This window comes from Bradyrhizobium guangxiense (assembly GCF_004114915.1).
In the GTDB taxonomy this organism is placed as follows: domain Bacteria; phylum Pseudomonadota; class Alphaproteobacteria; order Rhizobiales; family Xanthobacteraceae; genus Bradyrhizobium; species Bradyrhizobium guangxiense.
This window is the reverse complement of sequence record NZ_CP022219.1, coordinates 171142-284170: the sequence shown is the minus strand read 5'-3', so window position 1 is coordinate 284170 and position 113029 is coordinate 171142. Positions and strand designations below refer to the sequence as shown.

The following is a 113029-nucleotide window of genomic DNA, read 5'->3' as shown; positions in this document are numbered from 1 at the left end:
CGGCTCCAATCATCCTGATCGCGCTGCGCCTCGCCCAGGGCCTGGCGCTCGGCGGTGAGTATGGCGGCGCGGCGACCTATGTCGCGGAGCATGCTCCGAACGGCAAGCGCGGCTACTACACCTCCTTCATCCAGACCACGGCGACGCTCGGCCTGTTCCTGTCGCTGCTGGTGATCCTGTTCACCCGCACCGCGACCGGCGAGCCCGACTTCGCGGCGTGGGGCTGGCGAATTCCGTTCCTGGTCTCGGTGCTGCTGCTCGGCGTCTCCGTCTGGATCCGGCTGCGCCTCAATGAGTCGCCGATCTTCCAGAAGATGAAGGAAGAGGGCAAGAGCTCGAAGGCGCCGCTGACGGAGGCCTTCGGCAATTGGCAGAACGGCAAGCTCGTGCTGCTTGCGCTGCTCGGCGGCGTGATGGGCCAGGGCGTCGTCTGGTACACCGGCCAGTTCTACGCGCTGTTCTTCCTGCAATCGATCCTGAAGGTCGACGGCTACACCGCCAACCTGCTGATCGCCTGGTCGCTGCTGCTCGGCACCGGCTTCTTCATCGTGTTCGGCGTGCTGTCCGACAAGATCGGCCGCAAGCCGATCATCCTCGGCGGCTGCCTGATCGCGGCACTGACCTTCTTCCCGATCTTCAAGATGATCACCACCAATGCCAACCCGGCGCTGGAAAAGGCCATCGAGCAGGTCAAGGTCGAGGTGGTGGCCGATCCCAAGGGCTGCGGCGACCTGTTCAACCCGGTCGGCACCCGCGTCTTCAGCGCGCCTTGCGACACCGCACGCGCCTTCCTGTCGCAGTCGTCGGTCAAGTACTCGACCTCGCCGGCCGCAGCCGGCTCCGGCGTGAAGGTGATGGTCAACGGCAAGGAAGTGCCCTACGCCAACGCAAAGGACGGCAACCCGGCAGTCCTCGCCGCCGTGCAGGCCGCCGGCTATCCGAAGACCGGCGACGCCGGGATCGTGAAGATGTCGAATCCGTTCGACATCTTCCGTCCGCAGGTGGCCGCAACCATCGGACTGCTGTTCATCCTGGTGGTGTTCGTCACAATGGTATACGGCCCGATCGCGGCAATGCTGGTCGAACTGTTCCCGACCCGCATCCGCTATACTTCGATGTCGCTGCCCTACCACATCGGCAACGGCTGGTTCGGTGGCCTGCTGCCGGCGACCGCCTTCGCCATCGTGGCCTCGACCGGCGATATCTATGCCGGCCTCTGGTATCCGGTCATCTTCGCGTCCATCACGGTCGTGATCGGCTTGCTGTTCCTGCCCGAGACCAAGGACGTCGACATCAAGGCGACCTGATCGAAAGCAGCGATCGACACTACAAGCCGGCCGCGGTCTCCGCGGCCGGTTTTGCTTTTGAGCGCTTCTTGCCTGGACGCGCCTTCTTCACGCGAACCGGCGGCCACTTCGCTCGAAAACGCTCTACTGAATGCTGCCGATGAATTGCAGCACGATCTCGCGGCGGTGCGGACGGCTGCGATGCTCGATCAGATAGATCGCCTGCCAAGTCCCGAGTGCAAGCCTGCCGTTCAGGACCGGGACCTGAAGCGAGGCCCCCGTCAGCATCGTCTTGACGTGTGCCGGCATGTCGTCCGGTCCTTCGGTGTCGTGAGTCCACCCGGCATTCTCCGGCGCGAGCTGGGACAGCGCCGTGCCGAGGTCGACGAGCACGGAAGGATCAGCGTTCTCCTGAATCGTCAGCGAGGCCGAGGTATGGCGGATGAACAGCGTCAACGCGCCGTCGCGGGCCTGCGCCTCGGCGATGAATTTCGTTGCCTCGCTGGTCAGATCAGTGAAGCCGCGGCCCGGCGTCTGCACGGTGAGCAGTGACGACGTAACGGTCGTGGCTTGCACCGAGGACGGTGCCGAGCGGGTGACGGATCTGGCTGATGTCATGAAGGGTCTCGATCATCGAACACTGCGGTAGCTGCCGTAGGGTGGCCAAGGCGGAGCGTGCCCACCATTTCGCGTGACGATGTCAAGGTGGTGGGCACGGCGCTTTGCGCCTTTGCCCACCTTGTATTAGCGCGCCGGGTTAGGATGGTCATGTTCCGTGAGGAATGGCCCAGCCTGGGTGGCCGCCCAAGCTGGGCCGCCGATCGATCGGATCGATGCCCACCGAAGCCTTTAGGGCTGCGTTTCGTAGCAAGATCGCGGTCGGCACTTCATCGGGACCCGCATGGTTGAACGAACTTCAGGTTCGCATAACAAGGGAGGGTCGAGGAAGGTGGCCAAGCGTATCACGATCTGTGCCGGGATCGATACCGGCAAAGAGAAGCTCGACGTGGCAGTCGATGGCGCCACCGAGCAGTTGCGGGTCGATAACACGGCAAGAGGCCACCAGGCGCTGGTGGAGTGGTTGAAGTGCCGCAAGGTGAAGAGAGTCGGGATCGAGGCAAGTGGAGGCTACGAGCAGGCGGTCGTCGCCGAGCTGCGGCGCAAGCGGTTCGTCGTCATCTTGTTTCAGCCAAAGCAGGTCCGCGCCTATGGCACGTTTCATCTGCTGCTGGCCAAGAACGACAAGATCGACGCGGCGCTGATTGCGATGTGCACTGCCGCGGTCAAGACGATCCATCCTGCACCAGATCCGCGGCTGCAGCCCTTTGCCGAGCATCTGACCATGATCGACCAGATCACAGAAGACATCGCAAGACTGAAGAACCGGCTTGAGAGTTGCCGCGACAAGCGGATTCAAGGGGTTTGGAAGGTGCAGATCGCGCTCCTAGCCAAGTCCAAACGAGCCGAGTTCAAGGCGCTTCTGGCGGCGATCCGCACCCACTCCGATCTCGCCGCACGGCTCGATCTGATCTACAGCGTCGCCGGCTGCGGCCTGCCGACTGCGGCTGCCGTCCTGATCAGAATGCCCGAGATCGGCAACATCACGCGCGAACGAGCCTCAGCTCTCAGTGGACTGGCACCTTACGACGACGATAGTGGCAAACGCTCCGGTGCCCGTCACATCGAAGGTGGCCGTGAGCGCTTGCGTTGGGCGCTCTACAACGCGGCTCTTCCGGCATCATCCCGCTGGAACCCGCAGATCAAGGCTCTCTATGGTCGGCTGATCGCCGCCGGCAAACCTCATAAATGTGCGCTGGTCGCCTGCGCCAGAAAGCTGCTCGTCACGATCAACGCCGTCGTCGCCCGCGGAACTCCCTGGGTGGCCCAGGTGCCTCAACTCGCCAAGCTGCCCGCCGCCTGACCGCGTTTCTTTGTTCGATCAGGCGACCGTTTCTTCGTCCCGACCTGCCGCCACAACGACGCCGCGCGCGGCGGCCGTCAAGGCTGGCCGTCGCTCTGCTCTCGCCTAGCACCCGCTGCCGCTAGGCCACGCCTTGACGGTCGCAAGCGCGGCGTCATGCTCAAGGCAATCGGGCGCTTTAATGGTTGCTACGGCAGCTCGTCACGCGTCAAATCCTTCCCGACACGTCCTTCTGGACGCGGTTGGCCATGTCGATCAGCCGCCGCCAGGCCTTTTCCAGAAACGACATCACGCGATCGACGTCCTGATCGCTCGGCAGCGGGATCTCGATCTTGCGCTCACCCTCCGCGACCCTGGGCTCGGCCTTCTTCAGCGGATCGGATTTCGGCAGCGCCTCGTCGATCTTGCCCGACCCCGTCGCCCCCGCCGCGAGCTGCCCCTTCAGCTTCTCGACCTCGACCTGGAGCCTGCCGATCTCGGCGTCGAGCGCGGTCCGTTCGTCGGGCACCGCGTAGCAGGCCCAGCCGGCGCCGTTCTTGGTGCAGGTCGATACCGTGCCGGTGCGCGTGTCGAGCCGCAGCACGCCCTCGGGAATGGGCGTCATGCTGTAGCGGCCGTTTTCGCCGTCGGGCGCGGATTGCCCGGCCGCGAGACCGTCGCCGGTCGCCATCGCCGCGGCGAACCCCGCCGCCGCAAGCCAGGATGTTGTGGATGACGTCACGAGTCTCATCGCGCTCTCCGCTACGACGTACGAGTGGCAATCTCCTAAATTCTACACCTCGGTGAGGCGATCCGCCGCCCAAAACACACACCGGCATCAACGATCCCCGCGGCATCTTTGATCCCGGCGGCGCGGCGAAAGGGCGGCAGCATTCGCCGATCATGAGGCGAGCTGCTGCGGTGCGGCGTCACGCTGTGCGCAGCGCTGCCGCGCACGTCAATATCACCAAATAAATCAATGATATAGCGGAAAACGACGCAATCGTGACTTGGCTTGACTTGATTATAGGCCATCAGTATGGTCCGCGCGGCTTTTGAGGGTGGCGGGCGCAATTTCCATTCAGCCGCGGCGTTTCGGGTCTTCGTTGCATGACACAGGGCACGGGACACGGCGAGAATGGGGATCGCGATAGATCGTCCGAGGAAGCTGCGCTTTCCGAACGGCTCGGAAGTCTCGATCAGCGGTTGTCCGAACTTCGTGACCGCCGGATCAAGACCGAGCAACCCGCAGGTGACGGTGGAGACGGAGCGGCCAGAGCCTCGGCGATGGCGCTTGGTTTCCGGCTATCCTCGGAGTTGGTCGCCGGTGTCGCTGTCGGAGCGGGGATTGGCTGGGGGTTCGACCGCTTGCTGTCGACGTCGCCTTTCGGATTTATCGTGTTCCTGCTGCTGGGCTTCGTGGCCGGCGTGGTGAATGTGGTGAGATCGGCGGGGGCGGGGCAAAACAGGCGCGGTGGTTCGTAAGGCGATCCGCACAGGAGAGGAATGATCGTGCCGGCCTTGCCGGTACGGGCCGGCCCGGCCGGCAGACCGAGACCCGCCGGCATTGCCCGGCAGACCAAGAGATGCCGCGCCGATAAAAATCGATCCGATCCACCAATTCAACATCGAGCCTCTCTTCACGATCGGCCATATCGGCAATCATACGATCGCCTTCACCAATTCATCGCTCTACATGCTGGTGGCAGTTGCGATCATCGCGCTCCTGATGCTCGCCAGCGGCTCGCAGCTGGTTCCCGGGCGCCTGCAGTCGGTCGCCGAAATCTCCTACGAGTTCGTCGCCTCGACCATCCGTTCGACGGCCGGCGCGGAAGGCATGAAGTTCTTCCCGCTGATCTTCTCGCTGTTCATGTTCATCTGTGTCTCCAACCTGGTCGGCATCATCCCCTACACCTTCACGGTGTCGAGCCACCTGATCGTCACCGTAGGCTTGGCGCTGCTGGTGTTCTTCACCGTGCTGATCTACGGCGTCGCCAAGAACGGCCTGAAATTCTTCTCGATTTTCGTTCCTCACGGCGTTCCTGGCTACATCCTGCCGCTGGTGATGTTCATCGAGATCCTGTCGTTCTTCCTGCGGCCGGTCTCGCACAGCATTCGTCTGTTCGCCAACATGCTGGCCGGCCACATCGCGCTGAAGGTGTTCGCGGGCTTCGTCGCCATGCTGGGCTTCTCGCTCGGCGCCATCGGCTGGGGCGGCGGCGTGCTGCCGCTGGCGCTCACGGTCGCGCTGTACGCGCTCGAGATTCTGGTCGCGTTCCTGCAAGCCTATGTGTTTGCGATCCTGACCTGCATCTACCTCAACGACGCCATTCATCCGGGACACTGAGCGGTCCGGGGAATTTCCACCCACAACCCAATCTTTCTTCCAAGGAGTCTAAAATGGATCCGGCAGCAGCAAAACTTATTGGCGCGGGCATCGCGTGCATCGGCATGGGCGGTGCGGGCGTCGGCGTGGGCGTGATCTTCGGCAACTACCTCGCCGCAGCCGTCCGCAACCCGTCGGCCGCTCAGGGCCAGTTCGGCAACCTGATCTTCGGCTTCGCCGTGACCGAAGCGCTCGGCATCTTCTCGCTGCTGATCGCGCTGCTTCTGCTGTTCGTTTTCTAAAGAACGACTTCTTTCGCGCCGCTTCATCCGAAGCGGCGCGTGACAGCAACAGGAGTACTCCATGGCCGAGAGTCATGGCGGGGCGAAGGGTCCGGCGGCGGGCGCTCACACCGAAGCCGATGGCGGTCATCACGCCGGCGGTTTTCCGCCGTTCGAGAGCAGCACTTTCGCTTCGCAGCTGGTGTCGCTCGCGATCTTCTTCGTCGTGCTTTACGTGATCGTGTCCAAGCTCGCTCTGCCGAAGGTCGGCGGTGCGATCGAGGCGCGCCAGAACAAGATCGAGGGTGACCTCACCGAGGCGCAGAAGCTGAAGGACCAGTCCGAGGCGGCGCTGAAGGCCTATGAAGGCGAGCTCGCTTCGGCGCGCACGCGGGCACAGGCGATCGGCAACGAATCCCGCGACAAGGCGAATGCGCAGGCGGATGCCGAGCGCAAGGCGCTGGAAGAACAGCTGGCGGCCAAGCTCGCCGAGGCGGAGAAGACCATCGCCTCGACCCGCGCCACAGCCATGAGCAACGTCCGCGGCATCGCGGCCGATGCGGCAGGCCAGATCGTGCAGCAGCTCACCGGCGTGGTTCCGGATGCGGCCTCGGTCGGTGCTGCCGTTGACGCGTCCTTGAAGGGTTAGTCGATATGTTCTTCGATCCTGAGACCTGGGTCGCCGTCGCCTTCGTGATCCTGATGGTCGTGTTCGGCTATCTCGGGGTCTTCAAATCGGCGATGACCGCGCTCGATCATCGCGCCGCCCGCATCAAGGCCGAGCTCGACGACGCCGCGCGCCTCAAGCAGGAGGCGGCCAAGGTGCTCGCCGACTACAAGGCGCGCAGTGCCACCGCCGAGCGCGAGGCTGCCGACATCATCGCCAACGCCAAGGCCGAAGCTGAGCGCATCGCGGCCGACGCCAAGGCCAAGATGGAAGACTTCGTCGCCCGCCGGACCAAGACCGCCGAGAGCAAGATCGCACTCGCCGAAGCCCAGGCGCTGGCGGATGTCCGCGCCGCCGCTGCGGAAGCCGCCGTCCAGGCCGCCTCCACGATCCTGTCGCAGTCGGTCAAGGGCCAGGTTGCCGACGACCTGCTCGCCAAGGGCATCAACGAGGTCAGACAGAAGCTGAACTGAGGGGTCTTGCCTTCACCAAATCAAAAAGCCGGCGCGATGAGCGCCGGCTTTTTTTGTTTGTCGGGTGACAGCATCCACATCGTGGTGTCATCACCCGCCTTCGCGGGCAGTGACAGCTGAGATTGCCGCAGGACCTCAGGCTACTTCTTCTTCCGCCCCTTCGGCTCGGGCGAGAGTGCCTGCGGGTCGAAGCCGACGTAGAAAATATAGCTATCGGCGACTGCGGGGGCCGGTACCGGATAGGTCATGTCCTCGGCGACGAAGGTGAAGGGCACGCTGCCGCCCTCGGTCATCTCGACCGTGGTCCGGTAGGCCTTCGAGGCGATCACCTTCTCGCCGACGCCGCCCTGCACCACGGCGATGCGCAGCGGCACCTCGACTGAGGCAGGGGCACCGGCGGGACCGGCAATGACGCGGCCCTGGATACCGATCCGCGCCGTGATGCCAGCGCCGCCGCGGGAGCACTCGCGCGCCATCTTGGTGATCGAGGCCTGGAAACGGATCTCATTGCCGACGGCCGGCTTGCCGCCGACGCCAACCGCATAGGTCGAGGCCCCCGCGCGCACTGTGACCTGCGGGCAATCGAGGTCATCTTCGGCCGGCTGGCCGGGCGCAGGCGCCGGCTTGGGCTCGGCCGGCTCGTCGGACTTGCCGCCGAACAGGCTCTTGAAACGGTCGGTCAGTGACTGGGCCGCCGCCGGTGAGACCGAGGCGAGTCCGATCGACAATGCCAGCGCGATCGCCGTTCCCAGCCGCAACGCATTCCGCGATGACCGAAGCTCCTGCACCATCGACGCCCGTACTCCATGACAATTGTCCGGCCGATCGCCGGCCGGGGCATGCGGGTTATATCGCCAAAATCGGCGAACCCAAGGCAGCAAAAAGGGGGATTCTGACGCACGAATCGGGCGGCTCAGCCGCGGAAATCCTCGTGCAGCAGGCCGAACAGCAGATGATCCTGCCAAACCCCGTTGATGCAGAGATAGCGGCGGGCGAGCCCCTCGCGCGAGAAGCCGCATTTCTCGAGCACCCGGATCGACGGCGCATTGGTCGGGATACAGGCGGCCTCGACCCGGTGCAAATTGAGCTCGCCGAACAGCGTCGGCAGCAGAACCCGCAGCGCCGCTGTCATGTAGCCGCGATGGGCATGGGGTTGCCCGATCCAATAGCCGATGGTGCCGGCCTGCACGATGCCGCGGCGGACATTGGCCAGGGTGATGCCGCCGACCATGGCGCCATCGAGCTCGCGGAAGATCAGAAAGGGATAGGAGCGGTCCGCGGCGATGTCCTCGGAATAGCGGCGCAGCCGGCGGCGGAAGCCAGAGCGGGTGAGATCGTCCGACGGCCAGATCGGCTCCCAGGGCGTCAGGTAATCGCGGCTGGACTCCCGCAAGTGAGCCCATTGCAGGAAGTCCGACATCTGCGGTGCGCGCAGCAACAGCCCGTTGCCGCGCGGCGCGAGGGCGGCGGGTCCACTGGACGGCAGGCGAAAGAGGGCCATGGTGATGCTTTCCGGGGCGGTCTCGCCGCTGCGCGGCTCCTAATGCAGCCGGGCCTTGGCGCGCGCCCGGGTCAATCCTTCCGCAAAAGACACCGCCGTGTCCAGACCCCTGCCACTGCCTAATGCGACAACGGCGGGCCGGCTCCGCGACAACAGCGCACGCGCCGCGTCCCGGGTCGATTCGACGCTGACGGCGTCGATCCGGCTGACCAGCTCCTCGACCGTCTGCGGCCGGCCATAGGCCAGCACGTGCCGGGCGAGCTGCTCGGCACGGGACGAGCAGCTTTCCAGCGCCATCAGCAGACCCGCTTTCATCTGCGCCTTGGCGCGGGCGATCTCGGTCTCGGTCAGTGTCTCCACCGACTCATTCATGACGTCGACCACAACCTCCATCATCTCCGGCGCATCGGCCGGGTCGGTACCGGTGTAGAGGCCGAAAAATCCGGTGTCGGTATAAGGCGCGTGGAACGCGTAGATGGAGTAGCAGAGGCCGCGCTTCTCGCGCACCTCCTGAAACAGCCGCGACGACATTCCGCCACCGAGGATGTTGGTAAAGACCTGGAGCGAGAACAGCGACAAATCGGTCTGCGGCACGCCTTCCAGCGCCAGCGTCAGATGCGCCTGCTCGAGCTCGCGATGCACCACCTTGGCGCCGCCCTTGCCGAACTGAGCCGTTTGCGGCTTCGGGCCCGGCGTCCCCTCGAAGCTTGCAAAGCGCCGCTCGACCTCGGCGACCACCTGGCTGTGATCGACCGCACCGGCCGCCGCCACCACCATGTCGGGCCCGCGATAATGCGTCGAGAGATAGCCGCGCAGCATGTCGCGGTTGAAGCTGCGCAGAGTCTTCGCGGTGCCGAGCAGCGAGCGGCCCATCGGCTGGGCAGGATAGCAGAGCTCGTTGAGATGCTCGAACACGACGTCGTCGGGCGTATCCTGCGCCGCGCCGATCTCCTGCACGATGACGTTCTTCTCGCGCTCCAGCTCGTCGGGCTCGAAGGCGGGATTGGCGAGGATGTCGGCGAGCACGTCGAGCGCCAGCGGCACGTCGGCCTTCAGCACCCGCGCATAATAGGACGTCGTCTCGGTCGAGGTGCCGGCATTGAGGTCGCCGCCGACCGCCTCGATCTCCTCGACGATCTCGCGCGAGGAGCGCTTCGTCGTGCCCTTGAACGCCATGTGCTCGAGCAGATGGGAAATGCCATGCTCGTTCGGCTTCTCGTCGCGGCCGCCGACGCCAGCCCAGACGCCGAGCGCCGCGGTCTCGAGCTGGGGCATCTTGTCAGTGACGACGGTCAGGCCGGAGGCAAGCTTGGAAATCTCGACGCTCATCCGGCAACTCCCTGCTTTGCAGCGCGGCTGACCGACAGCACGAACCGTTCGACCTCGGCCTGGTCGTTCTTCATCACCTTCATGTGTTCGGACTTGGTCATCAATCCGTCGAGCCAGGCCGGCAGTTGCGGCCGCTGGCCGCAGGCGGCTTCGACAGCGTCGGGGAATTTGGCCGGATGGGCGGTGGAGAGCACGATGCTCGGCACCCGCGTATCCGTGGTGTCGCGGTCGGCGACGGCGAGCGCCACCGCCGTATGGGGATCGACCAGCTCGCCTGCCTCGCGCCAGCCGGCGCGGATCGCAGCCGCGGTCTCGGTCTCGTCGGCGCGCCCGGCGTCGAATTCCTCGCGGATTGCGGCCAGCGTCGCATCGGGCAGCACGAAGCGTCCGGACTGCTTCAGCGAATCCATCAGCCGGCGCACACCCGCCGCATCGCGGCGGCCGGCCTCGAACAGCAGCCGCTCGAAATTCGATGAGATCTGGATGTCCATCGACGGCGACGCCGTCGCGTGCACCTCGCGCACCTCGTAGATTCCGGTCTTCAGCGTGCGCGCCAGGATGTCGTTGACGTTGGCTGCGATGCGCAGGGTCCGCACCGGCAACCCCATGCGCTTGGCGACGTAGCCGGCGAAGATGTCGCCGAAATTGCCGGTCGGCACCACGAAGTCCACCCCGCGCGCTGGCGCACCGACGGCCACGGCGGAGGTGAAATAATAGACCACCTGCGCGACGATGCGCGCCCAGTTGATGGAATTGACGCCGGAGAGCGAGGTCGCATCGCGGAAGCGATGGTTGTTGAACATCCCCTTCACCAGCGCCTGGCAGTCGTCGAAATTGCCCTCGATGGCAAGCGCATGGACATTGGCCGCGCCGGTCGTCGTCATCATCCGCCGCTGCACCTCGGAGATGCGGCCGTGCGGAAACAGCACAATCAGATCCACATTCTCGAGGCCGGCAAAGGCCTCGACCGCGGCGCCGCCGGTGTCGCCCGACGTCGCGACCACGATGGTGGTGCGCTGGCCGCGCTTGGCGAGCACGTGATCCATCAGTCGCGAGATCAGCTGCATCGCCACGTCCTTGAAGGCGAGCGTCGGACCGTGGAACAGCTCCAGCACGAACTGATGCGGCGCCATCTGGCGCAGCGGCACCACGGCCGGATGACGGAAGGTCGCATAGGCCTCGTTCGCCATGCGGCCGAGCTCGGCGTCGGCGATCTCGCTGCCCGCGAAGGGACGAATCACATCGACCGCGACCTCCCAATAGGGGCGGCCGAAGAAGCCGGCGATGGTCTCGGGCGAGAGCTGCGGCCAGATCGTCGGAACATACAGGCCGCCGTCGCGCGCGAGCCCGGTCAGCATCACGTCGCAAAAGCCAAGTTCGGGGGCCTCGCCCCGGGTCGAAATATAACGAGTCAAACTGCCCTCCAAAGGCGGACCGGCCTGAGCACGATCTATAAGCCTTTGATTTTACGAAGTTACTTGTTAACGGCCAGAGGCTTGGGGCCACCATAAAGTGTTTTGCGGCATCGGGAAACCGCTTCCCGCCTGCGCACCTGCCCTGCCCGTGCCCCGCCCAGCAAAAAGGGCTGCGGCGGTGCCGCAGCCCTCTCTTGGAAGGTCTGTCGTTGATGTGTGCAGACCGGTTTGCCTTTCGGGATCGTCGCCCCGTCAAAACTGATCGCGCAAGCTTTCGTCGCCTGTCACGAAACCGTCAAGGGCGAAAACGATGGGCGCGAGAAAATGTTCCTATTTTTCCCGACTTCAATTTCGACACTCCGAGCTGGATCGAAGCACGAAAACGGCGGGAATTACCGTTCTTTCCCGAACTTCCGGACATCTCGGGAACGAACACCGCCTCCGCCCATTGGCGTCGGCGGATGGGTGTCGGCAGGTGTCCATGCATTGCCCGGCTGCGTGCTGGCATCGATCCGTGCACCGGACCGGCTGCATCCTGGAGCGGCCGGTTCGGCGCGACTCCAGTGCCCGGAAGGTCAATTCATCCCGATTTCCACCGCGATCCTGATCAGGTCGGAATGGTTCTTGGCTCCCAATTTCTGCTTGAGCAGGGACGTGGTGTTGGCGACCGTCTTGTAGGAGATGCCGAGCGCCTCGGCGACTTCGACGATCTTGTCGCCGCGCCCGAGCAGGCGGAGAATTTCGAGCTCTCGCGGCGTCATCTGCGAGGCCGGGTTGGCCTTGATCGCCGCGCCGGAAAACGTCACCGCTTCCGCAAGCTGCGGCGAGATGAAATTGTCGCCTGCGATCACCTTGCGCACTGCTTTCAGCAGGATCCTGGGATCGTCGCCCTTGGAGACATAGCCCTGCGCCCCGAGCTCGACCGCCCGCACGACGAAGGCCGGATCGTCATTCATGCTGAACATGATGATCTTGGCGTCGGGATCGTCCTTGCGGATGCGTCGCATCAGCTCGAAGCCGGAGACGTCGGGCAGGCTGATGTCGATCACGGCGACGTCTGGCCGCTTGCTGACATAGGCGCGGTGCCCGGATTTGGCGTCCGTCGCCTCCTCGATCCGGATCGAATGGTCGGAAGCGAACAGGGTGCGGCAACCGGACAGCACCACAGGATGGTCGTCGACGATCAGGACCCGGGTCCCCGGCTTGGCACTATCTTGCATCGCGCACTCTCTTGTTGTTCGACTCATAGACCGGCGGGAACAAATGGAAAGAGAAAATCCCGTCGATGCGCGTTAGAATTGACCTAATGTGGCAACGACTCCCGTTCAGAACGCAACTGTTTCTTCCGCTCGGCGCGAGTTTTCTCGCAGCGCTGATCCTGGGCGGCGTGCTGCTGCAGATCTTCGCAACGAGTCAGCTGGCCGACGAGAACGAGCCGGCTCGGCGTTCGACCCGAACGATCGCCACCGCACTCAACAACACTTTGCGCGCCTCGGACAATCCGCAGAAGACGCTTGAGGCGTTTGTCCAGTCCCTGACCACCTCCTCGGAGATTCAATTCCGCTCCGCGGAAGGGGATCCCCCGCGTTCGCCACAGGACGGCACGCGCAACTGGCAAGGGGTTCCGCAATGGTTCGCCGACCTGCTCATGACACCGGACACGGACGCTGCGGCCCCGGTGCTGATCGACGGCAGACGGATCGGCGATATCGTGTTTCTACCGGACCTGTCGGCCGACCTGTTCGAGAAGTGGATCGGCTTCCTCGCCCTGACCAGCCTCGTCGCCGTGCTGATGGTGCTCACCGGAATCATCGCCTATGTCTTCGCGGGGTCGGCTCTGCGCCCCCTGCAGCATCTCGGCGAAGGCCTGACCCGGATGCGGCGCGGCGATTACACCAAGCCGATCCCGGTCGGAGGCCCGCCGGAGATTCGGCAGAGCTGCGCGGAGGCAAATGCGCTGGCTGCAACGCTTGCGCAACTGAGCCAGGACAATCGCGACCTGATGCATCGCCTGGTGTCGCTCCAGGACGACGAGCGACGTGATCTCGCCCGCGAATTGCACGACGAGCTCGGACCGCTGCTGTTCAGCATCCGCGCCGGTACGATCGCGCTCGTCGACGCCGCGCCGCTTGCAGGAAATCTCGGCAATTCGGCCCAGGAGGTGCTTCAATCGGTCGAGGCGCTCCAGCAAACCAACCGCCGCATCCTCGATCGGCTGCGGCCGCTCTACATCGAGGAGCTAGGCCTTGCGGCGAGCGTGCAGACGCTGCTCCGGAACTTTCGCAAGCAGGCGCCGCATATCGTCCTGACGGATACGATCGACCCGGACCTCAACGTGATCGACGGGCCGTTGGCTCGGACCATCTATCGCGTGATCCAAGAGGCGCTGACCAACGTGCTGCGCCACGCCAAGGCGGGCAGCGCCCACGTCCAGGCCACCATCGCCGGCGGGACGCTGGTCATCGAGATCTCCGACGACGGCGGCGGCTTTCCCGCCGACAATGTCTTCGGCCGCGGCCTGACCGGCATGCATGAGCGCGTGCGCGCGCTCAGCGGATCGCTGTCACTGCTGCGCGTGGATGGGCGAACCTATGTCCGCTGCCGCCTGCCGATCGAGACGACGCGAGGCGCCGCGTCAACCGCTAAAGCACGACGAGATCTAGATGAATCGTCATAGCGCTTTAGGTTGTTGTTGATTGCGCATGATCTTTCCGGAAGTCCGCTTCGCACTTTTCCGGATCATGCTTCAGAGCGTTTTCGAGCGAAATGAACACCGGTTCGCGTGAAGAAAACGCGTCAAAACGAGAATCTAGAGCTTCGGTTCTGATTCAATCAGAACCGAAAATGCTCTAGCAGGCGCAGCAGCCGTCATGCGCGTTCTGATGCGCCGGTTCGCACAGCGTGCTGTAGATCTTGCCTTCCGGATTGAAGCGAAACGAGGCGTGAATGCGCAGGGCGCCCGCGACGGAATATTCGAGATCGACGCCGTGGGGCGCCGGACGGATCTCCTCCAGCCCGAAGCCCGCGGACGAGAACGCGCCGAGCCGTGGCGCCCAATAGTTTTCGAGCTCGCTCCGACCGCGGTAGCGTTGCGGACCGTTGCACGTGCATTCAAGCTCGGCATCATCGGCGTAGAGGTCGAGCAACGTCGCAAGGTCGCCCTTCCGGCAGGCGTCCACCCAGTCGACGACAATTCCCATCTGATCGAAATCGCTCACGCCGCAATCCTGTCTGCCGCCGAAAGTCACCGGCGGCTTAGGACCACACTCGTGAATGTGCGCTGAATAATAAACCCCGGGCGATACCGGGTTCCCTGGCGGACGCCCTCGGCTCAGCAGCGCCGCCGGCCCCTCGCCCACACCGCGAAGGCGATCACCACGGCGCCGGCGAGCAGGAACCAGGTCACGGCATATTGCAGGTGATCGTCCTTCAGGTGCACGTCGAGCGGCCCGGGGCGCGGAATGCCGTTCTCGGGCGCCGGCTGCTCGAGATCGACATAGAACGGCGCCACAGCGCCCCAGCCCAGCGCACCTGCGATCGCGAGATGGTCGCGCACGAACCAGAGCCGCTTGTCGCGGTTCTCAGCCGGCGTGAGCCAGCCGGACGGCTCGGGAAAGCGTAGATAGCCGGTGAGCGCGACCGGCCGTCCGGTGACGAGCTTCTTCACCGCGCGATCCTCGACACCGCGGTCCTGCATGGTGTTCTCGACGAAGCCTGCGTCGATCACGACCGTCTCGCCGCTCGGCAGCCGCGCCGGTAGGAACGCCCAGGTGCCCGGCCCGGAGGCGTCCTTGCGCACCGCAGAGCCGGAGGAATAGACCATCGCATCGGGCGAGGCCGCGTAGGTCGCGGTAAAGCTGACGCGGCGGAATTCGTCGCGCGAGGGATTCAGCACCGCCCATTGCGACGGCGGCGGCAGCGCGATCGGCGCCGTGGCCAGACGATCGGTGAGCGCCGCGATCAGCTCGTGCTTGGCGGCACGACGCTGCAATTGCCAGACGCCGAGCGCGACGAAGACGGCCGCCAGGAACAGCGTGAACAGCGCGAAGCCGGCCACGCGGGGCTTGCGCGCAGGCTCGTTCATTTCGCGCGGTCGACCAATCGGCCCGGCGCCGCCTTGTGGTGGAATTGCAGCGCGATCAGCAGCGACTTCATCGCACGCAGTGGCAACAGCGTGGTGGCCAGGATCAGCGGCAGCCACAGCACCGCATGCAGCCAGTACGGCGGCTGGGATTTGACCTCGACGATGAGTGCAGCCGCAACGACGATGCCCCCGGCCAGCATGATGATGAAGATTGCCGGGCCGTCACCGGTGTCGATGAAGGCGTAGTCGAGACCGCAGCGGTCGCAGGCGGGCGCGAGTGTCAGGAAACCCGCATAGAGCTTGCCCTGGCCGCAGCGCGGACATCTGCAGGCAAGCCCGCGCAACGCGCTTTGCAGGACGGTGGTCTCAGTCTCGGATTTACCGGCGGTCTCGTTCATGATGGCGGACTCTATCACAGTTTTCGCCGAAACTTTCCGGCGCCCCAAAAAGCGAAAGGGCGGCCCGGCGGCCGCCCCTTCAGATCCAATCCTGGCGGCTCAGTGCGCGCCGTGGGCCATGGTCTCGGCGCCGTGTCCCCAGACATAGATGCACAGGAACAGGAACAGCCAGACCACGTCGACGAAATGCCAGTACCAGGCGGCGAACTCGAAGCCGAGGTGCTGCTTCGGCGTGAAGTGGCCGGCATAGGCGCGGAACAGGCAGACCAGCAGGAAGATGGTGCCGACCAGCACGTGGAAGCCGTGGAAGCCGGTCGCCATGAAGAAGGTCGCGCCATAGACGTTGCCGGCGAAGGAGAACGCCGCGTGGCTGTACTCATAGGCCTGCACGCAGGTGAAGAGCGCGCCCAGCACGACCGTGAGGATCAGGCCGTATTTCAGGCCCTGACGGTCGTTCTCGAGCAGCGCATGGTGTGCCCAGGTGACGGTGGTGCCCGAGGTCAGCAGGATCAGCGTGTTCAGGAGCGGCAGGTGCCAGGGATCGAAGGTCTCGATACCCTTCGGCGGCCAAGTGCCGGGGACCGCGCAGGCGCCGGGCTGGGTGCCGAGGCCGCAGCCGAACACGGCGTCACGGGTGGCGTGGACGGCGTCGGCCGGAAACAGCGCCGCGTTGAAATAGGCCCAGAACCAGGCAACGAAGAACATCACCTCGGAGGCGATGAACAGGATCATGCCGTAGCGATGATGCAGCTGCACGACGCGGGTGTGGTCGCCCTTGTACTGGGCTTCCTTGATCACGTCGCCCCACCAGCTCGCCATGGTGTAGAGCACGCCCACGGTGCCGACGCCGAACACGATCGGCGCGGCCGAGAACATGTGGTGCATCCAGGCGATCGCGCCGACCGCCATGATGAAGGCCGAGAGCGAACCGACGGCCGGCCACGGAGAGGGATCGACCAGATGATAGTCGTGATGCTTGGTGTGCGCCGTTGCCATTTGCGGTCTCTCTCCTCAATCCCGTGCCTGTTCGGCACTTATCCCCTTGTGTCCAATCCCCGCGGCGTGAGCCCGGCGATCAGAGATTTCCCTTGCGCTTGTCGCCCTCGCCCGATGCCAGCGGTTTCACCACCGGATCCTTCACCGGATAGAACGTGTAGGACAGTGTGATCGTGTTCAGCCCATCGTTCTCATGATCGTCGGCGATCGAGGGATCGACGTAGAACACGACCGGCATCTCGCGCTTCTCGCCGGGCGCCATGGTCTGCTCGGTGAAGCAGAAGCAGTTGATCTTCTGGAAATAAGAGCCGACCGTCAGCGGCGCGACATTGTAGGCGGCTTGCGCAGCCGTGGTGCGCGCGGCCTGGTTGGTCACGGTGTAGAACACTGTCACGACCTGGCCGATATTGACCTCGATCTCGTTCTGCTCCGGCTCGAATTTCCAGGGCAGGCCGGGCGCGACGTTGGCATCGAAGCGCACCGCGATCTTCCGCGCGATCGGCCCGGTGGCCGGCGCGGAGGTCGCCACTTGCGTCGTACCGTTGAAGCCGGTGGCGCGGCAGAACCAGTTGTAGAACGGCACCGCCGCGTAGGAGGCACCGACCATCAGCGCGACCACGCCGCCGCAGATGGACGCCACCACCACATCGCGCCCCAGCCCGCGGCGCTTGGCCGGCGTGCCGTTGCCCGGCTTGGCGCTGACGGTCGGCGATATGGTCGGCTCCCGGTTCATCTGTCCTACATCGGCCGCACGAGAACCGCCGGTCCCTTGACCATGGTGACGGCGAAGAACAGCACTACGAGCACGCCGAGTGCCAAAGCGATGGCAATCGAACGCTGACGACGGCTCTTCTGCTGCGCCTCGGTGAGGACGATTCCTTCTGGCTCGCGTTTGTCGGCCATCGCGGTGATCATGCGCCCCCAACCATCGGAGCCAGCGCGCGGAACACGACCTCGGCCAGCAGGGTCGCGAACAGCACGAACAGATAGAGGATCGAGAAGGCAAACAGCTTGCGAGTCGCGCGCAGCGACTGGCTCCGCTCGCGGCGCAGATAGACGTTGATCGCGAGCACCAGCATGCCGGCGCCGAGGATCAGCGAGACGATGCCGTAGACGGCATCGAAATAGCCGAGCGCCCAAGGCGCGGCGGCGACCGCGATCAGCACGATGGTGTAGAGCAGGATCTGGAGCCGCGTCGCATCGGGACCGGCGACGTTGGGCAGCATCGGAATGCCGGCGCGCGCGTAGTCGTCGGAGCGGAACAGCGCCAGCGCCCAGAAGTGCGGCGGAGTCCAGAAGAAGATGATGGCGAACAGCAGCAGCGGCTCGACGTCGACCGTGCCCGTGACAGCGGCCCAGGCCACCACCGGCGGCAGCGCGCCGGCGGCACCGCCGATCACGATGTTCTGCGCGGTCCAGCGCTTCAGGCCGATCGTGTAGATCACGACGTAGAAGAAGATGGTGAAGGCGAGCAGTGCGCCCGCGATCCAGTTGACGAGGATGCCGAGCGTCATCACCGAGAAAAAGGACAGCGTCATGCCGAACGCCATCGCCTCCGGGCGGGTGATGCGACCGCGCGGGATCGGCCGGTTTGCCGTGCGCGACATCTTGGAGTCGATGTCGCCTTCGAGCGCCATATTGAGCGCGCCGGAGGCGCCGGCACCGACGGCGATGCAGAGCAACGAGGTGAACGCGAGCACGGGATGGAAGTGTCCCGGCGCCATCGCCATCCCGACCAGCGCGGTGAAGATCACCAGCGACATCACCCGCGGCTTCAGCAGCGCGATGTAGTCGCCGACCTCCGCCTCGGAGATGCGGGGATTGATGTCGATGGCGTTCTGGTCGAGGACGGACACGAATTCAACTCGCTCGTTATGGAGCCGCGGCGCCCGTCACGGGCGCCGCGGCTGATTGCTTACTGCACGCGGGGCAGCACTTCGAACTGGTGGAACGGCGGCGGCGAGGGCAGCGTCCATTCCAGCGTGGTTGCACCCGCACCCCACGGATTGTCGCCGGCCGGCACCTTCTTCATGAAGGCATCGACAACGCAATAGAGGAAGATCAAGACGCCGAAACCGGAAATGTAGGAGCCGACCGACGAGACCAGATTCCAGCCCGCGAACGCGTCGGGATAGTCGACATAGCGGCGCGGCATGCCGGACAGGCCGAGGAAGTGCTGCGGGAAGAACACCAGGTTGACGCCGATGAAAGTGACCCAGAAGTGCGCCTTTGCGAGCGTCTCATTGTACATGTAGCCCGACATCTTCGGGAACCAGTAGTACCAGCCGGCAAAGATCGCGAACACCGCACCGAGCGACAGCACGTAGTGGAAGTGCGCGACGACGTAGTAGGTCTCCTGGAGCACGCGATCGACGCCCGCGTTCGCCAGCACGACGCCGGTGACGCCGCCGATCGTGAACAGGAAGATGAAGCCCACCGCCCAGATCATCGGGGCGCGGAACTCGATCGAGCCGCCCCACATGGTGGCGATCCACGAGAAGATCTTCACGCCGGTTGGAACCGCGATGACCATTGTCGCGGCGACGAAATAGGCCTGCGTCGCCGAGGACATGCCGACCGTGTACATGTGATGCGCCCACACCACGAAGCCGATGCCGCCGATCGCGACCATGGCGTAGGCCATGCCGAGATAGCCGAACACGGGCTTGCGCGAGAAGGTCGAGACAATCTGGCTGATCATGCCGAAGCCGGGCAGGATCAGGATGTACACTTCGGGGTGGCCGAAGAACCAGAACAGATGCTGGAACAGCACCGGATCGCCGCCGCCATCGGGCGCGAAGAAGGTCGTGCCGAAATTGCGGTCGGTGAGCAGCATGGTGATCGCGCCGGCGAGCACCGGCAGCGACAGCAGCAGCAGGAACACCGTCACCAGGATCGACCACACGAACAGCGGCATCTTGTGCAGGGTCATGCCCGGCGCACGCATGTTGAAGATGGTGGTGATGAAGTTGATGGCGCCGAGGATCGACGAGGCACCCGCCAGATGCAGCGACAGGATCGCGAAGTCGACGGCCGGGCCCGGATGGCCGGAGCTCGACAGCGGCACGTACATGGTCCAGCCGGCGCCGACGCCGTTGGCACCCGGCTCGCCCTCGACGAAGGTCGACATCAGGAGCAGGCCGAAGGAGGCTGGCAGCAGCCAGAACGAGATGTTGTTCATGCGCGGGAACGCCATGTCGGGCGCGCCGATCATCAGCGGGACGAACCAGTTGCCGAAGCCGCCGATCATCGCGGGCATGACCATGAAGAAGATCATGATCAGACCGTGCGAGGTCACGAAGACGTTATAGGTGTGGGTCTCGTGGAAGATCTGCACGCCGGGATACATCAGCTCGGCGCGGATCGCGATCGACATCGCAAGACCGATGATGCCCGCGATGACCGCGAAGATCAGGTACATCGTGCCGATGTCCTTGTGGTTGGTCGAATAGACGTAGCGCCGCCATCCGGTCGGATGGGCATGCTCGTCATGTCCGTGGGCGTGATCGCCGTGTGCCGCTGCGCTCGTTGCCATTTTCAAATCCTGCCTTGCGTCCCATTCGGACCTTTGGAGGTCCCGCCCTTCTGTCGCTTCCAGTGCCTCAAGCCGTCACCCGACGCTTACTGCGTCGGGCCGGCCGCGGAGGCGTAGGTGCTGGTGCCGCCGCTCGCGTATTTCTTCTTCGCCGTCTCGATCCAGGAGGCGAACTCCTGGTCGCTGACCACGCGGATCGCGATCGGCATGAAGGCATGGTCCTTGCCGCACAGCTCCGAGCACTGACCGTAATACATGCCGGTCTTGGTGGCCTTGAACCATGTCTCGTTCAGGCGGCCCGGAATGGCGTCGATCTTAACGCCGAACGCGGGCACCGCGAAGGCGTGAATGACGTCGGCGCCGGTGGTCTGGACCCGAATCACCTTGTTGACCGGCACCACCATCTCGTTGTCGACCCCGAGCAGACGGGGCTGCTTGTCCTGCGCCATCAGCGAGTCGAACTCGAACTTGCCGTTGTCGGGATAGGCATAGGACCAGTACCACTGCTTGCCAGTCGCCTTGATGGTCAGATCCGCCTTCGGCACGTCGAGCTCGAGGAACAGAAGCCGGAACGAGGGCACCGAGATGCCGACCAGAATCAGCACCGGAACGAGCGTCCAGGCCACTTCGATCAGCGTGTTATGGGTGGTCCGCGACGGCACCGGATTGGCCCGCGCGTTGAACTTGAGGACCACGACCACGAGCAGCGCCAGAACGAACAGCGTGATCAGCGTGATCAGCACGAACAGGAAGTTGTGGAACCAGACGATATTGTCCATCACCGGGGAACCCGACGCCTGGAGGTGCCATTCCCACGGCTCCGGTTGCCCGAGCTCGGCGAATGCCGCACCACCCGTCGCCAGCGTGACGCCAGTCGCCACCAAGGCGATGGTGGCCAATCCCAGCAAATGCCGGCCCACCCGACCCATCGACATCCTCATGCCGTTCGCGCTCCCCTTACGAAATCACCCCAAGTGCGCCGCCCTGTGTCCGGGAAACGCTTATTCGATCCGCCCGTCCGACAAACCGCCGCGCAAGAATACCTCTAAGAGGAATTGGGGCCAGATCGCTAGAACGCCGAAATCAAGCCTCTCAAACCATAATTTTTGATCTATCGCAATGCAGTCTTGAGCTCGGTCTGCCAGCGATCACCCGCAAGATATTTCCTAGTAACATCAGACAAAAATACCGTTTGCCGGGATGCTGCCGCTTGACAGCGGAATTGCCCGCGTTAGGCACTGGCAGGTGGCCGCGCAGGGACCTGATTCGTGCGGGCGGCGGCGGCACAAGGCGGCGTGGAATTTGCTTGGGAATCGCCTTCAAGACGCCGTCATTCCCGTATCAGTCCGCCAGATCAGTCCGCCAAGCGCGAGCGAGGAAGGCGAGCAGAGGGACCGACCCGATGGGGTTTTCGAAATCGATGGCAAGGCAGGCTAGCAGGCAGGTTCACCACCTCCCGGCGCTGGCCGCCCTGCTGGCTGCGATCGTCCTTCTGGCGCTCCCCGGCCTCGCTCATGCGCAGGGCGCAGTGCGCTCCGTCCATGGCGACTGGCAGATTCGCTGCGACACGCCGCCGGGTGCCCAGACCGAGCAATGCGCCCTGATCCAGAGCGTGGTCGCGGAAGACCGCTCCAATGCCGGCCTGACCGTGATCGTGCTCAAGACCGCCGACCAGAAGAGCCGCCTGATGCGCGTGGTTGCCCCCTTGGGGGTGCTCCTGCCCTCCGGACTCGGCCTCAAGCTCGACAACCAGGACGTCGGCCGTGCCGGTTTTGTCAGATGTCTGCCCAATGGCTGCGTGGCCGAGGTCGTGATGGACGACAAGCTGCTCGGCCAGCTCCGCAGCGCCAAGACTGCAACCTTCATCATCTTCGAGACCCCGGAAGAAGGCATCGGCTTCCCGCTTAGCCTGAATGGCCTTGGCGAGGGCTACGACAAGCTGCCATAGGGGCGGCCCGAGAACACGTTTCCAATTCCGTCATCCTGAGGCGCGAGTTCGGCAGCGCGATCGCGTTGCCGTGCGAGCCTCGAAGGATGAACGGCCGAGCTACCAGCGGGGCTGTCGCCCTTCGAGGCTCGCCTTGCTTTGCAAGGCGAGCACCTCAGGATGACGGTGATGGATCGATGCTTGCGGCACGTTTCGGTGAGTCCCCCGCCCATCCTATCGTTTCCGTAATGTGACGCCCCGCCCCTCGCGGAACAGCCGGGAAACCATTATCTTGCCCCACATCTTCCGCTAATGGACGGACGCATGACCAATCCCGCCACGACTTCCCTGCTCGACCGCGCCAATCTCGATCGCGACCAGGTTCGCCACGAGGTCGCACGCGGACTTTCCGGTGCCGACGACGGCGAGCTGTTCCTGGAATACAGCCAGACCGAAGCGCTGATGTTCGACAATGGGCGGCTGAAGCAGGCGACCTACGACACCTCGCAAGGCTTTGGCCTGCGCGCGGTCAAGGACGACGCTGTCGGCTATGCGCACTCCTCCGACGTCTCGCTGCCGGCGCTGATGCGCGCTGCGGACGCCGTCGCGGCCGTGCGCGGCGGCTATTCCGGCAGTTTCGCCGCACCGCCTCCGCACACCAATGTACGGCTCTATGGCGACGACAACCCGCTTGATGCGCCGGGCTTCGAGACAAAAGTAAAACTGCTCGCCGAAATCGACGCCTATTTGCGCGACAAGGATCCGCGGGTGCGGCAAGTCAGCGTCAGCCTGGGCGCGACCTGGCAGGTCGTCGAGATCCTGCGGCCGGACGGCGAGAGCTATCGCGACATCCGTCCGCTCGTGCGCGTCAACGTCTCCGTCGTCGCCGGCCAGGGCGACCGCCAGGAGAGCGGCAGCAAGGGCTATGGCGGCCGCGCCGGCTATGCCGAATTCATCGAGACGAGGTCCTGGCGCGAGGCCGCCGATGGCGCGCTGCGCGAGGCGCTCGTCAATCTGGAATCGATTCCGGCCCCGGCCGGCGAGATGGATGTGGTGCTGGGGGCCGGCTGGCCCGGCGTGATGCTGCATGAAGCGGTCGGCCATGGCCTCGAAGGCGACTTCAACCGCAAGAAGACGTCCGCATTTGCCGGCCTGATGGGTCAGCAGGTCGCGGCCAAGGGCGTCACCGTGGTCGACGACGGCACCATCGCCTCGCGCCGCGGCTCGCTGTCGATCGACGACGAGGGCACGCCGACCAATCGCACTGTGCTGATCGAGGACGGCATCCTCGTCGGCTACATGCAGGACCGCCAGAACGCACGCCTGATGAACATGAAGCCGACCGGCAACGGCCGCCGTCAGGGCTATGCCCATGTGCCGATGCCGCGCATGACCAACACCTACATGCTCGCGGGTGACCGCGATCCGGCCGAGATCCTCGCTTCGGTGAAGAATGGCGTCTTCGCCGCCAATTTCGGCGGCGGCCAGGTCGACATCACCTCGGGCAAGTACGTGTTCCAATGCACTGAGGCCTACAAAATCGAGAACGGCAAGCTGGGCGCGCCGCTGAAGGGCGCCATGCTGATCGGCAACGGGCCGACCGACCTGCATCGGATCCGCATGATCGGCAACGACCTTGCGCTCGATACCGGCATCGGCACCTGCGGCAAGAACGGTCAAGGGGTGCCCGTCGGCGTCGGTCAGCCGTCGCTGCTGATGGAACGCATTACAGTGGGTGGAACGGGCGCATGAGCGTTGAGAAAGCAACTGTCACCTCCAAGCGGAAGAGCAGCGGCTGGGGCGGACAGATCGTTCAGCTCGCGGGCATCGTGGCCGCCGTGTTCATCGCCAAGGGCGCGCTGGCCGAGCCGTTCTACGTGCCGTCGGGCTCGATGGAGCCGACGCTGCTGATCGGCGACGCGCTGCTCGCCTCGAAATTCCCCTATGGCTACGGCACCTCGTCGCTGCCGATTCAGATTAGCCTGCCCGAGAGCGGCCGCGTGTTCGCGGAGACGCCGAAGCAGGGCGACGTCGTGGTGTTTCGCTGGCCCGCCGATCGTTCGCAGGCCTGGGTCAAGCGCGTCGTGGGCCTGCCCGGCGACCGCATCCAGATGCGGCAGGGCCAGCTCTTCATCAACGACCGTCCCGCCGAGCTCAAGCCGGACGGCGTTGGCGCCGCCGAGGACGACAATGGCGGCAGCGAGCCTGCCTACCGTTATGTCGAGACGCTGCCGAACGGCGTCTCGCACCTGATCTTCAAGATGCGCGACAACGGCCCGCTCGACAACACGCAGGAAGTGACGGTGCCGCCCGGCCACCTCTTCGTGCTCGGCGACAACAGGGACAACTCCGCCGACAGCCGCGTGCCGCTGCGGTCCGGCGGCGTCGGCCTGTTGCCGATCGACAACCTGATCGGCCGTGCGGATGCGGTGCTCGGCTCCTGGGATCTCGGGATGCGCGGCCAGCCGGTGTGGACCTGGCTGTCCGGATTCCGCCTGGCACGGTTCTTCACCGCCGTGCATTGACTGAAGCGCAGGTCGTGGCGTGGGCAACGCGGAAGCGCGAAGCGATTTCCGATGACCCGCGACGAATTCCTCGCATTGGCCCTGCAAAATTCCGTCAACGCCGCGATCATCGATGAACTCGATCGCCTCGCGCTGCCGGATGCATGGCTGGTTTCGGGATGCCTGGTGCAGACGGTGTGGAACGTTCTCACCGGGCGCCCGATCGATTACGGCATCGCCGATTACGATGTGTTCTATTTCGACCGCGACACCTCGTGGGAGGCGGAGGATGAGGTCATCCGCACCCTCCATGCGCGCCTCGCGCATCTCGATGCCAAGATCGAGGTCCGCAACCAGGCCCGCGTGCACCTATGGTACCCCACCAAGCACGGCCTGCCCTATCCGCCGCTGAGAAGCTCAAGCGAAGGCATCGACCGCTTCCTCACGCAGAACACGCAAATCGGCATCAGGCGCGCAAGCGATGGCTACGAGGTCTACGCACCGCACGGGTTTGACGACGTCGCAGCCCTGATCGCGCGGCCAAATCCAGGACCGAATTTTTCCGTCGCGAATTACGCGGCGAAGGCCGCGCGATGGAAGGCGCTGTGGCCGGAGATTACGGTGATTGCGGCGCAGTGAGGTGCCGTAGGGTGGCAAAGCGACTTGTCCGCCGTAGCTCGAAGAGCGAAGGCGGAAGCGTGCCCACACGTCTGTGGCCGTATCGGAAGATCGTGGGCACGGCCCAAAGGCGCCTTTGCCCACCCCATGCCACCTTGCCTATCTCACCACGCCCGACGTGAACCCCGCCTTCCGCCGCGGCGGCTTGATTTCCTTTTTCAGGTAGCAGCGCGCCTCGCGTCCGGTGTAGCCGGGACGGGCATAGGTGAAGGCCCGGCACTTGTTGTCGGCGGTGCATGCGGCCTTGCAGGTCTCCACGCTCTCCCCGTCCTTCAGGTCGAAATTGCGCAAGTCCCCGCCGGGGCGGTCGATCGACGTCTCCACGCCCTCGACCCGCGGCTCGATCACGCCGGCGCCGCGCACGCCGGAAATACAGCAGCTTCCCGGCACGCGCGCAGGCACGGTGTTCTTCAGCCAGCACACCGCCGAGCCGCCCTCGACGTCCGGATAGCTGAAGCTCCACGACCGGCAGCGGCGGTCGCGCTCGCACAGCAGCGCGCAATCCTCGGGATCGCCCGAGGCGACCGGTGTGCTGAAATAATCGCCGCCCGGCCGGTCGAAGGCCGTCTGGGCGCGCGCCGGCACGCTCGCGAATGCGAGCGAAAGCAGCGTGACACAAGCCACGACGCTGGCCATGACGGCCCCAGTCAGGTGGCCCTTCCCCATCGGAACAGCTTTCGAGTTATTGACGACGCTCAGGTTTTTTCAGCCGGTCATTTGATCGCCGCAAACCTGTATGGGCGATGAACGACCTAAATCCCGATCGGTAGTTGACTGGCCTAACGCGTCGACCGGAAAAATGTGCAGCGGTCTTCCAAAAAGATCATGCTTAAACAACAACCTAAAGCGCGATGAGGATTCATCCTGATCGCATCGCACTTTAGAACGCGTATTCGGCGTAGGCCGGTTCCACCGAGCCCTTCCAAGGACCGTTGAACTTGTCCAGCATTTCCTCGGCCGGGGTCCGGCCGCAATCGATGATGCGGTCGAGCGGCTCGAGATGCCGCGTTTCGTCGCGGCCGAGCTGGTCGATCCGGCCGCGCCGGCGTAGTCCGGCATGTGCCAGAACGAGGCATTCCTTGGCGATCTCGAAGAGGTAGCGGTCCTTGATCCGCGCCTTGAAGCCCATGCGCGGCACGTCGTCGCGCAGGGCCTGCCGTTCATACGCGCTCCAGTGCTTGACGATCTCCCAGGCGGCGTCGAGCGAGACATCGTCATAGAGCAGCCCGACCCAGAACGCCGGCAGCGCGGGCAACCGGCCCCACGGCCCGCCGTCGGAGCCGCGCATCTCGAGATAGCGCTTCAACCGCACTTCCGGGAAGATGGTCGACAGATGATTGGCCCAATCCGACAGCGTCGGACGTTCGCCGGGAAGGTTGTTGTTGCGGCCGTCGAAGAACGCGCGGAACGAGGAGCCCGACACGTCGATGTACTCCTCGCCGCGCTTAACGAAATACATGGGCACGTCGAGCGCGTAGTCGACATAGCGCTCGAACCCCATGCCGTCCTCGAACGCCCACGGCATCATGCCCGACCGGGCATTGTCGGTGTCGCGCCAGATTTCGGAGCGGAAGGAGAGGAAGCCGTTCGGCTTGCCCTCGGTGAACGGCGAATTGGCGAACAGCGCGGTCGCGACCGGCTGCAGCGCGAGCGAAACGCGCAGCTTCTTGACCATGTCGGCTTCGGAAGAGAAGTCGAGATTGGTCTGCACCGTGCAGGTCCGATACATCATGTCGAGGCCGTACTGGCCGACCTTCGGCATGTAGTTGGTCATGATCTTGTAGCGGCCCTTGGGCATCACCGGGATGTCGGCGCGCGACCAGGACGGCGTCATGCCGAGACCGAGGAAGCCGATGCCGAGCGGCGTTGCGATCTCGCGTACCTGTGCGAGATGCGCCATCAGCTCGCTCTGGGTCTGGTGCACGTTCTCGACCGGGGCGCCGGAGAGTTCGAACTGCCCGCCGGGCTCGAGCGAGATCGCACCGCCGCCGGTGACGTCGTAGAGGCCGATGATGTTGCCCTTCTCCATGATCGGCTCCCAGCCGAGCAGGAGCTTCATGCCCTCGAGCAGCGCGCCGATGCCGCGCGCGCCCTCGTAAGGGACCGGGCGGTGGCCTTCGAGCGTGAACGGCGTCTTCTCGTGCTCGGTGCCCATGCGGAATTCGGACGGGTCCTTGCAGCCGGCCTCGAACCACGCAACGAGCTCGTCGCGCGATTGCAGCGGCGTCATATCGATCTGGTCTCGCGCCATATCAAACTCTAATCAAAGGCGCTTCGATCGAATGCGCGCGGGTGACGGGGATGGTCCGCGAGCCCACCGGGCGCACGGACGAGTTGGTGTGCCGCGCGATCATCGCGAAGGCGAGGTTTCGTTGACGTTGGCGACGGGCGGCAGTTTCATCTCGCCGCACGAGCAGCCCAGACGGTCGAGCAGACCGCAGAGCTTGACGGCATCCGCATCGGACAGTTTCGAACCGACATATTTCTCGATCGCAGCCGAATAGGCGCCCCACATCCGCTTCTGCAACTCGCGGCCGGCTTCCGTGATTTCGACGAACTGGCCGCGCTTGTCGATCTTGCATTCGCGCCGCGAGGCGAGGCCTTCATCGACCAGGCGGTCGATCAGGCGCGAGGTGGAATATTGCGGGATCAGCATCTGCCGTTCGAGCTCCACCGGCCGCAACTCGCCCGAGGGCGCCCGTGACAATTCGAGCAGCGCGTCATACCAAGCCAGCGGCGGGAAGCCGGCCTTCTTCAAATCCTGCTCGACGCAATCGAGCACGCGGCTCTGCACCCGCATCAGGCGGATCCAGGCGGAAGTCGCCTCGGTCGATGGTTTGCGTTTCATGGTCCCGCTCAAGCTTGTCGCCCGTCTCTTACCTCATTTGATGCAGGTGCATCAATCTTGACTATTCCAAGCAACTGCATGTAATCGCTTTTTCGGCCGAACCAAGCGCCAAGAGAAGGAAATTCCATGAAACTGTACTATTCGCCCGGAGCCTGCTCGCTCTCCCCCCACATCGCGCTCCTGGAAGCCGGCCTGCCCTATGAGCTGGTCAAGGTCGATATCCGGGCCAAGAAGCTCGAAAATGGTGAGGATTATCTGGAGCTGAACCCCAAGGGCCAGGTCCCTGCGCTGGGCCTCGACAGCGGCGAGATCGTGACCGAAGGCCCGGTGATTGTCCAGATGATCGCCGATCAGGCTTCGGACAAAGCGCTGGCTCCGGCCCGCGACAGTTCCGAGCGCTACAAGCTGCTGGAGTGGCTGAATTTCCTCACCTCCGAGCTGCACAAGAGCTTCGGTCCACTGTTCGCGCCGGCCTTGAACGACGAAGCCAAGGCCTTCTTCAAGGATCGCATCATGGGCAAGCTGAAATACGTCGACAGTCAGCTCGCCGGACGCGACTACCTCATGGGCAAGCAGTTCACGGTGGCCGACGGCTATCTCTTCACGATGCTGACGTGGGGCGACCGCATGAAGTTCGACCTCTCAGGCACGCCGAACCTTGCCGCCTACAAGGCCCGCGTCGCGGCGCGGCCGCAGGTGCAGGAAGCGCTGAAGAAGGAAGGGCTGGTTCAGGCGAAGTAGGCGCCGGATCACGACAGCGATGTTGGAGAGCCGGATCGATGATCCGGCTCTCTTCGTTTTCGGAACCTGGAACGTTCCAAACGCCGCGATATCAATTTTAGAAGCATTGTCCGGATTAACAATAACTCCGCCTTGTCAGGTCCGCGGACGTCACCATCCTTGTGAGAACAATCCAGTTGGCTCAACCTCGCTGCGGAATGCTGAACTGGGAAGTCATCGTGACCACCGCACTACTGCTCTTTCTCGCAAGCGGAATCGCCGGACTGACGACGGGGCTCTTCTTGCGGGTGTGGGCCCTGGTGCTCGTCTCGCCGGTCACCGCGATCCTGGCAGCGATCGTTCTGCAGAACGCGGGCTTCGGATTTTGGATGGGCATTCCGATCGTGGTCGGCTGCCTGGTGTTCGGCCAGATCACCTATGTGGCGGCGGCGTTCTACATGCAGCGTGGTGGATTCTCAGTGCAGGACGACGTCGACGGCAAGCCAGGCGAGCACGGCTAGCACGATATCGGCGACGACAACGAGTAGCGCCACGCCAGCCCACGAGGGGATCTTTCTGCGCCGCCGGAGAACCTTGCGGCGCGACCACGGACGATCGAGCAGCAACAGCGGAGAGTGTCTCAACGCAATACCGGCTGCGCCATCTTGAAACATCGTGCGGATCATCACAGGACACCTTCAATGCTAATGATTGTTCTTGTGAGTTGATCAGCAAGAGGGGTGCCAGCGCGGAGTGAGCGCGGCCGCAGACGCGCGCTGATGTCGGGCATGAACGAATGCGACAGGCCACAACGGACGCTTATCGCCATGCGTTGAACGGCACGAAAAAAGGCCGGATCGACGATCCGGCCTTTTATGTTTTCTGGGTCGTCCGAATGGCTAGGCCGCGGCCTTCTTCGGCGCGAAGCGGCCGTAGAAGGTTTCGCCCTTGGCCGCCATCTCCTCGAGCAGCTTCGGCGGCGTGAAGCGCGAGCCGTACTTCGCTTCCAGCTTGTGGCAGAGCTCGACGAACTTCTTCGTGCCCATGAAGTCGATATAGGACAGCGTGCCGCCGGTGAACGGCGCGAAGCCGAAGCCGAGGATCGAGCCGACATCCGCCTCGCGGGGATCGGTGATGACGTGGTCCTCGACCGTGCGCGCGGCTTCCACCGCCTGCACCACCAGGAAGCGCTGCTTCAGCTCCTCGACGTCGAGCGTGTCGGGGTCGAGCTGCTTCGGCTGCAAGGCCGAGAGGCCCGGCCACAGGCTCTTCTGGCCCTTGCCCTTCTCGGGATAGTCGTAGAAGCCTTTGCTGTTCTTGCGGCCGAGACGGCCCTGCTTCTCGACCAGCTCAACCATCAGCTTCTTCTGATCGGGATTGATGGCGTTGGGGCCGAGATCGGCTTCGGTCGCCTTCATGATCTTCAGACCAAGATCGAGCGCGACCTCGTCCGACAGCGAGAGCGGGCCGACCGGCATGCCGGCCATCTTGGCGCAGTTCTCGATCATCGCCGGCGGCACGCCTTCGAGGAACATCTCGTTGCCTTCGGCGACATAGCGGCCGACGCAGCGATTGGCGAAGAAGCCTCTGGAGTCGTTGACCACGATCGGCGTCTTGCCGATCTGCCGGACGTAGTCGAGCGCGGTCGCGAGCGCGACGTCGCCGGTGTTCTTGCCGAGGATGATCTCGACCAGCATCATCTTCTCGACCGGCGAGAAGAAGTGGATGCCGACGAACTTGCCCTGGTCCCTGAAGCTCTCGGCCAGCGAGGTGATCGGCAGCGTCGAGGTGTTGGACGCGAAGATCACGTCGGGCTTCAGATATTCCTGCGCCTTGGCGAAGGTCTCGGCCTTGACCTTGCGGTCCTCGAACACCGCCTCGATGACGAGGTCGACGTCCTTCAGCGCGGCATAGTCGGCGGTGGCCGTGATGCGCCCGAGCAACGCTTCGGCATCGGCAGGGTTGGCGCGGCCCTTCTTGATCTGCTCCTCGATCACCTTCTGCGCATGCGCCTTGCCCTTGTCGGCGCTCTCCTGGTCGCGATCGATCAGGACGACGTCGAGGCCGGCAGGAGCCGAAACGTAGCCGACGCTGGCGCCCATGAAGCCGGCGCCGATCACGGCGATCTTCTTCACCTTGGTCGGCGGCACGTCCTTCGGCCGGCGCGCACCCTTGTTGAGCTCCTGCATCGACAGGAACAGACTGCGGATCATCGCGGCTGCTTCCTTCGACCGCAGCACCGAGGTGAAGTAGCGCGATTCGACGCGAAGCGCGGCGTCGATCGGCAGCTGCAGGCCTTCATAGACGCAGCTCATGATCGCGCGCGCGGCCGGATAGTTGTCGTAGGTCTCGCGGCGATAGATCGCGTTGCCGGCCGGGAACATCATCATGCCGGCCTTGGAGAACACCGGGCCCCCAGGCAACTTGAAGCCTTTCTCGTCCCAGGGCGCGATCGCCTTGCCGCCGCCCTTGATCCAGTCCTTTGCAGCCTTGATGAGGTCGGCGGCGGGCACGATTGCGTGGATCAGATTCAGCGCCTTGGCCTTGTCGACCGTGACCGGATCGCCCTTGAGCAGGATCGTCATGGCGTCCTGCGGCGGCACCAGGCGCGGCACGCGCTGCGTGCCGCCGGCGCCGGGGAACAGGCCGACCTTGACCTCGGGCAGGCCGAGCCGCGTCTTGGGATTCTCCGCCGCCACGCGATAGTGGCAGCACAGCGTGATCTCGAAACCGCCGCCGAGCGCAAGGCCGTTGATCGCGGCCGCCCACGGCTTGCCTGAGGTTTCGATCGAGCGCAGCACTAAAGAGAAGCGGCGGCTCTGGTCGAACAGCATCTGGTTCGCTGCGGTCTCGCCCTGCTCCTTGAAGACCTTGGCATAGGCCTGGTTCATGCCTTCGAGCATGGAGAGGTCGGCGCCGGCGCAGAACGCGTCCTTGGCCGAGGTGATGACGACGCCCTTCACGGCGGCGTCCGCCGTGGTCGCCTTGACGATCGCCTCGAGCTCGTTGGTCGAGGTCTCGTCGAGCACGTTCATCGAACGGCCCGGGATGTCCCAGGTGACGAGCGCGATGCCGTCGGAATCGGTCTCAACCTTGAAGTTCTTGTACGACATGTTGGTTGCTCCCTACCCTTAGACGCGCTCGATGATGGTCGCAGTGCCCATGCCGCCGCCGATGCACAGCGTGACGAGGGCGGTGGACTTGTTGGTGCGCTCGAGCTCGTCGAGCACGGTGCCGAGGATCATCGCACCGGTCGCCCCGAGCGGATGGCCGAGCGCGATGGCGCCGCCATTGACGTTGATCTTGGCATTGTCGATGTCGAAGGCCTGGATGTAGCGCAGCACGACGGAGGCGAAGGCCTCGTTGAGCTCGAACAGGTCGATGTCCGACTTCTTCATGCCGGAACGCGCGAACAGTTTTTCGGTGACGTCGACCGGACCGGTCAGCATCATCGCCGGCTCCGAGCCGATGTTCGCGAACGCGCGGATTTTTGCGCGCGGCTTCATCCCATACTTCGCGCCCGCCTCCTTGCTGCCGAGGAGCACGGCGCCGGCGCCGTCGACGATACCCGAGGAATTGCCGGCATGGTGCACGTAGTTGACGCGCTCGATCTCCGGATGGGACTGAATCGCGACGCCGTCGAAGCCGCCCATCTGCGCCATCATCGTGAACGACGGCTGCAACTGCGCCAGCGACTGCATCGTCGTCGAGGGACGCATGTGCTCGTCCTTGGCGAGAATGGTGAGGCCGTTGATGTCCTTTACCGGCACCACCGACTTGTTGAAGCGGCCCTCGTCCCAGGCCTTGCCGGCGCGCTGCTGGCTCTGCACCGCGTAGCCGTCGACGTCGTCGCGCGAGAAACCGTATTTGGTCGCGATCAGGTCCGCCGACACACCCTGCGGCATGAAATAGGCCGGCACTGCGATCGAGGGGTCCACCGGCCAGGCGCCGCCGGAGGCGCCGATGCCGACGCGGCTCATCGATTCGGCGCCGCCGCCGATCACCAATTCATGCTGGCCGCTCATGATCTGTGCGGCGGCAAAGTTCACGGCATCGAGGCCGGACGCGCAGAAGCGGCTGATCTGCACGCCGGGCACGGCCTCGCCGAGGCCGGCCTTCAGCGCAGCGAAGCGCGCGATGTCGGAGCCGGCTTCGCCGACCGGATCGACCACGCCGAGCACGACGTCATCGACGGAATCTTCGGGAAGGTTGTTGCGGTCCTTCAGCGCCTTCAGCGGCACGGTCGCGAGCGCGAGCGCGGTGACTTCGTGCAGCGCGCCGTCCGGCTTGCCGCGGCCGCGCGGGGTGCGAACGTGGTCGTAGATGAATGCCTCAGGCATGACGCCCTCCTGATGTGATGTTCGATACGATTGGGAGCAGGCAGCGGAAGCAGGCTCAGAACGCTTCCGCCGGCAATTCCATGATGGTGGCGCAGCCGGCCTGGATGCGCGCGAGATTGGCGGCCGTCTCCGGCAGCATCCGCTCCATGAAGAAACGGCCGGTGACGAGCTTGGTCGAGAGATAGGGCGTGGCCCCGCTCTCGGCAATCTTCGCCTGCGTCACCTTCGCCATCTTGGCCCACATGTAGCCGAGCGCGACGAAGCCGAACAGATGCAGGTAATCGGTTGCGGCAGCACCCGCATTGTCAGGCTTCGCCATCGCGTTCTGCATCAGCCAGGTCGTGGCCTGCTGCAGATGGCCGAGCGAGGTCGAGAGCGGGGTGATGAAGGGCTTCAGCGCCTCGTTGCCGCCGTTCTCCTTGGCGAAGGCCATGACCTCGCCGAAGAAGGCCATGATGGCGCGGCCACCGTCGCGCGGCAGCTTGCGGCCGACGAGGTCGAGCGCCTGGATGCCGTTGGCGCCTTCGTAGATCATGGCGATGCGCGCATCGCGCACGAACTGCTCCATGCCCTGCTCGGCGATGTAGCCGTGGCCGCCATACATCTGCTGCGCCTGCACCGCGTTGGCGAAGCCGTAATCGGTGAGGAAGCCCTTCAGCACCGGCGTCATCAGGCCCATGTGGTCGTCGGCGGCCTGGCGGTCCTTCGGGTCCTCGGAGCGGTGGGCGACGTCGCTCTTCAGCGCGGTCCACATCACGAAGGCGCGCGCGGCCTCGTTGAAGGCGCGGATCGAGAGCAGCGTGCGGCGCACGTCGGGGTGCACGATGATCGGATCGGCCTGCTTGTCCGGCGCCTTTGCGCCGGTGAGCGCGCGGCCCTGGATGCGCTCGCGGGCATAGGCGACCGCGTTCTGATAGGCGACCTCGGACTGCGCGAGGCCCTGCACGGCGACGCCGAGCCGGGCCTCGTTCATCATCACGAACATGCCCTGCATGCCCTTGTTCTCTTCGCCGATCAGCCAGCCGGTGGCGTTGTCGTAGTTCATCACGCAGGTCGAATTGCCGTGGATGCCCATCTTGTGCTCGATCGAGCCGCAGACGACGCCGTTGCGCTGCCCCACCGAACCGTCGGCGTTGACCAGGAACTTCGGCACCACGAACAGCGACACGCCCTTGATGCCGGCGGGCGCGCCCTCGATGCGGGCCAGCACGAGATGGATGATGTTGTCGGCGAGGTCATGCTCGCCGGCCGAGATGAAGATCTTGGTGCCCGTGATCTTGAAGCTGCCGTCAGCCTGGCGCACCGCCTTGGTGCGGAGCATACCGAGGTCGGTGCCGCAATGCGGCTCGGTCAGGTTCATGGTGCCGGTCCATTCGCCCGCCACCATCTTCGGCACATAGGTCTTCTTCTGCTCGGGGGTGCCGTGTACCAGCAGCGCCGCGGTCGCGCCCATGGTGAGGCCGCCATACATCGAGAACGCCATGTTGGCGGAGATCTGGAATTCGTTGACGGCTTGCGAGAGCGTCACCGGCAGGCCCTGGCCGCCGAACTCCTGCGGCGCGGAGAGACCGAGCCAGCCGCCGTCGGCGACCTGCTTGAAGGCCTCCTTGAAACCCTTCGGCGTGGTGACGCTGCCGTCGTCGGCGCGCTTGCAGCCTTCGAGGTCGCCGACGCGATTGAGCGGCTGCAGCACCTCCTCGGCGAGCTTGGCGGCTTCGCCGAGAATGGCATCGCGCACGTCGCTCGAGGCATCGGAGAAGCCGGCGAGGTTGTCGTAGCGGTCGATCTGGAAGACGTCGTTGAGCAGGAAGTTCACGTCTTCGACGGGGGCTTTGTAGATCGGCATGGGGTTCTCCCGGCAATGGGCTTTGAAACGGTGATGTTCGCGTGAGTCCCGCGGCGCAGCCTTGCCCGCGAGTCTAGCGGGTTCTGCAACCTCTGGGCAGTGTCATGATTGGGCGGCCAGCCGCTCCGCCATCAGGCGGTGCAACATGTTGATCGCCTTGAGCGGACGCACCATCACCTTGAAATGCGTGATGCGTCCCTCGCCGTCGAAGGTGATGATGTCGACACCGTTGATCTCGATGCCGTCGATCATGGTCTTGAATTCGAGCACGGCGCCATTGTCGCTGCGCCATTCACCGACATAGGTGAAGCCGGGGCCACCGAGCACCTTCTCGGCGCTGGAAAGGTATTTAAAGGTGATGTCGCGCCCACGCTGCGGCGAATGCACGACCGGGCTTTCGAACACGGCATCGGGATGCAGCAGGTCCCAGAGCGCGGTGCGGTCGTGGGACTTCATGTAGGCGTACCAGGAATCGAGGCCGGTCATTCTCAGCTGCCTCCCTTAAGGCCTGGACAAAAAACGCGAAAACAACCCCATGCACAGTAGCGTGCTGATTGATGCCGCTGGGTTTTTCGGGTCGGATCTTGGGCCCGTGCCCGCATGCCTCATATGCACATTGACGCATATGCGCTAATGCGCATAAAGTCAAGCGAGTTGGTCGAGGTCGAAGAAGGAGGCCGGTCATGGCCCTGGGCGACGCAATCCTCGCATGCCTGACGGAACGTCCGATGACGGGCTACGAGCTCGCCAAGACGTTCGACTCCTCGATCGGCTTCTTCTGGAAGGCCGACCACCAGCAGATCTACCGCGAGCTCTCCAAGCTGCGCGACCGCGGCCACATCCAGGGCCGCGAAGTCGTGCAATCAGGCAAGCCCAACAAGCTGGTTTATACGCTCACTCCGGAGGGGCGAACAGCACTGCGGCACTGGGCCGCGCGACCAAGCACGCCGGCCTCGACCAAGGACGACCTCCTGGTCCGCCTCCATGCCCTCGACAGCATCGACATCGAGCCGCTGCGCACCGACCTGATGGCGCGCCTGGAGCACCATCGCGACCGCCACGCCAATTACGAGCGCATCCTGAAGAAGCGCTTTCCCGACGGCACCGCGGAGGGCCGGCTCGACCTCGGCAATTTGCTGCTGCTCCGCCTGGGGGCCCGGCATGAACAGATGGTGGCCGACTTCTGCGAGGAGACGCTCGCCGCACTGTCGACCATGACCGGCAAGGCCGCGGTGGTCCCGATCGAGGATGGCAAGCGCGAGGGGAAGGGCTGAGGGTCTGGTAGCCGCCTCTGCATCGTCATGGTCGGGCTTGTCCCGGCCATCCACGACCGTTCGCACGACACCGAAGAACGTGGATGGCCGGGGCAAGCCCGGGCATGACGAGCCGGTGGTTCCCCCCGCCCAACTTTAAGACACCGGCGCCGCATTCCTTAACTCGTTATTTACCGTAACAGGAAAAAGTCGGTTTTCGAGGCAGACGACCCGCGCCAAATTCGATTGTCTTTGCAACCGGCACGCGTGGGAAGGCTGGAGGCGCCGGGTGGGGCGCCGGAGTCGGAACCGGACAGAGTCATGAATTCGCGCGTATCGTGGAGTGTTGACGGTATCGATCCGTCCGTCAGGGAGCGGGCCGAAGCTGCTGCGCGTCGCGCGGGCATGTCACTCAACGATTGGCTCAACTCCACGCTCGGCGAGACCGCCCCGCCGAATTTTCGCGGACCTTACGATCAGCGTCAGGATCAGCATCCGCAACACATGCCGAGCCGGGAGAGCCGCGAAGTCGCCGACATCCACCAGCGGCTCGACGCGATCACCCAGCAGATCGAACGGATTTCAAAGCCTGCGCCGCGCCAGGACTCTCCAAGACCAGACGTCTCGCGCGAGCAGGGCGTCGCGCGTCAGCTCAACGACGCGATCTCGCGGCTCGATGCGCGATTGTCGCAAATCTCCCGGCCTCAGCCGCCGCGGCCGGCTCCTGCACCCTCACCCGTTGAAACACGCCAGCGCCAGGCCGACGCGGTCGAGCGCGCGGCAGCTCAGGTCTATCGCAACGCGCCTCCCCTAAGCCCGGCATCGTTCGACGTCGCGGTCGCCGAGATCACCGCGCGCCAGAGCGAGCTCGACGGCTTTACGCCGAGGCAGATGCCACCGCGTGCCGCACCCTCGATTGCCCCCGCGGCTGCTCCCTACGCGCCGCCCATGACACCAATGGCGGCCCCGCCCGCGCCTGCCTATGCTCCGCCGCCACCACCGCCGGGGCCGGATTTCTCCTCGCTCGAGCGCCATCTGCTCAAGATCACGAGCCAGATCGAATCGCTGCAGCGCCCCGACACGACCGAGCAGGCGATCAACGCCTTCCGCAGCGAACTCGCAGAGATCCGCGCCGCCATCACCGAGGCCATGCCGCGGCGCGCGATCGAATCGATCGAGAACGAGATCCGCTCGCTGCACCGCCGGATCGACGAGACGCGGTCGAGCGGCACCGACGGCCAGGTGCTGTCGGGCATCGAGCATGCGCTGTCCGACATCAAGCAGGTGCTGCGCACGCTGACGCCGGCCGAGCAGCTCACCGGCTATGACGAGGCGATCCGCAATCTCGGCGCCAAGCTCGATCTGATCCTGCGCGCCAACGACGACCCCTCGACGGTGCGCCAGCTCGAAGGCGCGATCGCGGCGCTGCGCGGCATCGTCTCCAACGTCGCCTCCAACGAGGCGCTGGCACGTCTGTCCGAAGACGTGCAGCTGCTGTCGTCCAAGGTCGACCAGATCACCCGCGCCTCTGGCTACGGCGACAGCTTTGCCGTGCTGGAGCAGCGCATTGCGGCGCTCACGGCGGCGCTGGAAACGCACGAGCGGCCGCAGCCGTCCGAGAGCACCGAGCATCTGGAAGCCGCGATCCGCGCGCTGTCAGACCGCTTCGACCGCATGCAGGTCGGCAATGATTCCGCCTCGACCTTCGCGCATCTCGAACAGCGCGTCTCCTATCTCCTGGAGAGGATCGAAGCCGCCGCCGAACCGCACAACGGCAATTTGAGCCGCGTCGAGGACGGGCTGCACGACATTCTGCGCCACCTGGAGCGGCAGCAGGCGACCTATTCCGCGCTGGCCGAGAGCCGCCATGCGGCAGCGGCCGATTCCGACGTGGTCGATCTGGTCAAGCGCGAGCTGTCAGACATTCGCTACAGCCAGGCCGAGACCAACCGCAGCACCCAGGACTCGCTCGACGCCGTCCATAGCGCGCTCGGCCATGTCGTCGATCGCCTCTCCATGATCGAGGGCGATCTGCGCGCGGTGCGCACCGCGCCGCCGCCCGCTGCGCCGCAGCCGATGCCCATGCCGATGGCCGCTCCTCTGGAGCCCGTGCCGATCGCGCGCGAACCGCGGCCGCAAGCACAGCCGCCGAAATACGAATACGATCCGAAGCCCGAGCTGCCGAATCCCGCCGCCGCGCAGGGTGCGCAAGCCGCCTTCGTCGCCGCGCCGCGCGAATTCCATGCCGCTGCGCCCGCCGCGCCGCCGCCGCTGCCGGCAGCGCCATCCGTTCCACCGCGCGCGATCAGCGAAATCCTGGAGCCGCACACGGCGCCGGCGCGCACGGCGCTTGCGCCGGAATTGCCGCCGGATCATCCGCTCGAGCCGGGCACACGGCCGGGCGGGCGCGCCACGCCGTCAGAGCGCATCGCCGCCTCCGAGAGCGCGATCAGCGACATTCCCGCCGCGCCGAAAGAGCCAGTCTCGTCGTCGAGCTTCATCGCGGCCGCCCGCCGCGCCGCCCAGGCCGCGGCCGCGCAGCCGGAAAAACCGGCCCGCGGTGCCAAGGGTGGTGCGAAGGCTGGCGCCGATCGCGGCAAGGACAAGGGCAAGGACGGCGGCTCGACCATCACCTCGAAGATCCGCTCGCTGCTGGTCGGCGCGAGCGTCGTCGTGATCGTGCTCGGCACCTTCAAGATGGCAATGAGCCTGCTCGAGGGCAGCCCGCCGCCGGCGCCGCAGGCGATGGACAATACGTCGAGCCAGCCCGCGCCGCAGGCGCCGCCGCCGGTGATCGAGAACAAGCCCGCCACGCCCGAGCAGGTCACACCGTCGATGACCTCGCCGACGCCGATCGGGCGGCAATCCCAGAACAACGCCGCGCCAGCGCCCGCCGCCAATTCGGGCAACGCGGCCTCGGTTGAAATTCCGGCGATTCCCGCCACGACACCGCCCGCGCCTCCCGCGACCAGCGAGGTCACCGGCGCGCTGTCGGGCACGAGCCGCGCCAAGCTCGGCCTCGTCCAGGTGCCGCCGAGCGAGAAGCTGCCTGATGCGATCGGAGGTCCCGGCCTGCGCACCGCTGCAATGAAGGGCGACGCGACCGCGGCCTACGAGGTCGGCGTGCGCTTTGCCGAGGGCAAAGGTGTCGCGACGAATTACGACGAAGCCGCCAAATGGTACGACCGCGCGGCGCAGGCCGGCGTCATCCCGGCGACCTTCCGCCTCGGCACGCTCTATGAAAAGGGCCTTGGCGTGAAGAAGGACGCCGACATCGCCCGCCGCTACTACACTCAGGCCGCCGAGCGCGGCAACGCCAAGGCCATGCACAATCTCGCGGTGCTCGATGCCGACGGCGGCGGACGCGGCGCGAACTATAAGAGCGCGGCGCAATGGTTCCGGAAGGCCGCCGATCGCGGCGTCGCCGACAGCCAGTTCAACCTCGGCATCCTCTATGCCCGCGGCATCGGCGTCGAGCAGAACCTCGCCGAGTCCTACAAATGGTTCAGCCTGGCAGCCGCCCAGGGCGATGCGGATGCCGCCGGCAAGCGCGACGACGTCGCCAAGCGCCTGGACCCGCAATCGCTCGCCGCCGCCAAGCTCGCGATCCAGACCTTCAGCGCCGAGCCGCAGCCCGACGATGCCGTCAACGTCCCGGCCCCGAACGGCGGCTGGGACAGCGCGCCGCAGGCAGCCGCCAAGCCCGCGCCGAAGCAAGTCGCGGTCAAGCGCTCGGCCTCCGCGGCGCATTAAGGGGCTTACTGCGCTCTCTCATCTTGTCGTCGCCCCGGCTTGACCGGGCGCCCCCGTATTCCAGAGGCCGGCGTTGAGGAGCTCGATGTCACAACAACGGGCGCGGCGTACTGGATGGCCCGGTCAAGCCGGGGCATGACAGCGGAGAAGGTGGCGGAAGCCGCGGCACGCGGTGACCAGCCAACTGATCCCACTTGACGCATTCACCACACCCGAAATTCCCGGTCCCTCCCGGCTCCGAATTCCGCTATTGAGGGGCGCGGCAATCGTTCCGAGCTTCCCGCGAGCATTCCGCGACAATCGATCCGTCTCGCCGGAGCGTGGTCCTTCGATGCAGCTCTACCTTCCGATCGCCGATCTTCCCGTCAACGTCTTCCTGGTGCTGGCGATGGGCGCTGCGGTCGGCTTCGTCTCGGGCATGTTCGGGATCGGCGGCGGCTTCCTGATGACGCCGCTGCTGATCTTCATCGGCATCACGCCGGCGGTCGCGGTCGCCTCGGTCAGGAGCCACATCGCAGCCTCGTCCTTTTCCGGCGCGCTGTCCTATTGGCAGCGGCGCGCGATCGACCCGGCGCTGGCGAGCGTCCTGCTCTGCGGCGGCGTGACCGGCACGGCGGGCGGCGTCTGGACCTTCACACAGCTTCGCTCGCTCGGCCAGCTCGATCTGATGATCGCGCTGTCTTACGTGGTGCTGCTCTCCACCGTCGGCAGCCTGATGTTCTCGGAAGGCCTGCGCGCCCTGATGCGAACCCGGCGCGGGGCGTTGCCGCCGCGACGCACGCACAACTGGATCCACGGCCTGCCGCTGAAGATGCGGTTCAAGCGCTCGAAGATCTATCTCTCGGTCATCCCCGTGGTGGTCGTTGGCATGCTGATCGGCTTCATCGGCGCCATCATGGGCATCGGCGGCGGCTTCATCCTGGTGCCGATCATGATCTATCTGCTGAGGGTGCCGACCTCGACGGTGATCGGGACCTCGATGGTGCTGACGCTCGTCACCATGCTGTTCGCGACCATGCTGCACGCGGTGACCAATCACCTCGTCGACGCCGTGCTGGCGCTGATCCTGATGGTCGGCGGCGTCACCGGCGCGCAGTTCGGCGTCCGCGCCGGCCAGAAGATCCGCGGCGAGCAGCTGCGGCTGCTGCTCGGCCTTCTGATCCTCTCGGTCGGAATCCGCTTTGCGATCGAGCTGGCGATCCGCCCCGAGGATCTCTTCACCATCCGCGAGCTGGGAGCGAGCGGATGACGCGCGCGGCGCTCGCACTCCTCGTCGTCCTGCTGCTCGGCTCGGTCGCGCGCGCCGAGCGGCTGATCGTGTCGGTCTCCAACCACCGCGTCACCGTGACACCGAATTATTCCGGCGAGGAGCTGGTGCTGTTCGGCTCGGTGGAGAAGGACGCCACCACGCCCCCTGAGCGCACCGCCTACGATCTCGTCGTCACCGTGATGGGCCCGCGCGCCGACATGGTGACGCGGCGCAAAGAACGCACCTTCGGCATCTGGATCAACACCGATTATCGGCAGTTCCTGCAGGTGCCGAGCTATCTGGCCCTGTTCGCCAACCGTCCCTTCGACGCCATCACCTCGCCCGAGATCGCGCGGCGCCAGCAGATCGGGCTGAACAACGTGCTGCTGACGCAGCGGGTCGGCGGTGATTATGCCGACGTGGTGCCGAACGACGCGTTCCGCTCGGCCTTCATCCGCCTGCGCACCCAGCGCGGGCTCTATCGCGAGGATGGAAGCGCGGTGACGTTCCTGACGCCGACGCTGTTCCGCACCGGCATTCCGCTGCCGGCGGAGGTGCCGATCGGCACCTATGAAGTGGAGATCAAGCTGTTTGCGAACGGCGCGTTCATCGGCAAGACCGACACCGCGTTCGAGATCGTCAAGGTCGGCTTCGAGCAGTTCGTCGCCACCACCGCGCGGCAGAACGGGCTGATCTACGGCCTCGTCACCGCGGCGATGGCGCTGATGACGGGCTGGATGGCATCGATCGTGTTCAAGAAGGACTAAGATCGTCGTCATTCCGGGGCGCGCGCAGCGCGAGCCCGGAATCCATCAATCCGCAGAGTTGGTGGCCCGATGGATTCCGGGCTCGAGGCTTCGCCTCGCCCCGGAATGACAGCTCACGCCTTCGCCGGCCGCGTCACCAGATAGATGCCGAGCGCGACTGGGATGATGCCGAGCAGATCGCGCGCTTCGACATGCTCGCCGAGCACGACGTAGGCGAACAGGATGCCGAGCGGCGGCATCAGGAAGTGGTAGGCGCTGGCGGCGGGGGCGCCGCAGACCTTCAACAGGTGAAACCAGAGCCAGGAGGCGATGATCGAGCCGCCGAGCACCAGGAAGGCAAAGGCGCCGATCAGGCTCGGCGTATAGTCGATCGCGTCGACATCGGCGAAGGTGAGCGCGACCGGGGTCAGTGCGATGCCGGCGGCCAGGCTCTGCACGCCGTTCCCGATCCATAACGATCCTTTGGGCGCCAACAGCTTGAACAGGATGGTGCCGGCCACAATCGAGGCGAGCGCGGCCAGCGTGAAGACGATGCCGTGCAGCGAATCGGTGCCGACCGACAGGCGGTGCCAGACGATCGCCGTCACGCCGACGACGCCGAGGGCAAGGCCGGTCGCCTTGCGCCAGGTCATGCCTTCACCGAGCAGGATCGTGGCGAGCGCCGCGGTGAAGACCGGATTGGCCGACACGATCAGGCCGCCGAGACCGGCGGAGACTGACTGCAGGCCGGTGTAGCCGAGCCCGAGATAAAGCGCGTTGTTGGCGATGCCGAGCACAGCGAAGATCGCAGCGTCGCGCCAGGAGAGTGACCAGGCCTCGCCGCGGATCAGCGTGGCACCGAGGATCAGGACGCCGGCGAGCGAGAAGCGCGCGGCGAGCAGGATCAGTGGCGGGCAATGGGTGACGCCGATCTTGCCGGCGACGAAGGCGTAGCTCCAGAGCAGACAGAACAGGCCGATGGCGAGCGGCAGCGTGTTGAAGCGGCGGTGAGGGACCGAAATCGAGGGGGCGAGCGACATGAGGGGCATTCTCGGAGTTTTTCTTGGTCCTCGATCTAGGGACGCCGCTTGGCATTTGGAAATTAAATGATTAACTTCCGATCAGTTGATTTTCGAATGGAGATCGCCATGCTCGATCTGGAGCTGCTGCGTAGCTTCGTCTCGGTGGTCGAGGCCGGCGGCTTCACCCGCGCCGGCGAGCGCGTCCACCGCACGCAATCGACCGTGAGCCAGCAGATCAAACGGCTGGAGGAGGATGTTGGTCAGGTGCTGCTGCACCGCGACGGCAAGGAGGTGCGCCCGACCGAGGCCGGCGAGCGGCTGCTGTCCTATGCGCGGCGGTTGCTCTCGCTGGCCGAGGAGGCGCGCGACGTGTTGCGCCAGCCTGATAGCGAAGGCGTGATCCGGCTTGGCATCCCCGAGGACTTTGCGGCTTACCGCTTGGCAAAACTGTTGGGCGCGTTCGCGCGCTCGCATCCGGGGTTGCGGCTCGACGTGCGCGCCGACCAGAGCAAGCACCTCGCCCGCGATATCGAACGCGGCGAGCTCGACCTTGCGCTCTACAAGCGCGAGGCCGGGGCAAAGGACGCGATCGCGGTGTGGCCGGAGCGAGTGCACTGGGTCACCAGCAAGAGCCATCCGGTCGACATGAACGTGCGGTCCGTGCCGCTGATCGGCTTTCCGGTCGGCTGCATCTATCGCGCCGGCGCTATCCATGCGCTGGAAAGCGCGGGCCGCGCCTGGCACACCGCCTATACCTCATCGAGTCTCGCCGCCGTCCAGGCCGCGGTCGCTGCCGGCATGGGATTGAGCATCCTGTCGGAGATGGCCATCCAGTCCGATCACCGCGTGCTGACCGCTAAAGACGGCTTTGCGCCGATCAACAGGACCGAGGTGGCATTGATGGCCGCGCCCGATGCGAGCCCGGCAACGTTGCGGCTGGCGGATCGCCTGGCCGAATTTTGCAATGCGGTGCAGGCCAAGGCGGCCTAGCTTCGTGTGGATTGCCGTCCGGCGCTCAATTCACCGCCGACATCAGCCTGTCGCCGCACGCATTCGCATAGAACTTGCCGCCGCATTGGCGCTTGATGGCGGCGCAACGGGCCGCGGGCGAGGCATTCTGCGGAATTGTGAAGCCGCAGCTCAGACCGTCCGCGCTGCGGCCGGGCTTGCCGGCGGCAAATGCAGCGCTGGAGGCGCTGATGCAGACGACGAGCAGGGCCGCCGCGGCGATTTCGATCAGCAGTCTCATGGGAATGGTCCTCCACACTGATGGCCGAATTGATCCGCAGTGTAGCACCGTAATCCGGTTTCTCCGTGCTCGCCCGGGTTCCCAAATCGGCCCGTTCCTTGCATAAATTTGCGCCAGTGCAGTGCGCGGCCGCACCAGTCAGGGTTCCGGTGCAGGGGCAGGACGCGTAGAGTCAAGTGGTGTTGTTTCGACCAGGAAGTGACGGCTTTGCAAGATCAATCGTTCCAGCCCAGTTTTCCCGCCCAAGGCCAGCCCATCGACGAGCTCGCGCTGGCTGAGATCAAGGGCGCGATCCTGGCGAAGCTGCGGCTTGCCATCGGCAAGGATGCCGGCATGGCAACCAGGCACGACTGGTATCAGGCCGCGGCGCTCGCGCTGCGCGACCGCATCGTGCATCGCTGGCTCACTGCGGAGAAGCACAGCTACGACGCCGGCCGCAAGCGCGTCTATTATCTCTCGCTCGAATTTTTGATCGGCCGTCTGTTCAGCGACGCGCTCAACAATATGGGCCTGCTCAAGATCTTCGAGCTCGCGCTCGGCGATCTCGGCGTCTCGCTGCCGGAGCTGCGCAAATGCGAGCCGGACGCCGCGCTCGGCAATGGCGGCCTCGGGCGGCTTGCCGCCTGCTTCATGGAGAGCATGGCGACGCTGTCGATCCCGGCGATCGGATACGGCATTCGCTATGATTACGGCCTGTTCCGCCAGATCATCAATCAGGGCTGGCAGCAGGAATATCCGGACGAATGGCTGAGCTTCGGCAATCCCTGGGAATTGCAGCGGCCCGAGGTGATCTACGACGTCAATTTCGGCGGCGGCGTCGAGCATGTCGACGACAAGGGCCGCGACCGCGCGATCTGGCATCCAGGCGAAACCGTGCAGGCGATCGCCTATGACACGCCGATCGTCGGCTGGCGCGGCCAGCACGTCAACGCGCTGCGGCTGTGGTCGGCGCGCTCGCCCGATCCGCTCAAGTTAGATGCCTTCAACAAGGGCGATTACGTCAGCGCCAGCGCCGAGCAGTCGCGCGCGGAAGCGATCTGCAAATTCCTCTATCCGAACGACGAGAGCCCGGCGGGCCGCGAGCTGCGCCTGCGCCAGGAATATTTCTTCGTCTCGGCTTCGCTGCAGGATCTCGTCAAGCGGCACCTCGCCTCCGACGGCCAGCTGCGCAACCTCGCCGGCAAGGTCGCGGTGCAGCTCAACGACCCCCATCCGAGCCTTGCCGTCACCGAGCTGATGCGGATCCTGGTCGACCTGCACAATTTCCGCTGGGACGAGGCCTGGAAGATCACGGTCGCCACGCTCTCCTACACCAACCACACGCTGCTGCCGGAGGCGCTGGAGACCTGGCCGGTCGAGCTGTTCGAGCGGCTGTTGCCGCGGCACCTCGAGATCATCTACCGCATCAACGTGCAGCATCTGGCGCTCGCCGAGGCGCGCTGCCCCGGCGACATCGACTTCCGCGCCTCGGTCTCCCTGATCGACGAGAAGAGCGGCCGCCGCGTGCGCATGGGCCAGCTCGCCTTCGTCGGCTCGCACCGCATCAACGGCGTCTCGGCGATGCATTCCGACCTGATGCGCGAGACCGTGTTCCACGACCTCAACCATCTCTATCCCGGCCGCATCACCAACAAGACCAACGGCATCACCTTCCGCCGCTGGCTGATGCTGGCCAACCCGAAGCTGACCGATCTGTTGCGCGAGGCCTGCGGCGATGCCGTGCTCGACGATCCCACCCAGCTCTCGCTGATCGAGGCACGCGCCAGCGACGTCGAATTCCAGAAGAAGTTCCGCAGCGTCAAGCTTCACAACAAGACCGCGCTCGCCCGCCTGATCGGCGAGCGGCTCGGCATCAAGGTCGACCCGACCGCGCTGTTCGACGTGCAGATCAAGCGCATCCACGAATACAAGCGCCAGCTGCTCAACGTCATCGAGACGGTCGCGCTGTACCAGGCGATCAAGGACGATCCCAACGGCAATTGGGTGCCGCGCGTGAAGATCTTCGCCGGCAAGGCGGCGGCGAGCTATCGCTACGCCAAGCTGATCATCAAGCTGATCAACGACGTCGCGGAGGTCGTCAACAACGATGCCGCGATCGGCGGCAAGCTCAAGGTCGTGTTCCTGCCCGACTATAATGTCAGCCTTGCCGAGGTGATCATTCCCGCTGCCGATCTGTCCGAGCAGATCTCGACCGCCGGCATGGAAGCCTCCGGCACCGGCAACATGAAGCTGGCGCTGAACGGCGCCATCACCATCGGCACGCTCGACGGCGCCAACATCGAGATCCGCGACCATGTCGGGCCTGAGAACATCGCGATCTTCGGCATGGAAGCCGGCGACGTGATGATCCGCCGCAAGCAGGGGCTCGACGCGTCCGACGTGATCCGCAGTTCGCCGAAGCTGCAGCGCGCCATCAATTCGATCGGCGCCGGCGAGTTCTCGCCGGGCGATCCCGGCCGCTTCGAATCGATCGCGCATGCGCTGCGCTATCTCGACCATTACATGGTCAGCGCCGATTTCGATTCCTATTACGAGGCGCAGCGCGCGGTCGATGCGCGCTGGCAGGTCTCGCCGGCCTGGACGCGCGCCTCGATCCTCAACGTGGCGCGCATGGCCTGGTTCTCCTCCGACCGCACCATCCGCGAATATGCCGAGGAGATCTGGAACGTGCCGGTCAACCCGACCACGCCGTCGCTGCCGAATTTGCGCGACGCCGCGGGCTGATTTTCCGCGAGGTGGAAGCGGCGCCTACTCGATACGTAATTGCACAAGTAGGCAATGCCTGTGATATGACGACCGTCATTCCGGGGCGGCTCGCAGAGCCGAACCCGGAATCTCGAGATTCCGGGTTCGATGCTGCGCATCGCCCCGGAATGACAGACGGAAATGCAAATGCACGCCAAGCTCCCGCACCCCTTCGACGACGCCACGCGTATCACCGCCGGTGACAGCAGCTGGCAGGGGCACACCAGCGACGACTACTGGGCCTTTGTCGGCCCGTTCGGCGGCGCCACCGCCGCGACCATTTTGCGCGCGGTGATCGACCATCCCGAACGCGCCGGCGACCCGCTCGCGCTCACCGTCAATTACTGCGCGCCGATCGCCAAGGGGCCGTTCGATCTCGACGTGCGGCTGGTGAAGGCAAACCGCTCCAGCCAGCACTGGAGCGTCGAGCTCAGCCAGGGCGGCGGCGAGGTCGCAACGCTCGCCACCGCGGTGTTCGCCGAGCGGCGACCGTCCTGGGAGCACCGGGTGGCGCAATATCCTGAGGCAAAGCCGTACGAAGAGACGCTGCCGTTTCCGAAGATCCAGGCCTCCTGGGCCAACCAGTATGAATTCCGCTTCGTCGAGGGCGAGATGCGGATCGGCCCGCCGCAGGCCGAGCTTGCCAGCACCTATTCGAAGATCTGGATCAGCGACCGCACGCCGCGCAAGCTCGACATGCTGTCGCTGATGTCGATGTCGGACGCCTTCTTCGGCCGCATCTTCCACGCAAGGCGCGAGCTGGTGCCGTTCGGCACGGTGTCGCTGACGACCTATTTCCACACCGACAGCGAGGAGCTCGCGCGCGAAGACATCACGCGCGTGCTGGCCACGGCCGATTCGAAGATCATGCACAAAAGCTACGCCGACCAGAATGCCGAGCTTTGGTCGCCGAACGGCCGGCTGCTCGCGACCACGACGCAGATCGCGTATTTCAAGGCCTGAGCTGCTCTTCCCCTCTCCCACAAGGGAAGAAGGAAACAAAAAAGGGCGGCCTTGCGGCCGCCCTTTTGCATTCCAACCGCTGCGAGCTTACTCCGCCGCGAGCTTCACGTCCGGAGCTGCCGCGCGGACCTCGGCATCGACCTGGGCTTCGAACTTGGCAAAGTTCTTCTGGAACATGCCGACCAGCGCACGCGCGGTCTTGTCGAACTCGTCCTTGTCCTTCCAGGTGTTGACGGGGTTGAGGATCTCGCTGGGCACGCCGGGCAGCGCGGTCGGGACCGCGAAGCCGAAATATTTGTCGGTGCGGAATTCGACGTTGCGCAAGCTCCCGTCGAGCGCGGCGGTGAGCAGCGCGCGCGTCACCTTGATCGGCATGCGCGAGCCGACGCCGTACTTGCCGCCGGTCCAGCCGGTGTTGACCAGCCAGCAATCGACATTGTGCTGAGCGATGAGGTCACGCAGCATGTTGCCGTAGACGGAGGGATCGAGCGGCAGGAAGGGCGAACCGAAGCAGGTCGAGAATTCCGGCTGCGGCTCGTTGCCGAGACCGCGCTCGGTGCCCGCGACCTTGGCGGTGTAGCCGGACAGGAAGTGATACATCGCCTGCGCCGGCGACAGTTTTGCGATCGGCGGCAACACGCCGAAGGCGTCGGCGGCGAGCATCACCACGTTCTTCGGCTGCGGCGCGCGGCCGGTGCGCGAGGCGTTCGGGATGAAGTCGAGCGGGTAGGCCGAGCGCGTGTTCTCGGTCTTGGAGCCGTCGTCGAAATCCACCACGCGGGTGTCCTCGTCGAGCACGCAGTTCTCCAGCACCGCGCCGAAGCGCGTCGAGGCCGCATAGATCTGCGGCTCGGCTTCCTGCGACAGCTTGATGCACTTGGCATAGCAGCCGCCCTCGAAATTGAAGACGCCGTTCGGGCCCCAGCCGTGCTCGTCGTCGCCGATCAGCGTGCGGTTCGGATCGGCCGACAGCGTGGTCTTGCCGGTGCCGGAGAGGCCGAAGAAGATCGCGGTATCGCCCTTGGCGCCGACATTGGCCGAGCAGTGCATCGGCATCACGCCGCGCTCGGGCAGGTAATAGTTCAGCGTGGTGAAGACCGACTTCTTCATCTCGCCGGCATAATAAGCCCCGCCGATCAGGACGATCTTGCGGGCGAAGTCGATCGCAACGACATTCTCCGAGCGCACGCCGTGACGTTTGGGGTCGGCGCGGAAGCTCGGCATGTCGATGATGGTGAGCTCCGGCACGAAGGTCGACAGCTCGATCGCCTCGGGGCGGATCAGCAGCGTGCGGATGAACAGCGAGTGCCAGGCGAGCTCGGTGAAGACGCGCGTCTTGATCCGATAGGCCGGATCGGCGCCGCCATAGAGGTCCTGCGCGAACAGCTTCTTGCCTTCGGCGTGCTTGAGGAAATCCTGATAGAGCGCCTCGAACTGCTCTGCGGTGATCGACTGGTTGCCGGCCCACCACATCTTCTTGTCGGTGGTGGCGTCGCGCACCGTGAATTTGTCCTTCGGACTGCGTCCGGTGAACTCGCCGGTGTCGGCGCAGAGTGCGCCATCCGCGGACAGCACGGCCTCGCCCGCAGCGAGCGAGTATTGATAGAGCTGCGGCGCACCGAGGTTCCAGTGAACTTGCTTCAGATTCTTTAAGCCGAATTTGTCGGCGCCGAAGGCACCGTTGCGTACGCCCGTCTCTTGCACGAAAAAATCCTCCTAGAACCCGCGACACTCAGCGCGACCAAGTTTGGACGCCATCGCGGTCACCGTGATGAATGGGCCATTCGGCCTCGGCTGAACGACCTAATACTGATGAACGCTGGCGTTGCCAAGCTGGTCCCGCAGGTTTTGGTTTATTCAAGGACCGCGCCAAACGTCGCGCATGTCAGCCCTGAGCAGACGCATTCAAGAAATCACGAATGATCGCGCAACCAAATGCGTGTTTGCGCGTTAGCCGAGGTTGTTGCGACGCACAATCCGTACGGCGCCTTTTTATCTTACCTCGCCTTCGCCAATCAGTGCGAACGGCCCCCACATCGCCGGATAGGCGTTGCGCGGCGACGAGGTGTCATCGACAAATGTTAACATCGCGCGGCGCAAGGCCTCGGCGCGACCGATCTTTGGCTCGTCCTTGAGCAAGTCGAAAGTCGACGTGGTCAAGCGGGTAGCGGCTTCCGAATCCACCGCCCAATGCGAGACCAGCAGCGCGCGCGCACCCGCGTAGAAGAACGAGCGCGCCAATCCCGACAGCGCCTCGGCGCCGGGTTTGTCACCGGCGATGGTGTTGCAGGCAGACAGCACCACCCAATCAGCGTTGAGCTTGAGCTGAGCCACTTCGCTCGCGGTCAGAAGACCGTCGTCGAGCTCGGACGGCTGATCGGGAATGGACAGCGCAAGCGAAGGCTCGCCCAGTCCCTTGACGTCGCCGGCCACGAGGCCGTGGGTGGCAAAGTAGATGATGCCGTATTGGGCAAGCGCTGCACGCTTCAGCGTCGTTTCGCTGGCATCGCGTCCGAGATGGATGTCGGCGTCAGTGGCGCCGACGTCTCTCGCCACGGCGTTCAGCTCATCGGCGGTATCGGGCAGTTGCGGCAGCGCCTGTGCAAGCCGCGCGCGATCGACGCCGGCGCCGCGCCAGAAGTCGGCATAGGCAATGGTCGCGACGCTGCGCGCTGCGACCTTGCCGCTTGCGGCGCGACGGTCGGCGGGTCCTTCCAGTGCCGGATTGAACACGGGATCGCCGAAGCCCGTCATCGGCTTTACGCCTTGATCCCTGCCGGCGAAGGCACGCAGCGATTTCAGGCTGATCACTGACGGCAGCACCGAGACGGCCTGACGCCGCAGCAGCCAGGCGGCGTCGCGATAGCCTTCGAGCCTGTCCGGAATCGCAGCCTGCGGTGGCTGCGTCACCAGCAGATGAAACGGCAATGCAGTCAGCGCCGCCGACGGCACCACCAGCAGGTTGCGCTTGTCCTTCGTCAGCACCTCGACCGGGCCGAGCAGCGCGACGTAGAGCTCATGGGCGAGCGCAAGATCGAACAGTCCCGATTTGCCGGAGGCATCGCGCGCCTTGCCGACATCCAGCCCCTTGCGGAAAGCCGAGACCAGTCGTGCCATCTCGTCCGCACCGAGCGGGATCTCCTTCCAGTCGGCACCCTCGCGCGTGATCGCGACGACATAGCTCCGCTTGTCGACGACGGAATAGATCACCATCGCCTCGTCGACCGAGAGCAGCGGCTGGATGTCCTTCACCGCCAGCGGCAGCGGGTTGGAGAGCGAGGCATAGTCGGGAAACTCGACGGCGAGCGTCTTCTGCAAGCCGGCGCGCTCGTTCGCAATCGCTGCAATCCGCGCGCGGCTGCGCTGCTCGCCTGCCGCGTCGCGCTGAGCCGACTGCTTCGACACCGCGGCGATGATCGCCTTGTCGAGCGCCTCGGCCTCGGCCGTGAGATCCTGATCCCGGCGCACCAGCTCGGCGAGCCGGTCGCTGCCGGCGGCAAGCCGCACCGCAAGCTTGTTCACGGCAGAAGCGGCGGAGGATTGCGTGCCGCGCTGGATCGCGGCGAGCGCCTCGTCGAGCGCTCTGTCGCCCGGCAGCAGAGATTTCTGGCGTGCGGCGAACAGCACCGGCATGATCACGCGCAGCTGCGCCCGGCTCGTCGCAAGCGTCTTTTCCGCCAGTGGCAACGCGTCTGCCGTACGCCCGGAGACCGAGAGGAAATAAGCGAGGTTGCTGGTCGAGGTCACCACATCGGGATGGTCCGGCCCGAGCGCCCGCTCGCGGATGGCGAGCGCGCGGCGATAGAGCGGCTCGGCATCGGCATAGCGCTGCTGATGCTCGTAGAGCCCGGCGAGATTGTTGAGCGAGCGCGCCACGTCAGGATGATCGGGGCCCAGCACCTTTTCGCGGATCGCGAGCGAACGCTTGATCGGCGCCTCGGCCTCCGCGTCGCGGTTGAGGTCGCGATAGACCTGGCCGAGATTGTTCAGCAGGGTTGCGACCGCGGGATGCTCGGGACCGCCCACCTTCTGGTAGATCGCAAGCGCCCGCTGAAACAGCGGCTCGGCCTCGGCGTGACGCTGCTGCTTCACATAGGAGGTGGCGAGATTGTTGAGCGACTGGCCGACGTCGGGATGCTCGCGCGACAGTGCCTGCTCGCGAACGGCCAGCGCGCGCTTGAACAGCGGCTCGGCCTCGGTGAAACGGCTCTGGCGCTGATAGAGCGCAGCGAGATTGTTCAGGAGCGGCGCGATCTCGACGCTGCCCTGGCCGGTCCCCTTCTCCGTCAGCACGATGGCGCGCTTGTAGAGCGGCTCGGCCTGATCGTCGTGGCCCTGGTCGGCGTAGATCTGCGCGAGATTGTTGAGCGCTGCGGCGAGGTCGCGGCTGTTGCTGGTCTTCTCGAGCGAGGCCACCATGGCCTGCGCCAGCGGCAGCGCCTCGGAATATTTGCCGGCGCTGCGGAGCGCATTGATGCGCGTGCTCTGCGCCGACAGGTCGCCCTTCTGGGCTACACCGGGCGCGGCAAACGACATGGTGATCGCGAGCGCCAGACCCGCAGCCAATGCCAAACGACGACGCGTCATGAAACCTCTCGCTGCGAGCCTCAAGACCTCACCGTCTTGGGTCGCAGCTATGGGGCGCGGCGTTCAAATTATTGCGTTCTAGTCGATCTTCATGCGCGCTTCGCCAGCCAGGCGCACCAGCATCTTGCGCAGCGCCGTGCCGTCGGTCACCCGCTCTGGGAAGTCCAGCCGCAGCGCAATCTGGCCGTCCTGCATGTCGAGACCTTCCGGATCGCAGCCGGTGCAGCGCCAGTCAGCCGCAGCCGCGCCCAAGAGCTTTGTCGCATAGAGGCTCATGGTGTCGCGATGGTCGGCATTCATATGCGCGACGGCGCCCTCCTCCGCCGCCAGCAGATCCTCGGCGCCGGTGAGGTCCGTGAGGAAACGCTCAGGCTTGAGGTCGACGATTCGGCCAAAGCCGGCGACCAGATGGGTTCCCGTGGGGCGGATCCGGAAGAAAGAGAAATCCTTAAAGGAAACAAAGCCCTCCGCCGACGGATGGGCATTGAGATACCGCCGCTGGAGCAGATCCTTCTCGGCATCGGCCTGCTCGGCCCGACCGGACAGCATGATCCGGGCACCTTCCAGCGGATCGCCCGCCGCCCGCTCGTCCAGCATCAGCGAGACCCGGCTGTCCGCCAGGATATTCTTGGTGTGCACGGCGAGGCCCGAGATCAGCAGGATCGGCGAGCCATCAGGATGGCTGGCCAGATTGACCAGGGAACAATAGGGATCGCCGCTGCCGGCCATCAGGGTGGCCAAGGCCCCCTGCCGCGACCGCCGCAGCAGCGATTTGGCCAGTTTTCCGGGGTCGAAATCAGGGGTCGGTTGCATCGGCTTTCTCGGCTCAGGTGGTTGCAAGGGGGGCCTTTTTTCGGGTAAACGGGGGCCCGGTTATGGGTCGACATGCGGCGAATCTGCCGTGTTTCGTGGAACTTGGTCACACTTCAGCCTAGCTTGCATTGCTCGGTGACAAGGTTCGAACGCCAATTCGGCACCCATGTATGCGGCGCATCAGTGGATCGCTCGCCGTTTCAAGCCACGACCCAAACGGAAAGCAGAAAGCAGAGGCTCATGCCCACAATCGCTTTGGTCGACGACGACCGCAACATTCTCACATCCGTCTCGATCGCGCTGGAAGCCGAAGGCTACCGCATCATGACTTATACCGACGGCGCCTCCGCGCTCGACGGTTTCCGCACCACCCAGCCCGATCTCGCCATCCTCGACATCAAGATGCCGCGCATGGACGGCATGGAGACGCTGCGCCGTCTGCGGCAGAAGTCCGACCTGCCGGTGATATTCCTGACCTCCAAGGATGAGGAGATCGACGAGCTGTTCGGCCTCAAGATGGGCGCCGACGACTTCATCCGCAAACCGTTCTCGCAGCGTCTGCTGGTCGAGCGCGTCAAGGCGGTGCTGCGCCGCTCGGCGCCGAAGGACCCGACTGTCGCACCGAAGGAGAACGACGCCAAGGCGCTCGACCGCGGCCTTTTGCGCATGGACCCGGAACGGCATACCTGCACCTGGAAGAACGAGCCGGTGACGCTGACCGTCACCGAATTCCTGATCCTGCAGGCGCTCGCGACCCGGCCCGGCGTGGTGAAGAGCCGCAACGCGCTGATGGACGCGGCCTATGACGACCAGGTTTATGTCGACGACCGCACCATCGACAGCCACATCAAGCGGCTGCGCAAGAAGTTCAAGGTGGTCGACAACGAGTTCGAGATGATCGAAACGCTCTACGGCGTCGGCTACCGATTCAAGGAAGCCTGAGGCGGCAGGCAGCTTCACGAAAGATTCAAGAGCATCTCCGGTTCTCGTTCCGTCGGGAACCGGGACCGCTCCGAGCGCGATGAGATCACCGCGCTTCAGCTTATCGTTTGAGCATGATGTTTCGGAAAACCGCTACACACTTTTCCGGATCATGCTCTAGGATGCGGGGACCTTCTCGCAAGCTGTCCTAACGCGGGCGTAAGCATTGCTGGACCGAACGCAGCCTGATCCGAACCAGAGCGCCGGGGATGTCACGTCCGACGGCGTTCCGGAGCAATTGGCCGCAGAGAAGGGGCAGGGCTTCCGGCCGCTGAACTGGCTGAAGCGCGCCGGGCAGTTCTTCTTCGCGCTGTCCTTTTCGAGCCTCACGCGCCGCATCGTTTCGCTCAACCTCGCCGGCCTCGTCGCGCTGGTGGCGAGCATCCTCTATCTGTCGCAATTCCGCGCCGGCCTGATCGACGCGCGCGCGCAGAGCCTCCTGGTCCAGGCCGAGATCATCGCCGGCGCGATCGCGGCCTCGGCCACGGTGCAGACCAACACCATCACCATCGATCCCGACCGCCTGCTCGACCTCAAGCCGGGCGAGACCTATGGCGGCTCGGACGAATATTCGCCGCTGGACTTCCCGATCAATCCGGAGCGCGTGGCGCCGGTGCTGCGCACGCTGATCTCGCCGACCAAGACGCGCGCCCGCATCTACGATCCGAACGGCAGCCTGCTGGTCGACAGCCGCAATCTCGAGAACGTGCTGCGCTACAATCTGCCGCCGCCGGCCGAGAAGCCCGGCATCGTCGAGCGCGGCATGGTCGCGGTGCGCACCTGGCTGAACCGCGGCGCCCTGCCGCTCTACCGCGAGCTCGGGCCCGAGAACGGCAACGGCTATGCCGAGGTGGCCGACGCGCTGCAGGGCCAGAAGCGCTCGATGGTGCGGGTCAATGCGCGCGGCGAGGTGATCGTCTCGGTCGCGGTCCCCGTGCTGCGCTCGCGCGCGATCCATGGCGCCTTGATGCTGTCGACGCAAGGCGACGACATCGACCAGATGGTCACCGCCGAGCGCCTCGCGATCCTCAAGGTCGGCGGCGTCGCGGCCGCCGTCATGATCATGCTGTCGCTGCTGCTCGCGAGCACGATCGCAGGTCCGGTGCGCCGGCTGGCCGACAGCGCCGAGCGGGTCCGCCGCCGCATCAAGGCCCGCATCGAGATCCCCGATTTCACCCGCCGCCGCGACGAGATCGGTCACCTCTCCGGCGCGCTGCGCGACATGACGAGCGCGCTCTACAGCCGCATCGAGGCGATCGAGATGTTCGCCGCCGACGTTGCCCACGAATTGAAGAACCCGCTGACCTCTTTGCGCTCGGCGGTCGAGACGCTGCCGCTGGCGCGCAACGAGAACAGCCGCGCGCGCCTGCTCGAGGTGATCGAGCACGACGTCAAGCGGCTCGACCGCCTGATCTCCGACATTTCCGACGCCAGCCGCCTCGATGCCGAATTGCAGCGTCAGGATGCGATCCCGGTCGATCTGCGCCGCCTGCTGACGACGCTGGTGACGGTCGCCAATGAAACCAAGCTCGGCCATGACGTCGCGGTCGAGACGCGCTTCGAGGGCCGCAGCTCGACCGACACCTTCGCCGTGAGCGGCCATGATTCGCGGCTCGGACAGGTGGTCTCCAACCTGCTCTCCAACGCGCAATCGTTCTCCGAACGCGGCAGCAAGGTGCGTCTCACCTGCCGCCGCGCGCGCGCCGAGATCGAGATCGTGGTCGACGACGACGGCCCCGGCATTCGCGACGACGCATTGGAGCGCATCTTCGAGCGCTTCTACACCGACCGCCCGCATCAGGGCTTTGGCCAGAACTCCGGCCTCGGCCTGTCGATCTCCAAGCAGATCATCGACGCCCATGGCGGACGCATCTGGGCCGAGAATCGCCCAGGCCCGCCGGATGACGAAGGCGTCCCGACGGTCGCCGGCGCGCGCTTCGTGGTGAGGCTGCCGGCGCTATGACCGACGGCGGGCCCAACATTCACGCCTCCGCGGTCAAGGTCGGGCCCGTGGCGGTGCTGATCCGCGGGCCCTCGGGCTCCGGCAAGTCGCGCCTTGCCTTCGATTTGATCATGGCTGGACGCGCGGGCGTGGTCGAAACGGCCGTTCTGGTCGGGGATGACCGTGTCCATCTGGCGACAGTCGGCGATGAAATTGAAGTCCGCCCGGCGTCTCGCCTGGCAGGCCTGATCGAGATCCGGGGCCTCGGGATTCGCCGCTGCGACTTCGTGGAGCATGCGACCGTCGGTCTCGTGGTCGATCTGGACGCCGCGGACGCCGAGCGCCTGCCGCCGGCCGAGTCCCTGAAAACAAGCATTTTCGGTGCCGAGATACCGCGAATCCCTGTTGGCCGCGACTATTCGCCCCTCCCTTTGGTTGTCGCGGCCTTGACCACTACCAAGAGTTCATCTTCCGTTAACCCTTCAGGCGATTGTTTGAAGGGAAATGGTAACCATATGAACCCCACTATCGCGACCGAATAGACCGGCGCAGCTCCCCTCATCCATCCGTCTAGATTCAGGGAGATACGCAACATCCCTCTTGCGCAGGGGCTCTGGATGGTCAAAGTGGCGCGTTCGTGCGGTGCACCAAAAGCGCCCGCGAGGAGTTTTCCGATGATTGGTCTAGTACTTGTGACCCACGGGCGCCTTGCCGACGAATTCAAGGCAGCGCTTGAACATGTCATGGGCCCACAAAAGCAAATCGAAGCGATCACGATCGGCGCCGAAGATGATTCCGATCTCTGCCGAAGCGACATCATCGAGGCGGTTAACCGCGTCGATTCCGGCGACGGCGTTGCCATCCTCACCGACATGTTCGGCGGCACACCGTCGAACCTCGCAATATCCTGCATGAGCCGGCCCAAGGTCGAAGTGCTCGCGGGCATCAACCTTCCCATGCTGGTGAAGCTCGCCAAGGTGCGCGAGGAGCGTCCGCTGCCCGACGCGATCGCGATGGCCCAGGAAGCGGGCCGCAAATACGTCACCATCGCCAGCCGCGTGCTCGCCGGCAAATGAGCGAGGAGGCGCCACAAGCGGGGACAGGCGTGCCCGCGGGCGCGATCTCCAAGGATCTCCTGATCATCAACAAGCGCGGCCTGCATGCCCGCGCCTCGGCGAAATTCGTCCAGGCGGTCGAGCGCTTCGACGCGCAGGTGTGGGTGACGCGCGGCGGCGAGACCGTCGGCGGCACCTCGATCATGGGCCTGATGATGCTCGCCGCTGGACCCGGCACCACGATCACCGTCGCAGCTGCGGGCGCCCAAGCGGAAGCCGCGCTCGCCGCGATCACCGAGCTCGTTGAAAGCAAGTTCAACGAGGAAGGGATCTGAGCCCTTCCTCTCGCAACGCGCCGTGCCGCGCTCCCTCGCCCCATTCTTACGACAAGCGGGGAGACGTGAAGAGGTCACTTCGCCGGCGGCGCGATGTAGACGTTCCAGCTCATCGACGGGCCGGCCTTGCCATGGGTGAAGCGGCGCGTAGTCATCACTATGCGCTCGGCGTTCGGCGCAACCTCCGAGATCCATTTCTCGAACGCGGGCAGGCGTTCATTGGCCGGATCGAACACGCCGATGAAGCCGGATCTCTTGACGTCGTCGAGCGAGGTCAGCCCGGACGCCCAGGCTTCGTTCGGCGTGAACGGGCTGGGATGATCGGGGCTGTAGAACACCATCGGCTGGATCGTCTCCATGGTGCCGGCGACGACGGCCCAGCGCGAGGCGAAGCGCGCGTGCCAGGCCTGGGTCAGCTCACGCGCCAGATCCGAGCGCGCGCCGTAAGTGGCGGTGTTGCCGGCATTGGCCGCCATCTCGCGCGCGGCGATCCAGGGCGAGGCGGCCAACGTCGCGGCGCTGAGCACCAGCCAGATCGCGGCGATGTTGAACAGGCTCCCGCTCTGCACCCGCAGCGCGGGGATCGCGACCAGCGCCAAGGGCACCAGGAAGAACAGCGGGATGCCCCAATCGGTCTTCATGTAGATGCTGAAGACCAGCGCGCCGAGCGGCGGGCCGAATGCGACGATGACCTGGACGATCCAGACGTTGAGCGCCTGCGAGACATTGACGCCTGGATTTGCACCGCGCGCCCAGGCGCGCGTGACGATGCGCGAGGGCGCGCCCGTCAGCAGCGTCGTCCACGGCGGCACCAGCATCATGGCTAGCCCGGCCAGCGCGACCGGCAGCGCCACCAACGCGAAATTATGCAGGAAGTAGCCGGCGACGAGCTGATGCACCTGGCTCTTGTCCTGGAGGCTGTAGGTGTCGCCGGCATAGGTCAGCGGCACGAAATGCGCATCCGCCAGCCAGACGCCGTGCGGGATCATCGCAAGCCCCATCGTCACGATCGCCACCCAGGGCGCCGGCGACGACAGGAATTTCAGCCGCTCCGGATGGATCAGCGCAGCGAGCCCGATGGCGCCGATCATGGTCAGCACCCAATATTTGGTCATCAGCGCCAGCGCGCCGGCCAGTCCCAGCCAGATGCCGGACTGCCAGCTCCGCTTCTCGAATGCATTGAGATAGGCGAGCACCAGCAGCGGCAGCGTGACGAGCTGGAGCAGATCCGGGTTGTACTTGAACCCCTTGAAATTGAAGATCGGGTAGAGCGCGACCATCACCACGACCAGGAACGCGCGGCGCGCATCGACCACGCGCAGGGCTACCAGCCAGCAGATCACCATGCCGACACTGACGGTCACCATCGCGAGCGCATAGGTCGCCCAGTCCGCCGCCGGGAACAGCTTGAACCAGAGCCCGGCGACCCAGCCCGACAAAGGCGGGTGCTTGCCGTAGCCCCAGAGGAATTGCTGGCCCCAGCCATAGGCTTCTGCGACGTCCATGTGAACGTCCTGCGCTGCCTTGAGATTGATCAGGATGAAGGTCCAGAGCACCGCATGCAGGATGGCGAGCTGGATCCCCAGCCACAATCGCGCCTCGGGGCGGACCGCGCAGGCAACCAGCCAGGCCCGGAAGCGGTCAAAGCTCAGGCGGGTCTTCGTGCGCACCCTCTGGGTCGGAAGAGACGTGATCGACATGGCGGTTGCCTAGCGCGTTTTGGGCGATCGTGGAATCAGCTTGGCGTGAACAAAGGCCCTGAAAATACAGCAATATGGTTGCCGCACGGGGATGTGAGTGGTATCCCGCGCCCATGACGACCGTCCCCATCTCCAACATCCGCAATTTCTCCATCGTCGCCCATATCGACCATGGCAAATCGACGCTGGCCGACCGCCTGATCCAGATGACCGGCGGCCTCTCCGACCGCGAGATGGCGGGCAAGGAGCAGGTGCTCGATTCCATGGACATCGAGCGCGAGCGCGGCATTACCATCAAGGCGCAGACGGTGCGCCTGCAATACCGCGCCAAGGACGGCAAGGACTACATCTTCAACCTGATGGACACGCCCGGCCATGTCGACTTCGCCTACGAGGTGTCGCGGTCGCTGGCGGCGTGCGAGGGTTCCCTTCTGGTGGTCGACGCCAGCCAGGGCGTCGAAGCGCAGACGCTCGCCAACGTCTACCAGGCGCTCGACAATAATCATGAGATCGTCCCGGTCCTGAACAAGGTCGACCTGCCCGCGGCCGAGCCCGAGAAGGTCAAACAGCAGATCGAGGACGTCATCGGCATTGATGCGTCCGATGCCGTGATGATCTCGGCCAAGACCGGCCTCGGGGTGCCCGACGTGCTGGAGGCCATCGTCACCCGCTTGCCGCCGCCCAAGGGCGACCGCGACGCGACGCTGAAGGCGCTGCTGGTCGACAGCTGGTACGACGTCTATCTCGGCGTCGTCGTGCTGGTGCGCATCGTCGACGGCACCATGAAGAAGGGCCAGCGCGTGCGCATGATGGGCACCGGCGCGGCCTATGACGTCGAGCGCGTCGGCTTCTTCACCCCGAAGATGCAGCAGGTCGAGGAGCTCGGCCCGGGCGAGATCGGTTTCATCACCGCCGCGATCAAGGAAGTCGCCGACACCCGCGTCGGCGACACCATCACCGACGACAGGAAGCCGGTCACCGAAATGCTGCCGGGCTTCAAGCCGGCGATCCCCGTGGTGTTCTGCGGCCTGTTCCCGGTCGATGCCGACGACTTCGAGACGCTGCGCGCTGCGATGGGCAAGCTGCGCCTCAACGACGCCAGCTTCTCATTCGAGATGGAGACCTCGGCCGCGCTCGGCTTCGGCTTCCGCTGCGGCTTCCTCGGCCTGTTGCACCTCGAGATCATCCAGGAGCGGCTGTCGCGCGAGTTCGATCTCAACCTGATCGCGACCGCACCGAGCGTCATCTACAAGATGAAGCTCACCGACGGCACCGAGATCGAGATCCACAATCCCGTCGACATGCCCGACGTGGTCAAGATCGAGGAGATCCAGGAGCCCTGGATCGAGGCGACGATCATGACGCCCGACGAATATCTCGGCAGCGTCCTGAAGCTGTGCCAGGACCGCCGCGGCTCGCAGAAGGAGCTCACCTACGTCGGCTCCCGCGCCATGGTGAAATACGATCTGCCGCTCAACGAGGTCGTGTTCGATTTCTACGACCGCCTGAAGTCGGTCTCCAAGGGTTACGCCTCGTTCGACTATCATCTCACCGACTACAAGCCGGCCGATCTCGTCAAGATGCAGATCCTGGTCAATGCCGAGCCGGTCGATGCGCTCTCGATGCTGGTCCACCGCACCCGCGCGGAGGGGCGCGGCCGCGCCATGGTCGAGAAGATGAAGGAGCTGATCCCGCCGCACATGTTCCAGATCCCGATCCAGGCGGCGATCGGCGGCAAGGTGATCGCGCGCGAGACAGTGCGCGCGTTGCGCAAGGACGTCACGGCGAAGTGCTACGGCGGCGACATCACGCGTAAGCGTAAGCTTCTGGAGAAGCAGAAGGAAGGCAAGAAGAAGATGCGGCAGTTCGGCAAGGTCGACATCCCGCAGGAGGCCTTCATTGCCGCGCTGAAGGTCGATAGCTGAGGTAGAGCCTCGGGCCTTCATCGCGACGTTCGCCGCCGTCAAGCCTTGGCACGGCGGCGGGGTACCAGCCCGGTCCCGCGCCATGCGGGACCTGCAAAAGCCGAAATGTCGAAAACAACCCCATGCACAGTAGCGGGCGCGTTGTTTCCATTTGCGTTTTTCGATTTGCCGAAATTCGTTTGACCCGCCGGGCAAAACGGGAGCATGATGCCGTCATCGCAGCCGGCCGGATAAGCCAGCACGATCAGGCACGTGCAATTTTTTTCAAATATCAATCATTCGATCCAACGGAGTTATTTCATGATCCGTTCAAGCATCACCCGTCGCAGACTCATCGGCAGCCTTGGCGCTTCGGTTGGTTCAGCCTCTGCGATCGCGTCAGGGGCCTTCATCGCCCCGGCCCGCGCACAGACGCCGCAAAGAACCTATGTGCTCGTTCCCGGCGCGTATTACGGGGCATGGTCCTGGCATCGCGTCACGGAACGCCTGCAGAAGCAGGGGCATCGCGTCTATGCGCTGACGCTGACAGGATTGGCTGAGCGCTCACACCTTCTGAACAAGGACATCACCCTCGACACCCACATCACCGACATCGCCAATCTGGTCGAATGGGAGGACCTGACGGACATTTGCCTCGTCGCGCATTCCTATGGCGGCTGTCCGGCATCAGGCGCGCTCGAACGCATCGGAAGCCGGGTGTCGTCCATCGTCTGGGTCGATGCCATCAAGCCCGCGGACGGCCAGGCATTCCGGGACCTGGTCCCTTTCCCGATCGAAGAAGGCGCGATCAGCCGTCCGGCGCCCAAGGCGCTTCCGCCGAATGCCTTCAGCGACCCGAAGGACGTCGCCTGGGTGTTGTCGAAGGTCACTCCACACCCGATCGGCACATTCCTGCAGCCGGTCAAGCTCACCGGCGCGCGCGAAAAGATCGCCAAGAAGACCTACATCCGCCTGCCGAAATTCCAGGCGGCTGCCATGGACAAGGCGGCGGCGGAGTGCAAGGCGGACAGCTCCTGGACCGTCCTCGAAAACACGACGTCCGGACACTCGGTCATGATCGTCGAGCCGGATTGGTTGACGGACGTGTTGACCAAGGCAGCGTGAGATAACCGAGCAAGTCGATGGGCGAAGCAGTAGCGAAGCCCATCGACTTCTGATCGATCACACCTTCGGCTTCGCCTCGACGTACCGGGCGAAACTGTCGAGGATCGCCTGCCAACCGCCTTGCTGCTGCTCGACCGAGTGCGTCGTTTCGGCATCGAAGACGACGCGGACGACAACGCCCTCCGCCCCCGGCACGAACTCGACCTCAGCCTTGCGATCGCCGAACGAATATTCGATCCGCTTGTGCTCGACGATTTTGGTGTAGGTGCCGGCGAAGTCGAAGCCCATGCTGCCGTCCTTGGCTTCCATGCGGGACGAGAAGGCGCCGCCTTCCCGCAGGTCGACCGTCGCGCTGGTCGTATGCCAGTCGTCGGAGGCCGCATTCCACTTCACGATGTCGGCGGGCGTCGTATAGGCGTGCCAGACCCGATCGATGGGGGCTGCAACGGTGGTTTGGACGGTGATCCTCATGGGCATTGCTCCAGTTCGATTTCGACGGCCCGGGTGACATCGATTCAGTCGTTTCGGGATCCATGCACGGCTCGTGCGGGACATGTCCATCCCAGGACGATCGAGCCCCGTCGGGGCCGACATGATCGAAGCCATCAATGCGATAAAAAAACCGCCACGGAGGAGGCGCGCGCCCCGCCTGCCCGCAGCCAGCGTCAGCAGATCTTTTGAAAGCGCGTGCGCCACCGCGGTGCCTTGATCGGCGGCAGCACGTAGCTTTTGCTTTCGGCGGAGACCCTCAGGGGCCGCCCGGACGCCAGGAGATCAAGGACGCGGTCTTCCAGCACGCGCCATTGATCATCGGCAAGGCCGGGATGACCAAGGTCCGCCTGGTTGAACATCGAGGTCCTCGGCGGGAACGACCCGGGACCGGCGTATGTGAAGCCGGCGAAATCCATCTGCGTCTTGCCGTTGCCGATCGTGATCGAGGCCTCGGTATGGTCCTCTATCGGCGCGTTGCCCGGATAGACCGCATCCAGTTCGAAACGCGAGCCGCAGCCGATGCGGAATACCGTCTTGCCGCGGGGGTCGGAAAAGACGAGCCATGGCCGATCCTGGCGGTCCATTTCGAACGTCCATGCGCCGCTCCACATGTCCTTCGATGGGCCGCCGGCCGCGGTTGCGGCAGACAATCCGAGCCACGTCAGGGCGACGACAAGTTGGAGCAGTCTTGCAGGCTTCGTCATGGTCCCCTCAACGCGATCCGCTGATGATCCTCACACCAAGGACGTCTCGACCGGCTTTGCCGACCTGCTCAGATCGGCTTTGTCTTCCCTCTGATGGCCGTCGACCGCTTCAGGACTTGCTCGGCGTCGGCATGGCGGCCTTGATCGTTGTAGAGACTGGCGAGATTGTCGAGGACAGCAGCAAGATCCGGATGATCGGGGCCGAAGGTTTTCTCGAAAATGGCGACCGACCGCTTGAACAGCTGCTCGGCCTCGGCGTTGCGTCCCTGGCGCCCATAGAGCGCACCCAGATTGTTCAGCGCCTGCGCGATGTCGGGATGATCGGCGCCATACGCCTTCTCGGTCACGGCCATCGACCGCTGCAGCAGCCGCTCTGCATCGGCGTAGCGATGCTGCTGGGTGTAGGTGTCGGCCAAATTGTTCATCAGCACCGTAGCGTCGGGATCGTCGGGGCCGAGCGCTTCCTGCAGCACGGCGAGGCCCCGCTCGAACAGCGGCTCGGCCTGGTCGTAGCGGCCCTGGCTGCTGTAGACGGCGCCGAGATTGCACAGCGGCAACACGATGGACGGATCGTCGGAATCGAGCACCTTCTCGTCGATCGCGATCGATCGCTTCAGGAGCGGCTCCGCTTCCGCGTAACGCCTTTCCGCGCGGTAGAGATCACCGAGATTGTTCAGCACCATTGCGACTTCCGCGTGATCCGGACCGAGTGTCTTCTCGCGGATGGCCAGCGCGCGCCTGTACAGTGGCTCGGCAACGGCGGATTGGCCGAGATTGTGATGGATCGTGCCGAGGTCGCTCAGCGGCATCGCGACGCGGGCATCGTCAGGGCCGAACTCCTTTTCGTGAAGGGTCAGAGACTTCTGGGCCAGCGGCAGCGCTTCCGCGTATTTCCCGGCCCGATAAAGCTCCTTCATCTGCCGCGTGAGCGCCTCCGTCTCGCCGTCTTCGGCGTGCGACGGCGCGCCGAACGACAGGCTCAGGGCAAGCGCCGTGATCGCAACACAGATCTATGCTTTCAGAGCCTTCATCGCGCCTTCCCTCGTCGCCGCGACATCGGCGACCTACGCGCCGTTGGTGCTCCCGGAAGCCGGACAGGTTCAATGCAGCCGCGGCGCCGACCGGTCCATCACGGACGGTCAGGAGGACGAACGCGATCAGCGCGCGACGGCGCGGCTGTATGCCGGCGGACGCCACCCCACCATCATTGCCCGAGCTGCTGAAGCACGGCGAACCACAATGCGAGCGGCTCCCTGAGGGCGCCCGGCTCGGACGGCTTTTGGCGAACGGCCGTGTGCACCATGACGAGCTTGGAGGCTGGATCGACCAGGATGACCTGGCCGCGGATGCCGAGCAGGGCAAATCTGCGCTGCTCGCCGGGGAGGAGCCATACCTGATAGCCATAGCCGAAATAGGGCGTGGCCACGCGCGGGGCGAGATGGCCATCCTCCGGCCTGACGGTCGTGGCATCGAGCAGCCATTGCCGGGGGATCAATTGACGACCTTCCCAGGCGCCGTCATGGGCGAGCAATCGGGCCAGGCGCGCATAGTCGCGCAAGGTCGCGTTGAAGCAGCAAAAGGCAATCTCCTGCCCGCTGCCGTCGATCGCCCACGAGGCATCCGCCTCGGCGCCGATCGGGTCCCAGATCCGGTCGTGCAGATAGTCCGCAACCGGCGTCGCCGTGGCGGCGCGCAGGACCAGGCCGAGGATCTCGGTTTCAACGCTGGCATAGTGCCATCTCGTCCCCGGCGGTGCGGTTCGGGTGTTGAATTGCGCGACGACGGCGGTGGCGTCTTTGGGCTCTTCGGCGAACAAGGCTCGCCCAAGCCGGGCGATGTCGTCGTGCCCATCATAGACTTCCGAGAATTCGACGCCCGACGACATGTTCAACAGGGCGCGGATGGATGTGTTGCCATATTCCGTGCCGGCAAGGCCGGGGACATAGGTCGCGGCGAGCTCGTCGATCGACTTGATCCGTCCCTCCGAGACTGCGATCCCGACCAGCATGGCCACCAGCGTCTTGGCCATGGACTGCGAGACGAAGCGGTCGTGGTCGGTCCGCGCATATTGATAGTGCTCGTAGAGGATGGTGCCGTCCCTGGCGATCAGCAGTCCCGTCACCGGGTTGCGCTTGAGATAGTCCGCGATGCTCAGCCGTTCGGTGCCGAAGCTGTAGGCGATCGACGGCTCCGGCGCGCGCTTGAATTGCCAGGGCGCGGTCGCGCGACCGATCGGACGCGAGGGATAGATCTCGCCGAAATGGCTGTAGACGCCGACGAGCTTGTCGAGCTGGGGCGCGGCTCCCCGCGCACCGACGGGATAGCCCTCGGCCGCGCCGTAGATATCGGCATCGGGGCCGCTATCCGAAAAGACCGGTCCCGGCTCGGCGGGGGCGCTTCGCACATCCTGCGCGCATGCCGAGGGCGCGCAGACCGCGGCAGCGAAAATGGCGGGCAAGAACAGCCTGCAGCACCCACGCAGCGTTCCCCATTTCATGGCACTTGCCTCCTCGCACGTTGGTGTGTGCGCTTGCATTGCAGGCCGCTGACGGGCGGCAGACTACCACTGCAAGCAGACTGTGTCAGCCTGCGGTGGCAACCCGCCTTGCTCTCGCGCGGCAGATGAGCCACCATCCCTCCTGCGCACCATCAACAAGACCAAGAGCGCGAGGAAACGCATGAGCAAGCCGTCACGCTTCGACTATGGCTGGGTCGTTGTCGCCGCGGGGGCGCTGATGACTTGTGTCGGGGTCGGCACGATGCTGTCGCTGGCGGTGTTCTTGCAGCCGATCTCGGAAGCGATGGGCTGGTCGCGCGCCGGCGTGTCGGCGGCGGCGACGCTGGATTTCCTCTGCATGGGATTTGCCGCGTTCCTGTGGGGCACGCTGTCGGACCGGTTCGGCACCCGCATCGTGGTTCTCGCAGGCACCGTTCTGCTGGGGCTGGGCCTCGTCACGGCGAGCCAGGCGACAAGCCTGTGGCAGTTCCAGCTTTGCTTCGGCGTCTTGATCGGCATTGCCGCCGGCAGCTTCTACGCGCCGATGATGGCGCTCGCGAGCGCCTGGATCGACAAGAACCGGAGCCTCGCCGTGGCGCTGGTTTCCGCCGGCATGGGCGTGTCGCCGGTGACGATTGCGCCGACCGCGAGCTGGCTGATCACGGCCTATGACTGGCGCACCGCGATGCTGGTGATCGGCATCGCTTCGTGGGCGCTGCTGATCCCCACCTGCTTCCTGGTGCGCCCGGCGCCGGCAGCGACCGGCACCACCCCTGCGGGCGCAGCGCCGGACGTCGAGCTGACCGCAGCGCAGGCGCTGCGCACGCCGCAATTCGTCGTGCTGGCGGCGGCGCATTTCGCCTGCTGCGCGGCGCATTCCGGCCCGATCTTCCACATGGTGTCCTATGCGATGGTGTGCGGTATCGCCCCGCTCACGGCGGTGACGGTCTACAGCGTCGCCGGCGTCTCGGGCCTCGGCGGGCGCCTGCTGCTGGGCGCGCTCGCCGATCGGATCGGTGCAAAGCCCGTGCTGGTCGGCGGCCTCCTCGTGCAGGCGATGTGCATCGCGACCTATCTCGCGGTGGCCCAGCTCGGCGAGTTCTACGCGCTCTCGGTGGTGTTCGGCCTCGCCTATGGCGGGGGGATGCCGCTCTATGCCGTGCTGGTCCGCGAGTTCTTCGGCGCGCGCATCATGGGCACCGTGTTCGGCGCGGTGTCGGCCTTCGCCAGCCTCGGCATGGCGCTCGGGCCATGGGCCGGCGGGCTCGTGTTCGACAATTTCCAGCGCTACACGTGGCTGCACGTGGGCTCCTTCGCGATCGGGCTCGCCGCCGTCGCGGTGGCGCTGAGCTTTCCGACGCGGCGTAGGCCGACACTCGACCTCGGCCGCGCAGCGGCCTGACGGGGTGACGCTCCGGCGGCCTGTTCAATGAGCCGAGCCGTTGCGGTATCCGTCATCAGTGGCCGGGCGGCGTGACTGGATGACGTGGGCAAATGCGGCTAAGCTGGCGGCTGCCGTGGAGGCGGCCAGATGGACCGACGCGCGTTTCTGTTTTGCAGTGCTGGTTTCGCGTTAGCCGCGCCGCAGCGGTTAATGGCGGCGGGCAAGCCGTTTCGGATAGGGTTTCTGACGGCTCAGCGAGAAGCGAGCCTCGCGCCCTTTGTCGAGGTCTTCAGAGCGGCTCTCGACGGACTTGGCTATGTCGAGAACGGGAATCTGGAAATCACCTATCGCTATGGTGACGACGATCCGACGCGCGTACCGGCGCTTGCCGCGGAGTTGGTGCGAAAGCCGGTCGACGTCCTGGTTGTCCAGGGATCTGCGGTCGCCGTGGTCAACGAGCTGAAGCTGCCGACCCCGACGGTCTATGTCTTCAGCGGAGACCCCGTCATCGCGGGCCTCGCCCAAAGCCTTTCGCATCCGGGCGGCAACATGTCGGGCCTCACCTTCATGGCGGCCGAACTGAACGCCAAGCGCCTGCAGATCCTGCGAGACGCGGTCCCGGGCCTGCAGCGCGTTGCCATCATCGGAAACCCCGAACACCCGGGCTCCCAGATCGAGCGCATCTATTCGGAGGAAACGGCCAAGAGGCTTGGCGTGGCAACCGACTTCTTCGGCACGGCAACCGAGGACCAACTCGTCTCGGCATTCGCGGCCATGAAACTGAACCCTCCGCAAGCGATCTCGCTGTTCGCGGACGGCTTTGCCATTCAATCGCGAAGCAGGATCATCGAGTTTGCCATGCAACATCGGGCGCCGGTCATTTCGGGCTGGCCGATCTTTGCCCGAAGCGGCGCGCTCTGCACGTACGGACCGAAGCTCTCCGATTCGTACCACCGGCTGGCCTCGTATGTGGACCGCATCCTCAAGGGAGCACGACCGGCGGACTTGCCGATCGAGCGACCGACGAAGTTCGAAATGGTCCTCAATTTGCAAACCGCCGGGAAGCTCGGCCTGCGCTTGCCCGACTCCCTCGTGGCGTCCGCGGACGAAGTGATCGAATGATCGCGCCTCACTCGGCTCGTCTGCCGTTGCCAAACCCGCGGCGGCGGACACGTCGCCCGCCCCGTCCCGACCAGCCAGGTGGCGTTCGCGTTTCGGCCTGAAGCGCGATGAGATCTGGATGAATCGTCACCGCGCTTTGGGTTGTTGTTGGCGCATGATCATTCCGGAAAACCGCTTCGCACTTTTCCGGATCATGTTTTAATGTTGCGACGTGCCGCTCACGAGCCCCATCAAGCCCTATGATCCGGCCTGGCCGCAGCAATACGCGGCGGAAGAGGCGCGGCTGAAACCCGTCTTCGGCTCCGGGCTGATCGGCATTCACCACGTTGGCAGCACCGCCGTGCCCGGACTTGCGGCGAAGGACGAAATCGACGTGCTTGCCGTGGTCCGGTCGGACGAGGGGTTGGACGACTGGATCCGATCATTGATGCGCCTCGGCTATCGCCGCGGCGGCAACCTGTCCCCAGGCCATCATTTCTTCAAGCGGGACGTCGGCGGCATTCGCACGCACAAGCTTCATGTGTGCCTCGATGGTCATGAACAGATCGCCCGGATGCTGACATTTCGCGACCATCTGTGTCAGCATGCCGAAGATCGCGCCGGATATCAGGACCTGAAGCTGAGGCTCGAGCGCGAGAATGACCAGGGCATTCAGCAGTACCTGATCGGCAAGGACCCGTTCATCCGCGACATTCTCGCCCGGCTTGATCGATCGCTCTCCTAGCTGCGTCGGACGAACTGCCCCATGACGATGATTTTCCTCGAGCGCACCGCCGACACTCTTCCGGCCGATTTTCCCGACCTCCAAGCCGACGCCACAGCCGGCGGCCACGGGCACATGACGCGCCTGGCCGCGGAATGCTCGCAGAATCGCGCGATGTTTCACGCGATCTTCGCGTGCCGCTGGGATGGCCGATTGGCCGGGATCGGAGCGATCACCGACGAGCCCACGCCGACTTCGCCGCCGATGTGGCGCATGCGCCGGCTCTACGTGCACCGGCACTATCGAAGGCGCGGGATTGCCCAGGCGATCGCGAACGCCCTGCTGCAGGAGGCCGCGGGGAAAGTCTCCGTGGTCACTGTCCACGCGGGAAACGATGGCGCGGCGCGGTTCTGGGAAGCGATGGGATTTGGCACGGTCGAGGGGCGACCCTGGTCTCACCATGCACATCTGCCGAGCCTTGGGCCTGCAGTCGGCCGGTAGATTCGCCGCCCCGGCCTTTTGCTCGACGCCCGGGCCTGCCCCCGAGTGGACTTTCTGACTCCGGCCATGGTGGTGTACGATCGCCTCGGTCAGTTCGCTCCAAGATCGCGGGGCCAAATGAGGCGGCGGAAGTTTCTGGGCTTCTTGGGAATGGCGGCGATCTCGGCGCGCGGCGCGTTTGCCCAGAAGCGCATCCCGGTCGTGGGTTTCGTCGGATTTGCCACGCCGGAAATCGACAATGCGACGCTCGTTCCGTTCCGGAAGGCGATGGCCGAGCTGGGCTATGCGGATGGCCGCAACATCGTCATTGAGGCTCACTCGACGGCCGGCGATGTTACGCGCGGTCTGGCACTGATCGACGACCTGATAGCCAGACAAGTCGACGTACTGCTTTCGCCAGGCCCGGCCGCGGCACGCGCGATCGTCAGGAAGACCAATATTCCCGTCGTCGCCGTGGCGTTGCCTGCGGTGCAAAGCGACCCTGAACTGTTTCAGAGCCTTGCCCGGCCGGGCGGCAGCCTCACCGGCTTCGCTGCGTTCGGCGAGGAGATGTCGGCCAAGCGCATCGAGATGATCCGGGAGATACTGCCGTCGCTGAAGAGGATCGGCGTCTTGAACAATGCGACGGATCCGACCTTCAGCGCCTGGGGGGCGCAAACCACCGAGGAAGCACGGCGCGCGGGGCTGGAGCCGGTGCGCCTCGGGCTCACAAGCGCGTCGCCCGCAGCGGTTGCCGAACAACTCAACGTGCTTGCGGGCGCGGGCGGCAACGCCGTGATCGTCATCCGTGACTACATGACCGCCGCGATGCGCGACGCGATTTGCCGCATCGGCATCGACATGAAGATCGCCGTCATCGGCCAGCAGAGGGAGTTCGTGCACGCCGGGGCCCTGATCAGCTATGGTGCCGACATCGACGACCTGTTTCGTCGCGCTGCAGGCTATGTCGATCTGATCCTGAAGGGACAGAAACCCGCCAACATGCCAATCCAGCTGCCCACCAAGTTCGAACTGGCCGTCAATCTCAAAACGGCACGCACGCTCGGCGTGACGATTCCTCCCACCATTCTCGTGCTGACCGACGATGTGATCGAGTGAGACGTTGTCGAAATGTCCCCTGATGAGCGCGGCCGGGGCGCAGGCGGCGCAGTCGTCCTCGAAGGCCTCAATGGAGCAAACCATAGACTGCACGATCCGGCCCGCGCACGACGACGACGCCGGTGACATCAGTGCCGTCATCCTGCGGGCGCTGCGCGAGACCAATGCGAAGGACTATACGGACGCGATCATCGCACGGGTCGAGCGCAGCTTCAGTGCGGACGCGGTGCGGCAGCTGATCGGAAAACGCACCGTCTTCGTTGCCACCCTTGGCAACCGCATCGTCGGCGCGGCAAGCCTCGACGACAGCGTCGTCCGCACCGTCTTCGTGGCGCCCGACGTCCAGGCGCGCGGGATCGGCAAGCTGCTGATGGCCGAGATCGAACGGACCGCACGCGCGCGGAACATCCCGTCCTTGACCGTTCCTTCGTCGGTCACTGCCGAGACCTTCTACGCGCGGCTCGGGTTCAAGGCGGTGCGCGACAGCTATTATGACGACGAACGCACCATCATCATGGAGCGACGGCTCGCTGCGCGATCCTGATGCCGTGGCTGATCCGGTCGCTCGGATGCAGCACGACGCGATCGCCTGCGGCGAGTCCTGCGACAACTTCGGCGGTGCGGCTGCTGCGGTGACCGATCTGCACCGGAGCCGTCCTGGCGCGGCCGTTCTCGTCGACGAAGACGGCCCACTGACCGCCTTGCCGGAACAAGGCGCTCACCGGCACGGTGAGAGCGTCCGGAGCGCTCCAGGTGGTGACGTGGACCACGACGCGATAGTCGTGTCCGAGCGTGACCCAATTCTCGGGCGGATCGCTGAAATCGATGGTGACGCGGACCCGCTGCTCCTCGATGCCGAGCGCCGAGACCTTCAGGAATCCGGCGGGGTCGACCCGGACCACCTTCCCCCGGATGGGCTGTCCGCCCCAGCCATCGATCCGCACCGGCGCGCCGACCTTGACCTGGACGGCATCGGTCGAGAGCAGATCGGCCACGACCTCGAGATCGAGCGGGTTACCGATATCGACCAGCGGCGTTCCCGGCAGCACCGTGGTCTCGCTGTCCTGGATGATCTTCAGCACGCGCCCGCTTGCCGGCGTCAGCACGCGGATGCAGCAGGTCGGCTCCGCCGACGGAGCGGCGCTCGCCGGGTCCATCAGCCGCGCCGCCAGGCTAGTGCGCACCGCGCGGCGCATCTCGACCTGGGCCTTGGCGCTCTTCAAGGCGGCCTCGTTGGTGGCGACTTCGAATTTCGCCTTGTCGTAGGCCTGGGCAGAGGTGGACTGCGTCCGCAACAAGGTCTGCGAGCGCTGCAACTCGGTCCGCGAGAAGTCGAGCGCGGCTTCGATCCGCTGCACTTCCGCCTCCTGCTGCTGGATGGCGGCGTCGGCGGCCAAGACCTCCGCCTGCAACTGATCGCGGGATCGCGCATCGATGAAGCCGGGCAGCGTGGGCTGCATCAGGGCGACGGTCTGGTTGGCGACGACCTCGTCGCCGACATGGAGCGAGGGTCCTTGCTCGCCGAGTGGATGCGATATCCTCAGCACCTTGCCCGCGATCGGCGCCGACACCGTGTAGACGTGGCGCACGCGGGTCTTGCCGTCGTCGTCCGCCGTGACCTCGATCGGTCCCTTCGCCACGGCCGCGAGATCGACCAGCACCGGCCGCGGCCAGGCGAACCAGGCGAGCCCCCCGAGGATCGCGGCCACGAGCGCGATGCCGATGATGCGTTTGGTCCAGTTTGCGGGCATGGCTAATCTCGCGTCTTGAGGACCGCGACGAGGTCCAGTCTGTCGATGCGTTCGCGGATGACCGCGGCGGAAGCGATGGCGGCCAGCACCACGACGGAGGTGGCGATGACGTAGGTCGAGTTCTCGACGACCAGACGGACGCGCATCAATTCGCCGGCGAGGTTCGTCTTCATCACCCAAGCGAGGCCGTAGCCCATCAGCCAGCCGGGCGGCTGGGCGACCAGGGTGAGGATGGCGAGCTCCAGCAGCAGAATGCGCAGCACCTCGCCGCGCGTGAAGCCGAGCACGCGCAGGCTGGCCAGCTCCCGCGCCCGTTCGGACAGCGAGATACGCGCGTTGTTGTAGACGACGCCGAACGCGATCACGGCGGCGAGCCCGGTGTAGATGCTCGCCATCGTGGTGACGAGCAGCGCGACGGTCTTGCGGAAATTCGCCAGCGAGACGCGCTGCAGCGCCACGCCGCCGACCGTCGGCATGGACTTCACCGCCGTGTAGAACTCCTCCGTCCGGTTGGCATCGAGGCTGAGATTGACGCTGGTCACGACCGGCGCCTCGCGCATCAGCTTGCGCAACGCCTCGCTCTGCATCATGCCCCTGATGCCGAAATAGTCCTCGACGGTGGCGACCACCGGCACCATGACGGTTCGCCGGGCGCCCTCGAGCAAGTCGATCTCGACGCTGCCGCCTGGGCCGACGCCGAGGATGTGCGCAAGCAGGCCGGAGATGGCGAGCCCCGTCTCCGGGAGCACGACCGGCCGAAGCTCGGCATCGATGATGCGCCGGAGGTCGGCGTCAGCCGGCCGGCCACTGATGACGATGCGGCGCTCGACATTGCCGTGTCGGATCCGCACCGGCACCTCGCGGAACGGCTCGGCGGCGAGAACGCCAGGAAGCCGCCTCACCTGCTCCACGACGTTCGCGACCCGCTTCTCGGCAAAGCCGATGGTCGCGTCCTGCCGGTCGGCGAGGAAGTAGGTCACGTCGGTCAGGTGCTCCATGCTGTCGCGCGTGAATAGCGAGACGACCAGGATCGCGGTGGCCAGCGCCATGCCAAGCGCGGTGAAGAAGGCCCGCACCGGGTGCCGCACGATGTTGCGGATCATCATCAGCGTCGGCTGCGACACGATTCGGTCGAGCTGGATGCGCGCGGGGAGCAGCCGGCGATAGACCGGCGGGGGCGGCGGCTGCATGGCGACGGCCGGCGGTAGCCTCACCACCTCGCGCAGCGCCCGGAACGCGCCGATCACCGCCGCCGCCGCGCTCAGCGCACCCGCGGTGAGGTACAGGTCCGGCGCCTTCGCGAACACCAGGAACGGGAAGTGGAAGAAGTCGCCGAACAGGGCGGTGACGCGCAGCCCGAGCCAGGTGCCGGCGACGCCGCCCAGCACAATGCCGGCGACGACGATGAAGGCGACGAACTTGAAATAATGCAGCACGATGCTGCCGTCGGAATAGCCCAGCGCCTTCAGCAGGCCGATCTGCTCGCGCTCGAGCGCGACCAGCCGGGTCAGAGTGAGATTGACGAGGAAGGCCGCGACCAGGAGGAAGATCGGCGGCAGCGTGCGGCTCATGTTGTTGAGCATGTCGAGCTCGTGGTCGAGCCAGGCGTGCGAGGTCTGGTCCTTGCGGCCATGGGCGGCCTGGCCGCCATACGGGTCGAGCAAGGCATGGAGCCGCAGCACCACCTCGCGCTCGGACGCGCCGGGCTGCAGCTTGACCGCGACCGCCGAAAAGGCGCCGTCGAGATCGTAGACGCCGGCGAGCGCCTTCTCCGACATCCAGACGATAGCGTACCGGCGATCATCCGGCATCAGATCGCCCGGGCCGACGGTGTAGACGAACTCGGGTGACAGCGCGGTGCCGACGATGACGAGCTCGCGCTTCCTGCCGTTGAGGATGGCGGAGAACCGCGCGCCCTCTGCGAAGCCGTGCGCCCGGGCGAACGGCTCGTTGACGACGACCTCCTCCGTCCGCCCCGGCTCCGGAAGCCGTCCCGAGCGCACGTAGAGCCGGTTGAGATGCGGCTCGCCGTCGTCGGGCAGCGAAACGAACTGGGCGCTGGCCGGCGCAGAGAAGCCGGGAATGTCCAGCACTGCCGGCTTGGCGATGCGGGCATCGACGGCGGCAACGCCGGGGATCTCACCGATCCTGTCGACGAGGGCCTTGGGCGCCCGCTTCACCTGCGCGAACACATCGGCAAAGCCGTATCGCTCGTAATAGGCGATCCGCGTCTCCTCCAGCGATCGATGCGAGCCGACCGCGAGCACCAGCGTCGCAACCCCGCCGCCGACGACCAACGCGACCGCGAGCACCTGCGCCCAGAGCCGCCTGACGTCGCGAAACAGCTTGATGTCGAGCACCTTCATGACGTCACCAGGTCAGCTCGGCAGCGTCCCGCCGAACCTCGTTGGCCTGGATGCGGGAGATGCTACCGTCGGCGAAGAACAGCACCCGGTCGGCGACCTCCTGGATGCTGGCATTGTGAGTAATGATGACAGTGGTGGTCCCGAGCTGCCGGTTGACGCCGAGCAGCGCCTCGATGACGCGGACGCCGGTCTTCGAATCCAGCGCCCCGGTCGGCTCGTCGCAGAGCAGCACCGCCGGGCGCTTGGCGATCGCGCGGGCGATCGCCACGCGCTGCTGCTCGCCGCCGGAGAGTTGGGCGGGAAAGTGATGCATGCGCTCCTCGAGTCCGACGAGGGTGAGCGCGTCGCCCGCGCGCATCGGGTTCCTCGCGACCTCGGTGACCAGCGCGACGTTTTCGTAAGCCGTGAGGCTCGGCACCAGATTGTAGAACTGGAAGACGAAGCCGACATGGTCGCGGCGATACTTCGTCAGCTCGCGATCCCCGAGATCGGTCAGATCCTGATCACGGAAGAACAGCCGGCCGCCGCTCGGCCGGTCGAGCCCACCCATGATGTTGAGCAACGTCGTCTTGCCGCTGCCGGAGGGACCGAGCAGCACGACCACTTCCTTCTCGGCGATCTCGAGATTCACGTCGTTGAGGGCATGTACCATCACTTCGCCGGAGACGTAGGTCTTGGTCAGGCCCTTGGCGGTGAAGACAGGCCGGCTCATTGGACTCTCCTCTTGAGGACAGCCTGCAACGCTTGCGGCGGTGCCGTATTGATTTACCTCAGAGTCCAGGCACCCTTGGCCTCGGTCGGACAACCGCGGCCGGACATCGGCCGAGCGCGTCGGGTTCAGAAGACCCCGGTCGTTCCGGTAACGAGCTCGTTGATGAGCTCGGAAATTTGGTCAAACTGAGCGGCGACCACTTCTTCGGTCCGTGTCTTGACCTGCTCCAGCGGGACGCCCTGCTGCATCGCCAAATGGAGATGGACGAGAGCCGGATGGTCTACCGGCGCGCCGATCTTGCTGACGATCAGACACCGCGCTTCCTTAACCTCCGGAATCAGGGAGACCAGCTTTTCGGCCGTCCGGGCCGCTAGGACGTTGTAGATCTTGCCGACATGGCTGACGGGGTTCTTGCCTGCGGCGGCCTCCAGGCTCATCGGCCTGCACGGCGTGATCAGCCCGTTGACGCGATTGCCGCGTCCGACTTGGCCATCATCTCCACCTTCTGCGGACGTGCCGGTAACCGTCAGATAGACGCTTCCGGATTCAATGTCGTCCGCCGCATTGACGACGACCTCGCACTCTGCAAACCCATGCTCGCCAGCACATCCACGGACCCAGGCCGCGAGGGCAGCCTTCTGTTCGAGATAGTCGTCGATACCGGCGAGATATCGTCCGATCATCGCGCAGGCGACCGTGAGCCTGAGCCATGTGCCTTTTCGCACTGCCATGACCTTGATATCCTCGCCCCAAGCCGGATGGTCGTGGGTACGGGCGCGGCCGTGCAGTTGCCGGTCGACGGCCAATACGAGCCGTTCGACCGCGCTCAATGGAGCGTGCCCGACCCCGAACGACGTATCATTGGCCAGCGGAAGGCCTTCCGGATCCCGGCGCGAGAACAGTGCCTGCAGATCCTGTGACCCCTGCCGAACCAGGGCCTCGAAGCGGACATCACGATCCGGATCCAGCGCGTGAAGATTTGTCTTCAACCACGACCTGGAGCCTTCGACCGCGATCTCCGCGATCGGGATCGTCTCATCGGCGATCGCGCGCCCGGCCAGTAGGATCCTTATCGGTTCGATCACGCGACCGCCCCCGAAGGCCGGAGCGGCTTTGCCGGCACACAACAGCGCCTTATCGACATTGTGATGCAGCACGCGGCCGAACCGGCTGCGGTATTCCCGACAGAGGTTGCGGGACAACGTCTCGGCAAGAGCATCGCAGATGGTGTCCGGATGTCCGAGGCCCTTGCGCTCGACGACTTCAACATCGTCGGCAGCCTCCAGCCGCGAAACAACAAGCTCGAACATGAGATTAGACCACAGCGTTCATCAAACCGCCTGCACGTCGACATCGAGCCAAAGCCTGTCTATTGGCCATGGCGATAACCTCCGCTGGATTCCTGGCTGAGCAGCCGGCTCAGCTTCGGAATGAAGCCCGGAACGTCGGCCGCATATTTGTCATAGGCGACGCCAAATTCGGCTCGCGCGTCCTTCTCCTCGTTTCTCGCCAGGCGGACGTACATGACGGTCAGTACCGGAAACATCGCCAGCGTAAGAATCGTCGGCCACTGCAACAGGAAGCCGAACATCACCAGGATGAAGCCGACATATTGCGGATGCCTGACGTATCTGTAGGGGCCGGTGGTGGCGAGGCTCCGGGTCTGCTGCGCCTCGTACAGCACCCGCCAGGCGGCCGAGATCAGGATGAAGCCGGCGGCGATGAGGATGAAGCTGAGAACGTGGAACGGCCCGGCGTGCGGATTGGTCTTCCAACCGAACATCATCTCGAGCAGATGGCCGGCGTCGTGGGAGAACCAGTCGATGTTCGGATAGCGCGACTGCAGCCAGCCCGACAGGACGTAGATAGTGAGCGGGAAGCCGTACATCTCCGCGAACAGCGCCACCAGGAACGCGCTGAAGGCGCCGAAGGAGCGCCAGTCGCGCGAGGTCTGCGGCTTGAAGAAGCTGTAGGCAAACAGGATGAACACCGCCGAGTTGACGATGACGAGGCTCCAGAGGCCGTAGGCAGGCGCGGTGTCGTGCATCACGCCCTCCTCGAATCGTCCGGCCGGCCGCCGCCGTGATGATGATCATGTCCGCCGTGCATGAAGACGTGCATCAGCGGACAGGCGAGAAGCGGAAGCCAGACCAGCAATCCGAGCACATGAGCCCTGTGCTCGGTGAACAGCAGTACGCCGGCGATGGCCAGAAACCCGATCAGGACCAGGCCGGCCTTGGCCTTTATGGACATACCCTCGGCATGCCGCTCCGGATAAGCGGAATGATCCTGCACGGACATCGGCGCGCTCCTCTCGATCGACGCAGCATAGGAGCACCGCCGCCATCGCCTTTGAGGCAGATCAACGGCTCGCGAGGCTGAACAGGCGGACGCAACGAGCAAGCGTTCCCAGCTTGAGATTCCTCAAAACAGATGTTGCCTTGATGCGTATCGTGGAGCTTCCGAAATCAGCGGCGCCGAGCGGATCGCGCGCATCGACTGTCGTTCCGGCAGCGCATTTAGGCGAGCCTGGAATGACGGCACACTCCGTCTTGATCCTTCCGACCAAATAGACCACCATCCGCGCCTCTCACAGCTCACGAAGAATGAGCGAGGAAGGCGCATGGACGCTATTGCCGGACTTGACCTGGTCGAACGTGCCAGCGCGATCGCGCCAATGATTGCGCGCGAGGCCGACGAGATCGAGCGCACCCGTCAGCTGACGCCGATCGTCGTGAACGCCCTGATCGAGAACGGGCTCTATCGGGCGCTGCTGCCGCAGAGCCTCGGCGGCGCCGAGGCGCCCGTTGAAATCTTCATGCAGATGCTGGAGGAGATCGCGAAGGCGGATGCCTCCACGGCGTGGTGCCTCGGCCAGTGCAGCGTCTGCGCGATGATCGCTGCCTGGCTCGACCACGGCACCGCGCAGCAGATCTTCAACACCGCTCCCGGCATCCTCGCCTGGGGTGCGATCGCGCATGAGGCCCACGCGGTCGAGGGCGGCTATCGCGTCACGGCGCGCTGGGATTTTGCCTCGGGCTCGCGGCAGGCGAGCTGGCTCGGCGCGCATGTGCGCATCGTGGGCGCTGACGGGGTGCCGCGCAAGAACGCCGACGGATCGCCGGAGCTGCGCACCATCCTGTTTCCCGCTGGAAGCGCGATCTTGCACGACGTGTGGCAGGCGATTGGCCTTGCCGGCACCGGCACCGATTCCTATGAGGTGCACGACCTCTTCATCCCCGAGCGCTTTACGGCGTTTCGCGACGTGCCGGCCGCACTGCGCGAGCCCGGCCCGCTCTACAGGGTCGGCACCGGCGCGACATTCAGCCTGGGTTTTGCCGCGGTCTCGCTCGGCGTCGCACGCGCCACGCTGGATGCCGCCATCGCGCTGGCGCGTGGCAAGCACCCCTCGCTCGCGGCCCGTGCCATGCGCGACAACGGCGCGGTCCAGGGCCTGATCGGCCGCACCGAAGGCGATTTGCGTGCCGCGCGCGCTTATCTCTATGCGACCGCGAATGCGATGTGGCGCGACCTCTGCGCAACCGGCGAATTCAGCGCCGCGCATCGGAGCGCAGTCCGCCTCGCCGCGACCTGGACCATCCATCAATCCGCGCGCGTGGTCGACACCGCCTATCACATGGCCGGCGCGACCGCAGTGTTTCGCAGCCAGCCGTTCGAGCGGCGGTTTCGCGACATGCACGCGATCGCCCAGCAGATCCAGGCGCGGGACACGCATTATGAGGATGTCGGCAAGGCGATCCTGGTGGGACATTGAAGGCCCCACCGACGAAGCCGGAGCAGGTTGTCGAGGTCGCCAATCATCTGTTCAGGGGCGCGCGGATTGGTCCTGCTGATGATCGATCCGGCTAAAGTTTCTCCCCGGATATGTTATGAAGCTGCAGGCGATGGAAAGCTCTAATCGATTTCGTTCTCGTGGTTGCCGCATTGTACGCCTGTTTCCCATCACCCCTTCGAGTGACCGTCGGCATTTTGTCCGTCGCGCCTGGAACGACGATAGTCGCGCGGCGTGACCCCGGCAACGGCCAGCATCCGGGCGACCAGATGACTCTGGCTGGAGAAGCCCGCTTCCGCGGCCACGGCGGCTATCGTCATCGATTCATGTTCGAGCAGCCACATTGCACGACGAAGGCGCTCGTCCCGGACGTAGTGTCCGGGGGGCGTTCCGAACGCATGCCGGAATGCGACGGCGAAACGAGTCGTTCCCATACCCACCAGATTGGCCAACGCGGGGACGTCGATGCGGCCGTCCAACGACGCGCTGATATAACTACGCAGAACCTCTATCTGGGTCCCTGTAAGCGTCGGTTGGGCGGCATGGGCCGGTGTCGACAAACCACCGGCGTTGGCCGCGCTATGCGCGGGCGCACAACGCCGATATCTTGCGAAATTGTGGGGGTGCTGGTCGAGCAGCAACGACAGCCCGTGCTCCGCAACGCGCGCAACGGCGTCAGCCGGACAGTCATGAACGGCGGTGAGTGCGTCCAGCGCGCCAACGATTTCGGCCCATCTGGTGGCAAGGGACGGCGCCAGGGGTGACGAGTCGAGTTTGAGCGTCTCCGTTGGGGCAGTCTCCAGATACGAACGGCAAGCCGCATTCACCAGGGACGGCGCAATGACAATCGCCGTATCGGCGAGGTCGTGCGAAGTCTCGACCTCACGAGCCGCTCCGGATGCGAAAGGTATCCAGCGGCCTTGCTCGCAATCGACAACCCGATCGGGGGTCTGCACTCTTGCGTTTCCCTTCGTGCGCAAAAAGATGGCGAGCCCGCCGTCATCGGGAGCCAACCCCTCGAGGTTCAGCCGGAAGGCCGTCGAGAAGCGAGCTCGAATGACGCTGACGCCGCCGGCCGAACGTCCGTGCAGCGTGGCCCGGGCGCGGCGATCATCGCCCAAAAATGAAAATCGGGCTTTGCCATAAAGGCTTGTCAGCGTCGTTCTTATCCGATCGGGGTCGGCATCGGAAAAGCTGAAGTCTTTCAATTTCATTTCCCCTTCCTCGCTCCTCAGCGGGGGCTGGCCGGGCTCGCAAATGATTGGCGTGAGGCCTCTGACGGCCGATGTAAAAAATGCGTCGAAATCTGCAAGCGGAGTTCCACCATTGTGCCCTATGGAGAAGTCCGGCGCCAGCGGCCGCTCGCGTTGCCGCAAGAAGCGGCTCATCTAAAAGGTGAATAGCGATGATTTTGATCAAGAAATTGGAAGTGTTGGTTTTGGGGGCGACCGTATCCAGCGTGCTTATGGCAGCTCCCGCGCTCGCCGGCACGGTCTTCGCCGACAGCACGTTCGATACGAGCGACTATATTGTAACGTCTTATGCGGGTCCGACGGTAACGACGGCCTATGGGCAGACGCCTTCGGGCAATCCCGGCACCGCACTGGAGGGCACCTACAGCGCACAGGGCGGCAATGCTTCCGGAGTGCTGTTCACGGCCATCCACACAAACTTCGTATACGATCCGGGGGTAAGCGGTGCCATCGGCTCGCTATCAGCCTCTCTCGACCGGTTCTTCGCGCCGACGGTCAACGGGGTGCCGATCGCGGTCGGGAGCTATTCCCTTCGCATCCTGGCGCAGCAGGACGGTAAGATCTACCAGAGCATCTTTACGTTCGGCCCCTTCAATCAGCTCGGCGGCAGCTGGTACACGCTGGCCACGACGAATATTAAGGCAAGCGATTTCAAGCTATTCGACCCCGCCAACTTTGGTGCAGCGGGATCGGCGACCGGGCTGGACTTCTCGGGAGACGCCATCACATTCGGCTTCGGCATGCGATCGGCCGGTGCAGTCGATGCGAACGGCGATCCGATCGATTTGCCCTCGTCGGGCTTTTTGGGAGCCGATAACTTTGAGCTTTCGATCGCAGCGGTCCCCGGACCGATCGTCGGGGCAGGATTACCCGGCCTGATCATATCCTTCATTGGCTTCGGTCTGATCGGAATCGCGATGCGGTCGCGCAGGAGCATGTCGCCGCTGGCGGCCTGAGCTCCAGCGTGCGAAGCTCCGGCCCGAGCGCGGTTGGCCACAGGCTTGGAAGGTTATGGACGCGTCGCCCGATTCCGACGATACGACCGGCGATAATCGGAGCGGACGACGCGCCAAGCGCGGCCTTCTGGAGCGGCACTTCCTCATCTCGGCACGTGGAAGCACGGTCGGCAGGGAAATCCTTGCCGGCCTGACGACCTTCGTGGCCATGGTTTACATCGTCGCCGTCAATCCCGCGGTGATGGCCCAGGCCGGTATGGACAGCAGCGACGTTGCAATCGCGACGATCGTCGTCTCCATTGCCGGCAGCATGGCAACTGGCTTGCTGGCGAACCTGCCGCTGGGTCTTGCGCCATCCATGGGATCCAACGCGTTTTTCGCTTACGTCATCGTTGGTCAGATGGGCCTGTCATGGCAGGCGGGCCTGGCGATCATGCTGGGGTCCGGGGTCATCGTGCTCTTGCTTGGCGTCGCAGGCATACGCGAGCGCCTTACGCAAGGCATTCCGGACGACATGAAGATCGGCCTGAACGCTGCCTTCGGATTTTTCCTATGCCGGATTGCTGTCAGCCAGATCGGGCTTGCAGCCGGCCCGGATGCCCGCCCCGACGCGGGATTGATTCTCTTGCTCCTTGCGATACCCGCAACGTTCGTACTGGCCGCTCGTCGCACTCCGGGAGCCCTGATCGGATCCGTCCTGGTCACGGCGACGATCTTTGAATTGGCAAGCGGGCGCGGCGTGGCGAATGCGCTCGCGGCCTTGCTTCCGGTTTGGCCGCACTGGCCTCGGCATACGGCATTCGCCTTAGACTTCGGTCCCCTCATAGCTAAACCGCTGGTGGGGCTCATCGCGCTGGCCTTCGTGACGTTCAACGAATGCGTCGGGCTGATCGCCACCACCGTCACCGTGACGCGAGCCGCCGGACAGGAGAGCGCCGGCGGCATGCGTGCCGCCTATGTGAGCGACGCGTCCGCAACCGTTCTTGGAGGCCTTCTGGGTACCGCCAGCGTCAGCCCTTACATCGAATCCGTCGCTGGCGTCGAAGCCGGCGGCCGCACCGGCCTCACCGCGATAGTGGCCAGCTTAGGATTCATCGCGACCCTGTTCTTCACACCGCTGTTTTCGTCCATCCCGCCGGTTGCGACCACGCCTGCTTTGATGACCCTTGGCGGACTGATGGCATGGCGCAGCATCGGCGAGCTCGCGGCAAAGGACATCGTTTCCGTCATCACGAGCGTCACCATGGCCGGTATCGCCCTGGTATCCGGCAACTTGACGGATGCTCTGGCGCTGGGGATGATCGTCTACCTCGCGGCACGGTGGCATGGCGGCAGTATTTCCCAGCCTGCGCGGCTGTTCTGCATCCTGTTCGTCGCTGCGTGGGTCGTTTCCAAGTTTGCGGTCTGAGTTCTCGAACTGCAGGCCTGCTTGCGCCCTATCTGCGGCTCGTGCGTTCGGTGCCGATCTTATATCCTACAGCGCAAGGCAGCGGGTGTGGTTGGCGTTGCGGCGTCCACCCATCGCTAACGCACGAGCTTGGTTTAGGCACCCCTTCCACGCAAGCCTCAGAGGCGCCCGCTGTACGCATCGCAACCTCGTACCGACGAGACCCAGGGTTGATGGAGAGAGCGGCGCGCCCCTTACATTCAAATAAGCGAACGCTCACGCCACCAGCGCGGCGGCGTCGCCGTCGATGCCGCGCTGCGCGGCGAGCAGGCTGACGATCTCAGCATGGGGCCGGGCCTTGCTGAACAGGAAACCCTGACCCTCGTGGCATCCTTCGGCGCGCAGGCAGCTCAGCTCGGCTTCGGTCTCGACGCCTTCGGCGGTGATGGTAACGCCGAGGCCCTTGCCGAGGCTGACGATGGAGCGGATGATCGCCTGCGCCTCGCGGTTGGCCCCGAGATCACGCACGAAAGACTGATCGATCTTGATCTTGTCGAACGGGAAGCTACGCAAATAGCTGAGGCTGGAATAGCCGGTGCCGAAATCGTCCATCGAGATGCGCACCCCGAGCGCGCGCAAGGCATGCAGCGTCGCCAGCACCTGCGCGCTCTTTTCCAGGAGCAGCGTCTCGGTGATCTCGAGCTCGAGCCGGCGCGGCGGCAGGCCGGACGCCTTCAGCGCATCCGTCACGATCGAGAGCAGATTGCCGCTGCGGAACTGCAGCGGCGACAGGTTGACGGCGACGCGGACGTCGTCGGGCCAAGCCGCGGCATCGAGGCACGCCCGGCGCAGCATCAGCCCGCCGAGCGGATTGATCAGGCCGGTGTCCTCGGCCACCGGAATGAATTCAGCCGGCGAGACCATGCCGCGCTCGGCATGCGGCCAGCGCACCAGTGCCTCGAAGCCGGTGATGCGACCGCTCTGGAGGTCGATCAGCGGCTGGTAATAGGGCCGCAGCACGTCGTTCCGGATCGCATCGCGCAGCTCGACCTCGATCTTGCGGCGACTCTGCGCTTTTGCATCTAACGCGGCCTCGAAGAAGGCGAAGGTGCCGCGCGCATCCAGCTTGGCGCGCGACAGCGCCATGTCGGCGCTCTTGAGCAGTTTTTCGGAATCGTCGCCGTCGCCCGGCGCCATCGCGATGCCGATCGAGGCGCCGATCACCACGGAATGGCCGTCGAGAAGATAGGGATCGGCGATGGCCTCGAGCAGGCGCTTTGCGAGCCCCGCCGCGTCCTCGGGGCGCGCCAGCCCGCTCTGCAGGATCGCGAATTCGTCGGAGTTGAGCCGCGCCAGCGCGTCTTCCTCGCGCAAGGTCGAACGCAGCCGCTTGGCGACGCCGCGCAGCAGCTTGTCGCCGACCGCATGCCCCAGCGTGTCGTTGATCGCCTTGAAATTGTCCAGCCCCAGCATCAGGAGCGCGACCTTTTCGGGGCTGCGCCGCGAGTGCAGCAGCATCTCGTCCATCTGCTGGCGCAGCAGGGTGCGGTTGGGCAGGCCGGTCAAGGCGTCATGCTGGGCCATGAAGGCGAGCCGCGCCTCGGCGCGCTTGCGCTCGGTGATGTCCATCAAGGCGAGCAGCACCGCGGGCCGCTCGGCATAGGTCAACTCGCGCGAATAGATCGCAAGGTCGATCAACGCGCCGTCGGCCTTGACATGCTTCCAGGTGCGGCCAGCCTGCTCCTCGATCGAACGGTCGGCGGTCCAGGGCGGCTCGCTGTCGAAGGCCTGCAAGGAACGGATCGTCAGCTTCTCGAACTCAGCGCGGCTGTAGCCGTAATGCGCAACCGCGGCATCGTTGACGCCGAGGATGCGCTCGTCGTCCAGTGCGCAGACGACCATGGGGACGGGATTGCCGTCGAACAGCAGGCGGAACGAGGCCTCGCGCTGCTTCAACTCGGTGATGTCGACGCGCAGGCCGATCACGCCGCCGTCGTCGGTGAGCCGCTCGTCGATCAGGATGACGCGGCCGTCCGACAGCTTCTGCTCGTGGCGCGCGCCGGGCTGATAGAGCTTTCGCAGCCGCTCGGCGATCCACTCGTCTTCGTGCCCGACGGCCTCGGGATAGTCGCCACGGGCAACGCCGATGCGCAGCGTGTCTTCGAGCCGCGCGCCCTGCTCGAACAGGTCGGCGGTCTTGCTGTAGATCTCGGCATATTTCCTGTTCCACAGCACGTAGCGGCCTTCGGCATCGATAAACACGATGCCCTGCGGCAGGATGTCGATGGCCTGGCGCAGGCGCTCATGGGATTTGCGCGCGTCCGCGATCGCGGCTTCCGCCTCGGCGCGGCTGCGCAAGATTTCGTCGCGCTCGGACAAGGCGCGTGACGCGTGCGCCAAGCGCGGCTTGCGGGGCGATTGGCCGGCCCGGGCAAGCACGCTTTGCTTTCGTCTTCTCGCTTTTCGAGACTTCAAACCCAACTTCACTCGTCCCAGTCGCGCCCGGCAGCGCAAAGTCTTGGAGCAAGTGTCTGAAAAAAAAGTAATCCTCGCCGGCTGGGACTTGCGCAGGATGGACCTCGCTGCCTGTTTGCGCGGCCCCGGCTACGTCGGCGAGCGGGATCGAACCGGCTACAAAGCCGCAATCAAAGCGCGATCTGACGCAAAATTGCGCGCACGCTTGAATCGTTTCCTCGATTGCGTGGGATTGCATGCGAGCCGCAGTGATTTCTGGCACCGCGCACGAATTTTGGTCAATGCACCATACGGTTATTGCACCGTAAAGAAACCGCGGCCGGAACGCCGTTCGGATGAATTCGTCCCGCAATGTGTGACCGGCGCGAGCCCCCGTTGTTAACCCGGATGCAACATTGGGCTATAACGACACCTGCATGAGTCGCCGCGGCATCACCTTCCTCCTGCTTTGGTTCGCGCTTGCAGCCGCCGGCGGCGCGCTGGCCCAGGACAAGGGCAGCGTCAATCCGAAACCGCTGCCGCCGCTCGCCAATCCCAACGACCCCGATCTCGCCGCCAAGGAGCTGTTCGCGCGAAAGCTGCTGCCTTCGAAGGGGCCGGCCCATGTCATCGGTTCCTACACCAAGGGCTGCATCGGCGGCGCGGAGCAGATCCCGGTCAACGGCGATCACTGGCAGGTGATGCGGCTGTCGCGCAACCGCAGCTATGGTCACCCCGACATAATCGCCCTGATCAAGCGGCTCGCCGCCAAGGCGCACAAGGACGCGGGATGGCCCGGCATCCTGGTCGGCGACATCGCCCAGCCGCGCGGCGGCCCGGCACTTTCGGGCCATGCCAGCCACCAGATCGGTCTCGATGCCGACATCTGGCTGACGCCGATGCCGGACCGCCGCCTCTCGCGCGAGGAGCGCGAAGACATGTCGGCGGTGATGATGGTGCGCCAGGACCGGCTCGACATCGACCCGAGGGGGTTCACACCCAGCCATGTGCTGGTGCTGCGCGATGCGGCGCGGGAGCCGGCGGTGCAACGCATCTTCGTCAATGCCGCGATCAAGAAAGCGCTATGCCGCGAGGCCAAGGGCGACCGCGCCTGGCTGTCGAAGATCCGTCCCTGGTGGGGCCACGACTACCACTTCCATATCCGCATGCGCTGCCCGCCGGGCGCCGGCGAATGCGAGGGCCAGCCGTCACAGGCCGAAGACGAGGGCTGCAAGCCCGCAGATCTCGCCTATTGGTTCTCCGACGCTGTGCTCCCCCCCAAGCCGCCGCCGGAGCCGCCAAAGCCGAAGCCGCCGATGACGCTGGCGCAGATGCCGGCGGCGTGCAAGGCGGTGCTGCACGCGGCGGACGTGAAGCCGTAGACAGCGGTGATGAGGGCACGGCCCGTGATGACGGCGAGTTGGTTGGTTCGCGTCGTAAAAATGCGCTAGGATCGCCTTCGCCGCCGTGCCGTAAGCCCGCGGCATCCCCGGGATGCGCATCCCGTTCATCAACAAGCCTGACCGCAAGCCTCGCGCCATTCGCGTGGCCAACGATGGAAATTCACATGCGCGCCCTCACCTTCGTCGCTGCGCTCACGATCAGCACGGCCTCCGCTTTCGCTGCCGAGGAGCCCAGCGGCTGCGACAAGTTCAAATGGCCGATCGAGCGCGAGCGCGCCGCGCTCACCGCAGCGGACCGCGTCAAGCTCACCACAGGCAGCGAGCAGCCCGCACTGCCATCCTCAGCCATCACGCTGGGGCTGGTCGCGGCGGGGAATGCGAAATTGCCGACGCCGCCGGAGCGCACGCCGAAGGCCGGCACCTTTGCCGGCTTCACTGGCATCAAGGCGCCGAAGGCCGGGCTCTACACGATCAGCCTGTCCAACGGAGCCTGGATCGACATGGTCCAGGACGGCCATGTCCTCAAGCCCGTCGCCTTCAGCGGTGCGACCGATTGCGACGGCATCCGCAAGATCGTGAAATATGAGCTGTCGGGGCGGCCCGTCGTGCTCCAGATCAGCGGCTCCAAGGACGATGCGATCTCGATCGCCATCCTCCCGGCCCAATAGGGCCCATTGGTCAGGCAAACGGTCGGCTTTGACCTGTGGCTCCAGCCTGCTATCTTCGCAGCTGCGATATCCCGGTCGGCCGTAAGCCGTCGGGGCCCCGTGGAACAGCGCTTCCGCCCGTCGCGACCCGACTTAACCCAACGCCGGATTTGCGCGTGCATGTGCACGCGCGACCTCGCACGGAGCGCATCCATGATTCGTATTGCCGGACTTCTCACCGCCTTCGTCATCCTTGCGGGCGCCAGCCTTTCGCCCGCGAGCGCCGAGGACAAGACCATCACGGTGTTCGCCGCCGCCTCGATGAAGAACGCGCTCGACGAGATCGACGCCGCCTACACCGCCAAGACCGGCGTCAAGTTCAGCGTCAGCTATGCCGCAAGCTCGGTGCTGGCCAAGCAGATCGAGCAGGGCGCGCCGGCCGATGTGTTCGTCTCCGCCGACACCGACTGGATGGACTATGCGATCTCCAAGAAGACCATCAACGAGCCTTCCCGAGTCAATCTGCTCGGCAACAGCATCGTGCTGATCGCACCGAAGGATTCCAGGATCGACAACGTCGCGATCGCGCAGGGTTTCGACCTCGCCAAGCTCGCCGGCGACGGCAGGATCGCGACCGGCGACGTCAAGTCGGTGCCAGTCGGTAAGTATGCCAAGGCGGCGCTGGAGAAGTTGGGAGCCTGGCAGGCCGCCGAGCCGAAATTCGCGATGGCCGAGAGTGTGCGCGCCGCGCTGACGCTGGTCGCCCGCGGCGAGGCCGCGCTCGGCATCGTCTATTCCACCGACGCCAAGGTTGAGCCGGGCGTCAAGATCGTCGGCACCTTCCCGGCAGATTCGCATCCCGCGATCATCTACCCGGTCGCCGCGACCACGGTCGCGAAGCCGGAGACGAACGGCTATCTCGCCTTCCTGCGCTCGACTGCCGCCAAGACCATTTTGGAAAAATACGGCTTCAAGTTCTTGGTGAGTCCCACGACTTGATTTTGCGACTTGATGCTCGACATCTCACCCGCTGAATGGACGGCGATCCTGCTTTCGCTCAGGGTCGCGGTCGTCGCCACGCTGGTCGCAACGCCGTTCGGCATTGCACTGGCATGGCTGCTTCCCCGCCATGATTTCTGGGGCAAGTCGGTGCTCGATGCCGTCGTGCCCCTGCCGCTGGTGCTGCCGCCTGTCGTCACCGGCTATCTCCTGCTGCTGACCTTCGGCCGCAGAGGTCTGGTCGGCGGATTTCTCGCCGACGCTCTCGGCATCGTCTTCTCGTTCCGCTGGACCGGCGCGGCGCTCGCCTGCGGTGTGATGTCGTTTCCGCTGCTGGTGCGCCCGATGCGGCTGTCGATCGAGGCGATCGACCGCCGGCTCGAGCAGGCGGCCGAGACGCTCGGCGCCGCGCCCTGGAAGGTGTTCTTCACGGTGACGCTGCCCCTGGCGCTGCCCGGCGTGCTCGCCGGCATGGTGTTGGGCTTTGCCAAGGCGATCGGCGAGTTCGGCGCGACCATCACCTTCGTCTCCAACATCCCCGGCGAGACCCAGACGATTTCGTCGGCGATCTACTCGCTGATCCAGACGCCTGACGGCGACACCGCCGCGAGCCGGCTCGTGATCGTCTCGATCGTGCTCGCGATCGGCGCGCTGATCGCGGCCGAATGGTTCGCCCGCCGCGCCACGCAGCGCCTGCACGGGAATTGACCATGCTGCGGGTCGACGTCGAAAAGAAGCTCGGCGAGTTCGCGCTGTCCGCCTCCTTCACCGGCGAGGGCCGCGTCATCGGCCTGTTCGGCGCCTCGGGCGCGGGCAAGAGCTCGCTGGTCAACATGATCGCCGGCCTGCTGCGGCCCGATCGCGGCACCATCGTCATCGACGGCGAGACCGTCGACGACACCGCGGCCGGCATCCACGTGCCGACCTGGCGCCGCCGCATCGGCTATGTGTTCCAGGACGCGCGCCTGTTTCCGCATCTCAGCGTCGCGCAGAATCTCGATTATGGGCGGCGGATGAACGGCCTTGTGCCGGATCAGACGCAGCACAAGCGCATCATCGACCTGCTCGACATCGGCGCCCTGCTGGACCGTCGTCCCGGAAGACTCTCCGGCGGCGAGCGCCAGCGCGTCGCGCTCGGCCGCGCGCTGCTGTCGAAGCCGCGTCTGTTGCTGCTCGACGAGCCGCTCGGCGCGCTCGACGAGGGCCGCAAGCTCGAGATCCTGCCCTATCTGGTGCGGCTGCGCGACGAGGCCAACGTGCCGATGGTCTATGTCAGCCACGACGCCGCCGAGCTGCGCCAGCTCGCGACCCAGATCGTGATGCTGAAGCAGGGGCGGGTCACGAGTTTCGGCGGAGTGAAGGTGCTGACGTAAGGCACTTGTCGCCGGATGAAGCGAAGCGCAGTCCGGGCTAAGAATAGCTACCAGCCGCGGTCGACATTGCGGACCTCGCCGGTCCGGGCATCGACATCGACTTCCATCCAGCGCCCGATGCGATCGCGGCCTTCGATCTGCCATTCATCGCCGAGGAACTGGGTGTGAGAGACCGTCGTGACGCCGATGTCGGCCGCGACATCGAGCGCGACCTGCATCGAGATCTGGTCGCCGGTGTCATAGGCCATCGCCGGCGCAGCCGATCCGAGACCGATCGCGACGATGGCAGGCAAGATGAGGCTTCGCATGGAACTGCTCCTGTCAAAGACGTTGACCGTCACGCGAAGAACGGGCGGCGCCGCGGAGCGTTCCGGGTGCGGAGGTCACAAAGCCGCGCAAATCTTCGGCGGATGCGGCGATTTGGTGGCGGATTTCCCGTTCTGTCATTCCGGGGCGCCCGAAGGGTGAACCCGGAATCCATCTCGCCCCTCGTTCAGCGGATAAATGGATTCCGGGTTCGCGCTGTCGCGCGCCCCGGAATGACGAGAAGAGGCTAGACCCCCACGACCGATGTCCAGATGTCCGCCAGCTTGCGACGCAGTGCCTGCGTGCGCGTCAGAGGCGGCGGCGTCTCGTCTTCTTCCGGCAGGCGCAGGCCGACGACGTTGACCCGGCCGCCGGAGATGCTGCGGGCGACCAGCACGATCTCGTCCAGCGGCAGCTCAGCGCCTTCCTTCGGCGCGCGGTCGAGATGGACGTCGAAATAATCGGCGAGCGTGAGCTTACCCGCATCATCGTTCACCTTCACGCCGTAGATCTCGGCAAGCTCGGCGAGGGTGTGCTCGCCGGACACCATGAAGTCGCCGAGCAGATGCGGGTCCGGTGCCGAGCTCGGCTGCATGTCGACGAAGAAGCGGTCGAGCGCCTCGGCCTTTTCCGGCGGCGCGAGCAGGTAGATGTAATCGCCGGGCGCGACCGGGTCGGCTTCCGTCGGCGTCAAAATGTTCTCGTTGCGGATCACCAGCGTCGGCTTGGACCAGGACGGGATCAGGCCGCGGCGGAAATACAGGCTCTTGGGCCGCACCGGATAGCCGACCAGCTGCTGCTCGAGCTGGCCGGGCAGATCCAGTTCGACGCGGCGCGGGCCGCGCTCGGCGCGCGGCAGCGCGACGTGCAGCTTGCGCGCGGCCGGCGCCAGGGTCCAGCCCTGCAGCAGCAGCGAGATGATGACGACGACGAAGGCGACGTCGAAATAGAGATAGGCCTTCGACAGGCCGACCAGCATCGGGATCGACGCCAGGAAGATCGCGACTGCGCCGCGCAGGCCGGTCCAGGCGATGAAGATCTTCTCGCGCCAGTTGAAGCGGAACGGCGCAAGGCACGCGAACACCGCGATCGGCCGCGCGACCAGCATCAGGACAAGCGCGACGGCGATCGCCGGCAGCACGCTCGAGCCGAGCCGACTCGGGGAGACCAGCAGACCGAGCAGCACGAACATCACGATCTGCGCCAGCCAGGTCGCGGCGTCGAGGAAGGCCACCACCGAATTATGCGCGCGCGTCGGCCGGTTGCCGATGATGATGCCGGCGAGATAGACCGCGAGGAAGCCGGAGGCGTGCATGATCTGCGAGCCGCCGAAGATGACGAGTGCTGCCGTGGTCACGAACGGCGCATGCAGGCCCTGCGGCAGGGCAACCTGGTTGAGGGCGATGACGACGAGACGCCCGCCGATGACGCCGACGATGGCACCCAGCACGGCCTCCTGCACGAACTCCATCAGCACGTGGCCCGGCGAGCTCGACCCCAGCGAGATGTATTCGACCAGCATCAGCGTGAGGAAGATCGCGAACGGATCGTTGGTGCCGGATTCCGCCTCCAGCGTCGCGCCGACGCGCGGGCGCAAGCGCAGGCCCTGGGTGTGCACCAGCAGGAACACCGCGGCCGCATCGGTCGAGGCCACCACGGCGCCGACCAGTAGCGACTCGGTCCAGTTGAGATCGAGCGCGTATTTGGCGAACGGCGCCGTGATCAGCGCGGTCAGCAACACGCCGGCGGTCGCCAGCACCACGGAGGGCGCCAGCACGGTGCGGATGCTGGCAAAGCGTGTCCTGAGGCCGCCGTCGAACAGGATCAGGGCGAGCGCCACCGAGCCGACCAGATAGGTGGTGCGGACGTCGTCGAACTGGAGCTGCCCGGGGCCGGAATCGCCCGCGAGCATGCCGATCGCGAGGAAGACCAGCAGCAACGGCGCGCCGAAGCGGAGCGCGAGCAGGCTCGACAGGATACCGGCCATGACGAGGACGGCGCCGAGCAATATCGCGAGGCTGACGGAGTCGAGGGAAGCCATCCACCTTCCGGGTCAAAACAGCTGGAATGGCATCCTTATCGTCGGCAGACTCGCGCGCCAACCCATTTTCTCCGGCTCGCGGCAATCCGCCCGTATTATACGGCCTTAACGTCCATCACATGCCGGTGTATCGATGGCCCGGCCGCACCCTTTGTGGGATTCTGCGGCGCCCTCGAATCAAATCCTCCCACAAGCTTCCCGACGAGACCGATGGACATGGACCTCAAAGACTTCATGGAGTTCGTGCAGACCACCGCGCGCAGCGTCGGGGCGGAAGTCTCCTCACCGTGGTTCTATCTGCAATTCGGTCTCATTCTGGCCGCGGCCGGCATCGCCTATGCCGCGGAGACCGCCATTCGCAGCCGCGTCGACATGACCTCGCTGGCGATACGCTGGCCGCTGCCGCTCCGCCACTTCGCCCGGGTGATGGTCTCCAGCGCCTCGACGGCGGTGTTCACCCTGCTCGTCATCGTCTCCCGCTTCGTGATGTATCACGCGACCTGGCCGAGCCGCTCCTACCTCTTGATGGTCGCGGCGAAGATGGGACTGGCCTGGCTGGTGATCCGGCTGGTGACCTCGGTGCTGCGCAACGCCTTCATCGTCAAGCTGGTGTCGATCACGGCCTGGTTCGTCGCGGCGCTGTCCATCCTCGGCCAGCTCGATGGGACAGTCGATCTGCTCGATTCCTTTGCGATCGTGCTCGGCGGCCTCAGACTGACCCCACTGCTGGTCCTCAAAGCCGGCGCCCTCCTCCTCATCGCGCTCTGGGCCACCAACATCGCGAGCAATTTCGCCGAGAGCCGGATCAATTCGACCACCGACCTGACGCCATCGGTGCAGGTGCTGCTGGTCAAGATCATCCGCATCGGGCTTCTGACCGTCGCCATCGTCATCGCGCTCGGCGCGGTCGGCATCGACCTTTCAGCGCTCGCGGTGTTCTCCGGCGCGGTCGGCGTCGGCATCGGTATCGGCCTGCAGAAGATCGTCGCCAATTTCATCTCGGGGATCATCCTGCTCGCCGACAAGTCGGTGAAGCCCGGCGACCTCGTCACCATCGGCGACAATACCGGCCGCATCAGCGCGATGAAGACGCGTTATATTTCCGTCGCCGCCGGCGACGGCCGCGAGTTCCTGGTGCCGAACGAGGATCTGGTGACGCAGAAGGTCGTCAACTGGACCTATACCGACAAGAACACGCTGGTGAAGATCGCCTTCGGCACCAATTACGATGCCGATCCGAAATTGGTCTGCAAGCTTGCGGCCGAGACCGCGGAAGCCCATCCGCGCGCGCAAAAAGGCAAGCCACCGACCTGCCTCCTGACCGAGTTCGCCGAAGCCGGGATGAAGTTCTCGCTGACCTTCTGGATCGCCGACCCCGATGGCATGGACAAGGTCAAGAGCGACGTGATGCTGTCGCTGTGGGATGCCTTCAAGCGGGAGGACATCCGGGTTCCCTACCCGGTCCGGGAAATCCGCATCCGCGGCGGCGCGCTGCCGGTGGAAACCACCGTAGAAGTCCCGAATTAGGCCCGCTTTCGGGCGCAGGGACGAAGCTTGGCTTGCATGAAGGCAGGCAATCATTAAATTAGGGCCTGAAATCAAGCCTTTCCACCGACATCGAGATCAGCCCGAAAAGACCGCACAAGCATGAGCTACGTCGAAGCCACCGAGACCTCCCTGCGCAAGACCGGACAGATCAAGCTGCATGGGCCGGCCGCCTTTGCCGGCATGCGCAAGGCGGGCGCGCTGGTGGCCAAGTGCCTCGACGAACTCACCGACGTCGTCGGGCCCGGCGTGCCGACCTCGAAGATCGACGAATTCGTTCGCGACTTCGCCTTCAGCCACGGTGCCTATCCGGCGACGCTGATGTATCGCGGCTACCGCTACTCCACCTGCACCTCGCTCAATCACGTGGTCTGCCACGGCATGCCCGGCGACCGTCCGCTGAAGGAGGGCGACATCGTCAACATCGACGTCACCTTCATCGTCGACGGCTGGTACGGCGATTCCAGCCGGATGTATGCGGTCGGCCCGATCGCCCGCAAGGCCGAGCGGCTGATCGAGGTGACCTATGAAGCGATGATGCGCGGCATCGCCGCGGTGAAGCCCGGCGCCACCACCGGCGACATCGGTCACGCCATCCAGAGCTTCGTCGAACCCCAGGGCATGAGCGTGGTGCGCGATTTCTGCGGCCACGGTCTGGGTCGCATGTTCCACGACGAGCCGAACATCATCCATATCGGCCGGCCCGGCGAAGGCGTGCAGCTCAAGCCCGGCATGTTCTTCACCATCGAGCCGATGATCAATCTCGGCAAACCGCATGTGAAGATCCTGTCCGACGGCTGGACCGCGGTGACCCGCGACCGCTCGCTGTCGGCGCAGTTCGAGCACTCCGTCGGCGTCACCGCGACGGGTGTGGAGATCTTCACGCTGTCGGAGCGGCACGGCGAGAAGCAGATCGGGTCGTAATACCCCGTCATTCCGGGGCGCTGCTTAGCAGCGAACCATGGTGCGCCCTGGCGCACCTAAGAATCTCGAGATTCCGGGTTCGCTCGCTGACGCGAGCGCCCCGGAATGACAACCAATCTATCGCCGGCGGCGGAATGACGATGGCGCCCTTTTATAGGTCGCCACAAAGGCGTCGTTGAAGCGGCGAACACTGCCGAAGCCCGCCGCAAACGCAATCTCCGCCAAACTCATCTCGGTCTGGTCGATCAGACGCTTGGCTTCCTGCACGCGGCGGGTCGCCGCGATCTCGCTCGGGCTCGCGCCGGCGTGGCGCATGAACAGGCGCAGCAGATGGCGCGGCCCGACGCCCAGGGCTTCCGCAAGCTCCGTCATGGTCGCGCGATCGAGAAAGCCGTCATGGATCAGGCGCATGCCGCGCGCGACGGTGGTCGCTGTCCCCATCCAGGCCGGCGAGCCCGGCGCGGCTTCCGGCCGGCAGCGCAGGCACGGGCGAAAGCCGGCCCGCTCGGCGGCCGCCGCGGTCGCATAGAAGGTGACGTTCTCGGAGCGGGCGGGACGTACCGGACACACCGGCCGGCAATAGATGCGCGTCGAGCGGACGCCGGAGAAGAACAGGCCGTCGAAAGCGCGCGCACGCGAAAGACGCGCCCGATCGCAGGTTGCCCAGTCGAGATGCGGTGGCAGCGTCTGCCGATGTGCCGGACCTGTCGCCATGGCGAAATCATAGTTTCAAGGCGCCCCGCCGAGTAGCTGAAATCGGACTCGACCGGGCGATGAGGTCCGAATTCAGCCAGCCTGCAGCGCCGCTCCGGATCATGGTGTCGATGGAGCAGATCGCATGAGCACCCAGGCGCAACAGATGACATCAGGACAAACCCGTCTCGCGTTCGAGATCGGGCTCCCGCTGCTGCTCTCCCTGATCTGGGGCAGCTCATTCACGCTCATCAAGGTCGCGCTTCCGACGATCCCGCCCTTCACCATGGTCGCGGCCCGGGTGACAATCGCGGCCGTTCTCTTGATCCTGATCGCTCGCGCGCAGGGACACGTTCTGCCGCGCCGAGGGCCGGCGTGGACGGCTTTCGTGGTGCAGGGGCTGCTACAAAGCGCGCTGCCGTTCACGTTGATCAGTTGGGGCGAGATGCATATCGCCAGCGGCCTCGCTGGGGTGCTCAATGCAACTCCGCCGATGTTCGTGCTGGCGATCGCGATGTCGACCGGACGCGGGCGAGAGGCGATCAGCGGCCGCAAGATCATCGGTGTTGCGCTGGGCCTCGGCGGCGTCGCCCTGACCATGCGGGTTGACGCGCGCTCCGGGATCGGCACTGACGCGCCGCTGGCGCAGGTCGCCGTCCTGGCGGCGAGCTTCTGCTACGCGCTCGCACCGATCTGGGGGCAGCGATTCGCGGGCCTTCCCGCGGTCGTCACGGCCGCCGGCGCGATGAGCTGCGCCGCCGCCCTGATGCTGCCCATCGCGGCGGTCCTCGATCGGCCCTGGACACTGGCGCCGGCAATACAAGCGATCACGGCCGTGCTCGGCCTTGCGATCGTCTGTACCGGGCTCGCCATGGTGATCTATTTCCGCCTGATCCATACGCTTGGCCCGCTCGGCACGACGAGCGGCAGCTACCTGCGCGCCGGCTTTGCCGTGGCGCTTGGGACCACACTCCTTGGCGAAAGCTTCACCTGGTCGATGCTGGCCGGCATGGCGCTCATCGTTCTCGGGGTCATTGCGGTGACCGCTCCCATGCGGAAACCGTGAGAGCAGTTACAATTGTCGGTTGAAAAATTCCTTCGTCAAGGCGATGCTGGCCGCCGATGCCCGCCAAGCCGGACCATGACAAGAGCAAGCCTGACGAGACGCCGCACTATCACGGCCATCGCGAGCGGCTGCGCGAGCGCTTCTACAGCGCGGGCGCGGACGCGCTGAGCGATTACGAGCTGTTGGAGATGGCGCTGTTTCCGGCACTGCCGCGGCGCGACACCAAGCCGCTGGCGAAGGCACTGATCAAGATTTTCGGCTCGTTCGCCGAGGTCGTGCATGCGCCGGTGGCGCGCCTGCGCGAAGTCGACGGCATCGGCGAATCCGCGATCAACCAGCTCAAGCTGATTGCCGCCGCCGCGAGCCGCGTGACCAAGGGCGAGGTCAACGGCCGCAACGCACTGTCGTCCTGGAATGAGGTGATCGACTATTGCCGCTCCAGCATGGCGTTTGCCGATAAGGAGCAGTTCCGCCTGCTGTTCCTGGACAAGCGCAACCAGCTGATCGCCGACGAGGTGCAGCAGACCGGCACCGTTGACCACACCCCGGTCTATCCGCGCGAGGTGATCAAGCGCGCGCTGGAATTATCGGCGACCGCGCTGATCCTGGTGCACAACCATCCGAGCGGCGATCCCTCACCCTCGCAGGCCGACATCCAGATGACCAAGGCGATCATCGAGATCGCCAAGCCGCTGGGGATTGCGGTGCATGACCACATCATCGTCGGCAAGAACGGGCATGCGAGTTTGAAGGGTATGCGGCTGATCTAAGGCTCGGCGTCGAAGATGTGGTGCACCTCGAGGGCGCGGCCGACATCCACTATTGCAGCAAATGCGGCCTGATGCGGTCGAAGATCGACCGTATCAATATCCCTTCACCCTTCCGGGTGTTGCCGGCGTGGTGAAGCGCGACCAGCTTCCAGTTCGAATCGAAGCAAGGTGATCCACTGGAGCCGAAATCGGCGCGCGTCAGATACTGTACCACGCCGACCGTCGGGTCGACCCAGCTCACGCCGTTGTCGCTCAAGGCGAGCTTCATCGGCCCGCCTTGGGGATGTTGGAGAATGTAGAGCGGATCGAGGCGCGCCGGGGTAAGACCCAGATCTGAGAACGGACGAAGATCCTTGACGGCTGCAATGTCGTCGCTGGTCCGCAGCAACGCGAAATCCAACTGCGGATCGGCGTCCACGATTGCCGCGGCAGGAGCCAGCTTGACTGTTTGTCCCTCGTCCGGGGATGCCCCGGATGTGAAGGCACCGAAGCGCAGGACGGTGGCCGGAGCGTTCATGTCGAGCTCGGCGCGGGAAGCCGTCAGATCCCCTCCCACAACATGATAGTTGGTGAGGACGAGATCCTTCTCTATGAGAATCCCAGTGCCCTTCAGGGCATTGCCGACTTCAACCCGACACACGCCGAGGGCGCGTTTGGCGGCTTGCAAGATCAGTCCCACGTCAAGCACCAGGGGACCGCGATCGAATAGGCCTTGGAGCTCAAGGGGCTCACGCTCGTCACGCCAGGTAAATTCCGGTCCGGTTTGCACCGGAACCAAGGCAGCCGGCCTGGTCGGAACGATCGGGATTTGAAACCGTGCCTGCAACCGGTCGAGCTGGTCGTCCGGCAGCAGACGTGCGGTGACCAGGATTGCGGGGAGCCGCAACTGCTGGTCCATGCCCGCCTGATCCATCATGCTCAGCAGGAACGAGCCCAGCGCCGGAACACGGTTGTTCGGATTGACGCCGTAACTCTCTGACCATGCCACGAGCGTACGCGCGTCGATTTCGGGGGATCCAATCAAGGCGCCGATCCTGTTGGCGACCACCGGTTTCGGCAACTCAGCCCGTAAGATCAGGTTTTTGAAATAATAGGATGATCCCTGCACAACACCGAGAGACTGATCGGCGAGCGTCTCGACGACGAAGTTCTTGTCCGCCTCGTTGAGGGTCACGGTCGCTCTCCTAGACACCAATGGACTTTTTGAGCTGGCCGATCGAGTCGGGCCGGCTTATCAAGTTGTAGCGCTCGATGAGTTCTGCAATTTGCTTCCGATCTGCAGAGCCTGCTTCCGGCAGAAGAGCTAGCAGCACGGCCCCCAGATATGTATCGCCATATCGGGGATGGCTGGTGGGTTGAAAGCGATCCTGGTCAATTGCAAGTTCACACACTTGGAAGGCGAGAGTATCGGGGTCATCGCCGAAGCCTGCCACCTTCTTCGAAGCCTCCTTGGACCAATCGGCCTGGTCGACGAGATCCCGCAGGCGTTGCCCGGGCTTCACCGTACCTGGCTGTCCTGCGCGATCACTCAACCAAGCCTTGATAAGCTTCCGATCGGTCTGCTTGAGGTCATTGAGGGTCAGCATTGAAGGGGAACGTCCGAGATCGGGCAATCTGAAGACCCTTTCGGCCGTCTCATTCCCGCAGAGGAAGTCATTTACCCAATCCCACGGAATGAAATCCCATTTCTTGCCTCGCTGCCCAGCGGAGCTCAGGAGATAGTCGAAGCCGGGAGTTACCTTGTTCGCATTGTCCGAAGACACGAAACGCACATATGCATCGATTTCCTCGATTCCATCCGCAAGGGACCCCCATATGATGCTCTTCTGAAAGACCTGCCGCGGAACATTGATAAGGGCCAGCCTGACACCATCCTCCCGCTCGGCGAGGGTAAAGGGACGCGCAATCTTCGAATCGGATTTCGCTTTTGCCTTTGGCGAGCTGACAACATACTTCGCCCTTGCGAAGACTGGTGTTGCCTGCTCGAGAATCGGCTGCGGCAAGTTCAGGTCTTTGAGCCGCTCGAAGATCTCGTCTGTCGTCATCTCGGTCCCGGGTTCGTTCCGGGGAGGAGGAAACGGACCGTTCCCTCCCGCCGGGGGCGCGGCACCTCCAGGAAGCGCTGCGGCGGGCGGGAGAGCGAGCACCTCCTGATTCGGTCTTGCCGAATCCAAGATCTTGCGAAGCGCATCGAGCAAGGAAAGGCTGGAGCCCGGAACGAAGCTGTCGAGAACGACGGCGATTTCCTTGTTAGACAACATGGTCATGGGCGCAACAATCCGCCTGTTGCCTCCAGCGCGTCATTCCATTCCAGCGGAGGGTCGAACAGCTCACGTGCGGCCTTTGCAATCCTTTCGGCATCGGTGTCGTTGACGATCGTCGAGAGTTCGTTCAGCGCGGGGCTTCGAATGAGGCGGACGTACATCCGATCAATGCTAGCGGAGACTGCAGGTTCGTCGGCGAGACGCGAGGCGGACCCGTCGACAAGCACAATCACGGGTTCGATCTCGATCCGGGTGCGCTCCTTGGGCGGAAGCTGGTCCTGGAGTCCCCAGACCGCGGTCTGAAGGTTTGCCGCCATCGCACGCAAATATTGCGGGTCATCGTTGACGGTGACGCAGCCCGCCATGGCACGGTCGGGCCGTATGGCCAGAAAGTCAATGACTCCAATGAGTGCGTCGGGCTCGCTTCTGCCGGTCGCGGGATAGATGCGCACCTGATATCCCGCCGCTTGAAGCAGCTGTTGCATCAGGGCGACCGATGGCTCCGGCGAGGACGCCGACCGCTCGGGCGACTTCAGCTCCCAAAGATCGACAGCGATGAGTATCAGCGACACCTCTAACGCGAACGCGATCAGCAGCGAGTCCGTACGGGTGAGGACAATTGCCACGACGATGCCGGCGGCGATTCCCGTCTTTGACAGCCACGCGCGAAATTGCTTTGGCTGAAACAGAAATTCGGCGAACGGAGAGCCACGTCGGGGCACGGCCGGGTAGACTTTATCCAGAAACTCGGCAGCATCATTCAAGGTGATTGCGAATAGCAAGAACAAGGCAAGCGCAAGAGAGACGAATTCGTACCACCAGAACAGCGACCCCGGCGGCGAAAGACCGACCAGCCAAAGGATAAGTCCGGTACCGTAACGCAGCGCCGCGAAGAAGCTCAGGCCCAGGAAGCCAGCCACAGCGCCGCCCATCGCATGACCGAGCAGAGCAATCGCAGCTTCGACCGGACGCGGCGGATCGCCCGCGTAGAAGCGCCGCTGCCGCGTCGCAAGAAGGGCCGTGGTCATAGCAAGTGCAAATGCTATCACGATGCCCAACCAGGACACGGCGAAATAAGCGAAGGGCGAAATTCCGACCGCAGCCGCCGCCGCGTAGAGGACGATCATCTGCACACGCGGTACAGCCCGTCCTTGCGGTTCCAGACTATTCTCAACAGTCATTGCGACCTCAGATGCGCTGGATCTTCGCAACTGTCGTCATCAACCTGACCCGAGCCGTGCGACCATCGTCCAGCTCCGTACGAAATTCACAGTTTGCCGGAGATCAACGTAAAGAGGATCAGGATCACCTTTGCGTAGACAATGTCCCACCAGGAGAGCAGCTTCAGGGCGTCCTGAAGGTCACCAAGCGCGAGCACCCAGACAACGAACGCAATGACCGCAACGATCGCCTGCTTCGTGGCCGGCGGTTGCCCCGCCTCCGCAGTTGCCTTCAGTGTCCACCAATAGGCCACCCCCATCACGATCAGGAAGCAGATCACCAACAACGTGAGGTGTGCTCCGGTCGCAGGCTGGGTTCCGACCACAGGCCTGAGGACCCCAGCGATTGCGGTCCAAGCCGCGATGATGTCCGCCGGGACGTATTTGACGACCTTGTCGAGATAACCATCCGCGGCGCCGCCGGGCTGGCCTCCGGCCGCCTGCAGTGAGAATTCGCGTATCCGTCTCGGCATGTACACTTCCCCCTGCAATGATCATGAAGGATCGGCAATAAATCCAAGGCCCCCGGGCTGCGAACGAATGAAGCGCGGTGGAAATTGCTCTCCTGCTTGATTGTCGACCGAAGAGCGAATGCCCACTCGTATCGAGTCAGAGCCCGCCCACAATTTCAAAACAGCTCAAATAATTCGAAGCCTCGACCGCGGGCATTTAACCGCGGACGTTCAACTCTTCATCCGGCAACGCGCAGGCAAGCCACACGCCTGCGCTGGCAAACCAACTCACGCCGGCAATAGCGGCGTCGCACCTGCTCTACGTGCATTCATGCAACAAGAGTGCGCGACCAGACTAACAACCTATATGCGAGCGCGCAAGAGAGTGCGCTCAACGCCCGACTGCCTGGCTTCGAGGTGACAGCGGCCCCCCCCACGGCGTCGGGAAGGCGGCTCAGACCATGCCGCGGGCAATGCGCCAAGCGGCCGATCGGACGTTACGGCTCGACCCAGCGCTGCACGGCCTCGGCGGGGTCGGCGGGTGTGGTGTTGAAGCAGATCGCGGCATCCGGCGCCAAGCGGTGAACGAGGTTGAGCACTTTCTCGAACAGCACGAGGCGCTCCTTCGGCTCGCGCAGGCCGGCGCCGATCACGATGCAGTCGAAGCGCTCCTCGCGCAGCGCCGCCGTGACCCCGGCTTCCGCAGTGGCGTCGAGATCGATCAGGCAGCTCGTGACCTCGAAGCCGAGATCGCGCAGGCGCAACAGTTGCGCCTCGATGTAGCCGCGCACGAGCTCCGGCGTGAGCTGCGGGAATGCGCTATAATCGGCATTGCCGGGCTCGATGCCGATCGCCAGGACGCGCTTGGCCATGCAGGCCTCCTTGCCGGACCGTCTCGCTTCGCTAACGGACGGACGACCGTGCCGGTTCCCTCGCAGACGATGGCTCAACGCCTCTCCGGCTCCGCCGCTGATTTCCCATCAAAGCTGTAAGCTATTTCACATGCGACCGGCCGGCGAGCTGCCAGATTTGCAGGAGATCACGCTGGCGTTGCGCGCTGATCACGGCACCCGTCCCACCTTCGTTTGCGCGGAGATTCGATAATTCATTTATTTGCGGGAGTGGACAATGATCTCATTCGAGAGTTTGAAAGCCGAATATGAGCGGAATTGGGCCCGCCTGGAGATCCGGCCCGGGCGCCTTGCGGAGGCCAATGCGGTTGCCCGGAAGGCCCTCAACGGCAAGGCGACCTATCAGCAGATCGAGCGGTTGACGGGCGTTCCCTGGCATTTTGCCGCGCTGTGCCACTACCGCGAGTCCAACTTCGACTTCGACACCTATCTCGGCAACGGCGAGCCGTTGCATCGCGTGACCACCATCGTTCCGAAGGGACGCGGCCCGTTTGCCACCTTCGTCGACGGCGCCGTGGACGCGTTCAGAATCGAGAACTTCGTCGGCGCCCAGGATTGGGGAATCGCGCGGATGCTGTTCCGGCTCGAGGCGTTCAACGGTTTCGGCTATCACGCCAAGGGCGTCAACTCGCCCTATCTCTATGGCGGTTCGACGCTGTACGGACCGCCCGAGGCACGCGCCGGAAAATTCGTCCGCGACCACGTGTTCGACTCCAATCACGTCGATTCCCAGCTCGGCACCGCGGTGATCCTGCATGCGATGATGGCGCTGGATTCCTCGATCACGCTCGACGACGCTCCGCAATTCGCCGGTCGCGCCGAGCCCGAAGACGATGCGGCCGCGACGATCGTCCTGATGCAGCAGGCGCTCAACAAGCTCGGCGCCAATCCGCCGCTCGCCGAGGACGGCATCAGCGGGCCGAAGACCAGGGCCGCCGTCTCGCAGTTTCAGCAACACAACGGCCTGAGGGATACCGGGCTGCTCGACGCTGCCACGGTCGCCGCCATCACCCGCGCGACGCAGGGCACTGCCGGGCAGACCGCCGATCTATCCCACGTCCTGACGCGGCTGGAGGACCTTGCGCAAGTGCTGCGGCCGTCATCCGGCGGCACGACGCTGCCGGCGACGATACCGGGCAACACGCTGCCTGCCACCAACGATCCGATCAACCTGTTCGAACGGCTGTTCTCTCTCGTCAACAGGGCTGCGCCCTTGCCAGCACCTGTCAACCCGACCACCCCGGCCCCCGTCGATCAGCTCAAGCAGGTCGTCGACCTGCTCGGCGCGCTGCTCAACAAGGACGGCAAGCCGATGCTCGGCCAGGTCAACGGCGCGCTCGGCGAAACCATCGGCAAGCTGCTCGACGGCAAGAAGACCGCGCTCGGCATCGGCGGCTCGCTGATCACCGCGTTGCTGTCCTCGGTGACGGCGAGCCCAAATGCGGGAGGCCTTGCCGGGCTGCTCGGAACGATCGTGTCGGCCGTGCCGGGCCTCGGCCAGTTCGCGATGCCGATCTCGCTGGCGTTGGCGGCCTGGGGCGTGCTTGGCAAGATGGAGAAATGGGCGCAGGGCACCGCACCGCCGCCGAAGCTGACGACGTAATCTGCGGCCATCCTCCGAGACGCCCGCCTGCGGCGGGCCCTCAGGATGAGGTCAGGTTTTGCGGCGCCTACTGACGCAGCATGATCAGGGGGTCGGCGGTGTCGGGCACGCGACGCCACTGCGCGTTGTCGTCGGCTTCGAACTGCCAGACCTCGCCCGATTTCGACATCAGGACGATCTGGCCGCGCTCGAGCCGCCACTGCGTCGGGTTGAACTGCGCGATGGCCGCGTCGCATTTCGGCTTGAGGAAGACCTGGAAATTGTCTGGCGCCGCCTCGGTGTTGGTCAGCGTCAGCCCGCAGACCGGCTGGCCGTTGCCGCGCACCATCGCCCAGTCGCCGATCATCTGGTCCATCGACTTGGCCATCGAGCGGGCGGCCGCGAGGTCCTGCAGGATGTAGACGCCCTCGCCCTGGCGCAGGCCCTCGAAGATGCCGGCCTCGACCTCGGTGAAGTCGATCACGGCTTCACCGGTCGCATCCTGCAGGCGAACGATATCGAGTCCCCTGACGCTCCAGGCGACGATGTCCTTGGTGAAAGGCAGCGCGGTCTTGCAGGCGGGCTCCAGCTCCAGCTTGTAGCCCTGGCCTGCGGCGTCACCCTTCATGGTGACGACGCAGGTCTTGCTGCGCTCGGTGGTCGAAAGCTCCCACTGCCCGGGCATCGATTTCTTCAGGCTCGTCGCATCCTGCGCATGCGCGATGCCGATCGCGGCCAAGGAGGCCGCGACGGCGCCGATCGCGACCAAAGAGGGCGCGACGGCGGATGCAACGACCCGAAGAACGGACATCAGCGCCCCTTGAACGGCGTTTCGGCCACCGGCGTCAGCGGCGCCTTTCCGGCGAACCAGGCCTTGAGATTGTCGACCACGAGCTGGTCCATCGCGTTGCGCGTCACCACCGAGGCCGAGCCGATATGCGGCAGCAGCACGACGTTCTGCATCGACTTGAGCTCGTCCGGCACGTTCGGCTCGGCCGCGAACACGTCGAGGCCGGCGGCGAGGATGGTGCCCGATTTCAACGCCTGGACCAGCGCCGGCTCGTCAACCACCGAGCCGCGCGCGACGTTGATCAGCACGCCGCGCGGGCCGAGCGCCTTCAGCACCTCGGCATTGATCATCTTGTTGGTGGAAGCGCCGCCCGGCACGATCACCATCAGCGTGTCCACCGCCTTCGCCATCCCGATCAGATCGGGATAGTGCTTGTAGGAGACGTCCTTCGACGGATTGCGCGAGTGATAGACCACCGGCACCAGCGAGGCATCTAACCGGCGCGCGATGGCCTGGCCGATCCGGCCCATGCCGACGATGCCGACCTTGCGGTCGCGCAGCGAGCCGACGCTGAGCGGATAGTTCTGAGTCTGCCATAGTCCTGAGCGGACGTAGCGATCGGCCTTGATGAACTCGCGCAAGGTCGAGATCAGCAGGCCCATCGCGACGTCGGCGACCTCCTCGGTCAGCACGTCGGGCGTGTTGGTGACGATGATGTTGTGCTCGGCCGCGTATTTGGCGTCGATATGATCGTAGCCGACGCCGAAGCTCGCCACCATCTCGAGCTTGGGCAGTTGCGACAGCGAATCCCTGTCGGCGCGCACGGTGTGATAGGTCACGGCGGCGCCGCGGATCTTGTCACGGATCGCGGGCGTCAGCCGCTCGAGGTCGCCGCGCGTCTCGGCCTTGTGCACGACGAAATGATCGGAAAACCCGTTCTCGAGGATCGGCCGCACCGGCCCATAGATCAGAAGGTCGATCTTTTCGGACGAAATCGAACCGGTAGACATCAGCTTTCCTTTCCAAGCGCGCTCTCGTGCCAGCGCCGTAAAACGAGGTGCGAAACTAGCGCCAGCACCCCATAGATGACAATCCCGGCCAGCGACAACAGCAGCAGCGCCGCGAACATGCGGGGTATGTTCAATCGATAGCCTGATTCCGCGATCCTGTAGGCAAGCCCCGAACCGGCGCCCGCCGTTCCCGCCGCGATCTCGGCCACGACCGCGCCGATCAGCGACAGGCCGCCTGCGATGCGCAGGCCCCCGAGAATGTAGGGCAATGCCGCAGGCAGCTTCAAAAAGCGCAAGGTCTGCGGCTTTGATGCGCCGTAGAGCTGGAACAGGCCGGCGAGGTTGCGATCGACCGAATTGAGCCCGAGCGTGGTGTTGGACAACACCGGGAAGAAGGCGACGATGAAGGCGCAGACCACGACGGCGGTCTGCTGTTCCAGGTAGATCAGAAGCAGCGGCGCGATCGCGATCACCGGGGTGACCTGGAGGACGATCGCATAGGGAAACAGCGAGTATTCCACCCATTTCGACTGGTTGAACAGCAACGCCAGCGCGATGCCGCCGATGCTGGCCGCGACGAAGCCTTCGAGCGTGGTCAGAAGCGTGGTCGCGAGCGATTGCGACAGCACCGCCCAGTCCTTGATCAGGGTCAGCGCGATCACGGACGGCGCCGGCAGCACGTAAGGCGGGATGTCCTTGAAGCGGACCACCAGTTCCCAGGCGATCAGGCCGGCGGCGAACACGATGACGGGCAGCACGAGACGCATTGCACGTTGCGCGCTAGACGGTTTTGCGATGACGGCCGTTTGCGCGTTCATAGCGTCGACTGCCCCGAATAGGACGGCGCCAGTGCCGCCGACACTTTGCGGCAATAATCGGAATAGGCGGCAGAGGTGCGGAACGCCTCGCCACGCGGCTCGACCGTCTCGATGCGGAGATCGGCCTGGATGCGGCCCGGCCGCGCCGTCATCACCACCACGCGCTGCGACAGATAGACGGATTCGAACACCGAATGGGTGACGAAGATGACGGTCTTGCCGAGAGCTCGCCACAGCGCGAGCAGATCATTGTTGAGGCGGAAGCGCGTGATCTCGTCGAGCGCGGCGAACGGCTCATCCATTAAAAGGATATCTGGATCGGTGACGAGCGCGCGCGCCAGCGACACCCGCATCTTCATGCCGCCGGAGAGCTCGCGCGGAAAGCTATCGGCGAAATCGGCGAGCCCGACGCTGGCGAGCGCTTCCTCGGCCCGCGCGCGTCCCTCCGCCTTCGGCACGCCGCCGAGCTTGAGCGGCAGCCGCACGTTCTCCCGCACGCTGGCCCAGGGCATCAGGGTCGGCTCCTGAAACACGAAACCGATGCCGTGGCCCGGCTGCACCTCGCCCTCATGACGCGCCACCCGCACGACCCCCGAGGACGGCGCGCTGAGCTGCGCGATCAGCCGCAGCACGGTCGACTTGCCGCAACCGGACGGACCCAGCAGCGAGATGAACTCGCCCTTGCGGACAGCAAGGTCAAACGGGCCGAGCGCCATGACGCCGTTGTCATAGATCTTCGTTACGCCGCGCAGGCTGACGGCAAGATGCGTCAGACCGGTCCCGACGGCGGATGAGGTTTTGCTTGCCACCATTCCTTACGGCTTTCTCGGGCGCAGCTCGACGCCGACGCCCTTGTTGACGAAGCGCAGCGTGTAGGATTTGCGAAAGTCGAGATCCGGCTTGACGACGCCGGCCTTGACCATCTTGTTGAAGAAGGAGGTGTAACGCTCGTCGCTCATGGCGCCGATGCCATTCTTGAGGCTGTCGCCGGAATCGACAATGCCGTGCTCCCTCATCTTGGCGACGGAATAGGCGAGCAGGTCGTCGGTCATCTCCGGATTGAGCTGCTTGATCATGGCATTGCCGGCGGAATTGTCGCGATAGATGTAATTGTCCCAGCCGATCATGGAGGCATCGACGAAGCGCTGGACGAGATCAGGCTTCTTCTCGACCACGTCGCGGCGCGTCTCGATCAGGGTCGAATAGGTGTTGAAGCCGTAGTCGGCCAGCAGCAGCACGTTCGGCTTGAAGCCTGCCGCCTTCTCCACCGCGAACGGCTCGGAGGGGACGTAGCCCTGCATCGCGCTCTTGGGGTTGGCGATGAAGGGCTGCGGATTGAAATTATAGGGACGGACGTTCTTCTCGCTGAAGCCGTATTCGGACTTCAGCCACTGGAAGTAGCTGCCCATGCCCTCCTTGGACACGAACAGCGTCAGCGGCTTGAGGTCCTCGATCTTGCTGACCTTGGCATCGGGCTGCGTCAGCATCACCTGCGGATCCTTCTGGAAGATCGCGGCGATGGTCACGACGGGAACGTTGTTCGCCACCGCATCGAACGACATCAGCGTGTTCGCGGCCATGAAGAAATCGATCTTGCCGGCGATCAGCAGCATCCGGTTGTTCTCGTTGGGCCCGCCGGGGACGATGGTGACGTCGAGGCCGTATTTCTTGTAGGTGCCGTCGGCCACCGCCTGGAAGAAGCCGCCATGCTCGGCCTCGGCGACCCAGTTGGTGCCGAAGGTGACCTTGTCGAGCGTCTCGGCCCGCGCCGGTGCAAAGGAGGTGAGAGCGGCCAACACGCCCGCCGTTAACGCTCGCCGCAGATGAGAGGGGGTCATGATGGCGCTCCGTGGATCGTGGCTGGCCCAATCGCGTCTGGCTCAAGTGAAGGCAACGCGATAAAACCGCATGACATCAGGGGACGCGAGCCGGCCGGGCCCGCGTCCCCTCATACCCCAAACTACGTGACAAATTTTGGCAAAGAAACCTTGAAGACGCCCTCCCGCGACTGGATCGACATCGACTGGGCTCATGCGGACCCTGCGGAGGTGACGCGCTGGATCGCAGTGCTGCCGCTGGCGGCGACCGAGCAGCACGGCCCGCATCTGCCGGTGACAACCGACGTGCTGATTGCGGACGCCTATCTGGCGCGCACGCGGGAGCTGTTACCGCCATCTGTTCCAGCCAGCTTCCTCCCCGTCGAGCCAATCGGAATTTCCACCGAGCATATCGATTATCCCGGCACGCAGACGCTGCCGACCGAAATCGCGTTGAAGCGATGGACAGGATTGGGCGAGGACATCGCGCGGCGCGGGGTGAAGAAGCTCGTCATCATCACCAGCCATGGTGGCAACAGCGCGGCCATGATGCTGATCGCGCAGGATCTGCGCGCTCACCAAAAACTGTTCGTGGTGACGACGTCATGGTCGCGGCTGTCAGGCGCCGACAAACTGTTCCCGGCCGAGGAAGTGCGCCACGGCATTCATGGCGGCGCGATCGAGACCTCGATCATGCTGGCGCGCTATCCGGGCCAAGTGCGTCAAGATGCGATCGCGTATTTTCCCGCGAGCAGCATCGCGCTGGAGCAGCAATATCGCTGGCTGTCGACGCAGCGCCCCGCGCCGTTCGCTTGGCAGGCGCAGGATCTGAACGCCAGCGGCGCTATCGGCAATGCAACGCTGGCTGAACCGGCGAAGGGCGAGCAGCTTCTCGACCAGGGCGCGCGCGCGTTTTGCGAGCTGTTGGGGGAGGTCGATAACTTCGACGTGAACAGGCTCGCCAAGGGCCCCCTCGGCTAGCCCGCATCCAACTGAAACCATTCGGGAAATGACCGGATTCGGGGAGCGCCGGATGCGCTTTCGAACCGGTTTCGACATGCCTCCGTCCAACTGGGCACGCGGGCCACAACGGACCGCCTCAACCCCGGATGGAGTTTCACATGTCGATCAAGACCAAGATTGCCGCCGCAGCTCTCGCTGCCCTCGCCGTCACCGGCAGCATCGCGTCCACCACCACCTCGGCCGAAGCCAAGCAGCCCGGCTGGGTCTGGGGCGTGGGCGCCGGCATCGCCACCGCCGCCGTCGTCGGCTCCGCGATCGCCGCCAGCAGCGATCCCTATTACTACGGCTATCACCGCTGCGGCTGGGTCGCCCAGTACAACGCGTTCGGCCAGTACGTCGGCCGCGTTCGCAGCTGCTACTGATCTGAGGACCTGAGGCCGATCTCACACGTGGATCCTGCGTCCGACACGGGCGCCTCATCCACCCCGTGTCGTGCCCCCGACCCCGCCCGGCTGTCCCCCCCGGCGGGGTCATCCGTTTGAGGGCCGGCGAATTGTTGCAGCCCCGTCACACAGCGGTGCGAACCATCTCCCGCGACAATCCGCGTCAGTTGCTATTGCGAATTAATCGCAATAAAGTTTGGCACAGGTTCAGGAACTTGGGACGAAGTCGGGTGGAATCGAGATCATCTCGCCCGACCGCATCGCTGGCCGAGGCCTGATGACAGAATCGCCGCGAATCGGCAGGGATATCGCGGCGGGTGGGACACATTCGCGTTTGGGGGCGTGCGTTTTGACGTTGAGAAGTCACAGACACCGGTGCTTGCGAACGGCCGCGGCGATTGCCATGGGCGTGCTGGCTTTTCCCACCACGAGCTTTGCCGCCGATCTGCCGCTGAAAGCGCCGGCCTTGAAAGCGGTCTATGACTGGACCGGCCTCTATATCGGTGCGCATGCCGGCGTCACACGCGGCACGTCCGCGGCGACGCTGACCGATCCCGCGCTCGCAACCGACAACAACGTCTTCACCGGCGCGACGGGCGGCGTCCAGGCCGGCTACAATTGGCGCCTCAATTCGAGCCTGCTGCTCGGCGTCGAAGGCGACATCTCCTTTCCGAACTATCTGCCCTCCAACCACGTCGTGTCGTCGACGGGGACCGCGCTGTCGTTCGCCGAGGAACGTTGGGACTATGTCGCAAGCCTGCGCGCGCGGCTCGGCTATGCCAATGGCAGTTGGCTGTACTACGCCACAGGCGGCGCGGCCTTCACCGGCGAGCGTTTTCTCTCGACACCGAACAACGGCGTTGAAGAAAAAGTGCTGCACACGCGGTTCGGCTGGATCGCGGGCGGCGGCGTCGAATACGCCTTTGCGCCGCATTGGACCACGCGGCTCGAATATCTCTACAGCAAGTTCGACAACGCCAGCGTCAGCTTCTCCTCCGGCGCGCAATATTCCTCGTCGATGGATTTTCACAGCCTGCGGCTCGGCCTCAATCGCAAGATCGACTGGCCGGGCGTGCCGACCTACAACCCGAAGTCGGATGTGACGGACACCGAATCCAGCCGCTGGGAGATCCACGGCCAGTCGACCGCGCTGGGGCAGGGCTACCCCGCGTTCCGCGCGCCCTATACCGGACCGAACAGCCTGCTCCCGTCACCCGATTTTCAGCAGACCTGGAGCAATTCGCTCTATCTCAATGCGCGGCTATGGGACGGCGGAGAGATCTATTTCAATCCCGAACTGCTGCAGGGATTCGGTTTCAACAACACGACGGGCGCTGCGGGCTTTCCCAACGGCGAAGCGCAGAAATCCGGCTTCCCCTATCCGCATTTCAATGCGTCGCGGCTGTTCGTGCGCCACACCTTCGGCTTTGGCGGCGAGCAGGAAGAGCTTGCCTCTGGCCAGCTTCAGCTGGCGAGCAAGGTCGACGTCTCGCGCCTGACCTTACAGGTCGGCAAGTTCTCCGTGGTCGACGTGTTCGACGGCAATTCCTACGCGCACGATCCGCGCAAGGATTTCATGAACTGGTCGATCTGGGCCTCTGGCGCCTTCGACTATGCCGCCGACAAGCTCGGCCTCGGCTACGGCGCGACGGCCGAATTGAACCAGAAGCAATGGGCCCTGCGCGCTGGCTATTTCCTGATCGGCGCGGAATCGAACTCCAGCAATTTCGACATGAACGTCGGCCGCCGCGGCGAATATGTGATGGAGCTCGAGACCCGCTATTCGCTGTTCGGCCAGCCCGGCAAACTGCGCACGCTCGGCTTCGTCAACAGCGCCTTTGCGGGCAGCTATCGCGAAACGCTGGACAATCCCGCGTTCGGCGTCGACATCAGCCAGCCCCGCCGCGGCCGCATCAAATACGGCTACGCATTCAATCTCGAACAGGCCATCACCGGCGATGTCGGCGTGTTCGGCCGCTGGAGCTGGAATGACGGCCGCAACGAGATCATGGCCTTCACCGACATCGATCGCAGCCTGTCCGGCGGCGTCTCGGTGAAGGGCACGACCTGGGGCCGGCCCGACGACGTCGTCGCGATCGCCGGCGCCATCAATGCGCTGTCGCAGGACCATCGCGACTTCATCGCCGCCGGCGGTCTCGGTCCCCTGATCGGCGACGGCCGGCTCAACTACCGCCGCGAACGCGTGCTGGAAACCTACTATGCCTATGCGCTGAACAAGGCGCTGACCTTCACCGCCGACTACCAGCTGATCGTCAACCCCGCCTACAATGCCGACCGCGGCCCGGTGTCGGTGTTCTCGGGACGGCTGCACGGCGAGTTCTGAGCGGCGCGATGCGATGAACAAGGTCTCGCGGACCGGCTTGCACCACCTCTCCCCAGCGGGGAGAGGTGAGCCTACGCCGCGCGAATCGCATCCAGGAATTTTCCGACCTCGGTCTTGAGGCGGGTGCTCTCGCCGGACAGCGATCGCGCGGAGCTGAGCACGTTGGCGGAGGCCGATCCGGTCTGACTCGCGCCGCGCTGCACGTCGACGATGCTGGCGGAGACCTGCTGGGTGCCGCGCGCGGCCTGCTGCACGTTGCGGGAGATCTCCCGCGTCGCTGCGCCCTGCTCCTCGACCGCCGAGGCGATGGCGGACGCGATCTCGGACATGCGGGTGATGGTGTCGCCGATCGCCTTGATGGCGCCGACGGAGTCCTCCGTCGCGGTCTGGATGCCCGTGATCTGCTGGCTGATCTCGCCGGTGGCCTTGGCAGTCTGCTCGGCCAGCGCCTTGACCTCGGAAGCGACGACGGCGAAGCCGCGCCCGGCCTCGCCGGCCCGCGCGGCTTCGATGGTGGCGTTCAGCGCCAGGAGATTGGTCTGCCCCGCGATCTGGCTGATGAGCTCGACGACGTCACCGATCCGCCCCGCAGCGCGGGCGAGCTCGCCGACGTGATCGTTGGTCCGCGCTGCCTGCTGCACCGCCTCGCCGGCAATGCGCGCGGAATCCTGCACCTGCCGGCTGATCTCGTCGACCGACGACGCCATCTCCTCGGCTGCGGCGGCGACGGTCTGCACGTTGGTGGAGGCCTGCTCGGACGCCGCCGCGACGGTTGCGGTGACCTTTTCCGATTGATCGGCCGTGCTCGTCAGCGTCCCCGCCGATACTTCCAGCTCGGACGAGGCCGACGACACCGTATTGATCACGTCGCCGATCATGGCCTCGAACTCGCGCGCGACTTGGTCCATGCGCTGGCTGCGCTTCAGCTTCGCGTCAGCTTCGACCGCGGCGGCCTCGTCGGCGGCCTTCTTGGCGAGCAGCGAATCCTTGAACAACTGG

The 113029-nt window shown here is 64.9% G+C and carries 108 protein-coding genes (2 of these 108 running past the window's edge); 50 read left to right on the top strand and 58 right to left on the bottom strand.

Annotated elements, in window-relative coordinates; translation table 11 throughout:
- A protein-coding gene (locus tag X268_RS01345; RefSeq protein ID WP_208764414.1) for an MFS transporter crosses the window boundary here: on the top strand, nucleotides 1-1307 show its 3' portion. 319 nt of this gene lie to the left of the window's left edge; the window shows 1307 of its 1626 coding nt (coding positions 320-1626); its start codon lies beyond the left edge, outside the window; the stop codon is at nucleotides 1305-1307.
- 123 nt (nucleotides 1308-1430) lie between these two features.
- Here X268_RS01345 and X268_RS01340 read toward each other — a convergent pair whose 3' ends face one another.
- Nucleotides 1431-1904: a secondary thiamine-phosphate synthase enzyme YjbQ gene (locus X268_RS01340; RefSeq protein ID WP_128923259.1), complete on the bottom strand. Its 474-nt coding sequence runs from the start codon at nucleotides 1902-1904 to the stop codon at nucleotides 1431-1433.
- 331 nt (nucleotides 1905-2235) lie between these two features.
- Here X268_RS01340 and X268_RS01335 point away from each other — a divergent pair, with 331 nt between their 5' ends.
- A complete protein-coding gene (locus X268_RS01335) occupies nucleotides 2236-3207 on the top strand; it encodes an IS110 family RNA-guided transposase (RefSeq protein WP_128923258.1) in 972 nt (323 codons plus the stop codon).
- A 208-nt stretch (nucleotides 3208-3415) separates the two neighbouring features.
- On the opposite strand, the gene X268_RS01330 is transcribed toward X268_RS01335, so the two are convergent.
- Both X268_RS01330 and X268_RS39140 read right to left on the bottom strand, forming a co-directional pair.
- The gene (locus X268_RS01330; RefSeq protein ID WP_128923257.1) at nucleotides 3416-3937 is read right to left on the bottom strand and encodes a hypothetical protein; all 522 of its coding nucleotides are present in this window, start codon (nucleotides 3935-3937) and stop codon (nucleotides 3416-3418) included.
- Nucleotides 3938-3972: 35 nt separating this feature from the next.
- Nucleotides 3973-4221 (bottom strand): hypothetical protein, encoded by a 249-nt coding sequence (locus X268_RS39140; protein ID WP_164937469.1) that lies wholly within the window; start codon nucleotides 4219-4221, stop codon nucleotides 3973-3975.
- Between the two features lie 75 nt (nucleotides 4222-4296).
- Here X268_RS39140 and X268_RS01320 point away from each other — a divergent pair, with 75 nt between their 5' ends.
- The 5 genes from X268_RS01320 (at nucleotide 4297) to X268_RS01300 (ending at nucleotide 6933) form a co-directional block, all read left to right on the top strand.
- Complete coding sequence (locus tag X268_RS01320) at nucleotides 4297-4671, top strand: AtpZ/AtpI family protein (protein ID WP_128923256.1); 375 nt, start codon at nucleotides 4297-4299, stop codon at nucleotides 4669-4671.
- 112 nt (nucleotides 4672-4783) lie between these two features.
- On the top strand, nucleotides 4784-5533 hold the full coding sequence (locus X268_RS01315) for a F0F1 ATP synthase subunit A (protein ID WP_128929111.1): 750 nt from the start codon (nucleotides 4784-4786) through the stop codon (nucleotides 5531-5533).
- A 53-nt stretch (nucleotides 5534-5586) separates the two neighbouring features.
- Nucleotides 5587-5814: a F0F1 ATP synthase subunit C gene (locus X268_RS01310; RefSeq protein WP_018643436.1), complete on the top strand. Its 228-nt coding sequence runs from the start codon at nucleotides 5587-5589 to the stop codon at nucleotides 5812-5814.
- Between the two features lie 61 nt (nucleotides 5815-5875).
- Nucleotides 5876-6442, top strand: coding sequence for a F0F1 ATP synthase subunit B family protein (locus X268_RS01305; protein WP_128923255.1), 567 nt, complete (start codon nucleotides 5876-5878; stop codon nucleotides 6440-6442).
- Between the two features lie 5 nt (nucleotides 6443-6447).
- Complete coding sequence (locus X268_RS01300) at nucleotides 6448-6933, top strand: F0F1 ATP synthase subunit B family protein (protein WP_128923254.1); 486 nt, start codon at nucleotides 6448-6450, stop codon at nucleotides 6931-6933.
- A 140-nt stretch (nucleotides 6934-7073) separates the two neighbouring features.
- Here the strand turns inward: X268_RS01300 and X268_RS01295 are convergent, their stop codons facing one another.
- The 5 genes from X268_RS01295 to X268_RS01275 form a co-directional block, all read right to left on the bottom strand.
- Nucleotides 7074-7724, bottom strand: a complete 651-nt coding sequence (locus tag X268_RS01295; protein ID WP_128923253.1) for a hypothetical protein — start codon at nucleotides 7722-7724, stop codon at nucleotides 7074-7076.
- Nucleotides 7725-7846: 122 nt separating this feature from the next.
- On the bottom strand, nucleotides 7847-8434 hold the full coding sequence (locus X268_RS01290) for a GNAT family N-acetyltransferase (protein ID WP_128920349.1): 588 nt from the start codon (nucleotides 8432-8434) through the stop codon (nucleotides 7847-7849).
- 39 nt (nucleotides 8435-8473) lie between these two features.
- Nucleotides 8474-9763: a M16 family metallopeptidase gene (locus X268_RS01285; protein WP_128923252.1), complete on the bottom strand. Its 1290-nt coding sequence runs from the start codon at nucleotides 9761-9763 to the stop codon at nucleotides 8474-8476.
- Nucleotides 9760-11178: a threonine synthase gene (gene thrC, locus X268_RS01280; RefSeq protein ID WP_164937468.1), complete on the bottom strand. Its 1419-nt coding sequence runs from the start codon at nucleotides 11176-11178 to the stop codon at nucleotides 9760-9762. Before thrC ends, X268_RS01285 begins: the two co-directional genes overlap by 4 nt.
- 575 nt (nucleotides 11179-11753) lie before the next feature.
- Nucleotides 11754-12398: a response regulator transcription factor gene (locus X268_RS01275; protein ID WP_128923250.1), complete on the bottom strand. Its 645-nt coding sequence runs from the start codon at nucleotides 12396-12398 to the stop codon at nucleotides 11754-11756.
- Nucleotides 12399-12484: 86 nt separating this feature from the next.
- Between X268_RS01275 and X268_RS01270 the strand changes: the two genes are divergently transcribed.
- Nucleotides 12485-13855 carry an ATP-binding protein gene (locus tag X268_RS01270; protein WP_128923249.1) on the top strand — a complete coding sequence of 457 codons (1371 nt, stop codon included), beginning with the start codon at nucleotides 12485-12487 and terminating at the stop codon, nucleotides 13853-13855.
- 172 nt (nucleotides 13856-14027) lie between these two features.
- Here the strand turns inward: X268_RS01270 and X268_RS01265 are convergent, their stop codons facing one another.
- From X268_RS01265 to coxB, 9 genes are all read right to left on the bottom strand, one after another.
- Complete coding sequence (locus tag X268_RS01265) at nucleotides 14028-14396, bottom strand: nuclear transport factor 2 family protein (RefSeq protein ID WP_128923248.1); 369 nt, start codon at nucleotides 14394-14396, stop codon at nucleotides 14028-14030.
- A 113-nt stretch (nucleotides 14397-14509) separates the two neighbouring features.
- On the bottom strand, nucleotides 14510-15262 hold the full coding sequence (locus X268_RS01260) for an SURF1 family protein (protein WP_128923247.1): 753 nt from the start codon (nucleotides 15260-15262) through the stop codon (nucleotides 14510-14512).
- Nucleotides 15259-15660, bottom strand: a complete 402-nt coding sequence (locus X268_RS01255) for a DUF983 domain-containing protein (RefSeq protein ID WP_128923246.1) — start codon at nucleotides 15658-15660, stop codon at nucleotides 15259-15261. The genes X268_RS01260 and X268_RS01255 overlap by 4 nt, the downstream gene beginning before the upstream one ends.
- A 99-nt stretch (nucleotides 15661-15759) precedes the next feature.
- Nucleotides 15760-16656, bottom strand: coding sequence for a cytochrome c oxidase subunit 3 (locus X268_RS01250; RefSeq protein WP_128923245.1), 897 nt, complete (start codon nucleotides 16654-16656; stop codon nucleotides 15760-15762).
- 79 nt (nucleotides 16657-16735) lie between these two features.
- Entirely contained in the window at nucleotides 16736-17389 is a 654-nt protein-coding gene (locus X268_RS01245; RefSeq protein WP_128923244.1) for a cytochrome c oxidase assembly protein, read from the bottom strand.
- A gap of 5 nt (nucleotides 17390-17394) precedes the next feature.
- Nucleotides 17395-17571, bottom strand: a complete 177-nt coding sequence (locus X268_RS01240; protein WP_128923243.1) for a CoxF protein — start codon at nucleotides 17569-17571, stop codon at nucleotides 17395-17397.
- Nucleotides 17568-18512, bottom strand: a complete 945-nt coding sequence (locus tag X268_RS01235) for a heme o synthase (protein WP_128923242.1) — start codon at nucleotides 18510-18512, stop codon at nucleotides 17568-17570. The genes X268_RS01240 and X268_RS01235 overlap by 4 nt, the downstream gene beginning before the upstream one ends.
- Before the next feature lie 59 nt (nucleotides 18513-18571).
- Nucleotides 18572-20191, bottom strand: a complete 1620-nt coding sequence (gene ctaD / locus X268_RS01230) for a cytochrome c oxidase subunit I (protein WP_128923241.1) — start codon at nucleotides 20189-20191, stop codon at nucleotides 18572-18574.
- Between the two features lie 86 nt (nucleotides 20192-20277).
- Nucleotides 20278-21132, bottom strand: coding sequence for a cytochrome c oxidase subunit II (gene coxB / locus X268_RS01225; protein WP_128923240.1), 855 nt, complete (start codon nucleotides 21130-21132; stop codon nucleotides 20278-20280).
- A 461-nt stretch (nucleotides 21133-21593) separates the two neighbouring features.
- On the opposite strand from coxB, the gene X268_RS01220 reads away from it, so the two are divergent.
- The 4 genes from X268_RS01220 (at nucleotide 21594) to X268_RS01205 (ending at nucleotide 25261) form a co-directional block, all read left to right on the top strand.
- Nucleotides 21594-22139 (top strand): invasion associated locus B family protein, encoded by a 546-nt coding sequence (locus X268_RS01220; RefSeq protein WP_128923239.1) that lies wholly within the window; start codon nucleotides 21594-21596, stop codon nucleotides 22137-22139.
- Nucleotides 22140-22442: 303 nt separating this feature from the next.
- On the top strand, nucleotides 22443-23870 hold the full coding sequence (gene tldD / locus X268_RS01215) for a metalloprotease TldD (RefSeq protein WP_128923238.1): 1428 nt from the start codon (nucleotides 22443-22445) through the stop codon (nucleotides 23868-23870).
- Nucleotides 23867-24643 (top strand): signal peptidase I, encoded by a 777-nt coding sequence (gene lepB / locus X268_RS01210; protein WP_128923237.1) that lies wholly within the window; start codon nucleotides 23867-23869, stop codon nucleotides 24641-24643. The genes tldD and lepB overlap by 4 nt, the downstream gene beginning before the upstream one ends.
- 51 nt (nucleotides 24644-24694) lie before the next feature.
- Complete coding sequence (locus tag X268_RS01205) at nucleotides 24695-25261, top strand: nucleotidyltransferase family protein (RefSeq protein WP_128923236.1); 567 nt, start codon at nucleotides 24695-24697, stop codon at nucleotides 25259-25261.
- 138 nt (nucleotides 25262-25399) lie between these two features.
- On the opposite strand, the gene X268_RS01200 is transcribed toward X268_RS01205, so the two are convergent.
- From X268_RS01200 to X268_RS01190, 3 genes are all read right to left on the bottom strand, one after another.
- Nucleotides 25400-25966 (bottom strand): PAN domain-containing protein, encoded by a 567-nt coding sequence (locus X268_RS01200; RefSeq protein WP_128923235.1) that lies wholly within the window; start codon nucleotides 25964-25966, stop codon nucleotides 25400-25402.
- Nucleotides 25967-26180: 214 nt separating this feature from the next.
- Nucleotides 26181-27551, bottom strand: a complete 1371-nt coding sequence (locus tag X268_RS01195; RefSeq protein ID WP_128923234.1) for a glutamate--cysteine ligase — start codon at nucleotides 27549-27551, stop codon at nucleotides 26181-26183.
- 99 nt (nucleotides 27552-27650) lie between these two features.
- Nucleotides 27651-28148: a MarR family winged helix-turn-helix transcriptional regulator gene (locus X268_RS01190; RefSeq protein ID WP_097657218.1), complete on the bottom strand. Its 498-nt coding sequence runs from the start codon at nucleotides 28146-28148 to the stop codon at nucleotides 27651-27653.
- Between the two features lie 126 nt (nucleotides 28149-28274).
- Here X268_RS01190 and gstA point away from each other — a divergent pair, with 126 nt between their 5' ends.
- Nucleotides 28275-28889: a glutathione transferase GstA gene (gene gstA, locus X268_RS01185; RefSeq protein ID WP_128923233.1), complete on the top strand. Its 615-nt coding sequence runs from the start codon at nucleotides 28275-28277 to the stop codon at nucleotides 28887-28889.
- Nucleotides 28890-29107: 218 nt separating this feature from the next.
- Nucleotides 29108-29389, top strand: a complete 282-nt coding sequence (locus tag X268_RS01180; RefSeq protein ID WP_128923232.1) for a hypothetical protein — start codon at nucleotides 29108-29110, stop codon at nucleotides 29387-29389.
- 378 nt (nucleotides 29390-29767) lie between these two features.
- Here X268_RS01180 and X268_RS01175 read toward each other — a convergent pair whose 3' ends face one another.
- The 4 genes from X268_RS01175 to X268_RS01160 form a co-directional block, all read right to left on the bottom strand.
- Complete coding sequence (locus X268_RS01175; RefSeq protein ID WP_128923231.1) at nucleotides 29768-31981, bottom strand: 3-hydroxyacyl-CoA dehydrogenase NAD-binding domain-containing protein; 2214 nt, start codon at nucleotides 31979-31981, stop codon at nucleotides 29768-29770.
- Between the two features lie 18 nt (nucleotides 31982-31999).
- Nucleotides 32000-33208, bottom strand: a complete 1209-nt coding sequence (locus tag X268_RS01170) for an acetyl-CoA C-acetyltransferase (RefSeq protein ID WP_128923230.1) — start codon at nucleotides 33206-33208, stop codon at nucleotides 32000-32002.
- 55 nt (nucleotides 33209-33263) lie between these two features.
- Nucleotides 33264-35054: an acyl-CoA dehydrogenase C-terminal domain-containing protein gene (locus tag X268_RS01165; RefSeq protein WP_128923229.1), complete on the bottom strand. Its 1791-nt coding sequence runs from the start codon at nucleotides 35052-35054 to the stop codon at nucleotides 33264-33266.
- Nucleotides 35055-35156: 102 nt separating this feature from the next.
- On the bottom strand, nucleotides 35157-35540 hold the full coding sequence (locus tag X268_RS01160) for a nuclear transport factor 2 family protein (RefSeq protein ID WP_128923228.1): 384 nt from the start codon (nucleotides 35538-35540) through the stop codon (nucleotides 35157-35159).
- Nucleotides 35541-35737: 197 nt separating this feature from the next.
- On the opposite strand from X268_RS01160, the gene X268_RS01155 reads away from it, so the two are divergent.
- The 4 genes from X268_RS01155 to X268_RS01140 all read left to right on the top strand — a co-directional run bounded on the left by X268_RS01155 (nucleotide 35738) and on the right by X268_RS01140 (nucleotide 42076).
- The gene (locus X268_RS01155; protein ID WP_128923227.1) at nucleotides 35738-36328 is read left to right on the top strand and encodes a PadR family transcriptional regulator; all 591 of its coding nucleotides are present in this window, start codon (nucleotides 35738-35740) and stop codon (nucleotides 36326-36328) included.
- 300 nt (nucleotides 36329-36628) lie between these two features.
- On the top strand, nucleotides 36629-40060 hold the full coding sequence (locus tag X268_RS01150) for a tetratricopeptide repeat protein (protein WP_164937467.1): 3432 nt from the start codon (nucleotides 36629-36631) through the stop codon (nucleotides 40058-40060).
- Between the two features lie 331 nt (nucleotides 40061-40391).
- Nucleotides 40392-41309, top strand: a complete 918-nt coding sequence (locus X268_RS01145) for a sulfite exporter TauE/SafE family protein (RefSeq protein ID WP_128923225.1) — start codon at nucleotides 40392-40394, stop codon at nucleotides 41307-41309.
- The gene (locus X268_RS01140; RefSeq protein ID WP_128923224.1) at nucleotides 41306-42076 is read left to right on the top strand and encodes a TIGR02186 family protein; all 771 of its coding nucleotides are present in this window, start codon (nucleotides 41306-41308) and stop codon (nucleotides 42074-42076) included. The genes X268_RS01145 and X268_RS01140 overlap by 4 nt, the downstream gene beginning before the upstream one ends.
- Before the next feature lie 113 nt (nucleotides 42077-42189).
- Here X268_RS01140 and X268_RS01135 read toward each other — a convergent pair whose 3' ends face one another.
- Nucleotides 42190-43095: a DMT family transporter gene (locus X268_RS01135; protein WP_128923223.1), complete on the bottom strand. Its 906-nt coding sequence runs from the start codon at nucleotides 43093-43095 to the stop codon at nucleotides 42190-42192.
- 108 nt (nucleotides 43096-43203) lie between these two features.
- Here X268_RS01135 and X268_RS01130 point away from each other — a divergent pair, with 108 nt between their 5' ends.
- The gene (locus tag X268_RS01130; RefSeq protein WP_164937466.1) at nucleotides 43204-44067 is read left to right on the top strand and encodes a LysR family transcriptional regulator; all 864 of its coding nucleotides are present in this window, start codon (nucleotides 43204-43206) and stop codon (nucleotides 44065-44067) included.
- Nucleotides 44068-44092: 25 nt separating this feature from the next.
- Here the strand turns inward: X268_RS01130 and X268_RS01125 are convergent, their stop codons facing one another.
- Entirely contained in the window at nucleotides 44093-44326 is a 234-nt protein-coding gene (locus X268_RS01125; RefSeq protein ID WP_128923221.1) for a hypothetical protein, read from the bottom strand.
- A 207-nt stretch (nucleotides 44327-44533) separates the two neighbouring features.
- On the opposite strand from X268_RS01125, the gene X268_RS01120 reads away from it, so the two are divergent.
- Both X268_RS01120 and X268_RS01115 read left to right on the top strand, forming a co-directional pair.
- Nucleotides 44534-47050 (top strand): glycogen/starch/alpha-glucan phosphorylase, encoded by a 2517-nt coding sequence (locus X268_RS01120; protein ID WP_164937465.1) that lies wholly within the window; start codon nucleotides 44534-44536, stop codon nucleotides 47048-47050.
- 168 nt (nucleotides 47051-47218) lie between these two features.
- Entirely contained in the window at nucleotides 47219-48034 is an 816-nt protein-coding gene (locus X268_RS01115; RefSeq protein WP_128923219.1) for an acyl-CoA thioesterase, read from the top strand.
- An 87-nt stretch (nucleotides 48035-48121) separates the two neighbouring features.
- Here the strand turns inward: X268_RS01115 and X268_RS01110 are convergent, their stop codons facing one another.
- From X268_RS01110 to X268_RS01100, 3 genes are all read right to left on the bottom strand, one after another.
- Entirely contained in the window at nucleotides 48122-49738 is a 1617-nt protein-coding gene (locus X268_RS01110; RefSeq protein ID WP_128923218.1) for a phosphoenolpyruvate carboxykinase, read from the bottom strand.
- A 288-nt stretch (nucleotides 49739-50026) separates the two neighbouring features.
- Nucleotides 50027-52621: a CHAT domain-containing tetratricopeptide repeat protein gene (locus X268_RS01105; RefSeq protein WP_128923217.1), complete on the bottom strand. Its 2595-nt coding sequence runs from the start codon at nucleotides 52619-52621 to the stop codon at nucleotides 50027-50029.
- Nucleotides 52622-52699: 78 nt separating this feature from the next.
- On the bottom strand, nucleotides 52700-53434 hold the full coding sequence (locus X268_RS01100) for a HugZ family pyridoxamine 5'-phosphate oxidase (protein WP_128923216.1): 735 nt from the start codon (nucleotides 53432-53434) through the stop codon (nucleotides 52700-52702).
- A gap of 240 nt (nucleotides 53435-53674) precedes the next feature.
- Between X268_RS01100 and X268_RS01095 the strand changes: the two genes are divergently transcribed.
- From X268_RS01095 to X268_RS01075, 5 genes are all read left to right on the top strand, one after another.
- Nucleotides 53675-54376, top strand: coding sequence for a response regulator transcription factor (locus tag X268_RS01095; RefSeq protein ID WP_008542552.1), 702 nt, complete (start codon nucleotides 53675-53677; stop codon nucleotides 54374-54376).
- A 205-nt stretch (nucleotides 54377-54581) separates the two neighbouring features.
- Nucleotides 54582-56378, top strand: coding sequence for a sensor histidine kinase (locus X268_RS01090; protein ID WP_128923215.1), 1797 nt, complete (start codon nucleotides 54582-54584; stop codon nucleotides 56376-56378).
- Nucleotides 56375-56899, top strand: coding sequence for an HPr kinase/phosphorylase (locus tag X268_RS01085; RefSeq protein WP_128923214.1), 525 nt, complete (start codon nucleotides 56375-56377; stop codon nucleotides 56897-56899). Before X268_RS01090 ends, X268_RS01085 begins: the two co-directional genes overlap by 4 nt.
- Nucleotides 56900-57031: 132 nt before the next feature.
- The gene (locus tag X268_RS01080) at nucleotides 57032-57433 is read left to right on the top strand and encodes a PTS sugar transporter subunit IIA (protein ID WP_007597752.1); all 402 of its coding nucleotides are present in this window, start codon (nucleotides 57032-57034) and stop codon (nucleotides 57431-57433) included.
- Complete coding sequence (locus tag X268_RS01075; protein WP_128923213.1) at nucleotides 57430-57747, top strand: HPr family phosphocarrier protein; 318 nt, start codon at nucleotides 57430-57432, stop codon at nucleotides 57745-57747. The genes X268_RS01080 and X268_RS01075 overlap by 4 nt, the downstream gene beginning before the upstream one ends.
- Nucleotides 57748-57821: 74 nt before the next feature.
- Here X268_RS01075 and X268_RS01070 read toward each other — a convergent pair whose 3' ends face one another.
- Complete coding sequence (locus X268_RS01070) at nucleotides 57822-59447, bottom strand: glycosyltransferase family 39 protein (protein WP_128923212.1); 1626 nt, start codon at nucleotides 59445-59447, stop codon at nucleotides 57822-57824.
- Nucleotides 59448-59560: 113 nt separating this feature from the next.
- Between X268_RS01070 and lepA the strand changes: the two genes are divergently transcribed.
- Entirely contained in the window at nucleotides 59561-61372 is a 1812-nt protein-coding gene (gene lepA / locus X268_RS01065; protein WP_128923211.1) for a translation elongation factor 4, read from the top strand.
- 38 nt (nucleotides 61373-61410) lie between these two features.
- Here the strand turns inward: lepA and X268_RS01060 are convergent, their stop codons facing one another.
- The gene (locus X268_RS01060; RefSeq protein WP_128923210.1) at nucleotides 61411-61647 is read right to left on the bottom strand and encodes a hypothetical protein; all 237 of its coding nucleotides are present in this window, start codon (nucleotides 61645-61647) and stop codon (nucleotides 61411-61413) included.
- 25 nt (nucleotides 61648-61672) lie between these two features.
- On the opposite strand from X268_RS01060, the gene X268_RS01055 reads away from it, so the two are divergent.
- A complete protein-coding gene (locus tag X268_RS01055) occupies nucleotides 61673-62476 on the top strand; it encodes an alpha/beta hydrolase (protein WP_128923209.1) in 804 nt (267 codons plus the stop codon).
- Nucleotides 62477-62533: 57 nt separating this feature from the next.
- Here the strand turns inward: X268_RS01055 and X268_RS01050 are convergent, their stop codons facing one another.
- The 4 genes from X268_RS01050 to X268_RS01035 form a co-directional block, all read right to left on the bottom strand.
- The gene (locus X268_RS01050) at nucleotides 62534-62947 is read right to left on the bottom strand and encodes an SRPBCC family protein (RefSeq protein ID WP_164937464.1); all 414 of its coding nucleotides are present in this window, start codon (nucleotides 62945-62947) and stop codon (nucleotides 62534-62536) included.
- A gap of 194 nt (nucleotides 62948-63141) precedes the next feature.
- Complete coding sequence (locus X268_RS01045) at nucleotides 63142-63672, bottom strand: hypothetical protein (RefSeq protein ID WP_128923208.1); 531 nt, start codon at nucleotides 63670-63672, stop codon at nucleotides 63142-63144.
- Nucleotides 63673-63740: 68 nt separating this feature from the next.
- Nucleotides 63741-64589 carry a tetratricopeptide repeat protein gene (locus X268_RS01040; RefSeq protein WP_245477749.1) on the bottom strand — a complete coding sequence of 283 codons (849 nt, stop codon included), beginning with the start codon at nucleotides 64587-64589 and terminating at the stop codon, nucleotides 63741-63743.
- A 287-nt stretch (nucleotides 64590-64876) separates the two neighbouring features.
- Entirely contained in the window at nucleotides 64877-66130 is a 1254-nt protein-coding gene (locus X268_RS01035; RefSeq protein WP_245477748.1) for a serine hydrolase domain-containing protein, read from the bottom strand.
- A gap of 220 nt (nucleotides 66131-66350) precedes the next feature.
- Between X268_RS01035 and X268_RS01030 the strand changes: the two genes are divergently transcribed.
- From X268_RS01030 to X268_RS01005, 6 genes are all read left to right on the top strand, one after another.
- Nucleotides 66351-67571, top strand: coding sequence for an MFS transporter (locus X268_RS01030; protein WP_128923207.1), 1221 nt, complete (start codon nucleotides 66351-66353; stop codon nucleotides 67569-67571).
- Between the two features lie 129 nt (nucleotides 67572-67700).
- Nucleotides 67701-68675 (top strand): ABC transporter substrate-binding protein, encoded by a 975-nt coding sequence (locus X268_RS01025; protein WP_128923206.1) that lies wholly within the window; start codon nucleotides 67701-67703, stop codon nucleotides 68673-68675.
- Nucleotides 68676-68886: 211 nt separating this feature from the next.
- The gene (locus X268_RS01020) at nucleotides 68887-69399 is read left to right on the top strand and encodes a GrpB family protein (protein WP_128923205.1); all 513 of its coding nucleotides are present in this window, start codon (nucleotides 68887-68889) and stop codon (nucleotides 69397-69399) included.
- A 21-nt stretch (nucleotides 69400-69420) separates the two neighbouring features.
- Nucleotides 69421-69879, top strand: a complete 459-nt coding sequence (locus X268_RS01015; RefSeq protein WP_128923204.1) for a GNAT family N-acetyltransferase — start codon at nucleotides 69421-69423, stop codon at nucleotides 69877-69879.
- Between the two features lie 150 nt (nucleotides 69880-70029).
- Nucleotides 70030-70977, top strand: a complete 948-nt coding sequence (locus X268_RS01010) for an ABC transporter substrate-binding protein (RefSeq protein ID WP_164937462.1) — start codon at nucleotides 70030-70032, stop codon at nucleotides 70975-70977.
- A gap of 82 nt (nucleotides 70978-71059) precedes the next feature.
- Nucleotides 71060-71521, top strand: coding sequence for a GNAT family N-acetyltransferase (locus X268_RS01005; protein WP_128929109.1), 462 nt, complete (start codon nucleotides 71060-71062; stop codon nucleotides 71519-71521).
- On the opposite strand, the gene X268_RS01000 is transcribed toward X268_RS01005, so the two are convergent.
- The 7 genes from X268_RS01000 to X268_RS00970 form a co-directional block, all read right to left on the bottom strand.
- Nucleotides 71490-72728, bottom strand: a complete 1239-nt coding sequence (locus X268_RS01000; RefSeq protein WP_128923202.1) for an efflux RND transporter periplasmic adaptor subunit — start codon at nucleotides 72726-72728, stop codon at nucleotides 71490-71492. The genes X268_RS01005 and X268_RS01000 overlap by 32 nt on opposite strands.
- Before the next feature lie 2 nt (nucleotides 72729-72730).
- Nucleotides 72731-75094 (bottom strand): ABC transporter permease, encoded by a 2364-nt coding sequence (locus tag X268_RS00995; protein WP_128923201.1) that lies wholly within the window; start codon nucleotides 75092-75094, stop codon nucleotides 72731-72733.
- A gap of 4 nt (nucleotides 75095-75098) precedes the next feature.
- The gene (locus X268_RS00990) at nucleotides 75099-75806 is read right to left on the bottom strand and encodes an ABC transporter ATP-binding protein (RefSeq protein ID WP_128923200.1); all 708 of its coding nucleotides are present in this window, start codon (nucleotides 75804-75806) and stop codon (nucleotides 75099-75101) included.
- A gap of 125 nt (nucleotides 75807-75931) precedes the next feature.
- On the bottom strand, nucleotides 75932-77116 hold the full coding sequence (locus X268_RS00985) for a methionine adenosyltransferase (protein ID WP_128923199.1): 1185 nt from the start codon (nucleotides 77114-77116) through the stop codon (nucleotides 75932-75934).
- Nucleotides 77117-77175: 59 nt separating this feature from the next.
- A complete protein-coding gene (locus tag X268_RS00980) occupies nucleotides 77176-77853 on the bottom strand; it encodes a methyltransferase family protein (protein ID WP_164937461.1) in 678 nt (225 codons plus the stop codon).
- Nucleotides 77853-78107, bottom strand: a complete 255-nt coding sequence (locus X268_RS00975; protein ID WP_128923197.1) for a DUF2933 domain-containing protein — start codon at nucleotides 78105-78107, stop codon at nucleotides 77853-77855. Before X268_RS00975 ends, X268_RS00980 begins: the two co-directional genes overlap by 1 nt.
- A 61-nt stretch (nucleotides 78108-78168) precedes the next feature.
- Nucleotides 78169-78387, bottom strand: coding sequence for a hypothetical protein (locus X268_RS00970; RefSeq protein ID WP_128923196.1), 219 nt, complete (start codon nucleotides 78385-78387; stop codon nucleotides 78169-78171).
- 42 nt (nucleotides 78388-78429) lie between these two features.
- Here X268_RS00970 and X268_RS00965 point away from each other — a divergent pair, with 42 nt between their 5' ends.
- Entirely contained in the window at nucleotides 78430-79581 is a 1152-nt protein-coding gene (locus tag X268_RS00965) for an acyl-CoA dehydrogenase family protein (RefSeq protein WP_128923195.1), read from the top strand.
- Nucleotides 79582-79769: 188 nt separating this feature from the next.
- Here X268_RS00965 and X268_RS00960 read toward each other — a convergent pair whose 3' ends face one another.
- Complete coding sequence (locus X268_RS00960; protein WP_164937460.1) at nucleotides 79770-80813, bottom strand: AraC family transcriptional regulator; 1044 nt, start codon at nucleotides 80811-80813, stop codon at nucleotides 79770-79772.
- 191 nt (nucleotides 80814-81004) lie between these two features.
- Here X268_RS00960 and X268_RS00955 point away from each other — a divergent pair, with 191 nt between their 5' ends.
- Together X268_RS00955 and X268_RS00950 are read left to right on the top strand one after the other, a co-directional pair.
- Complete coding sequence (locus X268_RS00955; protein ID WP_128923193.1) at nucleotides 81005-81808, top strand: hypothetical protein; 804 nt, start codon at nucleotides 81005-81007, stop codon at nucleotides 81806-81808.
- A gap of 55 nt (nucleotides 81809-81863) precedes the next feature.
- Nucleotides 81864-83216, top strand: a complete 1353-nt coding sequence (locus tag X268_RS00950) for an NCS2 family permease (protein ID WP_128923192.1) — start codon at nucleotides 81864-81866, stop codon at nucleotides 83214-83216.
- 255 nt (nucleotides 83217-83471) lie between these two features.
- On the opposite strand, the gene X268_RS00945 is transcribed toward X268_RS00950, so the two are convergent.
- The gene (locus X268_RS00945; RefSeq protein WP_128923191.1) at nucleotides 83472-85634 is read right to left on the bottom strand and encodes a putative bifunctional diguanylate cyclase/phosphodiesterase; all 2163 of its coding nucleotides are present in this window, start codon (nucleotides 85632-85634) and stop codon (nucleotides 83472-83474) included.
- 452 nt (nucleotides 85635-86086) lie between these two features.
- Here X268_RS00945 and mepA point away from each other — a divergent pair, with 452 nt between their 5' ends.
- From mepA to modC, 5 genes are all read left to right on the top strand, one after another.
- On the top strand, nucleotides 86087-87031 hold the full coding sequence (mepA, locus tag X268_RS00940; RefSeq protein WP_128923190.1) for a penicillin-insensitive murein endopeptidase: 945 nt from the start codon (nucleotides 86087-86089) through the stop codon (nucleotides 87029-87031).
- A gap of 185 nt (nucleotides 87032-87216) precedes the next feature.
- Nucleotides 87217-87720 (top strand): hypothetical protein, encoded by a 504-nt coding sequence (locus X268_RS00935; protein ID WP_164937459.1) that lies wholly within the window; start codon nucleotides 87217-87219, stop codon nucleotides 87718-87720.
- Between the two features lie 192 nt (nucleotides 87721-87912).
- Complete coding sequence (modA, locus tag X268_RS00930) at nucleotides 87913-88698, top strand: molybdate ABC transporter substrate-binding protein (protein ID WP_128923188.1); 786 nt, start codon at nucleotides 87913-87915, stop codon at nucleotides 88696-88698.
- 12 nt (nucleotides 88699-88710) lie between these two features.
- Nucleotides 88711-89406 carry a molybdate ABC transporter permease subunit gene (gene modB / locus X268_RS00925; protein WP_128923187.1) on the top strand — a complete coding sequence of 232 codons (696 nt, stop codon included), beginning with the start codon at nucleotides 88711-88713 and terminating at the stop codon, nucleotides 89404-89406.
- A 2-nt stretch (nucleotides 89407-89408) separates the two neighbouring features.
- Nucleotides 89409-90071: a molybdenum ABC transporter ATP-binding protein gene (modC, locus tag X268_RS00920; RefSeq protein ID WP_128923186.1), complete on the top strand. Its 663-nt coding sequence runs from the start codon at nucleotides 89409-89411 to the stop codon at nucleotides 90069-90071.
- A 47-nt stretch (nucleotides 90072-90118) separates the two neighbouring features.
- On the opposite strand, the gene X268_RS00915 is transcribed toward modC, so the two are convergent.
- A complete protein-coding gene (locus X268_RS00915; RefSeq protein ID WP_128923185.1) occupies nucleotides 90119-90379 on the bottom strand; it encodes a PepSY domain-containing protein in 261 nt (86 codons plus the stop codon).
- 245 nt (nucleotides 90380-90624) lie between these two features.
- Entirely contained in the window at nucleotides 90625-92418 is a 1794-nt protein-coding gene (locus X268_RS00910) for a potassium/proton antiporter (RefSeq protein WP_128923184.1), read from the bottom strand.
- A gap of 210 nt (nucleotides 92419-92628) precedes the next feature.
- On the opposite strand from X268_RS00910, the gene X268_RS00905 reads away from it, so the two are divergent.
- Together X268_RS00905 and map are read left to right on the top strand one after the other, a co-directional pair.
- Complete coding sequence (locus X268_RS00905) at nucleotides 92629-93945, top strand: mechanosensitive ion channel family protein (protein ID WP_164937458.1); 1317 nt, start codon at nucleotides 92629-92631, stop codon at nucleotides 93943-93945.
- A 120-nt stretch (nucleotides 93946-94065) separates the two neighbouring features.
- The gene (map, locus tag X268_RS00900) at nucleotides 94066-94887 is read left to right on the top strand and encodes a type I methionyl aminopeptidase (protein ID WP_128923182.1); all 822 of its coding nucleotides are present in this window, start codon (nucleotides 94066-94068) and stop codon (nucleotides 94885-94887) included.
- 117 nt (nucleotides 94888-95004) lie between these two features.
- Here map and X268_RS00890 read toward each other — a convergent pair whose 3' ends face one another.
- Nucleotides 95005-95601, bottom strand: a complete 597-nt coding sequence (locus tag X268_RS00890) for a bifunctional transcriptional activator/DNA repair enzyme AdaA (protein ID WP_128923181.1) — start codon at nucleotides 95599-95601, stop codon at nucleotides 95005-95007.
- Between the two features lie 124 nt (nucleotides 95602-95725).
- Here X268_RS00890 and X268_RS00885 point away from each other — a divergent pair, with 124 nt between their 5' ends.
- Both X268_RS00885 and radC read left to right on the top strand, forming a co-directional pair.
- A complete protein-coding gene (locus X268_RS00885) occupies nucleotides 95726-96646 on the top strand; it encodes a DMT family transporter (protein WP_128923180.1) in 921 nt (306 codons plus the stop codon).
- 56 nt (nucleotides 96647-96702) lie between these two features.
- On the top strand, nucleotides 96703-97416 hold the full coding sequence (gene radC / locus X268_RS00880) for a RadC family protein (RefSeq protein ID WP_128923179.1): 714 nt from the start codon (nucleotides 96703-96705) through the stop codon (nucleotides 97414-97416).
- Between the two features lie 49 nt (nucleotides 97417-97465).
- On the opposite strand, the gene X268_RS00875 is transcribed toward radC, so the two are convergent.
- The 5 genes from X268_RS00875 to X268_RS00855 all read right to left on the bottom strand — a co-directional run bounded on the left by X268_RS00875 (nucleotide 97466) and on the right by X268_RS00855 (nucleotide 102224).
- The gene (locus tag X268_RS00875) at nucleotides 97466-98590 is read right to left on the bottom strand and encodes a trypsin-like serine peptidase (RefSeq protein WP_128923178.1); all 1125 of its coding nucleotides are present in this window, start codon (nucleotides 98588-98590) and stop codon (nucleotides 97466-97468) included.
- Nucleotides 98591-98600: 10 nt separating this feature from the next.
- Nucleotides 98601-99683, bottom strand: a complete 1083-nt coding sequence (locus X268_RS00870) for a hypothetical protein (RefSeq protein WP_128923177.1) — start codon at nucleotides 99681-99683, stop codon at nucleotides 98601-98603.
- A complete protein-coding gene (locus X268_RS00865) occupies nucleotides 99680-100807 on the bottom strand; it encodes a hypothetical protein (RefSeq protein ID WP_128923176.1) in 1128 nt (375 codons plus the stop codon). Before X268_RS00865 ends, X268_RS00870 begins: the two co-directional genes overlap by 4 nt.
- Before the next feature lie 140 nt (nucleotides 100808-100947).
- Nucleotides 100948-101373, bottom strand: coding sequence for a hypothetical protein (locus X268_RS00860; protein ID WP_128923175.1), 426 nt, complete (start codon nucleotides 101371-101373; stop codon nucleotides 100948-100950).
- A 476-nt stretch (nucleotides 101374-101849) separates the two neighbouring features.
- Nucleotides 101850-102224, bottom strand: a complete 375-nt coding sequence (locus X268_RS00855) for a hypothetical protein (RefSeq protein ID WP_128923174.1) — start codon at nucleotides 102222-102224, stop codon at nucleotides 101850-101852.
- A 256-nt stretch (nucleotides 102225-102480) separates the two neighbouring features.
- Between X268_RS00855 and X268_RS00850 the strand changes: the two genes are divergently transcribed.
- The gene (locus tag X268_RS00850; RefSeq protein ID WP_128923173.1) at nucleotides 102481-103866 is read left to right on the top strand and encodes a peptidoglycan-binding protein; all 1386 of its coding nucleotides are present in this window, start codon (nucleotides 102481-102483) and stop codon (nucleotides 103864-103866) included.
- 67 nt (nucleotides 103867-103933) lie between these two features.
- On the opposite strand, the gene X268_RS00845 is transcribed toward X268_RS00850, so the two are convergent.
- Genes X268_RS00845 through X268_RS00825 form a run of 5 tightly spaced genes read right to left on the bottom strand, consistent with a single transcriptional unit; the run spans nucleotide 103934 to nucleotide 108301 of the window.
- Nucleotides 103934-104656, bottom strand: coding sequence for an AprI/Inh family metalloprotease inhibitor (locus X268_RS00845; protein WP_128923172.1), 723 nt, complete (start codon nucleotides 104654-104656; stop codon nucleotides 103934-103936).
- The gene (locus X268_RS00840; RefSeq protein WP_128923171.1) at nucleotides 104656-105645 is read right to left on the bottom strand and encodes a 2-hydroxyacid dehydrogenase; all 990 of its coding nucleotides are present in this window, start codon (nucleotides 105643-105645) and stop codon (nucleotides 104656-104658) included. Before X268_RS00840 ends, X268_RS00845 begins: the two co-directional genes overlap by 1 nt.
- On the bottom strand, nucleotides 105645-106463 hold the full coding sequence (locus tag X268_RS00835) for an ABC transporter permease (protein WP_128923170.1): 819 nt from the start codon (nucleotides 106461-106463) through the stop codon (nucleotides 105645-105647). The genes X268_RS00840 and X268_RS00835 overlap by 1 nt, the downstream gene beginning before the upstream one ends.
- Entirely contained in the window at nucleotides 106460-107275 is an 816-nt protein-coding gene (locus tag X268_RS00830; protein WP_128923169.1) for an ABC transporter ATP-binding protein, read from the bottom strand. The genes X268_RS00835 and X268_RS00830 overlap by 4 nt, the downstream gene beginning before the upstream one ends.
- A gap of 3 nt (nucleotides 107276-107278) precedes the next feature.
- A complete protein-coding gene (locus X268_RS00825) occupies nucleotides 107279-108301 on the bottom strand; it encodes an ABC transporter substrate-binding protein (RefSeq protein WP_128923168.1) in 1023 nt (340 codons plus the stop codon).
- A 150-nt stretch (nucleotides 108302-108451) separates the two neighbouring features.
- Here X268_RS00825 and X268_RS00820 point away from each other — a divergent pair, with 150 nt between their 5' ends.
- The 3 genes from X268_RS00820 (at nucleotide 108452) to X268_RS00810 (ending at nucleotide 112030) form a co-directional block, all read left to right on the top strand.
- Nucleotides 108452-109261: a creatininase family protein gene (locus tag X268_RS00820; protein WP_430648250.1), complete on the top strand. Its 810-nt coding sequence runs from the start codon at nucleotides 108452-108454 to the stop codon at nucleotides 109259-109261.
- A 140-nt stretch (nucleotides 109262-109401) separates the two neighbouring features.
- Complete coding sequence (locus X268_RS00815) at nucleotides 109402-109665, top strand: hypothetical protein (RefSeq protein ID WP_164937457.1); 264 nt, start codon at nucleotides 109402-109404, stop codon at nucleotides 109663-109665.
- A 424-nt stretch (nucleotides 109666-110089) separates the two neighbouring features.
- A complete protein-coding gene (locus X268_RS00810) occupies nucleotides 110090-112030 on the top strand; it encodes a carbohydrate porin (RefSeq protein WP_245477746.1) in 1941 nt (646 codons plus the stop codon).
- Nucleotides 112031-112101: 71 nt separating this feature from the next.
- On the opposite strand, the gene X268_RS00805 is transcribed toward X268_RS00810, so the two are convergent.
- Nucleotides 112102-113029, bottom strand: the 3' portion of a protein-coding gene (locus X268_RS00805; RefSeq protein ID WP_128923164.1) for a methyl-accepting chemotaxis protein. It continues 1148 nt past the right edge of the window; only the last 928 of its 2076 coding nucleotides appear in the window; its start codon lies off the right edge, out of view; it ends in the stop codon at nucleotides 112102-112104.

Coding starts and splice junctions, on each gene's coding strand:
- X268_RS01340 (WP_128923259.1), bottom strand. CDS start 1,904: ATGACATCAGCCAGATCCGTCACCCGCTCGGCACCGTCCTCGGTGCAA.
- X268_RS01330 (WP_128923257.1), bottom strand. CDS start 3,937: ATGAGACTCGTGACGTCATCCACAACATCCTGGCTTGCGGCGGCGGGG.
- X268_RS39140 (WP_164937469.1), bottom strand. CDS start 4,221: ATGGCCTATAATCAAGTCAAGCCAAGTCACGATTGCGTCGTTTTCCGC.
- X268_RS01320 (WP_128923256.1), top strand. CDS start 4,297: ATGACACAGGGCACGGGACACGGCGAGAATGGGGATCGCGATAGATCG.
- X268_RS01310 (WP_018643436.1), top strand. CDS start 5,587: ATGGATCCGGCAGCAGCAAAACTTATTGGCGCGGGCATCGCGTGCATC.
- X268_RS01305 (WP_128923255.1), top strand. CDS start 5,876: ATGGCCGAGAGTCATGGCGGGGCGAAGGGTCCGGCGGCGGGCGCTCAC.
- X268_RS01300 (WP_128923254.1), top strand. CDS start 6,448: ATGTTCTTCGATCCTGAGACCTGGGTCGCCGTCGCCTTCGTGATCCTG.
- X268_RS01295 (WP_128923253.1), bottom strand. CDS start 7,724: ATGGTGCAGGAGCTTCGGTCATCGCGGAATGCGTTGCGGCTGGGAACG.
- X268_RS01290 (WP_128920349.1), bottom strand. CDS start 8,434: ATGGCCCTCTTTCGCCTGCCGTCCAGTGGACCCGCCGCCCTCGCGCCG.
- X268_RS01285 (WP_128923252.1), bottom strand. CDS start 9,763: ATGAGCGTCGAGATTTCCAAGCTTGCCTCCGGCCTGACCGTCGTCACT.
- X268_RS01275 (WP_128923250.1), bottom strand. CDS start 12,398: ATGCAAGATAGTGCCAAGCCGGGGACCCGGGTCCTGATCGTCGACGAC.
- X268_RS01270 (WP_128923249.1), top strand. CDS start 12,485: ATGTGGCAACGACTCCCGTTCAGAACGCAACTGTTTCTTCCGCTCGGC.
- X268_RS01260 (WP_128923247.1), bottom strand. CDS start 15,262: ATGAACGAGCCTGCGCGCAAGCCCCGCGTGGCCGGCTTCGCGCTGTTC.
- X268_RS01255 (WP_128923246.1), bottom strand. CDS start 15,660: ATGAACGAGACCGCCGGTAAATCCGAGACTGAGACCACCGTCCTGCAA.
- X268_RS01250 (WP_128923245.1), bottom strand. CDS start 16,656: ATGGCAACGGCGCACACCAAGCATCACGACTATCATCTGGTCGATCCC.
- X268_RS01245 (WP_128923244.1), bottom strand. CDS start 17,389: ATGAACCGGGAGCCGACCATATCGCCGACCGTCAGCGCCAAGCCGGGC.
- X268_RS01240 (WP_128923243.1), bottom strand. CDS start 17,571: ATGATCACCGCGATGGCCGACAAACGCGAGCCAGAAGGAATCGTCCTC.
- ctaD (WP_128923241.1), bottom strand. CDS start 20,191: ATGGCAACGAGCGCAGCGGCACACGGCGATCACGCCCACGGACATGAC.
- coxB (WP_128923240.1), bottom strand. CDS start 21,132: ATGAGGATGTCGATGGGTCGGGTGGGCCGGCATTTGCTGGGATTGGCC.
- X268_RS01220 (WP_128923239.1), top strand. CDS start 21,594: ATGGGGTTTTCGAAATCGATGGCAAGGCAGGCTAGCAGGCAGGTTCAC.
- tldD (WP_128923238.1), top strand. CDS start 22,443: ATGACCAATCCCGCCACGACTTCCCTGCTCGACCGCGCCAATCTCGAT.
- lepB (WP_128923237.1), top strand. CDS start 23,867: ATGAGCGTTGAGAAAGCAACTGTCACCTCCAAGCGGAAGAGCAGCGGC.
- X268_RS01205 (WP_128923236.1), top strand. CDS start 24,695: ATGACCCGCGACGAATTCCTCGCATTGGCCCTGCAAAATTCCGTCAAC.
- X268_RS01200 (WP_128923235.1), bottom strand. CDS start 25,966: ATGGGGAAGGGCCACCTGACTGGGGCCGTCATGGCCAGCGTCGTGGCT.
- X268_RS01195 (WP_128923234.1), bottom strand. CDS start 27,551: ATGGCGCGAGACCAGATCGATATGACGCCGCTGCAATCGCGCGACGAG.
- X268_RS01190 (WP_097657218.1), bottom strand. CDS start 28,148: ATGAAACGCAAACCATCGACCGAGGCGACTTCCGCCTGGATCCGCCTG.
- gstA (WP_128923233.1), top strand. CDS start 28,275: ATGAAACTGTACTATTCGCCCGGAGCCTGCTCGCTCTCCCCCCACATC.
- X268_RS01175 (WP_128923231.1), bottom strand. CDS start 31,981: ATGTCGTACAAGAACTTCAAGGTTGAGACCGATTCCGACGGCATCGCG.
- X268_RS01170 (WP_128923230.1), bottom strand. CDS start 33,208: ATGCCTGAGGCATTCATCTACGACCACGTTCGCACCCCGCGCGGCCGC.
- X268_RS01165 (WP_128923229.1), bottom strand. CDS start 35,054: ATGCCGATCTACAAAGCCCCCGTCGAAGACGTGAACTTCCTGCTCAAC.
- X268_RS01160 (WP_128923228.1), bottom strand. CDS start 35,540: ATGACCGGCCTCGATTCCTGGTACGCCTACATGAAGTCCCACGACCGC.
- X268_RS01155 (WP_128923227.1), top strand. CDS start 35,738: ATGGCCCTGGGCGACGCAATCCTCGCATGCCTGACGGAACGTCCGATG.
- X268_RS01150 (WP_164937467.1), top strand. CDS start 36,629: ATGAATTCGCGCGTATCGTGGAGTGTTGACGGTATCGATCCGTCCGTC.
- X268_RS01145 (WP_128923225.1), top strand. CDS start 40,392: ATGCAGCTCTACCTTCCGATCGCCGATCTTCCCGTCAACGTCTTCCTG.
- X268_RS01140 (WP_128923224.1), top strand. CDS start 41,306: ATGACGCGCGCGGCGCTCGCACTCCTCGTCGTCCTGCTGCTCGGCTCG.
- X268_RS01135 (WP_128923223.1), bottom strand. CDS start 43,095: ATGTCGCTCGCCCCCTCGATTTCGGTCCCTCACCGCCGCTTCAACACG.
- X268_RS01130 (WP_164937466.1), top strand. CDS start 43,204: ATGCTCGATCTGGAGCTGCTGCGTAGCTTCGTCTCGGTGGTCGAGGCC.
- X268_RS01125 (WP_128923221.1), bottom strand. CDS start 44,326: ATGAGACTGCTGATCGAAATCGCCGCGGCGGCCCTGCTCGTCGTCTGC.
- X268_RS01115 (WP_128923219.1), top strand. CDS start 47,219: ATGCACGCCAAGCTCCCGCACCCCTTCGACGACGCCACGCGTATCACC.
- X268_RS01105 (WP_128923217.1), bottom strand. CDS start 52,621: ATGACGCGTCGTCGTTTGGCATTGGCTGCGGGTCTGGCGCTCGCGATC.
- X268_RS01100 (WP_128923216.1), bottom strand. CDS start 53,434: ATGCAACCGACCCCTGATTTCGACCCCGGAAAACTGGCCAAATCGCTG.
- X268_RS01095 (WP_008542552.1), top strand. CDS start 53,675: ATGCCCACAATCGCTTTGGTCGACGACGACCGCAACATTCTCACATCC.
- X268_RS01085 (WP_128923214.1), top strand. CDS start 56,375: ATGACCGACGGCGGGCCCAACATTCACGCCTCCGCGGTCAAGGTCGGG.
- X268_RS01080 (WP_007597752.1), top strand. CDS start 57,032: ATGATTGGTCTAGTACTTGTGACCCACGGGCGCCTTGCCGACGAATTC.
- X268_RS01075 (WP_128923213.1), top strand. CDS start 57,430: ATGAGCGAGGAGGCGCCACAAGCGGGGACAGGCGTGCCCGCGGGCGCG.
- X268_RS01070 (WP_128923212.1), bottom strand. CDS start 59,447: ATGTCGATCACGTCTCTTCCGACCCAGAGGGTGCGCACGAAGACCCGC.
- lepA (WP_128923211.1), top strand. CDS start 59,561: ATGACGACCGTCCCCATCTCCAACATCCGCAATTTCTCCATCGTCGCC.
- X268_RS01055 (WP_128923209.1), top strand. CDS start 61,673: ATGATCCGTTCAAGCATCACCCGTCGCAGACTCATCGGCAGCCTTGGC.
- X268_RS01050 (WP_164937464.1), bottom strand. CDS start 62,947: ATGAGGATCACCGTCCAAACCACCGTTGCAGCCCCCATCGATCGGGTC.
- X268_RS01045 (WP_128923208.1), bottom strand. CDS start 63,672: ATGACGAAGCCTGCAAGACTGCTCCAACTTGTCGTCGCCCTGACGTGG.
- X268_RS01040 (WP_245477749.1), bottom strand. CDS start 64,589: ATGAAGGAGCTTTATCGGGCCGGGAAATACGCGGAAGCGCTGCCGCTG.
- X268_RS01030 (WP_128923207.1), top strand. CDS start 66,351: ATGAGCAAGCCGTCACGCTTCGACTATGGCTGGGTCGTTGTCGCCGCG.
- X268_RS01025 (WP_128923206.1), top strand. CDS start 67,701: ATGGACCGACGCGCGTTTCTGTTTTGCAGTGCTGGTTTCGCGTTAGCC.
- X268_RS01015 (WP_128923204.1), top strand. CDS start 69,421: ATGACGATGATTTTCCTCGAGCGCACCGCCGACACTCTTCCGGCCGAT.
- X268_RS01010 (WP_164937462.1), top strand. CDS start 70,030: ATGGCGGCGATCTCGGCGCGCGGCGCGTTTGCCCAGAAGCGCATCCCG.
- X268_RS01000 (WP_128923202.1), bottom strand. CDS start 72,728: ATGCCCGCAAACTGGACCAAACGCATCATCGGCATCGCGCTCGTGGCC.
- X268_RS00995 (WP_128923201.1), bottom strand. CDS start 75,094: ATGAAGGTGCTCGACATCAAGCTGTTTCGCGACGTCAGGCGGCTCTGG.
- X268_RS00990 (WP_128923200.1), bottom strand. CDS start 75,806: ATGAGCCGGCCTGTCTTCACCGCCAAGGGCCTGACCAAGACCTACGTC.
- X268_RS00985 (WP_128923199.1), bottom strand. CDS start 77,116: ATGTTCGAGCTTGTTGTTTCGCGGCTGGAGGCTGCCGACGATGTTGAA.
- X268_RS00980 (WP_164937461.1), bottom strand. CDS start 77,853: ATGCACGACACCGCGCCTGCCTACGGCCTCTGGAGCCTCGTCATCGTC.
- X268_RS00975 (WP_128923197.1), bottom strand. CDS start 78,107: ATGTCCGTGCAGGATCATTCCGCTTATCCGGAGCGGCATGCCGAGGGT.
- X268_RS00970 (WP_128923196.1), bottom strand. CDS start 78,387: ATGGTGGTCTATTTGGTCGGAAGGATCAAGACGGAGTGTGCCGTCATT.
- X268_RS00965 (WP_128923195.1), top strand. CDS start 78,430: ATGGACGCTATTGCCGGACTTGACCTGGTCGAACGTGCCAGCGCGATC.
- X268_RS00960 (WP_164937460.1), bottom strand. CDS start 80,813: ATGAAATTGAAAGACTTCAGCTTTTCCGATGCCGACCCCGATCGGATA.
- X268_RS00955 (WP_128923193.1), top strand. CDS start 81,005: ATGATTTTGATCAAGAAATTGGAAGTGTTGGTTTTGGGGGCGACCGTA.
- X268_RS00950 (WP_128923192.1), top strand. CDS start 81,864: ATGGACGCGTCGCCCGATTCCGACGATACGACCGGCGATAATCGGAGC.
- mepA (WP_128923190.1), top strand. CDS start 86,087: ATGAGTCGCCGCGGCATCACCTTCCTCCTGCTTTGGTTCGCGCTTGCA.
- X268_RS00935 (WP_164937459.1), top strand. CDS start 87,217: ATGCGCGCCCTCACCTTCGTCGCTGCGCTCACGATCAGCACGGCCTCC.
- modA (WP_128923188.1), top strand. CDS start 87,913: ATGATTCGTATTGCCGGACTTCTCACCGCCTTCGTCATCCTTGCGGGC.
- modB (WP_128923187.1), top strand. CDS start 88,711: ATGCTCGACATCTCACCCGCTGAATGGACGGCGATCCTGCTTTCGCTC.
- modC (WP_128923186.1), top strand. CDS start 89,409: ATGCTGCGGGTCGACGTCGAAAAGAAGCTCGGCGAGTTCGCGCTGTCC.
- X268_RS00915 (WP_128923185.1), bottom strand. CDS start 90,379: ATGCGAAGCCTCATCTTGCCTGCCATCGTCGCGATCGGTCTCGGATCG.
- X268_RS00910 (WP_128923184.1), bottom strand. CDS start 92,418: ATGGCTTCCCTCGACTCCGTCAGCCTCGCGATATTGCTCGGCGCCGTC.
- X268_RS00905 (WP_164937458.1), top strand. CDS start 92,629: ATGGACATGGACCTCAAAGACTTCATGGAGTTCGTGCAGACCACCGCG.
- map (WP_128923182.1), top strand. CDS start 94,066: ATGAGCTACGTCGAAGCCACCGAGACCTCCCTGCGCAAGACCGGACAG.
- X268_RS00890 (WP_128923181.1), bottom strand. CDS start 95,601: ATGGCGACAGGTCCGGCACATCGGCAGACGCTGCCACCGCATCTCGAC.
- X268_RS00885 (WP_128923180.1), top strand. CDS start 95,726: ATGAGCACCCAGGCGCAACAGATGACATCAGGACAAACCCGTCTCGCG.
- radC (WP_128923179.1), top strand. CDS start 96,703: ATGCCCGCCAAGCCGGACCATGACAAGAGCAAGCCTGACGAGACGCCG.
- X268_RS00870 (WP_128923177.1), bottom strand. CDS start 99,683: ATGACCATGTTGTCTAACAAGGAAATCGCCGTCGTTCTCGACAGCTTC.
- X268_RS00865 (WP_128923176.1), bottom strand. CDS start 100,807: ATGATCGTCCTCTACGCGGCGGCGGCTGCGGTCGGAATTTCGCCCTTC.
- X268_RS00860 (WP_128923175.1), bottom strand. CDS start 101,373: ATGCCGAGACGGATACGCGAATTCTCACTGCAGGCGGCCGGAGGCCAG.
- X268_RS00855 (WP_128923174.1), bottom strand. CDS start 102,224: ATGGCCAAGCGCGTCCTGGCGATCGGCATCGAGCCCGGCAATGCCGAT.
- X268_RS00850 (WP_128923173.1), top strand. CDS start 102,481: ATGATCTCATTCGAGAGTTTGAAAGCCGAATATGAGCGGAATTGGGCC.
- X268_RS00845 (WP_128923172.1), bottom strand. CDS start 104,656: ATGTCCGTTCTTCGGGTCGTTGCATCCGCCGTCGCGCCCTCTTTGGTC.
- X268_RS00840 (WP_128923171.1), bottom strand. CDS start 105,645: ATGTCTACCGGTTCGATTTCGTCCGAAAAGATCGACCTTCTGATCTAT.
- X268_RS00835 (WP_128923170.1), bottom strand. CDS start 106,463: ATGAACGCGCAAACGGCCGTCATCGCAAAACCGTCTAGCGCGCAACGT.
- X268_RS00830 (WP_128923169.1), bottom strand. CDS start 107,275: ATGGTGGCAAGCAAAACCTCATCCGCCGTCGGGACCGGTCTGACGCAT.
- X268_RS00825 (WP_128923168.1), bottom strand. CDS start 108,301: ATGACCCCCTCTCATCTGCGGCGAGCGTTAACGGCGGGCGTGTTGGCC.
- X268_RS00815 (WP_164937457.1), top strand. CDS start 109,402: ATGTCGATCAAGACCAAGATTGCCGCCGCAGCTCTCGCTGCCCTCGCC.
- X268_RS00810 (WP_245477746.1), top strand. CDS start 110,090: ATGGGCGTGCTGGCTTTTCCCACCACGAGCTTTGCCGCCGATCTGCCG.